At 40.8% G+C, this 115343-nt stretch carries 89 protein-coding genes (2 of these 89 cut by a window edge); 63 read left to right on the forward strand and 26 right to left on the reverse strand.

Translation table 11 applies throughout. The features are described from left to right. The 26 genes from ESA94_RS18490 to ESA94_RS18615 all read left to right on the forward strand — a co-directional run. Window positions 1-3121, forward strand: the 3' portion of a protein-coding gene (locus ESA94_RS18490; RefSeq protein WP_129132434.1) for a family 78 glycoside hydrolase catalytic domain. Its footprint begins 671 nt before the window's first position; the window shows 3121 of its 3792 coding nt (coding positions 672-3792); its start codon lies beyond the left edge, outside the window; its stop codon occupies window positions 3119-3121. Between the two features lie 84 nt (window positions 3122-3205). Then, complete coding sequence (locus tag ESA94_RS18495) at window positions 3206-4780, forward strand: sodium:solute symporter (RefSeq protein WP_129132435.1); 1575 nt, start codon at window positions 3206-3208, stop codon at window positions 4778-4780. A 61-nt stretch (window positions 4781-4841) separates the two neighbouring features. Beyond that, window positions 4842-5819 carry a dihydrodipicolinate synthase family protein gene (locus ESA94_RS18500; RefSeq protein WP_129132436.1) on the forward strand — a complete coding sequence of 326 codons (978 nt, stop codon included), beginning with the start codon at window positions 4842-4844 and terminating at the stop codon, window positions 5817-5819. A gap of 9 nt (window positions 5820-5828) precedes the next feature. Continuing rightward, complete coding sequence (locus ESA94_RS18505; protein ID WP_129132437.1) at window positions 5829-6980, forward strand: iron-containing alcohol dehydrogenase; 1152 nt, start codon at window positions 5829-5831, stop codon at window positions 6978-6980. Further along, the gene (locus ESA94_RS18510) at window positions 6980-7894 is read left to right on the forward strand and encodes a dihydrodipicolinate synthase family protein (RefSeq protein WP_129132438.1); all 915 of its coding nucleotides are present in this window, start codon (window positions 6980-6982) and stop codon (window positions 7892-7894) included. Before ESA94_RS18505 ends, ESA94_RS18510 begins: the two co-directional genes overlap by 1 nt. Window positions 7895-7926: 32 nt before the next feature. Then, window positions 7927-8955: a 4-hydroxythreonine-4-phosphate dehydrogenase PdxA gene (pdxA, locus tag ESA94_RS18515; protein ID WP_129132439.1), complete on the forward strand. Its 1029-nt coding sequence runs from the start codon at window positions 7927-7929 to the stop codon at window positions 8953-8955. Between the two features lie 84 nt (window positions 8956-9039). Next, complete coding sequence (locus ESA94_RS18520) at window positions 9040-10164, forward strand: four-carbon acid sugar kinase family protein (RefSeq protein WP_129132440.1); 1125 nt, start codon at window positions 9040-9042, stop codon at window positions 10162-10164. Between the two features lie 90 nt (window positions 10165-10254). Beyond that, complete coding sequence (locus tag ESA94_RS18525) at window positions 10255-11796, forward strand: sodium:solute symporter (protein WP_129132441.1); 1542 nt, start codon at window positions 10255-10257, stop codon at window positions 11794-11796. A gap of 201 nt (window positions 11797-11997) precedes the next feature. Beyond that, window positions 11998-14169 (forward strand): sugar phosphate isomerase/epimerase family protein, encoded by a 2172-nt coding sequence (locus ESA94_RS18530; RefSeq protein ID WP_240671098.1) that lies wholly within the window; start codon window positions 11998-12000, stop codon window positions 14167-14169. 235 nt (window positions 14170-14404) lie between these two features. Continuing rightward, entirely contained in the window at window positions 14405-17524 is a 3120-nt protein-coding gene (locus ESA94_RS18535; protein ID WP_129132443.1) for a SusC/RagA family TonB-linked outer membrane protein, read from the forward strand. 4 nt (window positions 17525-17528) lie between these two features. Further along, window positions 17529-19085, forward strand: coding sequence for a RagB/SusD family nutrient uptake outer membrane protein (locus ESA94_RS18540; RefSeq protein WP_129132444.1), 1557 nt, complete (start codon window positions 17529-17531; stop codon window positions 19083-19085). Window positions 19086-19294: 209 nt separating this feature from the next. Continuing rightward, the gene (locus ESA94_RS18545) at window positions 19295-21799 is read left to right on the forward strand and encodes an L-rhamnose mutarotase (protein WP_129132445.1); all 2505 of its coding nucleotides are present in this window, start codon (window positions 19295-19297) and stop codon (window positions 21797-21799) included. A 100-nt stretch (window positions 21800-21899) separates the two neighbouring features. Further along, window positions 21900-22979, forward strand: a complete 1080-nt coding sequence (locus ESA94_RS18550) for a Gfo/Idh/MocA family protein (RefSeq protein ID WP_129132446.1) — start codon at window positions 21900-21902, stop codon at window positions 22977-22979. A 66-nt stretch (window positions 22980-23045) separates the two neighbouring features. Beyond that, window positions 23046-24635: a sodium:solute symporter family transporter gene (locus ESA94_RS18555; RefSeq protein ID WP_129132447.1), complete on the forward strand. Its 1590-nt coding sequence runs from the start codon at window positions 23046-23048 to the stop codon at window positions 24633-24635. Between the two features lie 227 nt (window positions 24636-24862). Continuing rightward, window positions 24863-26230: an MFS transporter gene (locus tag ESA94_RS18560; protein WP_129132448.1), complete on the forward strand. Its 1368-nt coding sequence runs from the start codon at window positions 24863-24865 to the stop codon at window positions 26228-26230. 64 nt (window positions 26231-26294) lie between these two features. Then, a complete protein-coding gene (locus tag ESA94_RS18565) occupies window positions 26295-28421 on the forward strand; it encodes an alpha-L-rhamnosidase-related protein (protein ID WP_240671099.1) in 2127 nt (708 codons plus the stop codon). A 100-nt stretch (window positions 28422-28521) separates the two neighbouring features. After that, on the forward strand, window positions 28522-30522 hold the full coding sequence (locus ESA94_RS18570) for an aceric acid hydrolase (RefSeq protein ID WP_129132449.1): 2001 nt from the start codon (window positions 28522-28524) through the stop codon (window positions 30520-30522). A gap of 89 nt (window positions 30523-30611) precedes the next feature. Then, a complete protein-coding gene (locus ESA94_RS18575) occupies window positions 30612-31859 on the forward strand; it encodes a ribulose-bisphosphate carboxylase large subunit family protein (RefSeq protein WP_129132450.1) in 1248 nt (415 codons plus the stop codon). 86 nt (window positions 31860-31945) lie between these two features. Continuing rightward, on the forward strand, window positions 31946-33232 hold the full coding sequence (locus ESA94_RS18580; protein WP_129132451.1) for a four-carbon acid sugar kinase family protein: 1287 nt from the start codon (window positions 31946-31948) through the stop codon (window positions 33230-33232). A gap of 195 nt (window positions 33233-33427) precedes the next feature. Then, window positions 33428-34090: an aspartate/glutamate racemase family protein gene (locus ESA94_RS18585; protein WP_129132452.1), complete on the forward strand. Its 663-nt coding sequence runs from the start codon at window positions 33428-33430 to the stop codon at window positions 34088-34090. 74 nt (window positions 34091-34164) lie between these two features. Continuing rightward, on the forward strand, window positions 34165-35448 hold the full coding sequence (locus tag ESA94_RS18590) for a bile acid:sodium symporter family protein (RefSeq protein WP_129132453.1): 1284 nt from the start codon (window positions 34165-34167) through the stop codon (window positions 35446-35448). Window positions 35449-35614: 166 nt separating this feature from the next. Further along, on the forward strand, window positions 35615-36769 hold the full coding sequence (locus tag ESA94_RS18595) for a glycoside hydrolase family 88/105 protein (protein WP_164972791.1): 1155 nt from the start codon (window positions 35615-35617) through the stop codon (window positions 36767-36769). Window positions 36770-36900: 131 nt separating this feature from the next. After that, window positions 36901-40197: a glycoside hydrolase family 2 TIM barrel-domain containing protein gene (locus tag ESA94_RS18600; RefSeq protein ID WP_240671100.1), complete on the forward strand. Its 3297-nt coding sequence runs from the start codon at window positions 36901-36903 to the stop codon at window positions 40195-40197. A 109-nt stretch (window positions 40198-40306) separates the two neighbouring features. Further along, window positions 40307-41314, forward strand: coding sequence for a glycoside hydrolase family protein (locus tag ESA94_RS18605; protein WP_240671101.1), 1008 nt, complete (start codon window positions 40307-40309; stop codon window positions 41312-41314). 128 nt (window positions 41315-41442) lie between these two features. Next, entirely contained in the window at window positions 41443-44724 is a 3282-nt protein-coding gene (locus ESA94_RS18610) for a glycosyl hydrolase (protein ID WP_240671102.1), read from the forward strand. Between the two features lie 58 nt (window positions 44725-44782). After that, window positions 44783-47068, forward strand: a complete 2286-nt coding sequence (locus ESA94_RS18615; protein ID WP_129132458.1) for a DUF5703 domain-containing protein — start codon at window positions 44783-44785, stop codon at window positions 47066-47068. 1 nt (window position 47069) lies between these two features. Here ESA94_RS18615 and ESA94_RS18620 read toward each other — a convergent pair whose 3' ends face one another. Together ESA94_RS18620 and ESA94_RS18625 are read right to left on the reverse strand one after the other, a co-directional pair. After that, complete coding sequence (locus ESA94_RS18620) at window positions 47070-47675, reverse strand: hypothetical protein (protein WP_129132459.1); 606 nt, start codon at window positions 47673-47675, stop codon at window positions 47070-47072. Window positions 47676-47751: 76 nt separating this feature from the next. Further along, entirely contained in the window at window positions 47752-49185 is a 1434-nt protein-coding gene (locus ESA94_RS18625; RefSeq protein WP_205756017.1) for a sialate O-acetylesterase, read from the reverse strand. A gap of 161 nt (window positions 49186-49346) precedes the next feature. Here ESA94_RS18625 and ESA94_RS18630 point away from each other — a divergent pair, with 161 nt between their 5' ends. Next, entirely contained in the window at window positions 49347-50279 is a 933-nt protein-coding gene (locus tag ESA94_RS18630) for an AraC family transcriptional regulator (RefSeq protein WP_129132460.1), read from the forward strand. A gap of 11 nt (window positions 50280-50290) precedes the next feature. On the opposite strand, the gene ESA94_RS18635 is transcribed toward ESA94_RS18630, so the two are convergent. Beyond that, a complete protein-coding gene (locus ESA94_RS18635; protein WP_129132461.1) occupies window positions 50291-51652 on the reverse strand; it encodes a DUF2339 domain-containing protein in 1362 nt (453 codons plus the stop codon). A gap of 247 nt (window positions 51653-51899) precedes the next feature. On the opposite strand from ESA94_RS18635, the gene ESA94_RS18640 reads away from it, so the two are divergent. Next, window positions 51900-54026, forward strand: coding sequence for a carboxy terminal-processing peptidase (locus ESA94_RS18640; RefSeq protein ID WP_240671103.1), 2127 nt, complete (start codon window positions 51900-51902; stop codon window positions 54024-54026). A gap of 93 nt (window positions 54027-54119) precedes the next feature. On the opposite strand, the gene ESA94_RS18645 is transcribed toward ESA94_RS18640, so the two are convergent. Both ESA94_RS18645 and ESA94_RS18650 read right to left on the reverse strand, forming a co-directional pair. Further along, window positions 54120-55784 carry a LamG-like jellyroll fold domain-containing protein gene (locus tag ESA94_RS18645; RefSeq protein ID WP_129132462.1) on the reverse strand — a complete coding sequence of 555 codons (1665 nt, stop codon included), beginning with the start codon at window positions 55782-55784 and terminating at the stop codon, window positions 54120-54122. A gap of 69 nt (window positions 55785-55853) precedes the next feature. Then, entirely contained in the window at window positions 55854-56876 is a 1023-nt protein-coding gene (locus tag ESA94_RS18650; protein ID WP_129132463.1) for a threonine aldolase family protein, read from the reverse strand. 282 nt (window positions 56877-57158) lie between these two features. Between ESA94_RS18650 and ESA94_RS18655 the strand changes: the two genes are divergently transcribed. The 9 genes from ESA94_RS18655 to ESA94_RS18695 all read left to right on the forward strand — a co-directional run bounded on the left by ESA94_RS18655 (window position 57159) and on the right by ESA94_RS18695 (window position 65983). Further along, window positions 57159-58019: a sigma-70 family RNA polymerase sigma factor gene (locus ESA94_RS18655; protein ID WP_129132464.1), complete on the forward strand. Its 861-nt coding sequence runs from the start codon at window positions 57159-57161 to the stop codon at window positions 58017-58019. 207 nt (window positions 58020-58226) lie between these two features. After that, window positions 58227-59114: a DUF4249 domain-containing protein gene (locus ESA94_RS18660; protein WP_129132465.1), complete on the forward strand. Its 888-nt coding sequence runs from the start codon at window positions 58227-58229 to the stop codon at window positions 59112-59114. Window positions 59115-59204: 90 nt separating this feature from the next. Beyond that, window positions 59205-60146 carry a thioredoxin-disulfide reductase gene (trxB, locus tag ESA94_RS18665; RefSeq protein ID WP_129132609.1) on the forward strand — a complete coding sequence of 314 codons (942 nt, stop codon included), beginning with the start codon at window positions 59205-59207 and terminating at the stop codon, window positions 60144-60146. Window positions 60147-60206: 60 nt separating this feature from the next. Further along, window positions 60207-60569 (forward strand): dihydroneopterin aldolase, encoded by a 363-nt coding sequence (gene folB, locus ESA94_RS18670; protein ID WP_129132466.1) that lies wholly within the window; start codon window positions 60207-60209, stop codon window positions 60567-60569. Then, a complete protein-coding gene (locus ESA94_RS18675; RefSeq protein ID WP_129132467.1) occupies window positions 60566-61324 on the forward strand; it encodes a tetratricopeptide repeat protein in 759 nt (252 codons plus the stop codon). The genes folB and ESA94_RS18675 overlap by 4 nt, the downstream gene beginning before the upstream one ends. A gap of 43 nt (window positions 61325-61367) precedes the next feature. Continuing rightward, a complete protein-coding gene (locus ESA94_RS18680) occupies window positions 61368-63563 on the forward strand; it encodes a B12-binding domain-containing radical SAM protein (RefSeq protein WP_129132468.1) in 2196 nt (731 codons plus the stop codon). 55 nt (window positions 63564-63618) lie between these two features. Further along, window positions 63619-64587, forward strand: coding sequence for an energy transducer TonB (locus ESA94_RS18685; protein WP_129132469.1), 969 nt, complete (start codon window positions 63619-63621; stop codon window positions 64585-64587). A gap of 31 nt (window positions 64588-64618) precedes the next feature. Next, on the forward strand, window positions 64619-65293 hold the full coding sequence (locus ESA94_RS18690) for a hypothetical protein (protein WP_129132470.1): 675 nt from the start codon (window positions 64619-64621) through the stop codon (window positions 65291-65293). 48 nt (window positions 65294-65341) lie between these two features. Continuing rightward, complete coding sequence (locus ESA94_RS18695) at window positions 65342-65983, forward strand: protein-glutamine glutaminase family protein (protein WP_129132471.1); 642 nt, start codon at window positions 65342-65344, stop codon at window positions 65981-65983. Window positions 65984-65994: 11 nt separating this feature from the next. Here the strand turns inward: ESA94_RS18695 and ESA94_RS18700 are convergent, their stop codons facing one another. From ESA94_RS18700 to ESA94_RS18740, 9 genes are all read right to left on the reverse strand, one after another. Next, window positions 65995-66804, reverse strand: a complete 810-nt coding sequence (locus tag ESA94_RS18700; protein ID WP_129132472.1) for a metallophosphoesterase family protein — start codon at window positions 66802-66804, stop codon at window positions 65995-65997. A gap of 52 nt (window positions 66805-66856) precedes the next feature. Further along, window positions 66857-67270 carry a hypothetical protein gene (locus ESA94_RS18705; protein ID WP_129132473.1) on the reverse strand — a complete coding sequence of 138 codons (414 nt, stop codon included), beginning with the start codon at window positions 67268-67270 and terminating at the stop codon, window positions 66857-66859. 31 nt (window positions 67271-67301) lie between these two features. Next, window positions 67302-67703 (reverse strand): hypothetical protein, encoded by a 402-nt coding sequence (locus tag ESA94_RS18710; protein ID WP_129132474.1) that lies wholly within the window; start codon window positions 67701-67703, stop codon window positions 67302-67304. A 26-nt stretch (window positions 67704-67729) separates the two neighbouring features. Beyond that, window positions 67730-68299, reverse strand: coding sequence for a hypothetical protein (locus ESA94_RS18715; RefSeq protein ID WP_129132475.1), 570 nt, complete (start codon window positions 68297-68299; stop codon window positions 67730-67732). Window positions 68300-68438: 139 nt separating this feature from the next. Continuing rightward, window positions 68439-69311 carry a DUF7003 family protein gene (locus ESA94_RS18720; RefSeq protein WP_129132476.1) on the reverse strand — a complete coding sequence of 291 codons (873 nt, stop codon included), beginning with the start codon at window positions 69309-69311 and terminating at the stop codon, window positions 68439-68441. Between the two features lie 12 nt (window positions 69312-69323). After that, window positions 69324-69758, reverse strand: coding sequence for a hypothetical protein (locus tag ESA94_RS18725; protein WP_129132477.1), 435 nt, complete (start codon window positions 69756-69758; stop codon window positions 69324-69326). A 270-nt stretch (window positions 69759-70028) separates the two neighbouring features. Next, window positions 70029-70436 (reverse strand): hypothetical protein, encoded by a 408-nt coding sequence (locus tag ESA94_RS18730; RefSeq protein WP_129132478.1) that lies wholly within the window; start codon window positions 70434-70436, stop codon window positions 70029-70031. 313 nt (window positions 70437-70749) lie between these two features. Continuing rightward, entirely contained in the window at window positions 70750-71271 is a 522-nt protein-coding gene (locus ESA94_RS18735) for a hypothetical protein (RefSeq protein WP_129132479.1), read from the reverse strand. 29 nt (window positions 71272-71300) lie between these two features. Then, window positions 71301-72659 carry an MATE family efflux transporter gene (locus ESA94_RS18740; protein WP_129132480.1) on the reverse strand — a complete coding sequence of 453 codons (1359 nt, stop codon included), beginning with the start codon at window positions 72657-72659 and terminating at the stop codon, window positions 71301-71303. A 150-nt stretch (window positions 72660-72809) separates the two neighbouring features. Between ESA94_RS18740 and ESA94_RS18745 the strand changes: the two genes are divergently transcribed. The 7 genes from ESA94_RS18745 to ESA94_RS18775 all read left to right on the forward strand — a co-directional run bounded on the left by ESA94_RS18745 (window position 72810) and on the right by ESA94_RS18775 (window position 79585). Beyond that, window positions 72810-73646, forward strand: coding sequence for a DUF3822 family protein (locus ESA94_RS18745; protein ID WP_129132481.1), 837 nt, complete (start codon window positions 72810-72812; stop codon window positions 73644-73646). Further along, on the forward strand, window positions 73634-74182 hold the full coding sequence (locus ESA94_RS18750) for an RsmD family RNA methyltransferase (RefSeq protein WP_129132482.1): 549 nt from the start codon (window positions 73634-73636) through the stop codon (window positions 74180-74182). Before ESA94_RS18745 ends, ESA94_RS18750 begins: the two co-directional genes overlap by 13 nt. Next, the gene (locus ESA94_RS18755; protein ID WP_129132483.1) at window positions 74179-74751 is read left to right on the forward strand and encodes a 5-formyltetrahydrofolate cyclo-ligase; all 573 of its coding nucleotides are present in this window, start codon (window positions 74179-74181) and stop codon (window positions 74749-74751) included. Before ESA94_RS18750 ends, ESA94_RS18755 begins: the two co-directional genes overlap by 4 nt. Next, a complete protein-coding gene (lpxK, locus tag ESA94_RS18760) occupies window positions 74738-75808 on the forward strand; it encodes a tetraacyldisaccharide 4'-kinase (RefSeq protein ID WP_129132484.1) in 1071 nt (356 codons plus the stop codon). Before ESA94_RS18755 ends, lpxK begins: the two co-directional genes overlap by 14 nt. Window positions 75809-76044: 236 nt before the next feature. After that, on the forward strand, window positions 76045-78117 hold the full coding sequence (gene rnr, locus ESA94_RS18765; RefSeq protein WP_129132485.1) for a ribonuclease R: 2073 nt from the start codon (window positions 76045-76047) through the stop codon (window positions 78115-78117). 92 nt (window positions 78118-78209) lie between these two features. After that, complete coding sequence (locus tag ESA94_RS18770; protein WP_129132486.1) at window positions 78210-78566, forward strand: four helix bundle protein; 357 nt, start codon at window positions 78210-78212, stop codon at window positions 78564-78566. 56 nt (window positions 78567-78622) lie between these two features. Beyond that, complete coding sequence (locus ESA94_RS18775; RefSeq protein ID WP_129132487.1) at window positions 78623-79585, forward strand: polyprenyl synthetase family protein; 963 nt, start codon at window positions 78623-78625, stop codon at window positions 79583-79585. Here the strand turns inward: ESA94_RS18775 and ESA94_RS18780 are convergent. Beyond that, the gene (locus ESA94_RS18780) at window positions 79582-79989 is read right to left on the reverse strand and encodes a hypothetical protein (RefSeq protein ID WP_129132488.1); all 408 of its coding nucleotides are present in this window, start codon (window positions 79987-79989) and stop codon (window positions 79582-79584) included. The two genes, ESA94_RS18775 and ESA94_RS18780, sit on opposite strands and share 4 nt — an antisense overlap. A gap of 158 nt (window positions 79990-80147) precedes the next feature. Between ESA94_RS18780 and ESA94_RS18785 the strand changes: the two genes are divergently transcribed. From ESA94_RS18785 to ESA94_RS18820, 8 genes are all read left to right on the forward strand, one after another. Then, on the forward strand, window positions 80148-85103 hold the full coding sequence (locus ESA94_RS18785; RefSeq protein WP_129132489.1) for a PKD domain-containing protein: 4956 nt from the start codon (window positions 80148-80150) through the stop codon (window positions 85101-85103). 86 nt (window positions 85104-85189) lie between these two features. Then, window positions 85190-86875: an amino acid permease gene (locus ESA94_RS18790; protein WP_129132490.1), complete on the forward strand. Its 1686-nt coding sequence runs from the start codon at window positions 85190-85192 to the stop codon at window positions 86873-86875. Between the two features lie 5 nt (window positions 86876-86880). Further along, on the forward strand, window positions 86881-87333 hold the full coding sequence (locus ESA94_RS18795) for a methylglyoxal synthase (RefSeq protein ID WP_129132491.1): 453 nt from the start codon (window positions 86881-86883) through the stop codon (window positions 87331-87333). Between the two features lie 96 nt (window positions 87334-87429). Continuing rightward, entirely contained in the window at window positions 87430-87897 is a 468-nt protein-coding gene (locus tag ESA94_RS18800; RefSeq protein WP_129132492.1) for a DoxX family protein, read from the forward strand. Between the two features lie 99 nt (window positions 87898-87996). Continuing rightward, window positions 87997-89019, forward strand: coding sequence for a Smr/MutS family protein (locus ESA94_RS18805; protein ID WP_129132493.1), 1023 nt, complete (start codon window positions 87997-87999; stop codon window positions 89017-89019). Window positions 89020-89099: 80 nt separating this feature from the next. Further along, window positions 89100-90389, forward strand: a complete 1290-nt coding sequence (locus ESA94_RS18810; protein WP_129132494.1) for a prolipoprotein diacylglyceryl transferase — start codon at window positions 89100-89102, stop codon at window positions 90387-90389. Window positions 90390-90680: 291 nt separating this feature from the next. Then, the gene (locus ESA94_RS18815; protein ID WP_129132495.1) at window positions 90681-93161 is read left to right on the forward strand and encodes an outer membrane beta-barrel family protein; all 2481 of its coding nucleotides are present in this window, start codon (window positions 90681-90683) and stop codon (window positions 93159-93161) included. A gap of 134 nt (window positions 93162-93295) precedes the next feature. Next, the gene (locus ESA94_RS18820; protein WP_129132496.1) at window positions 93296-93787 is read left to right on the forward strand and encodes a YajQ family cyclic di-GMP-binding protein; all 492 of its coding nucleotides are present in this window, start codon (window positions 93296-93298) and stop codon (window positions 93785-93787) included. Window positions 93788-93825: 38 nt separating this feature from the next. On the opposite strand, the gene ESA94_RS21515 is transcribed toward ESA94_RS18820, so the two are convergent. After that, window positions 93826-93966, reverse strand: a complete 141-nt coding sequence (locus ESA94_RS21515) for a hypothetical protein (protein ID WP_164972793.1) — start codon at window positions 93964-93966, stop codon at window positions 93826-93828. Window positions 93967-94304: 338 nt separating this feature from the next. On the opposite strand from ESA94_RS21515, the gene ESA94_RS18825 reads away from it, so the two are divergent. Continuing rightward, complete coding sequence (locus ESA94_RS18825) at window positions 94305-94556, forward strand: type B 50S ribosomal protein L31 (protein ID WP_129132497.1); 252 nt, start codon at window positions 94305-94307, stop codon at window positions 94554-94556. A 133-nt stretch (window positions 94557-94689) separates the two neighbouring features. On the opposite strand, the gene ychF is transcribed toward ESA94_RS18825, so the two are convergent. After that, the gene (ychF, locus tag ESA94_RS18830; RefSeq protein WP_129132498.1) at window positions 94690-95790 is read right to left on the reverse strand and encodes a redox-regulated ATPase YchF; all 1101 of its coding nucleotides are present in this window, start codon (window positions 95788-95790) and stop codon (window positions 94690-94692) included. A 194-nt stretch (window positions 95791-95984) separates the two neighbouring features. Between ychF and ESA94_RS18835 the strand changes: the two genes are divergently transcribed. The 5 genes from ESA94_RS18835 (at window position 95985) to ESA94_RS18850 (ending at window position 102754) form a co-directional block, all read left to right on the forward strand. Continuing rightward, on the forward strand, window positions 95985-97391 hold the full coding sequence (locus ESA94_RS18835) for a nucleoside recognition domain-containing protein (protein ID WP_129132499.1): 1407 nt from the start codon (window positions 95985-95987) through the stop codon (window positions 97389-97391). Window positions 97392-97560: 169 nt separating this feature from the next. After that, window positions 97561-100122, forward strand: a complete 2562-nt coding sequence (locus tag ESA94_RS18840) for a PIG-L family deacetylase (protein ID WP_129132500.1) — start codon at window positions 97561-97563, stop codon at window positions 100120-100122. Window positions 100123-100229: 107 nt separating this feature from the next. After that, window positions 100230-100397, forward strand: coding sequence for a hypothetical protein (locus tag ESA94_RS21520; protein WP_164972794.1), 168 nt, complete (start codon window positions 100230-100232; stop codon window positions 100395-100397). Between the two features lie 150 nt (window positions 100398-100547). Then, a complete protein-coding gene (locus ESA94_RS18845) occupies window positions 100548-102263 on the forward strand; it encodes a sodium:solute symporter family transporter (RefSeq protein WP_129132501.1) in 1716 nt (571 codons plus the stop codon). Window positions 102264-102280: 17 nt separating this feature from the next. Further along, entirely contained in the window at window positions 102281-102754 is a 474-nt protein-coding gene (locus ESA94_RS18850; protein WP_129132502.1) for a hypothetical protein, read from the forward strand. 157 nt (window positions 102755-102911) lie between these two features. On the opposite strand, the gene ESA94_RS18855 is transcribed toward ESA94_RS18850, so the two are convergent. The 5 genes from ESA94_RS18855 to ESA94_RS18875 all read right to left on the reverse strand — a co-directional run bounded on the left by ESA94_RS18855 (window position 102912) and on the right by ESA94_RS18875 (window position 106725). After that, window positions 102912-103253 carry a hypothetical protein gene (locus tag ESA94_RS18855; protein ID WP_129132503.1) on the reverse strand — a complete coding sequence of 114 codons (342 nt, stop codon included), beginning with the start codon at window positions 103251-103253 and terminating at the stop codon, window positions 102912-102914. An 89-nt stretch (window positions 103254-103342) separates the two neighbouring features. Beyond that, window positions 103343-103822, reverse strand: a complete 480-nt coding sequence (locus ESA94_RS18860; protein ID WP_129132504.1) for a hypothetical protein — start codon at window positions 103820-103822, stop codon at window positions 103343-103345. Window positions 103823-103943: 121 nt separating this feature from the next. Then, entirely contained in the window at window positions 103944-104777 is an 834-nt protein-coding gene (locus tag ESA94_RS18865) for a DUF2911 domain-containing protein (RefSeq protein WP_129132505.1), read from the reverse strand. Window positions 104778-104849: 72 nt separating this feature from the next. Beyond that, on the reverse strand, window positions 104850-106130 hold the full coding sequence (locus tag ESA94_RS18870; RefSeq protein ID WP_129132506.1) for a carboxypeptidase-like regulatory domain-containing protein: 1281 nt from the start codon (window positions 106128-106130) through the stop codon (window positions 104850-104852). Window positions 106131-106143: 13 nt separating this feature from the next. Next, window positions 106144-106725, reverse strand: a complete 582-nt coding sequence (locus ESA94_RS18875) for an RNA polymerase sigma factor (RefSeq protein WP_240671104.1) — start codon at window positions 106723-106725, stop codon at window positions 106144-106146. A gap of 127 nt (window positions 106726-106852) precedes the next feature. Here ESA94_RS18875 and ESA94_RS18880 point away from each other — a divergent pair, with 127 nt between their 5' ends. The 3 genes from ESA94_RS18880 (at window position 106853) to ESA94_RS18890 (ending at window position 109846) form a co-directional block, all read left to right on the forward strand. Then, window positions 106853-107890: a carboxypeptidase-like regulatory domain-containing protein gene (locus ESA94_RS18880; RefSeq protein WP_129132508.1), complete on the forward strand. Its 1038-nt coding sequence runs from the start codon at window positions 106853-106855 to the stop codon at window positions 107888-107890. A gap of 172 nt (window positions 107891-108062) precedes the next feature. Continuing rightward, the gene (locus tag ESA94_RS18885; protein ID WP_129132509.1) at window positions 108063-109367 is read left to right on the forward strand and encodes a coiled-coil domain-containing protein; all 1305 of its coding nucleotides are present in this window, start codon (window positions 108063-108065) and stop codon (window positions 109365-109367) included. Window positions 109368-109387: 20 nt separating this feature from the next. Beyond that, window positions 109388-109846 carry a hypothetical protein gene (locus ESA94_RS18890; RefSeq protein ID WP_129132510.1) on the forward strand — a complete coding sequence of 153 codons (459 nt, stop codon included), beginning with the start codon at window positions 109388-109390 and terminating at the stop codon, window positions 109844-109846. Window positions 109847-109856: 10 nt separating this feature from the next. Here ESA94_RS18890 and ESA94_RS18895 read toward each other — a convergent pair whose 3' ends face one another. Beyond that, on the reverse strand, window positions 109857-110951 hold the full coding sequence (locus ESA94_RS18895) for a glycoside hydrolase family 18 protein (RefSeq protein WP_129132511.1): 1095 nt from the start codon (window positions 110949-110951) through the stop codon (window positions 109857-109859). A gap of 22 nt (window positions 110952-110973) precedes the next feature. Next, window positions 110974-111882, reverse strand: a complete 909-nt coding sequence (xerD, locus tag ESA94_RS18900) for a site-specific tyrosine recombinase XerD (RefSeq protein WP_129132512.1) — start codon at window positions 111880-111882, stop codon at window positions 110974-110976. A 285-nt stretch (window positions 111883-112167) separates the two neighbouring features. On the opposite strand from xerD, the gene ESA94_RS18905 reads away from it, so the two are divergent. Beyond that, window positions 112168-112683, forward strand: coding sequence for a YkgJ family cysteine cluster protein (locus ESA94_RS18905; RefSeq protein ID WP_129132513.1), 516 nt, complete (start codon window positions 112168-112170; stop codon window positions 112681-112683). A gap of 87 nt (window positions 112684-112770) precedes the next feature. Here ESA94_RS18905 and ESA94_RS18910 read toward each other — a convergent pair whose 3' ends face one another. Next, window positions 112771-113274, reverse strand: a complete 504-nt coding sequence (locus ESA94_RS18910) for a GNAT family N-acetyltransferase (RefSeq protein ID WP_164972795.1) — start codon at window positions 113272-113274, stop codon at window positions 112771-112773. Window positions 113275-113373: 99 nt separating this feature from the next. Continuing rightward, on the reverse strand, window positions 113374-114960 hold the full coding sequence (locus ESA94_RS18915) for a peptide chain release factor 3 (RefSeq protein ID WP_129132515.1): 1587 nt from the start codon (window positions 114958-114960) through the stop codon (window positions 113374-113376). A gap of 161 nt (window positions 114961-115121) precedes the next feature. Here ESA94_RS18915 and ESA94_RS18920 point away from each other — a divergent pair, with 161 nt between their 5' ends. After that, window positions 115122-115343, forward strand: partial view of an ABC transporter permease gene (locus tag ESA94_RS18920; RefSeq protein ID WP_129132516.1) — the beginning only. The gene runs 1026 nt beyond the window's last position; only the first 222 of its 1248 coding nucleotides appear in the window; the start codon lies at window positions 115122-115124; the stop codon falls past the right edge of the window.

Raw genomic sequence — 115343 nt, forward strand, 5'->3', positions numbered from 1 at the left:
AAAGAATGCTGTTGCAACTGTATTGGGCAATGGCCGTTTCTTTACTATGCGTCAGAATTACAAAACGCATAAGCATAACACCTTTGGAATGCCCAAACTGTTGTTGCAGTTGGAGATTGAATACACAGATGGTACAAGCAAAACCATTGTGAGTGATGAAAGCTGGAAGCTGAATGTGGATGGGCCTATCCGCAGCAATAATGAATACGATGGTGAAGAGTATGATGCACGCAAAGAATTTATTGGCTGGACGAATGCAGGTTTCAACGATACAAAATGGATGCAACCTGAATTGGTAGAAGCGCCAACCGGAAAGTTGGTAGCGCAAATGAGCCAACCAATGAAAGTGATGCAAACCATCAAACCTGTTTCCATTAAAAAAACTGCCGGCGGAAAATATATACTTGATATGGGACAGAATTTTGCAGGATGGATCAAACTGCAAAACATCAACGGCAAAAAAGGAGAGAAGGTGACACTTCGTTTTGCAGAGAGCTTACAATCGAACGGAGAAATTTTTGTAGCGAATCTTCGTGATGCAAAAGTGACCAACATTTATACATTGAAAGGAACAGGCAACGAAGTATGGCAACCTTCTTTTGTGTACAATGGTTTTCGTTATGTGGAGGTATCAACATTCCCCGGCACACCAACCATTAACCAGTTTGAAGGCAAGCTTGTGTATGATGCATTGGAAACAACAGGATCATTTCAAACAGCAAACGCAACACTCAATCGTATTTATCAAAACGCATGGTGGGGCATTGCATCGAATTACAAAGGCATGCCGGTTGATTGTCCGCAGCGCAACGAACGTCAACCCTGGTTAGGTGATCGTACGGTTGGTTCACAAGGCGAAAGTTATGTGTTCAACAATGCGACGTTGTATGCAAAGTGGATGCAGGATATTGAAGACAGCCAAACGGATGAAGGAAGTATTCCTGATGTGGCGCCTGCGTTCTGGAATTATTACAGCGATGATGTTACATGGCCTGCTGCGTACTTCTTCGTCACAAATAATTTATACAACCAGTTTGGTGATGTTACGCCGATTCAGAAACATTATCCATCCATGAAAAAATGGATGATGTACATGAAGAGCAAGTACATGAAGAATTACATCATCACCCGTGATAAATATGGCGATTGGTGTGTGCCGCCTGAAAGCCTGAATCTTATTCATGCAAAAGACAGTAACCGTTTAACCGATGGTAAACTTATTGCGACAGCTTACTATTACAAGTTGCTTTCGTATATGCAACGCTTTGCCAATATTACCAACAACAAAGAAGATGCAAACTATTATGGTTTGTTGAGTGACAGCATCCGCACTGCTTTTCAACAAACATTTTATAATCCAAAACTGAAACAATACAGCAACAATACAGTTACTGCAAACCTCTTGCCTTTGTACTTTGGTATTTGTCCGGATTCATTGCGTGGGCCTGTGTTTGATAAGATCCGCATTAAAGTGCATGTAGAAAATCATGGGCATATCAGTACGGGTTTAATTGGTTCGCAATGGATCATGCGTGGATTAACGGAATATGGTTATGCAGACATGGCCTATATCATGGCTTCGAACAAAACTTATCCGAGCTGGGGTTATATGGCAGAAAATGGTGCTACTACTATTTGGGAATTGTGGAATGGCAATACGGCTGATCCCGGTATGAACAGTCAGAATCATGTGATGTTGTTGGGTGATCTGCTGACCTGGTTCTATGAAAATCTTGCAGGCATCCGTACGAATAAAACAGATGTTGCTTTTAAGAAGATCATTATGAAACCAACGATTCCTGCAGGTTTGGATTTTGTAAAAGCATCGTACAACAGTTTTCATGGATTGATCAAAAGCGAATGGAAAAATTCTATCGAGCAATTTGAATGGAAGATCAGCATACCTGCCAATACATCTGCAACAGTTTATATTCCTGCAAACAGTGTAGAAGAAATCACCGAAAGCGGAGTTGCTATCGCCAACAGCAAAGACATCAAATTCATAAAAGAAGATGATGGAGCAGTTGTGTTGGAAATTGCATCGGGTAACTACACATTCATCCGTAACAAGAAATTCAAAAAAGGAATTGTGAAAGATGAATTTATTTTCGAACGTGCATCATTCCCCGAAAGTCATGCCGCAACAATTGAAGAAACACCCGAAGGGTTGATCGCTGCATGGTTTGGTGGTACGAAAGAAGGCAACAAAGATGTGTGCATCTGGACAAGTCATTATAAAAATGGTAAATGGACTGCACCTGCAAAAGTTGCGGATGGTGTAATGAATGATACCTTGCGTTATTCAACCTACAATCCTGTTTTGTTTTATGCACCGAATGGTGAGTTGTTATTGTTTTATAAAATAGGCCCCAACGTTGCGGGATGGACAGGCTGGATGAAACGCAGCAAAGACAACGGACACACCTGGAGCGAACGGGAAGCATTGCCGCAAGGATTTTTAGGTCCTATCAAAAACAAACCGGAACTGATCAACGGTGTGTTGTATTGCCCAAGCAGTACAGAAGTAGGTGGATGGAAAGCACATATCGAATTCACAAGCGATAACGGTCGCACATGGACGAAGACAGGCCCTATCAACGATCCGAAAATTTTGCAGGCCATTCAGCCAAGTATTTTAAAATATGCAGATGGTCGTTTGCAGATACTTTGTCGCAGCCGTAATCACTCACTCAACGAAAGCTGGAGCAGTGATGGCGGTAAAACTTGGAGCACCATGCAGGCATCGCCGTTACCAAATAATAATTCAGGAACAGATGCGGTAACATTGAAAGATGGAAGACATTTGCTGGTGTACAATCATAATCTACCTAATTCGTCGTGGGTGGGTGGTAAAGGTCCACGTACACCGTTGAATGTAGCTGTAACAAAAGATGGTAAAGTGTGGAGTGCTGCATTGATACTGGAAGATTCGCCTATCAGTCAGTATTCTTATCCATCGGTGATACAAACAAAAGATGGACTGGTGCATATTGTTTATACATGGCGAAGAGAGAAAGTGAAACATGTGGTGGTTGATCCAAGCAAACTGGAGTTGAAAGAAATTGTGAATAAGCAATGGCCGGGAGTGAAAGCGAATGAAGGAAAAACAACGGATGATTAATTGAACCACAGAGGCACGGAGGCACAAAGCAATCACTAAGTTCTTTTCTCTGTGTCTTTGCGTCTCCGTGGTAAAAAGATAACGATGCACAATTTGCCATTTATCGATCTTGCAGTAATTGCACTGTACATGCTTGCCATGGTGGGCATTGGATTTTATTTTTCACGCAAGAACAAAAACAGCGATCAGTTTACCAAAGCATCGGGTCGTATTCCCGGCTGGGCCATCGGTCTTTCTATCTACGCAACATTTTTAAGCAGCAATACTTTTTTAGGCGTGCCCGGCAAAGCATTCGGCAGTAATTGGAATGCATTTGTGTTCAGCATTTCCATGCCGTTGGCTGCATGGGTAGCATCAAAATATTTTGTACCCTTTTACAGAAGCACCGGCGAAATATCAGCATACACACATTTAGAAAAACGTTTTGGTCCATGGGCAAGAACATACGCTGTTGTTTGTTTTTTGTTGACACAGTTTGCACGCATGGGTTCTATCTTTTTTGGTATTGCATTAAGCTTGCAGGCACTTACGGGTTTCAGCATGCAATCCATCATGATCGTGATGGGCATTTGTATCATCATCTACACTGTGCTTGGTGGTATGGAAGCTGTGATCTGGACAGAAGTGGCACAAGGCATCATCAAAACACTCGGCGCATTATTGATCTTGTTTTTAATTGTGAAAGATCTGCCCGGTGGTTTTTCTGCTATTGTTGATGTAGCAAAAGCCGATGATAAATTCAGTCTCGGCAGTTTGTCGCCCGATTTTACACAATCAACTTTTTGGGTAGTGTTGTTCTATGGTTTTTTTATCAACCTGAATAATTTCGGGATGGATCAGAACTATATTCAACGCTATCATACTGCACAAACAGCAAAGCAGGCAGCAAAATCGGTTTGGTTATGTGTGTGGATGTATGTGCCTGCATCGTTGTTGTTCTTCATTATCGGCACAGCCTTGTATGCATTCTATCAAACACAACCCGGTTTGATCGATCCGGTGAAACTGCAGGTAGCAGCCGAACGGTTAGGGGTAGCCGCAACTTCACCCGAAGCACAACAATTAGCTGCAACATTAGCACCTGCCGATTATGGCGATAAAGTATTACCATTTTTTATGGTGAACAATATTCCAACAGGATTAGTTGGGTTGATCGTATCTGCATTGTTATCGGCTGCCATGAGTACCATCAGCAGTAATATGAATGCATCGGCCACGGTGTTCACTGTTGACATTTACCAGAAATATTTCAAACCCGATATTACCGATAAACGCAAACTTTATCTGTTGCACGTATCAACCATTGTATTTGGCGTAATTGGTTTGTGTACCGGCCTGGCTATGATCGGTGCAAAAAGTCTGCTTGATATCTGGTGGGAGCTGAGTGGTATTTTTGCAGGAGGTATGCTGGGTTTGTTCTTGCTCGGACTCATCAGCCGGCAAACAAAAAATGCCGCAGCCATTACGGCCGTTATCATTGGTATTATTGTGATCCTATGGATGACCTTCTCCGGAAAGCTCAATGAAAACTATGCGTTCTTACGAAATCCGCTGCATAAGAATATGATCATTGTGGTTGGTACGCTCTCTATTTTCCTTGCGGGTTTGCTGGCAACACGCCTGCTGCAACGCAAACAGGAAAATAATACAGCAGAATAGCAAGATTCAGCATTTCTCATGCAGACGAAATGTAGAAAATTTAACCCCTAAATGTCTTGCCATGGAGGAAAAGAAGTTTGTCCCGGTTATGATCACCCCTTACAATCTCAAAGCAGAGGTTGATCTGGATGTAGTAAGCATACTCGTTGAGTTTTATTTAGCTGCAGGTGTAAAAGGTTTTTTCGCCAACTGTCTCAGCAGCGAAATGTTCAGCATAACAGAAAATGAGCGTCTCGAATTAACGGAGCATATTGTAAAACAAGTGCGGGGAAGAGTACCCGTTGTGGCAACCGGTTCGTTTGGATTGACCATTGCCGATAAAGCACAGTTCACAAAAAAGATCTACGATACGGGTATTGATGCAGCTATTATGATCACTGGTCATTTTGCAAAAGAAGAAGACAGTGATGAAGTTTTGCTCCGCAATTTTGAACAAATGTTTTTGGCAACAGGTAATATTCCGTTGGGTATGTATGAATGCCCGGCGCCTTACAAACGCATCATTGGTCCCGATGTGTTTCGTCAATTACTATCAGCCAACAAACTTATTTATCACAAGGACACATCCATTCAATTAGAGAATGTAAAAGCCAAGCTGGATATTTTAAAAGAAACAAATAACCAACTGGAGTTTTACGATGCACATACACCCAATGCCATGTACAGTGTGCAGATGGGCGCAAAAGGTATGTCATCTATCTCCGGAAATTTTTATCCGGAAGTAATGGTGTGGATGGTGAACAATGCAAACAATCCCGATAAGCAGGAAGAAGTAAAATGGTTGCAGGAGGAGTTGACAAAAGTTGATCCGCTCATTCATATTGCATACCCCATGTGTTCGAAATATTTTTTACAGAAGAGAGGATTGCCTGTACGAACCATTAGCCGTGCCGTTGCAACCAAGTTAACACCCGAACAACGACAAACATTAGATGATATATACGATCGTTTCCAGCATTGGTGCGAAAAACTGGGCATTCAGCAAGTAGATATTGCTTCCATTGCAGGAACAAACAGTTTAGAGGAAACAGTGTATTAAACAAAGAACATGGCAGAGCTTCCATTGCGTATTTTTTTTCCGGGCAAACTGGTAACAGGTAACGGAACATTTGAACAGTTGATCGATGATGTAGTGGCATTGCAGCCAACAAAAGTTTTTATTGTTACCATCGATCCGTTGCAAAAGATCATTGATACATTTACTGCAAAACTCACTGCACAAAAAATAAAATGTGTTACGGATACATCCATTGTTGCTGAACCAAGCTTCAGCGATTTTGAAACATTGATGAAAAAGGTAACACCGTTCAATCCCGATGTGGTGATTGGTATTGGGGGTGGCAGTGTATTGGATATAGCCAAACTCGTAGCTGCACAGTTAGAGAATGAACAGCAGTTGCGTGAATATGTGGGCATTGGTTTGTTGAAAGGAAGAAAGAAAAAACTCATTTGTGTTCCTGCAACATCGGGCACAGGTAGCGAAGTATCGCCCAATGCTATTTTTGTTGATGATGCAGATAACCAGAAGAAAGGAATTATCAGTCCTTACCTTGTTCCTGATATTGTATATGTTGATCCGTTATTAACGGTTTCTGTCCCTCCTGCAATTACTGCAGCAACAGGCATGGATGCGTTAACACATTGCCTCGAAGCCTATACCAACAAATTTGCATTACCGTTTATTGATTTGTTTGCATACGAAGGTATGCGGTTGATCGCTGCATATATTGAAACAGCAGTGAAAGATGGCAGTAATATCAATGCAAGAGAAAAAGTGGCAATGGGTAGTTTGTATGGTGGCTTTTGTTTAGGTCCGGTGAATACTGCCGCTGTGCATGCATTGTCGTATCCATTGGGAAGTATGTATCATTTGGCGCATGGTTTATCTAACGCTGTGTTATTGCCTTATGTGATGGAGTATAATATTGTGGCAGCAGTAGATCGTTATGCAGATGTGGCTGTTGCATTGGGCTGCATACGTGAAGCCGATGCATGGACAACTGCCAAAGCAGGAGTGGAGAAGATAAAAGAACTGAACAAAGCCTGCGGTATTCCAACTACATTGAAAGAAGTAGGTGTGAAAGAAGAAACCATTCCGCAAATGGCGAGTGAAGCGATGAAGATTCAACGCTTGCTGAAAAATAATCCACGGGAAATTACCGAGCAGGATGCGGTGGCAATTTTTAAATCGGCATTTTGATGAAGAAGAATAAGAAATTTTCAGGAGTAATTGTTCCGGCTGTAACGCCGCTTACAAAACAATTGCAGATCGATGTTGCAGCTGTTGCCAACCTGTTCAACTCTTTTTATCAGCATAACATATCACCGTTCATCTTAGGTACAACTGGTGAATCAGCATCGTTGCCTGCTGACGTAAAAGAACAATATGTAAAAGCTGCCGCAAAGCATAAACAGGCAGGAACAGTTTTGTACGCAGGTATTTCATCGAACATCCTCAACGAATCAATTTACTTTGCAAAGTATTGTGCTGATAACGCTGTTGATGCGGTTGCAGCAACTCTGCCTTCGTACTATGTGTTGACAGAAACGCAGATGAAAATTTATTTTGAAACACTGGCTGATGCTTCGCCTTTGCCGGTGATCATTTATAATATTCCTGCAACCACACACATGAGTATTCCGTTGCAGTTGATCGATGAATTGAGTCATCACTCAAATATCATTGCAACAAAAGATTCTGAACGCAGCGATGAACGCTTAGCACAATCATTGGCCTTGTGGAAAGACAGAGAAGACTTTGGTCATTTTCTCGGTTGGGCTGCAAAGTCGGCTGAAGCTTTGATAGGCGGCAGTGATGGTTTGATACCAAGCACTGGAAACCTGATGCCGGAAATTTATGAAGACATGCTGCAGGCCGTTGATGCAGGCGATCATGCAAAAGCATTCGAGATGCAAAAGCTGAGTGATGTGTATGGTAATTTATACCAGGGCGGAAAAACCTTGGGCGAAAGTTTGTGGGCATTGAAAGCAGTGATGCAGTATAAAGGAATTTGTGATGATGTGGTGATGCCACCGTTGCAGACATTAGGTGAAGAAGAGAAAAGTAATTTGATTAACGCATTTAAAAAATTAAGTAACCCCGTTGGCGGCTAAAGCCCCGACGGCGGTTGAATAAATAGCAGAAGATGAACAAACCAGTTTTAGCCATTACAATGGGTGACCCTGCAAGTATCGGTCCCGAGATTGCGGTAAAAGCATTGTTACAAAAAGAGACCTACGATATCTGCAAACCATTGTTGATAGGCGATACTGTCGTGTTTCAACAGATCATTGATAAACTGCAACTCAATGCAAAAGTGAACGCCGTAGCAAACGTGGCGGATGCAAAATTTGAATTAGGAATAATTGATGTGTACGACCTCGGCATTACAGATATAATGAAGCTGGAGTTTGGAAAGATCAACGCCATGTGTGGTGAAGCTTCTTTCCAGGCGGTGAAGAAAGCAATTGAACTTGCAATGGCGAAAGAAGTTGATGGAACAGTAACAGGTCCCATCAACAAAAAATCAATCAACGAAGCCGGTCATCATTTTGCCGGACATACAGAAATCTATGCGCATTACACCGGCACAAAAAAGTATGCTATGCTGCTGGTGGAAGATAATATCAATGTGATCCATGTAAGCACGCATGTATCGTTGCGTCAAGCATGTGACTTGGTGAAGAAAGAACGCATCATCCAGGTAATTGAATTGATTGTTGACGGATTGAAACGCCTCGGAAAAACAAATTTGAAAATAGGTGTAGCCGGTTTAAATCCACATGCGGGTGATAGTGGTTTGTTTGGCACTGAAGATGATGAAGAAATTTTACCGGCTGTGTTGGAAGCAAGACAACTCGGTTACGATGTGGAAGGCCCGGTACCACCCGATACCATGTTTGCGAAAGCAGCAATGGGTGCATACGGAGGTGTAGTGGCTATGTACCACGACCAGGGACATATTCCGTTCAAGCTTGCAGGTTTTAAATGGAATGCAGAAAAGCAACAAATGGATAGTGTGAAAGGTGTGAACATTACATTGGGTCTGCCCATTGTACGCACATCAGTTGATCATGGCACTGCATTTGAAATTGCAGGCAAAGGCATTGCAAGTGCCGATGCAATGGTCTTGGCGATAGAAAGTGCGGTGCAATTGAGTAAGCACGGTGAGTAGTGAGTAGCAAGTAGAGAGTGGTGAATGAATGGCCACGGGTTTCAACCCGTGGAATAAAAAAGAAAAACAATTTGCGTTCATCAAATGATTGCGATAATAGCCGATGATTTTACAGGAGCCGCTGAGTTAGCTGGCATCAGTCTGCGTTACGGACTGAAAGTAGAATTATGTACGGCTGATGTTGCTGCAACAGATGCAGATGTGGTGATTGTTAGTACTGATAGTCGCTCTTTGAATAAAACTGCTGCTTTGGAAAAAACAGCAGAAGCAGTAAAGCAAGTGTTACAATTAAAACCATCGCTTGTTTACAAAAAGATCGATTCGGTCTTGCGTGGTTATGTGTTGGATGAACTGAGAGTTCAGATGCAGTTGATGCAGAAAAGCAAAGCATTCATTCTTCCTGCAAATCCATCTTTGAACAGAACCATCAGCAACGGAATGTATTATGTGGAGGGAACACTCATCAGCGAAACAGGTTTTGCAAGCGATCCCGAGTTTCCTGTAAAGAGTTCTTTGGTGAAGCAAATACTGAACAAAGAAGCAGAAGTGCGGCAACACAACAACGAACTTCCTGCAACAGGATTTATTGTTGGCGAAGCAACAACTGATGCAGATGTGCAGGCATGGGCTGCAAAGATGAACGATGAATTTGTACTGGCAGGTGCTGGCGATTTTTATACAGCATTGCTGGAACAACGTTTTGAATTGAAGCAACAAGAAGTTTTTCAACTGCTGCAACCTTTTTTGTATGTGTGTGGTACAGCTTATGAAAAGTCGATAAACTATATCAAAGAAGTAAGTGAACGAAGTGAAGTGGTATTGTATGTAGGAAAAGAGATCAGCACAAATGATGGAGCAGTAACAGAAGAGTGGTGGCAGCAATGCAGAAATGTATTGTCAAAAGAACAGAAAGCCATCATTGCAGTAAAGAAAGAAGAATTGACTGAACATGTATCTGCTCTAACACTACGTAACAACATGGCAAAGTTGGTAAAGCAGGTAGTGGAAGAGCAACAGATCAAAGAACTGTTCATCGAAGGCGGCTCAACTGCAACAGCTATTTTAAATGAACTGAATATTACAAAGCTTTCTCCGTTGCAGGAATTAACGAGAGGAGTGGTGCGGATGAAAGCAAATAATTTATACATCACGGTTAAACCCGGTAGTTACGAATTAAGCAATGAAATAAAACAACTGTTTAGTCAATAGCATAAAACAATCTGTGTTCATCAGTGCAATCCCCGCCTGAACGATGTTAGTCGGGCAGGTGTGAGCACAGCACCACATAACGATTCGTCCATGAACCATTTACATTTTATTGATTACTGCATCATCCTGCTGGTATTAGGCATTACGCTTTATCTCGGCTTTCGTTTTGCCAAGCGACAGGATACAACAGAAAAATATTTTTTATCGAAGGGCAATTTCCCTGCATGGGCATTGGGGTTGTCATTACTCTCCACACTCATCAGCAGTGTAACATTTCTTGGTTATCCGGCACAAGGTTATACCAGCAACTGGGTCTTACTAGTACAAGGTTTAATGGTGCCCATCGTTTTATTAGGAACAATCTGGTTTATTGTTCCACTCTTCCGCAAAGTAATTGGATTAAGCACCTACGAATATTTTGAAAAACGTTTTGGTGGTTTTGCACGTTACTATAGTTCGTCTTCATTTATTATTCGACAGTTTGCAGGTATGGGCACCGTGTTGTTTTTAATTGCCGTGGCCATTCATGAAATGACAACCATCAGTCCGTACCTCATTCTTGCGGTTGTTGGTTTTGTATTGGTGTTGGTGAATTTAAAAGGAGGTATGCAGGCTGTTATCTGGCTCGATGTGTTCCAGGGTTTCATGTTGTTTGCAAGTGGTATCATCTGTTTAGGCGTGTTATTGTTTTCTATCAACGGAGGTGTACCCGAAGCAATTAAAGTTGCAAGTGAAAACAACCGCACAGGTTTTGGCCCTTATGATTTTCGCTTCGATCAACTCACGTTAATTGTTATGATCATTAACGGTGCTTTCTATGCTATTCAGAAATATGCAACCGATCAAACAGTGGTGCAGCGTTATCTCACAGCAAAATCAGATCGTGCAGCGGAGAAAGCATCGTTGCTTGGTATTTCATTAACCGTTCCTATCTGGACGATCTTTATGTTCATCGGCACAGCCCTGTTTGTTTTTTATAAACAAAACAATTTACCCGAAGGCATGAAGGCCGAAGCAGTGTTCCCGCATTTTATTATGACGGAGTTGCCAACCGGTGTCATTGGTTTTTTAGTTGCAGCACTCATCTCTGCTGCTATTTGTAGTCTCAGTGCCGATCTTAATTCGCTTGCAGCAGTTGGCATGCAGGATTATTATAAAAAACTACGTCCAAAGAAAACAGATAAAGAATATCTCTACATGAGTAAAACCTTTGTGGTGTTATCGGGATTAATTTCTATTGCCATCGGCGCACTCTATCTTGTATTGGGCAACGAAGGTGTGTTGGGTGTTATCTTCACCATTTATGCTATTTTCTCCGGTGGTATTGTCGGTATTTTTCTGTTGGGTTTGTTTAGTGCAAGAGCAAATCGTCAAGGTGTAAACATTGGTATCATTACTTGTATTTTGTTTACTGCATGGGCTTTCTTAACCAGCACGCCCATTGGTGTAAAGGAGCCGAAACTCTTACTCGATTTAGGTAATTTTAATTTCACACATCATAAACTCATGCTTGGCGTGTACAGTCATTTGGTTGTGATCGTGGTTGGTTATATCGCCAGTTTGTTTTTTCCAAAACCTGTACTTGAGCCAAATTTGTTGTACAGCAGTTGGAAAGCAAATCGGCATAATTAAAAATGGATAATTATGAAATCAACTTCAGTTTTTTATAGCATCATCGTTGCGTCGCACTCTTGTACTGCATTGCATGATTCATCTTTTTTTTCACGCAAAGCCGCAAAGGAGCAAAGTAAAAAGGAAGACTTCTCGAAAAACGTTGCGTCCTTATTTTCTTTGCGCCTTTGCGTGAAACCTATTCTTCTTCTCTGTGTCTTCGTGTCTCTGTGGTTCAACTCCAATGCACAACTCAACACCGATCAACAATACGCCAAGCCATTAAAAGAAGTATTGAACGATGTGCAAAAGAAATACGGCGTTACCATAAAGATCGATGAAAACCTGGTGAAGAACAAAACGGTTACCTATGCCGAATGGAAATATCGTCCTGATGTGGAAGTAACACTTGACAATATTCTGAAGCCACTCGATTTAAAAGTGAAGAAAGAAAAAGACAAGCAATATAAACTGAGTGCATATGAATATTATCGCTGGCCGATAGAAGAAGGCTGGGCTGAAATGGATCGCATCGCTGCACAATACAAAACAGTAGAAGAGTGGGAAAAACGCAAAGCCGAATTAAAACCCTGTTTAAAAGAAGCATTACAGTTAGATCATCTGCCAGCAGCGCCAACAACAAAACCAATCGTTACAGCGAAACGCATCTTCGATGGTTACACTGTAGAAAATGTTGCTATTGAAATTTTACCCGGCGTTTGGATCAACGGATCATTATACAAACCATTAAAGTTTAAAGGCAAAATTCCCGTTATCTTAAATCCCGATGGTCATTGGGATAAACAACGTTACCGTGCCGATTGCCAATTGCGTTGTGCAGCAATGGCAAAGATGGGAGCTATCGCATTCAGTTATGATCTGTTTGCATGGGGCGAATCATTGTTACAGTTCAAGAGTGAAGATCATCGCAGAAGTTTAGCCATGACCATCCAGGCATTGGGTGGCATCCGCATATTACATTATTTATTGAGTTTAAAAGAAGCCGATGCAAATCGTGTAGGCATCACCGGTGGTTCAGGCGGCGGCAGTCACACCGTATTGTTGACAGCATTGGATGATCGTATTAAAGTATCAGCACCTGTTGTTTCCTTGTCCTCTTATTTCTATGGTGGTTGTCCTTGCGAAAGTGGCATGAACATTCATGCATGTGGTGGCCGTACAAATAATGTAGAGATTGCGGCTATGGCAGCACCTCGTCCGCAGTTAATTGTTAGCGATGGCGGCGACTGGACAGATAAAATGCCCGAACATGATTTCCCTTATCTGCAAACGATGTACAGCTGGTACAACAAAAAAGAAAATGTAAGCAATGTGCACTTGCCGCAAGACAAGCATGATTTCGGAATTACCAAACGCACACCTGTGTATGAGTTCATGGCAAAGCAGCTGGGATTAAACATCAAAGCCATCCAGGATGCAAACGGCAAGATTGATGAAACGAAAATTACCATTGAACCCGAAAAGAGTTTGTTTGTGTTTGGTGACAACGGAGAAAAATTACCTGCACATGCTGTAAAAGGTTTTGAAAATCTAGAGCGTGTATTTGCAGAAGAAATAGAAAAAGCAAGAACCAATCAGCGCTATAAAATTGGTTTGATCGATCTGATGTTATTGAAGCGTCAGAAACTTAGTGCCATCACTTTCGCTTCAGAGTTAAAAGCCGATGGACTTGAGGTTGATATGGGAGGTTTAGGTAATCGTCCAACTTTCGATAATCAATTATTGATTGATAGTGTACGCAATCAATTCATCAAAACAGCAAAAGAAAAGAAAGTAGAAATATTCTGTTTGGCGATGACGGGTTATTATGCACAATCATTTTGCGGAAGAGCAGAATACATTCGCAGCATTGAAGACTGTATCAAAACCATGAAGCTGATGAATGTAAAACATGCATTCCTACCATTGGGTGTGCAATGCGATATCAAAAAGAATCCAGCTATTCGTGATTCAGTGATTGCACGTTTGAAAGTAGCAGGTAAAATGGCGGAGGAAGCAGGAGTGATCATCGGCATTGAAACATCACTTACCGCAAAAGAAGAAGTAGAGCTGTTGAAACAGATCGGTTCACCGGCAATAAAAATTTATTTCAACTTTTCTAATCCGCTGAAAGAAGGCAGAGATCTCATCAGTGAATTAAAAATACTCGGCAAAGATCGCATCAGCATGATTCATGCAACCAACAAAGACAGTGTGTGGTTGCAAAATGATCCGCAGCTCGATCTGTATAAAGTAAAAAAATGTTTAGATGAAATGGGCTGGAGCGGATGGTTGGTGATTGAACGCAGCAGAGATGCACGCAAGCCGACTGATCCACGATATAACTATGGTGCTAACACAGCGTACTTGAAAAAAGTATTTCAAGGCGAGTGATAATTTTTCTTCAAATAAATTCTTACAAAAGAGGTTTGCAAAAATTGCAAACCTCTTTTGCTTTCTGCAAATGCTGATGCAGCAAGCATTACAGCAAAAATAAAAAAGTAAAATCTTCCATCTTTTTAGTTGATAAGTACATTGCAATCGTTTGCGTGTGCTTCTAACTTTATCTCAACTTCAATCATTCAGGTAAAGATTTTCTAAGTAAACTAAAACATTAAACGATTCTGCCATGAGACGACAATTGTTTGCCGTAGGTATAGCTTTTTGCCTATACCACCAAGGCTTGTCAAACCCAACTCCATTAGCGAATGAGTTTACATCATTCAAAGAAGCAAAACAAAACGCAGTAACAGGAAAAGTAACCGATCAGAATAATGAACCTTTGGCAGGTGTTACGGTTACAGCAAAAGGAACATCCATATCTGTACTTACAGATAACGATGGTAACTTTTCTATCCAGGTTTCAGCTAACGTAACAACACTTGTTTTTTCTTATGTAGGTCATGAAGAACAGGAAGTGTTGATCACAGGTAAATCAAATGTATCAGTACAATTAAAATCATCAGCAGGAACCATGTCCGACATTGTTGTGGTTGGTTATGGTTCACAGAAAAAAGGAAATTTAACAGGTGCAGTTGTAAGTGTACCGGGCGATGTATTAACAAGACGCCCTGCACCAAACGCAGCAAACTTATTACAAGGAAGAGTAACAGGTTTGCAGGTAACGCAACCGTCATCGGAACCCGGCAGAGATAACCCTAACTTATTAATAAGAGGAAGAAGTTCATTTTCAACAAGCACATCACCATTGGTATTGATCGATGGTGTGATCGGTAGTTTGAACAATCTTTCTCCAAACGATATTGAAAACATTACGGTGTTGAAAGATGCAGCATCAGCATCTATTTATGGTTCAAGAGCAGCAAATGGTGTTGTGCTTGTTACAACAAGAAAAGGTAAGAAAGGTGCACCGGTCATTACTTACTCCGCAAACTTCTCCCGTCACTCGCCAACAGAATTGCCTGACTTTATCACGAACTCTCCTGAGTATATGGAAATGTACAATGCAGCCGCTACAAGAAGTGGTGTTGCATTTAAATATGATGTGGCGGAAATTGAAAAGTACAGGAATGCAACTGATCGTAACCGCTATCCCAACTTCAATGCAATGGATTATTATTTCCAACCTGCATTTGTAACAAATCACAATCTATCTGTATCGGGTGGTACAGATAAGAGCACTTATAACCTTTCAGGAAGTTATCTCGATCAGGATGCCATGTTGCCTGTGTATAATTTCAAGCGTTATAATTTAATGTTCAACTACACATCGCAGTTAAGCAAATCTGTAATAATAGGTACAGTTATGAACATGACCTATAAGAACAGGCAGGAACCTCCATTTACCAGTGAGAACGTTGCATTATTGGTATATGCAGCCGGTCCGTTGATCGGTCCATTCTTACCTGATGGTAGCGGTCGCATTGCATCGAAAGCGTATGTAAACGAAGGAAAGAACAGGAATGCACAGGAAGCATTTGAAATGGGTTGGCAGAATACAAAAGAATACAACCTCAATGCACAGGCATATATGGATGTAAAGTTTCTGCAAAACTTTACGTGGTCAACAAAATTTGCAGTGAACTATGTGGATGAGTATTATAAAATGTACCAGCATCCATACCAATCGTTTTACACACAAGTGAGGAATGCTGGAAATAGTGATTACGAAGTGTTTAATCTTGGTCCTGATCTTGTTGGTGTAACGGATCAGTATTCAAAAGTTATTTCACCAACTATCTATTCAACACTTACCTACAATAAATACTTTGGCGATCATTCCGTAAAAGGATTGGTTGGTTATGAACAGTTCTTCAGCAAATCACAAGGGTTGCGTGGCCGCCGATTCAATGGGGTGTCATCTACCATCCAGGAAATTTCTGGTTATACTTCAACAGGTGAAGCAGTGAATAATACTTATCCTCGTTTACCAGGTTTGCCCGGAACAAATGAATCTGCATTGCAATCGGTATTTGGTCGTGTGAACTATGATTACAAAGGAAAATATTTGTTTGAAGCAAATCTCCGTTACGATGGTACTTCACGAGTATCACCCGATTATCGTTGGGGTTTGTTCCCATCAGTATCTGCAGGTTGGTTGGCAAGCAGGGAAGACTTTATCATTGATAATGTAAAATGGATCGACAATTTAAAACTGCGTGTTTCGTATGGTGTGTTAGGTAACCAGGATATTGGTAACTATCCTTACCAGGATGTGTTGTCGTTGAACGTAAGTTATCCGTTTGGTAATACCACGCCGGTATCAGGTGCAGTATTGAATGCATTCAGAGATCAGAGTATCCGTTGGGAATCGACTAAGATCACCGACATTGGTTTTGATCTTGATATTTATAAAGGATTGTTCGGCATTACATTCGATTGGTTCAAAAAACAAACCTATGATATCCTTTCTGCTATTCCTGTACCGGCAAGTCTTGGTTTGAGTGGCCCGACAACCAATAATGGTCGCATGCATTCAAAAGGTATTGAAGTGGATGTTCGTCATGAATACAGAATTGGTAAAGTATCGTATGGTTTGAATGGGAATATTTCTACTGCTAAAAACAGAGTTGATCAGATCATCACTCCATCATTAGGCAGCAGCATCCGCCAGGTAGGCTTGCCTTATGATGCACACTATCTCTATGTATGGGATGGCATTTTCCAGGTGGAAGATATTGGCAACTCCAATGTGCCTGTGCATGCATTGAATACTTCGCCCAAAGCTGGTGACTTGAAAATGAAAGATATAAATGGTGATAAGCGTGTTGATGCAAATGACCGTGTTGTAGTAGGTGGCGCTTATCCTGATTTTATTTATTCATTCGGTGGTCATGTTGATTATAAAGATCTTTCGTTGACGTTCTTCTTCCAGGGTGTTGAAGGTTTGAAAAATCGTGTAAACAACTGGGGTGTTGATCCGTTTATGCAGGGAACGCCGCCAACAACAAAATGGCGCAATGCATGGACGCCGCAAAACCGCAGTAATACATTGCCCGGCATTTATACAGCAGGTTATACAGGTGTGGGTGCTTATGCAGCATCAACCTACTATCTCATGGATGCATCTTATCTGCGTTTGAAAAATGTTACGCTCTCTTATACATTGCCGCAAGCGATCACACGCCGCATTGCATCAAAAGGTTTAGTAGTGTATATCTCCGGCGAAAACCTGTTAACGTTTACAAAGTATGAAGGAACCGATCCTGAAAGAGCAAGCACAACCGGTAACTATGTGCAATATCCGCAGGCATTGATTTTAAACGCAGGCTTCAACATAAAATTCTAAGATCATGAAATCGAAATATCAGTTATATACAATCTTATTGGTTCTCTTGTCAGGTCTTGCAGCCTGTAAAAAGAGCCTGCTCGACAGAGCGCCGCTTGACAGTGTGTCAACACAAATTTTCTGGGCATCGGAAACAGATGTACAAAGTGCATTGGCCGGTGTGTATTCACGGTTGCAGCAAAACTTTTTAGGGTACGAGCGAGTTTATCTCGATGGCTTAAGCGATAATGCTTATCTCGATGCAAATACCAATCAGCCAAATATGTTGTTAATGACAACAGGTGGTATTTCTCCAACGCTTGGTGGCGCATTGGCCAATATGTACAGCTCACCTTACCGTGCTATCAGTTCCTGTAATTTCTTTTTGGATAATGTAGATAAAGCTCCTGTTACAGAATCAAAGAAAAACATTTACAAAGCAGAAGTGCGTTTCATTCGTGCATTGTGCTATTTCGATCTTGTGCAGAGCTATGGTGGAGTGCCGTTGTATAAAAATTATCCAAAAACATTGGATGAAGTGAAGGTCGCCAAGAGCACCAAAGAACAGGTGTATGCCTTTATTGAAGAAGATCTTGATTTTGCTATCAGCAATTTGCCTGATGAAAAATACAATGGTCATGCAGTAAAAGGAAGTGCGCAAGGAATTAAAGCACGTGTGCTGTTAACACAACAGAAATGGAGTGATGCAGCAACTTTGTTGCAAACCATCATGAGTGGCGCTGCAGGTAAATTTGCGTTATCAAACAATTATGCTTCTTTATTCAGAACAGCAGGACAGGGAACTGCAGCAGTGAATATTGAGATCATGTTCTCTGTACAATATCTTGCAGTGAGTAATCCACAACGTACAAGTCCGGGTGCTGCAGGTATGGATATTGAGTTGGGTTGGTATTCGCTGATGCAGCCGTATAGAAATTTAGTGGATGATTATGAAATGACAGATGGAAAATCGATCACTGAATCGCCTTTGTATAATGCTGCAACGCCTTATGCCAACCGTGATCCACGTTTAGATCTTACCATTAAACTTCCCGGTGAAGTTTGGAAAAATCCAACTACCAATGCAACATGGAGCGGAAGCTATGCGCCTGCAACAACATTCATCACAGAAAAGTATGTTGATCTTACACGTGCACCATTCACCACCACCACTGCAACATCAACCGACCAGGATTATATTCACTTACGTTATGCTGATATTCTGCTGATGTATGCCGAAGCGAAGAATGAAGCAACAGGTCCTGATGCAACGGTGTATGCAGCAATGGATCTTGTGCGTGGCAGAACAGGTATTGCAATGCCTGCGACCGACCAGGCGAAGTATAACACAAAAGAAAAGTTGCGTGATTATATCCGCCATGAACGCCGAATTGAATTTGCATTGGAAGGTCAGCGTTACAACGACCTCAAACGTTGGAACATTGCCCATGTCAAATTGCCAACACTTGTAACACCGGCTAATGTGCCGTTGAAGTTTGAATTAAAAAATTACCTGCTTCCATTCCAGCAAAGTGAACGGGATAACAATCCCAAGCTGGAGCAGAACGATGGTTATCTATAAAGAGTCTTTCTAAATACAGCAGTTTAGTAGTTAACGACCGGGAATTCTTTCCCGGTCTTTTTGCTTACATTCGGTAATAGGTCTGGAATAGTAAAATATTCCATCTTTTCAGCTATTCCATACATTTTTCAAGGTTCACAGTCAAGGTACATTTATTGGCCTAAATGCCTGCTTTTGAAGCAGGTGGCAAAGCATTAACTGTATTTGGAATGAAACGATTGCACTTCTGCCTGTTTGTCTTTTTTTTACTGGTTGCCAGCCTGGCAACTGCAGCAGATATTTATGTTTCCCCCAACGGTTCCGATAGCAATGATGGTTCAAAAGAAAAACCTTTTGCAACACTCAGCAAGGCTTTACGCAAGGCAAGAGAAATGCGCAGGCTGAATGATGCAACGATCAAAGATGGTATTCATATTATTTTAAGAGGTGGCAATTATCCGGTTCTTGAGACGATTGTGATTCGACCGGAGGATAGTGGCACAAGAGAAAGCTCTACGTTTATTGAAACTGCCGAAAATGAAAAACCTGTTTTAAGCGGCGGTCTACAGATCAGCAATTGGAAAAAAGTAACGGCTCCTGTCAACGGCTTACAAACAAAACATCAAAGTAAAATCTGGATGGCAGATGTGCCGAATGTAAATGGCAATCATTTTAATTTTCGTCAACTGTGGGTGAATGATGTAAAAGCAGTGCGGGCAAAATCTTCCAATGGTGATGCCATGTTGCGCATTTTAAACTGGAACAAAGCAGAAGCTGCTTGTGTAATTCCAACTTTACCGTTTGCTAATCTTGATAAAGCAAATGGACTTGAATTATTTATTCATCAATGGTGGGAGATCGCTAACCTACGTGTGAAGAAAGTGCAGGTGATGGGCGACAGTACAAAATTGTTTTTTCATCAACCCGAAAGTAAAATTCAAAACGAACATCCCTGGCCTGCACCGTGGATCAGTAAAGAAACCGGCAACTCCGCTTTTTATTTAACCAATGCTATTCAGTTTTTAGATGAACCCGGTGAATGGTATTTAGATGCAACCAGTCAAAAAATTTACTACTGGCCACGCAACAATGAAAATCTAACGACAGCAAAAGTAATAGCACCCTTTACAGAAACATTGATCAGCGTTGAAGGAACCATTGATAACCCGGTGAAGAATTTAGTGATCGATGGTATTTCTTTTCAGCATACAGGTTGGTTGCGACCATCATTGCAAGGTCATGTGCCGCACCAGGCTGGTTTGTATATGACGGAAGCATACAAATTAAAACCCGCAGGTACAAAAACAAAACCGGGATTAGATAATCAGGCATGGGTTGGTAGACAAGCGGCCGCTGTAGAATTGAGTTATGCCAATCGTACACGCATCAAGAATTGTTCATTCATTCATTTAGCTGCAACAGGAATTGATTTGAAAAAAGGCGTGCAGGATAACATGACGAAGAATAATCTCTTCAGCGATATTGGCGGCACGGCTATACTGGCTGGCAATTATGGTGATGAAGGAAGAGAAATTCATTTGCCCTTTGATCCAAAAGATAACCGGGAGAAATGCGATGTGATCTTTATTGAAAACAATTTTATTACCAATGCCACCAATGAAGATTGGGGTGCAGTTGGGATTGGTTGTGGTTTTGTAAGCAGAACAAGTATTCGTCATAACGAAATTGAAAATGTATCGTACAGCGGTATCAGTTTAGGTTGGGGATGGAGTCCTGAACCGAATATGATGAAGGACAACAGAATTGTTGCCAACAAAATTCATCATTACGGCAAATGGAATTACGACTGCAGCGGTATTTATACATTGAGCGCTCAAACCAATTCCATCATTGAAGAAAATTATATCGATAGTATTTATAAGTCGCCCATTGCTCATTTGCCTTCGCACTGGTTTTATATTTATACAGATGAAGGCTCATCACATTTCACAGTAAAAAATAACTGGACACCTTCTCAGAAATATTTGCAGAATAACAACGGTCCGGGTAATGTATGGAGCAACAATGGTCCGCAGGTACACGACAGTGTAAAACAAAATGCAGGAATTGAAAAACGTTTTCAATATCTATCAGCCAACAAAACGGCAAAGACAGGCATCATCAACGAAGAACACAATGAAGTAATTGAACTGATTGTGAAAGAAGGTATGCAGTTGAACTTACCCAAGCTAAAAGAATTGTTGGCGAAGAACAATATGGACAGCAATGCCATTTATCATTGGCAGAATCATTATGTCATCTTCGATAAGGTGCAGGACATTGGCGTAATGCAGGGCAGAATCGCCAACAATTTTCCTGAAGCAGAAGTAAGAGTCTACCACGACATGTTTTATGAATACAGTAAGAAGAAACATTGTGCTGATAAAACAGTAGCGAAGGAGTGGGAGCATATCATCCTAACAGCAAATCTGGTGGATGATAAAAAGCTGCAGAAAGAATATCTCGATTATCATGCTACGCAGTTTGAAAAATGGCCGGAGATTTCAAAAGGATTTTGCAATGCCGATTTTCAGCAGTTGTTATTGTTCAGGAATGGACGACAGTTGATGTTGATCATCAGTATTCCAAAAGGAGAGAGTTTGGATAAACTCAATCCAAGAACAACTGCCAACAATCCGAGAGTGGATGAATGGAATAAGATCATGAAAAAATACCAGGAAGGAATTAAAGGAACGAAGCCGGGGGAGACTTGGGTGTTTCTGGATCATCTATAAATAACCGCCGTCAGGGTTTGTAACCGCTGACGGGGTGTTTAAAACCCTGACGGCGGCTCAAATCCCGTCAGCGGTTGAGAAGAAAATAAAAAAACGAATTATGTTGACAATTGGAATTTTAGGCGTTGGTGAAGGTCGCAGTACTATGAGTGCAGCTTTACAAAGCAAAAAACTGCATCTCAAAATCATTTGCGATCGCAACGAAGAGTTATGCAAACAACGTTGCAAGGAATTTGATTTCAATAATTACACTACCAACTACGATGATCTGTTGAACGATGCTGAGATCGACATCATCGCCATTTATACGCCTGATCATCTGCATGCCGATCATATCAAACAGGCATTGCTGCATGGTAAACATGTGGTGTGCACGAAGCCGTTTATTGATGATCTCAGCAGGGCAAAAGAATTACTGGAGCTGCAGGAGCAAACAGGTAAGAAAGTTTTTGTGGGACAAAGCTCCCGTTTCTTCGAACCATACAAGCGTCAACGAAAAGATTTTGAAGCAGGAGAGATTGGCGAACTTATTACCATCGAAAGTCATTACAATGCTGATCATCGCTGGTTCCTTGAAAAGAAATGGGCGTTGGAAGACTCATTCAAATGGTTGTATGGTGGTTTAAGTCATCCTGTTGATTTCATCCGTTGGTATTTACCCAACATTGAAGAAGTGATGGGCTATGGCATGATCAGCGCCAATGGTAAAGCAGCAGGTTTAAAGAATGAAGACACCATGCATTTCATCTTCAAAGCAACTGATGGACGAATTGCAAGAGTGAGCGGAACATATACCAGTCCAACACAACCGGTGAAACGTGACAGTGGTATGAGTTGTGTGTTGCGTGGTACACTAGGTGCATCACAAGCCGATTATCATGAACTACGTTATTCCATCACCGATAAAACAGGTGAAGAAAAAATCATTCATTGGGGCGACAGTACCTTGAAATATTATTTCCGGTTTGAAGGGCAGAGTCATCATGCAGGAGAGTATCAGAATTATTTAGAATACTTCGCCGATTCAATTGAACAGGGTTTTACAGCTTATCCAAATATGAAAGAAGGAATAGGAACAGTGGCCTTGTTACAGGCAATGGATAAGAGTTTGAAAACCGGTGAGCCGGTGAGGATTGCTGATATATTAAAACAATATAATCTTGAACCACTAAGCCACTAAGACACGAAGTAACACAAAGCTTCGTGTTGCTTTGTGCTCTCTGTGTCTTTGTGGTTCAAATATGTCATGAACAAGATCTACGATAAATTAACAACGCTTGATTTTGCCATTGTTGCAATTTATTTAATTGCATTGCTGGCTATTGGCTACATTGCCAGTTTCCGCAACAAGAAAAAAGATGAAACATTGTTTCTTGCCAGCAATTCACTCAACTGGTACAACATTGGTTTCAACATGTGGGGAACAAATGTTGGTCCATCATCTTTACTGGCGTTTGCAAGCATTGGATTTTCTGCAGGCATTGTTGGTGGTAATTTCGAATGGTATGCGTTTGTATTTTTATTATTACTGGCAATGGTGTTTGCACCACGTTACATTGCCAGTAAAGTAACCACCATGCCCGAGTTCATGGGCAAACGTTACGGCAAAAGCACGCAGGATATTTTAGCAGGCTATGCGTTAATAAAAATTCTCATCAGCTGGTTAAGTCTTGGTTTGTTCAGTGGAGGAATTTTAGTTCGACAAATTTTAGGAATACCAATGTGGCAATCAACTATTGTGTTGGTGGCATTCTCAGGATTGTTTACTTACATGGGCGGATTAAAAGCCATTGCAAAAGTGAACGTGTTTCAAATGATCTTACTCATCATTGTTTCATTGGCATTAACGTATATCGGATTTCAAAAAGTGGGCGGCATCACTGCATTGGTTGATAAAACACCCAATCATTTCTGGAACCTCATTCATCCTGCATCCGATCCCGGTTATCCATGGCATGCATTGTTGTTGGGTTATCCTGTATCGGCCGTTGCATTTTTCTGCACCGATCAGAGCATGGTGCAAAGTGTATTGGGTGCAAAAAATTTAAAACAGGGACAGTTGGGTGTAAACTTCATCGGCTGGTTAAAAGTGTTGGCATTGCCCATGTTCATCTTGCCGGGTATTTTATGTTTTGCATTGTTTCCTGATTTGACTGATGATAAGTTAGCCTACATGACCATGGTAACAAATCTCTTTCCTCCTGGCTTAAATGGTTTGGTGATCTGTGTATTGATCGCTGTGTTGGTGGCAACCATCGGTTCATCGTTGAATGCATTGAGCACAGTTTTTACAAAAGATATTTATGTCAACAACATCAATCCGCAGGCAACGGTGAAACAACAGATCAATGTTGGACGTTACACGGTGATTGCAGGTTGTGTGTTGGCGGTGTTAATGGCCATAGCGTTTGATAATATCCAAGGCAAAACCTTGTTCGATATTTTTCAATCAATACTCGGCTACCTTGCACCACCTTTAGCTGTAACATTTTTATTGAGTGTGTTTTGGAAACGCACCACAAAGCTGGCGGTGAATTTAATTTTATCAGCAGGTTCAGCATTTAGTTTGATTGTGGGCATGCTCAACTTGTGGATCTTACCACCCGATACTGCAACAGGAGCAAACACATGGTGGCCGCATTATTTTCTTATTTCGTTTTACATTTTTGCAGTGTTGTTCGTTGCAGCCATCATCATTTCCTTACTCGATAAAAACAAAGTAACGGCCGCCGTTGAAACAGCGCCTTTACCAAAAACAGATAAACAGGTAAAAATTCTATTCGTCTTATTAGGACTTGTCATACTAACTCTCTACATCATTTTTAACGGGCATTAAACATGAAGAATATTTTGTTCACCAGCTTTCTTACTACTGTGATGCTTTGGTTGTGTCACTCACTTGTACGTTCTGTTCGCTATGCAGCAAATAGAACCACTAAGACTCAAAGTCAGAAAGTTTCACCAAGTAAAACCTTTGTGTTTCTCTGTGTCCTCTGTGGCTCCGTGGTTCAAACAAAACATATTCAATATTAAATCTCTTTCTAAAATCATACTTGCACATATATGGAACATAAAAAAGGAAGTTTAAAAAGTACCATCGCCGTATCACTTACAAATTATCTTGATGCCGGCGCAATTGTAGCAGGCGCAAGTGGATTGACGCTCTGGCAAAATTATCTTGGGCTTAACGAAGGGCATCTCGGTTGGCTGAATGCAATCAGTGCAAATGCTTTTGGTGCGGCTATCGGCGCTATTTTCGGTGGTTTCCTCGCCGACAAATACGGACGTAAAACCATCTACACTTACAATATGCTTGTGTATATGTTGGGCATTGCCATTATCATGTTCGCCGTTAATTTCCCGATGTTGTTGACGGGTTTCCTTGTTACGGGTATTTCAGTGGGAGTGGGTGTTCCTGCTTCATGGACATATATTTCCGAAAATTCAGAAGTAGGTAACCGTGGAAAGAATATGGGTATTTCTCAGTTTGCATGGGGAGTTGGTCCAATGATCATTTTATTGCTGGGAATGCTTCTTGCTCCCGGCAAAGCCGATGCTTCAGCTGGTGTTTTATTTGGTTACGTAGAAAAAATTGCTGCGATCTTTATTGGTAACGATGCAAGCGTTGAAGCAATCAATGTATTCAGCAGCCGTATCATTTTCGGGTCTTTGTTTGTGGTGGCGTTTATCGCATGGACATTGCAACGGAAACTCAATGAATCGAAAGATTGGGAAGAGGCAAAACAATCACAATCAAACGAAAAACAACCCGGCGTTTTCTCATCGTTCGGTACGCTGTTTACAAACAAAGTGAATATCCGAACCATGCTTTTTCTGGCAGGCATTTACATTAGCTGGAATATGGTGGCATCGGTAATGGGTTTCTTTCAGCAACATATTTATGAAACCGCAGGCGGTCTTTCTAACGGAGAGGCCAATATGATTACAGCAGTACAATGGATCGTAATTATTGCAGTAACCTATTTTGGTTTTGCTATGCTGGTTGATAAAGTGAATCAAAGATGGTTGTATGTTTTCGGCACATCAATAGGGATAGTGGCCTGGTTCATTCTTATTTTCATTGGAATAAAAAATCATGTTGCGTTATGGACGTTCACCATGCTTTGGGGCATACATGCCGGAATAAGCGTACAGGCGTTTTATGCGCTTTGGGCTTCGGAACTTTTTCCTGCAAAATACCGGGCGGCCGCTCAGGGGATCATGTTCTTTGCAGTTAGAAGTATTGCAGCAGTATGGGGATTTGGTTTTGTAAATATTTATGGCGAAAACGGAGAAGGATTTTACACCGCAGCTTACGTTATGATCGGGCTGCTCATTTTTGCACTGATCGTAGGAACGATCTGGACACCAAAAACTCAAGGCAAATCATTACAACAAATAACGAAAGAAAGATACGGAGACGACATTTAGGTTATTAGAATAACGCAAACAAGTAATACGAAGTAGATAACAGCGAAGCAATTAACGTGAAGCAATGAACAACTCTTTTTTATCAAATACTTTTTCTGCTCCAACATGGATCTGGTATCCCGGCGATTTTGAAATAGTACTGGCCAATAAAATGCAAAACCGTCGGACAGAACGAGGCACATTTTTTCCCGTGTTCTGGAAAATTGACGCCCATTATGTGCTCATGGATTTTCATAAAGTGTTTGATGTGCCCGCCGAAGAAACTGTTGATATTTATGTGGAAGGTGAATACAATGTAAAGATCGATGGAATAGCATTTGAAGGAAGTCCGAAGCAAATTGTTGTACCGGCAGGTAAACATAAGATCAACATCAAAGTATTTAACCAGGCGAATGTGCCTGCTATTTATGTAAAAGGAAAAACAATTGTATCGGATGCAACATGGCTCGTAACATTCGAAGACAAAGAATGGATCGATGAAACAGGAAAAGCATCCGACATCTCGGCTACCAAATGGCTCAATGCAGGAAGTTCGAATTTTAATTCACCTGCGCAATTGCCTTCGGAGTTTATGCTGCCGACAAGAAAACAATCAGCAGTATCAACAATAAAAGGAAAGAACTCCCTGCTGGTAGATTTTGGAAAAGAAACATTTGGGTTTATTCAATTGCATGGCCTGAGTGGAAAAGGGAAATTATCGGTGTACTATGGTGAATCAGAAGAAGAAGCATTATCAACAGAACATTGCGAAACGTTGGATAGAGTGGATGTTAACACCCAAGAAAAGAAAGATGAGATCATGAAGCTGTCGAAAGCTTATCGTTTTGTAAATGTGCAATGCGATGAAGGCGTAACACTCGATTCTGTTTCCATGCTGTATGAATATGCTGATGTAAAAGAACGAGGCAGCTTTACTTGTAACGATGAAGAGATCAATCGTATTTACGATGTATCGAAATACACATTTGAATTAAACACAAGAGAATTTTTCATCGATGGCATCAAACGGGATCGTTGGATCTGGAGTGGAGATGCGTATCAAAGTTATTTGATGAACTACTATCTCTACTTCGATAATGAAACAGTAAAACGTACAACCTATGCCTTGCGTGGTAAAGATCCGGTGACGGGTCACATCAACACCATCATGGATTATACGTTCTATTGGTTCCTCGGTATTTATGATTATTACCTCTACACAGGCGATCAGAATTTTATAGCACAGAACTACGACCGTATGAAAACGTTGATGGATTATGTGTTGGCCCGTCGTAATAAAGATGGATTGATGGAGTGGATGTCCGGCGATTGGATCTTTATCGATTGGGCTGCAGGTCTCAGCAAAAAAGGCGAAGTGAGCTTTGAACAGTTATTGCTTGCACGTAGCCTGGAGACAATGGCTTTGTGTGCCAACATCGCCAACGATACAGATGCAGCAACGCAATACAACACACTTGCTGCTGATATGCGTAAAAAATTATTCAACATTTACTGGAACGATACAAAGCAGGCATTGGTGCACAGTCGTGTGGATGGTAAGCAAACAGAAAATGTTACACGTTATGCAAACATGTTCTCCATCTTCTTCGATTATTTTAATGAGCAGCAAAAAGAGCAGGTGAAAACGTCCGTGTTGCTGAATGATCATATTCAGAAGATCACCACACCGTACATGCGTTTCTATGAGTTGGAAGCTTTGTGTGCCTTAGGTGAACAGAATTATGTGTTGAAAGAAATGAAAGATTACTGGGGTGGTATGTTGAAGCTTGGTGCAACAAGTTTCTGGGAAGAATATAATCCTGATAAAAAAGGAGCAGAACATTATGCGATGTATGGAAGAGAGTTTGGAAAAAGTTTATGCCACGCATGGGGTGCAAGTCCTTTGTATTTGCTGGGTAAATATTATCTCGGCGTAAAACCAACAGCACCGGGTTATTCTGAATATGTAGTTGAACCAAATCTTGGTGGATTGGAATGGATGGAAGGCAAAGTGCCAACACCACAAGGTGAAATTGAACTGTATGTAAGTACGAATGAGATCAAGATCACCGGTGCAGCAGGAACAGGTGTGTTGAAGTTTAGCAGTAGATCAAAACCAGTTTGTAGCGAAGGAAATGTGGAAGATAAAGGCGATGGCAATTATGAGTTAACGGTAGAAAAAGAGAAGAGTTATACAGTGAACTATAATTAAATTAACCACAAAGAACGCAAAGAAGTTCACAAAGCACACGAAGTTTCTTTGTGAACCTTGTGAAAGCACTTCGTGTTCTTCGTGGTTCAAAAAATATAAAATGAAAAAGTATTTAATCATAATCAGTGTTCTGTTCTTGCAGAAAGCAGATGCGCAAACAAGTCTTGTGAACACACAAGGCAGCAGTTATGCAAAGCTTACCGGTGTGGGCATCAGTGATGTGCAATGGACAAAAGGTTTTTGGGCCGAACGTTTTGCTGTTTGTCGTGATGCCATGTTGCCGCAGCTTTGGCAAACATACACGAGCAAAGACATCTGTTATTCGTTTCAGAATTTCAGAGTGGCGGCTGGATTAGATACCGGACGTTTCCGTGGTCCATCTTTTCATGATGGTGATTTTTACAAAACACTGGAAGCAGTTGCAGCCATGTATGCCAACACCAAAGATGCAAAACTGGAAAAGTGGATGGATGAAGCGATTGATGTGATTGGCAAAGCACAGAAGAGCGATGGTTATATCTACACCAAGAACATCATTGAACAAAAGAAAACAGGTAAGGATAAAATGTTTGATGATCAGTTGAGTTTTGAAGCCTACAACTTTGGTCATTTAATGACGGCAGCCTGTGTGCATTACCGTGCAACAGGTAAAACAACGTTACTCAACATTGCAAAGAAAGCAGCTGATTTTCTGATTGGCTTTTATGCAGCCGCAACACCGGAGCTGGCACGCAATGCCATTTGCCCATCGCATTACATGGGCTTAACTGAATTGTACCGTACAACAAACGAAAAGAAATATCTCGATCTGGTGATTCATCTCATCAACATCCGTGGTACTGTAGAAGGCACAGATGATAACAGCGATCGTGCACCTTTCCGTGATATGAATAAAGTGGTGGGTCATGCAGTACGAGCCAATTATTTGTTTGCAGGTGTGGCCGATGTGTATGCCGAAACAGGCGATGCAACCTTGATGAACACATTGAACAAAATGTGGAACAACGTCATCAATACAAAAATGTATGTAACCGGTGGTTGTGGTGCTTTGTATGATGGTGTGAGTGTGGATGGTACTTCTTACAAACCCGATACGGTACAGAAAGTACACCAGAGTTATGGAAGGGATTATCAGTTGCCCAACTTCAGTGCCCACAATGAAACCTGCGCCAACATCGGGAATGTGTTATGGAACTGGCGTATGTTTTTATTGACAGGTGAATCGAAGTATGCAGATATTGTTGAGTTGACTTTATACAACAGTGTACTGAGTGGAGTAAGCATGAACGGCTCTAACTATTTTTATACAAACCCATTGGCTTCAACTGTCAGCTATCCTTATCATCTGCGTTGGGAAGGTGGACGTATTCCTTATATCAGTAAATCGAATTGTTGTCCGCCGAATGTGGTACGCACCATTGCAGAAGTAAACAGTTATTTATACAGTGTTGGTGAAAAAGGTTTGTACATTAACATGTATGGCGGCAATACGCTTGCAACTGAATTGCATGATGGCACAAAGATCAAACTGGAACAGACAACAAACTATCCATGGGATGCAAAGGTCTTGTTCAATGTAAAAGAATTGTCGAAGAATGGAACAAAAGTTTTTCTGCGTATTCCGGGTTGGTGCAACCGTTTCGATGTAAAACAAAATGGAAAAGTTGTTGCAACAAAAAAAGAAAATGGTTTTGTTGAGTTGACAGTAAAGGCAAATGATAAACTCGAGTTAAACATGGATATGCCAGCAACTCTCATCGAAAGTAACCCGATGGTGGAAGAAACCAGAAACCAGGTAACGGTAAAGCGTGGGCCGGTGGTGTATTGTTTAGAATCAACTGATTTGCCACAACAAAAAGTATTTGATGTGGTGATTCCATCCAACATCAAACTGCAACCTGTGCCCATGAAAATTGCAGAGGGAAATGTAATGGCCTTAACTGGTGAAGCAAGACTGCTCGATCAGAATCAATGGAACAATACTTTGTATAAAGAAGTAAATACAAAACTGAAACCGGTAACGATCAAACTCATTCCGTATTACGCATGGGCCAACCGTGGTAAAACGGATATGACGGTTTGGTTGCCGTTGGCGAGATAATGGAACCACAAAGATGTAAAGACAAGAAGAGTCACAAAGCTTTGTGTTCCTTTGTGTACTTCGTGTCTTCGTGGTTCAAAACAAAAAACATGGAAAGAATTTTAGCAACATATTACATCGAAACACCGTATGCACCGGAAAAGGCAGCAGCGGTATTAGCAGGTGAACAATCATCAGGCACATTTGTAGCAGTGCCCGGCGAAACCGAAGAACTCAAACAACGTTTTGCTGCAAGAGTGGAGTCGGTGGAAGTATTGGAAAGAGTAACTGAACCTGCCATTCCCGGAGCAACAAGTAAAGATGGTAAGTATCATCGTGCCATTGTGAAAGTATCGTGGAGTATTGAAAATTTCGGTTACAATCTTCCCGTGATGGTTTCCACATTACAGGGAAATTTATACGAGATCACACAATTCACCGGGTTGAAGCTGATAGATATTGAATTGCCAGCTTCATTCGCTGACAAATTCAAAGGCCCTGCATTTGGTATTGATGGTTGCAGACAATTAACAACCGTGCAAGGCAGACCGTTGATCGGCACCATCATTAAACCATCCATTGGTTTATCGGTTGAGCAAACAGCTGGCATGGTGAAAACATTAGCCGAAGGAGGAATTGATTTTGTAAAAGATGATGAACTGCTTTCTTCATCTGCCAATTCAAATTTCAATGATCGTGTTGATGCGGTGATGAACGTTATTAATGCACATGCAGATAAAACAGGTAAGAAAGTGATGTATGCGTTCAACCTTAGTGGCGAAGTAGATGAAATGCTGCAACGTTATGAGAAGATCGTCCACAGTGGTGGCACTTGCGCCATGATCAGCATTAACAGTGTTGGTTTGGCTGCTGCAAAAAAAATCATGGATCAGCGACAACTTGCTATTCATGCACACCGCAATGGTTGGGGTATGATGACAAGACATCCGTTGCTGGGTATTGATTACAAAGCCTATCAAAAAATATGGCGACTGGCCGGTGCTGATCAGATGCATGTGAACGGTATTCAAAATAAATTCTGGGAGACTGATGATAGTGTGGTAGCATCCATTGAAGCATGTTTGACAAAGATGTACGATCATAAAACAGTGGTGCCTGTAGTATCATCCGGTCAGTGGGGTGGGCAGGCGTTTGAAACTTACAGAAGAACAAAGACTGTTGATCTGTTGTACATGGCCGGTGGTGGTATTATGGCGCACCCGATGGGAGCAGCAGCAGGTGTAGCGGCCTTGCAGCAGGCATGGAAAGCAGCGGTTGATGGATTAACGTTGGAAGATGCAGCGAAGCAGTATAAAGAGTTTGCAGCAGCAGTTGAAAAATTCGGGAAGAAGAATTGAACCACGGAGACACGGAGAACACAGAGATGCCCAAAGAAAAAACTTAATGCCACTTAGCGCCTTTGTGCCTTAGTAGTTTAAATAAAGTGAACAACAAACAAAACATATTACTCGCATTTTATGGTGATGATTTCACCGGCAGCACCGATGCACTTGAATTTATTACGAGAGCAGGTGCAAAAGCTGTGTTGTTCATTGAACCGCCAACAGCAGAACAGTTGCAACAGTTTCCGCAGTTGGATGTAATAGGTGTTGCAGGAAAGACAAGAGCATTACCTCCCGATGAAATGGAAAAAGTTTTGTTGCCTGCATTTGAACAGTTGAAAGCAACAGGTGCAAAACAGGTGCATTATAAAGTCTGCTCTACATTCGATTCATCACCAACTGTTGGAAGCATTGGCAAAGCCATTGATTGTGGCGCTTCAGTATTTGAAAACAAATTGATACCTGTGTTGGGTGGTGCGCCATCGCTGGGGAGATACTGTGTGTTCGGCAATTTGTTTGCACGCATGGGAATTGGAAGCAACGGAAAGATTTATCGGCTGGATCGTCATCCATCGATGAGTAAACATCCGGTAACACCGGCTGATGAAAGTGATCTGCGTTTGCATATCGGTAAACAGACGGATAAGAAAATAGGGTTGATCGATATTGTACAACTTGCAAAACCTGTTGATGAATGGATGAGCAGTTTAACAGATGAAGAAGTTGTTTTAGTTGATGTGATGGATGAAACACAACTGGAAAAGATCGGAGAGTGGATGAATGGATTGGATGATAAAACATTGTTCAGTGTGGGAGGTTCAAGTGTGGAAGCTGCGTTGGGCAATTACTGGAATAGAACAGGAAAATTGCAGCCCGATACAGAGTGGAAGAATACAATGAAAGCAGAACCATTGCTGGTAGTATCGGGTAGTTGTTCACCTGTTACGGCGGCACAAATTGAATGGGCAAAAGCAAATGGGTTTGAAGAGATCGTTCTTGATGCAGTAAAAATAATTGAAGAAGGAATTGTTGATGCGTCAGTGTTGAATCATGTGGCGGTGTTGTTGCAAAAGGAAAAGAACGTGATCGTTCACACAGGAAGTAAACAAACGGAAAATCTTTCTTCCGAAAAATTAGGAACAGCGTTGGGCACAATTGCTAAACATGCTGCAATACATTCCAATTTGAAACGTGTGGTTGTGGCAGGTGGCGATACAAGCAGTTATGCAGCCAGAGCAATGGAGATCGATGCAGTGGAAATGATCGCAGCAATTGTAAGTGGAGCACCGTTGTGCAAAGCTTATTCAACAAACGAAAAGATAAACGGACTGGAAGTGAATTTTAAAGGCGGACAGGTTGGAGGGGAGGATTATTTCGGGTTGTTCTGATTTGTTGTGGTGAAATTTGATTTCACGCAAAGCTGCAAAGGGGCAAAGACGCAAAAAACTTTGCGCCTTATAAACTTGGCGTCTTTGCGTGATAAAATGGTGAATAGAAATACAAGTCGTACAAGAGTGCGACGCAACGAAAGTTAAACAGAATTACAAAAGTTGATAACATAAAATAAAACGAGCATAAACAAGATGGCACAAAAAACATTAGGATTGATTCATACATCGGCAACATTGGTGCCTGTGTTTGCAGAGTTGGTGAGCAAGTATTTGCCCAATGTAAAAACGTTTAACATTGTGGATGACAGTTTGATCAAGAACACGATTGCACGTGGCACACTCACACCCGATACATCGAAACGTGTAGTGAACTACGCAGCATCGGCACAGGAAGCTGGCGCAGATTATATTTTGTTCACCTGTTCATCAATTGGTCCGGCAGTGGAGACAGCAGCCACATTAACCGGCGTGCCTGTGTTGCGTGTGGATCAACCAATGGCCGACAAAGCCGTTGCAACAGGAAAGAAGATTGGCGTGGTGGCAACCTTATCAACCACATTAAATCCAACAAGCGATTTAGTGAGAAGAAGAGCATTGGTTGCAGGAAAAGAAATAGAATTGAAAGCTGTATTGTGCGAAGGTGCATTTGAAGCATTGATGAGCGGCGATGCAGCAACACACGATAAAAAAGTAAGCGATGCATTAAAGCAACTCGCCAATGAAGTAGATGTGATCGTATTAGCGCAGGCAAGCATGGCAAGAGTGGTGGATACATTAACAGAAGCAGAAAAGAAAGTGCCGATACTGGCGAGCCCGCCGGTGGCAATGGAATATTTAAAAACATTGATTGGATAATGGCTCACTGATTACTCGGATGAACACAGAAAAAAAACATCTGTGAAAATCTGTGTCATCTGTGAGAAAATAATATGAAGAAATCTTTTTTATACATATCACTTGCAGCTATTGTGCTGGTTGTTGCTGGCGTAGCAATGGCTAATGCATCGTTGTACAAACCATCGGCATTGATCGCTGCTATCAGTCTGGCAATCGGACTTGGTGCTGTGCCATCGCTCAAAGGTTATCAATACACAGCATGGATCATCAGTGCAGTGGTTGCAGGCATGCTATTCCCTGATGCGTTTAAGAATTGGGGAGGTATAAACTTAAGAGATAAAACATTGATCCTTGTCATCATTCAACTGGTGATGTTTGGCATGGGCACGCATATGAGTTTAAAAGATTTCAGCGGATTAGCATCAACAGGCAAAGGCGTGTTGGTTGGTTTGTTCTGTCATTTTTCTATTATGCCGTTGATGGGTTTGTTGCTCACAAAAGTTTTTCAGTTTGAACCGGAGATAGCCGCAGGTATTATTCTCATTGGCAGTTGCAGCAGTGGGTTGGCAAGTAATGTAATGGTGTATTTAGCAAAAGCAAATTTGGTATTGAGTGTAATTGTAACAGCGATGGCAACATTGGTGGCACCGTTACTTACACCTTTATTAATGAAAACATTGGCAGGCACACTCATTGAAATAAAGTTTGTAGATATGATGATGGAGATCATCAAAATTGTATTGGTGCCCATTGGCGCAGCATTGTTACACGATTTTTTAAAACGTGCAACAACAGCACAAAAAAAGAAAGTGAACATCATTGCTGTGTTGGCTGCAGTATGGATTGTTGCAGTGGTATTGTTGAAAAGCAATATTGCTCATGAAGGATTGTTGCAAAGCATGCAACTCTCGGCGTTCTTTGCAGGTGCAGTAATTGCAGGTGTTGTTTATCATTGGTTGTGGGTGAAGTTTCCAAAGCTCGATAGCATTATGCCGTTGATCTCGATGTTCGGTATTATTTATTTTACAACTGTTACAACTGCTGCGGGAAGAGAGAACCTGATGAAAGTTGGTTTCCTGTTGTTCATTGCATCGGTGATACATAATGCAGCAGGATATTTCTTTGGTTATTGGCTCAGTCGTTTGTTTGGTATGGATAAAAATTCAAGTCGCACCATTGCGTTTGAAGTTGGTTTGCAAAACGGTGGTATGGCCAGTGGTATTGCAGGCAGCATGGGTAAGTTGGGAACGGTTGGTTTGGCGGCGGCGGTGTTTAGTCCGTGGATGAACATCAGTGGTAGTTTACTGGCGAATTACTGGAGAAGAAGACCGGTTGAACCACAAAGACAGGAAGACACAAAGGAACACAAAGATTAAATCTTATAAAATGATAAAATCACTTGTACGTTCTGTACGCTACTCAGCAGATAGAACCACAAAGACACAGAGACACAAAGGAACACGAAGGAAATTCTTTGTGCTACTTAGTGTACTTAACGTCTTTGTGGTTCCTTCTTTCGCACAAATCGAATATGCCAAACAAATGGCTGCCACCATCATGAAGCAATACAAAGATTCAATGGTGGTAAAAAAATATGCAAGTCATTTGGAGCAGGATAAATTACCAACGGGTGATCGTCCTGCTAACTGGAATTATGAAATAGGAGTGGTGCTGATGGGCTTTGAACGTTTGTGGAAGATCACCAACGATCAAACCTATATTGATTATACCAAACACATCATCGATCATTTTATTACAGCAGATGGACATATCCGTACCTATGTAATGGATGAATACAACAGCGATAATATTCCTCCCGGTCGTCAACTGTTGCGTTTGCATGCATTGTATAAAGACGAAAAATATAAAGTTGCTGCACAAACATTGCGTGATCAGATCAGTATTCAGCCACGCAACAAAGTTGGTGGCTTTTGGCATAAGCTGAAATATCCTTCACAAATGTGGCTCGATGGTTTGTACATGATCGAACCATTTTATGCAGAGTATGCAGTGGTGAATAAACAGCAACAGGATTTCAACGATGTCATTAACCAGTTTGTGTGGATGGAAAAATATGGCAGAGATGCAAAGACAGGGTTATTGTATCATGGTTGGGATGAAAGTAAACTACAAGGCTGGACAAATAAACAAACAGGTGTGTCGCCTGAGTTCTGGAGCAGAAGCATGGGTTGGTATATGATGGCGTTGGTTGATGTGTTGGATTTTATTCCCAAAGAACATCCACGCAGAAAAGAATTGATCAGTATTTTAAATCGATTGTCAACTGCTATTGTAAAATTCCAGGATGCAAAGAGTGGAGTATGGTGGCAGGTAACTGATAAAGCGAATAAAGAAAAGAATTATCTCGAATCATCGGGCACAGCCATGTTTGTGTTTGCATTGGCAAAAGGCATTCGCATGAATTATCTGCCGGCAACATTTAATGCGCCGTTGCAGAAAGCATACAATGGCATGATCAAAGAATTTGTAACAACAGATGCAAATGGTCAATATCATTTTATACAGGCTGTTGCAGGTGCAGGTTTGGGTGGCATTCCTTATCGTGATGGTACGTATGAATATTATGTGAACGAACCGAGGAGAGACGATGATCTGAAAGCCATCGGGCCGTTTATCCAGGCATGTATTGAAATGGATCTGTTGAAAAAGAAGCCCCTAACCCCTAAAGGGGGATAAGGAAAGATGTTTATTATTTATAAACGAAGTTTTTACAGAAAGAATTTAGAATGAAAGAAGAAATGAAGAATAGAACCACAAAGACACAGAGACAAGAAGATGCACTAAGAAAAACCTTTGTGTTACTTAGTGTGCTTAGTGCCTTCGTGGTTCAAACAAAAGCACAGTTGGTTGATAAAACACCGGCTGCTGTTCCTGTAGCGCCAACTATTTTTAACCGTGAGCCTTTTGAAGATCCATATGTAAGCGGCATTAACAGGGATCAATCAAGAGCGACTGCTTATTCGTTTGCAACAGTTGCAGATGCATTAACAAACGATCGGACAAAAAGCGGTCGCTATATCTCCTTAAATGGAGATTGGGATTTTTCCTTTGCATTAAAACCAGCAGATGCACCCAAAGATTTTTATGAAAGAATGGCCCCCGATTTAAATCGGGGGGAGTGGAAGAAAATTTCTGTTCCATCAAGTTGGGAAATGCTTGGTTACGATAAGCCAATTTATAAAAGTGCAGTATATCCATTTCGTCCGGTGAATCCGCCGCATGTGCCGCAGGATTATAACGGCGTTGGTTGTTATCAAAAAACATTTACCGTTCCGGCCAACTGGAAAGGCATGAACATCACGTTGCATTTTGGCGGCGTAAGCTCGGCGTATAAATTATGGATCAACGGAAAGTTTGCCGGTTATGCAGAAGATAGTTTTCTGCCAAGCGAATTCAACATTACACCTTATTTACAGGAAGGTGAAAATGTAATTTCTGTTTGGGTGATACGTTGGAGTGACGGAAGTTTTTTAGAAGACCAGGATCAGTGGCGTATGAGCGGTATTCATCGTGAAGTGTATTTGCAGGCAGAACCTTCATTGCGTATTGCAGATTTTTTCTATCAAACAAAACTCGATAAAGATTATAAAGATGCATTGTTAAGTATTCGTCCACGTATTGAAAATTTAACGGGTAAGGATATGCCCGGCTATGTATTGAAAGCACAGGTATATGATGCCAACAATCAACCCGTATTGCAGCAACCGCTTTCGAAAAAGACAGATGAGATCATCAATGAAATTCATCCACGTTTAGATAGAGTGAAATTTGGGTTGATGGAAGCAACCATCAGCAATCCGAGAAAATGGAGTCCGGAAGAACCGAATTTGTATAAACTTGTATTGACGTTGGAAGACAGTACGGGTAAAGTACTTGAAGTAAAAACCTGTAAGCTTGGTTTTCGTTCAATCGAATTCCGCAAGAGCGACAGCAAATTACTCATCAATGGAAAACTCACTTACCTGTATGGTGTCAATCGTCCCGATCATCACCCAACAAGAGGAAAAGCATTAACAAGAGAAGATATTCTGCAGGATATAAAAACTATCAAGCAGTTCAATTTTAATTGTGTTCGTCTAAGTCATTATCCAAGCGATCCTTACTTATTAGACTTGTGCGATGAATTCGGCATCATGGTGATTGATGAAGCGAATTTAGAAACACATGGTTTGGGTGGAAAGCTGAGTCATGATGCGGCATGGGCAGGTGCTTATGTAGAACGCATTAGCAGAATGGCGTTGCGTGATAAAAATCATCCAAGCATTATCATGTGGAGTTTAGGTAACGAAGCTGGCAGTGGTCCTAATCATGCAGCAATGGCCGCATGGATAAAAGATTTTGATATGACAAGGCCCTTGCATTACGAACCGGCAATGGGCAGTCCGAAAGAAGAAGGTTATATCGATCCGAGTGACAGCAGGTATTTAAAAAGCAATGATCACTCGCATCGTATTCAGAATCCGTTGGATCAATATTACGTGGATGTGATCAGCAGAATGTATCCATCCGACTATACGGCACCGTTACTTGTGAATCAGAACAATGGCGATCATCGTCCTATTTTCTTTTGTGAGTATGCACATGCCATGGGCAACAGTGCTGGTAACCTGAAAGATTTATGGGATCAGTGGCGGAGTTTGCCGAGAGTGATCGGTGGTTGCATCTGGGAGTTTAAAGATCAAGGCTTGGAGAAAACCGATTCAGCAGGTGTGAAGTTTTATGCATACGGTGGTGATTACGGTGAACGTTATTTCGACAATTTCACTATCAAAGGGGTTGTTGCAGCCGATGGCCGACCGAAAGAAGCGATGTATGAATGCAAGCGTATTTTTCAACCGATACAGGTTGAGTGGAGTGACCCGATAGCTATCGGGTCTGTAAAAGGCATCATCCGCATCGTCAACAGAAGTGAAGTGAAGAATGTAAATGCCTACACTGCTTATATTGTAGTGAAAGAAGATGGAAAGGTCATTTCCAATCAACAGATCGGTGGTATTGATGTAGCTCCTGCAACAACAGTTGATTTTCCTGTTTCAAAATGGTTGCCAAAAACAAAAGCAACATCAGAATATCATGTGGAACTGAAATTTGTGTTGCAGAAAGCAGAAGCATGGGCAGAGGCAGGGTTTGAGATTGCAAGTAATCAGTTAGGATTGAAAACTGCAACAACTACTTACAAGCCATTAGCTAAAGCTTTTTATGCCGAAACGGAAGAAGGATTTTCTATCAAGAAAACTGATTATTCCATTTTCATTAGTAAAAAGACTGGCGCATTGGAATCGTACAAACTGAAAGGTAATGAACAGATTTCTACACCTTTGATGCCGCATTTTACAAGACCTCAAACTGATAATGACAGGCGTGGATTCAAAACGCATCGGGTATTAAAGCAATGGTATGATTCTAAACCTAGCTTATTAGAAGTGAAGAAAGGAGTTTTCGGTGGACATAATAGTGGATTTGGCCAACTAATCACTTCGGTATATTCTTTAATTAACGACAGTGTTAGAGTTACTGTTAACTATTTTATCTATGAAAATGGTCTGATCAAAGTTGATTATGTTCTCAATGTTAAACCTGGCTTACCCAATATCCCTAAAGTAGGTATGCAGATGGGCATCAACAGGAGCTATGATCAAATCGAATACTTTGGTCGTGGGCCATTCGAAAATTACATTGATCGAAACTATGGTTCAGATGTGGGTATTTACAATCAAAACATTTTCGATTTCATGGAACCTTATGTAGTGCCACAGGAAAATGGTAACCACACCGATGTACGCTGGATGTACCTGCACAACAAAACATCAAAGGATGGATTGCTGGTCGTGGCCGATAGTTTACTCAGCATGAGTGCATGGCCTTATACTGAAGAAAATATCCAGAATGCCAAGCATACTAATAAGCTAAAAGATGCAGGTTTCATCACGCTCAATATTGATCTCATACAAATGGGTGTTGGTGGTAATGATAGCTGGAGCGAAGTGGCGGCACCGCTGGAGAAATACCAGATCAAACCAAAGAATTATCAATACAGTTTTTATTTAGTTCCGTTCAATGCAAAAAAGAAATCAGCAGGTGAAAAAGCAAAAGAAATTAAATAGGAAGGTGAACCACGGAGACACAAAGACACAGAGATACACGACGTGTTTATTGCTATCTCTCTGTGTGCTCTGTGCCTCTGTGGTTAAATCACAAGTATCGCAAGAGATAATGCAGAAAGTGTATGAAGAAGTAAAAACGCCTTTCAAATATGGTCTTGTTGTTACACCTGAAACCAGCAATAAAAAGATCGATTGCCCTTCTGTATTCCGAAAAGGCAACAGTTGGTACATGACCTATATCCAGTTTGATGGACGAGGGTATGAAACATGGATCGCAAAAAGTAAAGACCTGCTGCAATGGACAACACTCGGCAAGCTCATGGGTTTTTCTGATACCACCGATTGGGATAATAATCAGAAAGCAGGTTATATCTCTTTGCAGAATACCAAGTGGGGCGGCAACTATAAACTGGAAAAATATCAACGCAAATACTGGATGAGTTATATCGGTGGAAAGGATCGTGGTTACGAATCCGGTCCGTTGGCTATCGGTATCGCCAACACGGCAAACGATCTAACCAAGCCACATGAATGGAATCGTTTATCAAAACCTGTGTTAAGTTCAACCGATGCAGATGTGCGTTGGTGGGAAAACCGCAAGCTGTACAAGAGCACAGTCATTCGTGATAAAAACAAAACACTCGGCAGCGAGTTCATTATGTACTACAATGCCAATGGCGACAGCAGCGGCAACAAACCCAAATGGCGCTGGTTCGAACGTATAGGCATGGCCGTTAGCGATGATATGGTTAACTGGAAACGTTACCATGCCGATCCGGTAATGGAACATGGAGTGGGTATTACCGGCGATGCGGTGCTGCAAAAGATCAACGGTGTGTGGGTGATGTTTTATTTCGGTGCTTTCTGGGAAACAAGAAAGAACGAAACCTTTAACCGTTTTGCCTGCAGTTACGATCTCGTCAACTGGACGGATTGGAAAGGAGAGGATCTCATCAAATCGTCCGAACCTTACGATGCCAAGTATGCGCACAAGAGTTTTGTGGTGAAATGGAAGGGCGTTGTTTATCATTTCTATTGCGCCGTTGATAAGAATGATAACCGGGGAATTGCTGTGGCTACCTCAGTTGACAAAGGAAAGAGTAACCTGAATTTTTGATATTTTCACGCAAAGCTGCAAAGGAGCAAAGAAGATTACGCAACTTTGCGTCTTATATCCTTAGCGCCTTTGCGTGATTTTTTTATATAATGAAGAGATTTTGTACATATTGCTTGTCGGTTGCTTGTTTGCTTGTTTTAGTAAACAATGTTTCAGCGCAACAAAAAGCGACGAATAACATTGAAAACGCATTTCTCAATCCGCCTCAATCAGCCAAGCCCTGGGTATTCTGGTACTGGATGCATGCGGCCGTTTCTAAAGAAGGTATTACTGCCGATCTGGAAGCAATGAAAGAAGTGGGCATCGGTGGTGCCTATCTCATGCCCATCAAGGATACGGTTTCAAAAATTCCTTTTCAACCAACTGCACGACAATTATCTCCCGAATGGTGGAATCTTGTTTCGTTCGCCATGCAGGAAGCAAAGCGTTTGGGTTTACAGTTAGGCATGCACGTGAGTGATGGTTTTGCATTGGCCGGTGGTCCGTGGATCACACCTGAACTTTCCATGCAAAAACTGGTATGGACGAAAACCTATGTAGCAGATGGCAGTACGGAGAAGATCAATCTTGCAATGCCCGACGCTACACAGGATTATTATAAAGACATTGCGGTGTATGCTTATCCTGCCAACAGCAGCAATGCATTCAGCGAAGTGGTATCGGTACCAACTGTTTCAACCAGTAATTTCGTTCGTGCAAGTTTTTTGGCCTATAAACAAACGGGCAATAATTCTACTTCCTTTAAAAGTGATTCGTCTTGCTGGATCCAGTACAAATATCCAAAGCCATTTACCTGTCGTTCCATTGTTGTGCGTACAGGTGGCAATAGTTACCAAGCCTTGCGCTTAATTGTACAAAGCAGCAATGATGGCGAAAATTTTACAACCGTTACACGGTTCGATGCACCACGACATGGCTGGCAGGATGCTGATGAAGATGTTACATTCGCCATTCCTGCTACTACGGCGAAATATTTCCGCTTTGTGTATGATAAAGAGGGAACAGAGCCGGGCTCTGAAGATCTGGATGCAGCCAAATGGAAACCATCGTTGAAAGTGGTCGGTATATTTTTAAGTGATGAACCATCCATTCATCAATACGAATCGAAGAATGGTTCGGTATGGCGCATCAGCAATGCTACAACCAATGAACAGATTCCTCTTTCTTCTGCCATTCCGCTCAAACGCATCATCAACTTAACTGGCAAGATGGATGCTGATGGTAATCTTGATTGGAAAGCACCTGCAGGTAATTGGGTGATTGTTCGTATTGGTCACACTTCAACAGGTCATACAAATTATACAGGTGGAGCAGGTTTAGGTTTGGAGTGCGATAAGTTCAATACTGCTGCAGTAAAACTGCAATTCGATAATTGGTTTGGAAAAGCATTTAAACAAAATACTGCGTTAGCAAAAGAAGTGCTCAAAGTATTTCATGTTGATAGTTGGGAGTGTGGCAGCCAGAACTGGGGCGCCAACTTTGCAAATGAGTTTAAGAAAAGAAGAGGATATGATCTGATGCCTTACTTACTTGTAATGGCGGGCATACCGGTGGAGAGTGCCGATAAATCGGAAAAGATATTGCATGATGTACGTGAAACGATTGCAGAGCTGGTGAATGATGTGTTTTATACCACGTTAAAAAAAGAAGCAAATGCATTAGGGACGAAGATGAGTGCTGAAGCCATTGCACCAACAATGGTGAGTGATGGGTTACTGCATTACAAACATGCTGATCTGCCGATGGGTGAATTTTGGTTGAACAGTCCAACACATGATAAACCAAATGATATGCATGATGCCATTAGCGGTGCACATATCTATGGCAAGAAAATTATCCTGGCCGAATCGTTTACAACTGTGCGTATGGATTGGAGCGAACATCCCGGCAGTTTAAAAATTGTTGGCGATCGAAATTTTGCATTGGGCATTAATAAAATGAGTCTGCATGTATTTGCACACAATCCATTTCTTAATAAAAAGCCCGGTGTAACGCTCGATGGTGTGGGCTTGTATTTTCAGCGTGATCAAACATGGTTCAAACAAAGTAAAGCATGGATCGACTATTTAACACGATGCCAGGCCTTGTTGCAAATGGGTGATCCTGTTGTGGATGTGGCTGTATTTACAGGTGAAGAAATTCCACGCCGCTCCGTATTGCCTGATCGTTTGGTAAATACCTTGCCCGGCATTTTTGGAAAAGAAAAAGTAGAAGCAGAAAAGAAGAGATTAGAAAATAAAGGTCAGCCATTGCGACAAATACCTGATGGTGTAACACATTCAGCAAACATGGCTGATCCCGAAGACTGGATCGATCCGTTGAATGGTTATACCTATGATTCGTTTAATCCTGATGCATTGATGATGATGCAGGTGAAGAATGGAAGAGTGGTATTACCGGGCGGAGCAAGCTATGGCGTGTTGGTGATACCGGGGAAAATGCTGATGAATCCCAACCCAACGATGAGTATTGCTGTGCAAAAGAAATTGCAACAACTCGCAAATGCGGGAGCAAAGATTATTATCGATGAGCAATGGATAAAGTTATTTGCCAAGAATAAGAATGTAGTGGCTGCGCCATATATGGAAAGTACGTTTGAAAAGTTGGGCGTGAAGAAGGATGTGGAAGTAATTAAGGGAAGAAATGAAATTGCGTGGACGCATCGGAAAACTGCTGATGCTGATATTTATTTCATCAGCAATCAAAGCGATAGTAGTATAAGGCCAGAATTTTTACTTCGTACGCAATATTTAGAAGTTGAAGCGTTGAATCCTGTTACCGGAAATTTATTTAAGGATTTTTTTTATAAAAAGAATAGTAACAATCTTTGGATACGTGCTGCTCTTTTTCCCGGTGAGTCAGTATTTTTTATATGTAAAGAAAAAGCATCAGTGCAAAGCTTAAGTAATTCAAAGATTAAACAATATTATTCATTTGGTCACAATGATTGGGTGTTGAAATTTGATACTTCTGCGGGAGGCCCGAAAGCTTCGGTATATTTTCCGAAATTGAAAAGTTGGTCGGAGGGAGACAGTAGTATTCGTTATTATTCAGGTTCGGTGGTTTACAGCAAAGTTGTTGAAGTTACATCTCTGAATGGGCTTCCGCCCAGTGAAGTTTCGTTAAAGCTTTCTTCTGTATACAATATTGCCACGGTAAAAGTAAACGGTGTTGATTGCGGAACCGTCTGGGTTCAACCTTACTCTGTTGATATAACCAAGGCAATTAAGGAAGGCGCTAACATTATTGAAATTATTGTGAGTAATACCTGGCATAATCGTTTAATCGGTGATCAGCTGTTGCCAGAAGCAAAACGTATTACATGGACAACAGCACCGTTCAGGTTAAAAGATAAAACGCTGTTGCCTGCAGGTATTGTAGGTGAAGTGCAATTGACTGTTGGATATTAGTCAAACGCCGACAAGTATACTGAGCGAAGTCGAAGTAGCCATGAAATAAAATAATTCAATGAAGTATTTCTTCCTTTTCTTTTTTTTTGTAATTGCTTTTTCTGTTTCCGCCCAACAGAATTATGATATTGTATGGACTTCACAAAGCAACAATGCATCAGCATCCATGCCCTGCGGTGGCGGAGATATCGGTATGAATGTTTGGGTGGAAAAAGGAGATTTGTTCATCTACGTTGCACGCAGCGGCAACTTTGATGAGAACAATGCCTTGATGAAGACAGGAAGAATAAGAATGAAACTTTCTCCCAATCCATTTACCGGGACAAACTTCAAACAACAATTGCATCTACGGCAAGGTTATGTTGCCGTGCAAGGAGAAAACAACGGCATTAAAACTGAAATAAAAATATGGGTCGATGTGTTTAATCCCGTTGCACATATTGAAGTAAGCAGCGACAAAAAAATAAACGTTGAAACTTCATACGAAAGCTGGCGTTACCGTGATCGTGTAATCACCAACAGAGAAAATTGGGGCAACTCCTGGAAGTGGGGAGCACCAAAGAATAATGTGTACAAGAAAGATGTGATTGACTATTCCGGCAATGCTGTGTTGTTTTATCATCATAACAGCAGTGAAACCATTTTTGATGCGGTGGTCAAACAGCAGGGAATGGAATCGGTGAAAGAACAACTGTACAACCCTCTCAAACAATTGGCATTCGGAGGTTTTTTCAGCGGAAAGAATTTTATAGCTACAGGAACAGATACTGGTTCCTATGCGAATACTGATTTCAAAGCATGGAAATTAAAAAGCAAGTCGGCGGCAAAGCAACATGCGCTGCAATTAGCTCTGCACAATGCACAGGTAAATGATATTGCTGAATGGAAACAATCACTTGATTCGTTGCAGCAAAAAGTAAAAGCAGATAAAACTGCTTTTCAAAAAACACAACAATGGTGGAAGCAATTCTGGAGCAGAAGTTTTATTGAAATTGATCCGGCAAAAAAAGAGTTACGTTCATGGGAAGTGGGCCGTAATTATCAACTCTTCCGTTACATGCTTGCCTTGAATGTAAAAGGAGCATGGCCCACAAAATTCAACGGAGGATTGTTAACGGTTGATCCCATTTATACTGATACGATCAATAAAGGATTGACTCCCGATTATCGCAACTGGGGAGGCGGTTTGCACACGGCACAAAATCAACGCCTGGTTTATTTTCCTATGATCAAAGCAGGTGACTGGGATATGTTACAACCGCAACTCAATTTTTATTTGCGCCTGCAAAAAAATGCTGAGTTAAGAACAAAAGTCTATTGGAATCATGCAGGGGCATGTTTTACCGAGCAGATGGAGAATTTTGGTCTGCCCAACTTTGCAGAGTACGGCACCAAACGCCCTGATTATTTTGATAAAGGTGTGGAGTACAATGCATGGCTCGAATACGAATGGGATACGGTGTTTGAATTTTGTTTGATGATGTTGCAGGAAGCTGAATACACAGGCAAAGACATCAGCGATAAAATTCCGTTCATCATCAGTTGTCTGCAGTTTTTTGATGAGCATTATCAATTACTCGCCAAACAAAGAGGAGCGAAAACATTCGATGGAAATGGCCATTTGGTGTTGTTTCCCGGCAGTGCAGCCGAAACATTTAAGATGGCGAACAATTCGGTAACAACAGTTGCTGCCATGCAAACCATCATCAAACAATTGCTTTCAACAAATTTATCGGCAGAACAAAAGCAATATGTTGAACTGTTACAAAAGCGTGTTCCCCCATTAAGCTACCAGCAATTCAATGCTCACACAACCATTGCTCCCGCAAAAACATGGGAGCGTATCAACAATGTTGAATCACCACAATTATATCCTGTGTTTCCGTGGGGAATCTTTGGTGTTGGTAAACCGGGTTTAGATATAGCATTGAACACATGGCATTACGATACGTCAGTCATTAAATTCCGCAGCCATATTGGCTGGAAGCAGGATAATATTTTTGCTGCACGGTTAGGCCTAACCGAAGAAGCATGGCGCTTAACCTCTCTCAAACTGCAAAACAGTGAACGTCGTTTCCCGGCTTTCTGGGGACCGGGTTTTGATTGGGTGCCCGATCATAACTGGGGCGGTAGTGGTATGATCGGTCTGCAGGAAATGCTGTTGCAAACCGATGGACAACGCATGCTATTATTCCCTGCATGGCCAAAAGGAAAAGATGTGCATTTCAAATTACATGCACCAATGAATACAACTGTTGAAGCAGAGTTGAAAGATGGGAAGCTGGTAAAGTTAATCGTGTTGCCGGAGGAGAGGAAGAAGGATGTGGAGATGATGTTGAAGTAAATTAATTGATCTCTTTAAATGAAGTTAAGTTGACGAAAGTTTTCAAATCCCCTATTAGTTGCTTGAGTTTTGTACTGTTGTTATATTTCGTGTTAATACTTTTCTTGCCATCACTATATTCAGTAAAATCCAGGTTGTAAGAATCTATTCTCTTTTGGAAGGAATTTATGTTTGTTCGGAAAAATATATTGTAAAAACATGAATGACTCCGGGTAGAGGTTACTTCTATTGTGTATTTACGGCCTTTTTCTTTCTTGTACTCATAATAAACAGGAGACTTAATTTCTTCCTTGCTAATGATTTCTTTGTTAGTGAAATAGAAACTTAAAGGATTCTCATTACTAATTTGAATGGCTTTGTAATCTTCACAATGTTCAAATTTTTGGATGAAGAAATTGCCATTTTTCTTCCATATTAAATAAAGAGAAGGGCTTTGATTACAACTATCGATAGAGTGGGCAAGATCATTGCAAGTAATGAAATACACCAAAAAACTATCAATATTGTTGACTCTTGTAAAGCTGTCGATTTTACTATCAATTTCTTGTGCTGAGGTGTTAATGCACAGGCATGAGAAAAAAGTGGATAAAAGAAAAGCTACTTTCATCTTTTGCTAGATGCTATAAATAAAGATTTCCATAAACATAAAATCATGCGAAAAATCCGTGCCTCCGTGGCAATCATCACCAATCATCACTTCTAAAACTACTCACCGGAAAACCTTCTACACTAAACAAATCACCGATCACAAAATCCTTAAATGCATAACGTACCGCAACAGGCTCTTTTACATCAGGTGCTGAAACCACAATCGTTCCTCCACTGATCAACGCTTTTGCAGGACGGAAAATTTTATTGCTGCCTGCTACTTCAAACAATTGCAATGTTTTTCCATAAGCAGTTAAACCCATCGGTGCATTTGAAAATTTGATGGTAACGGTATTGCCGCTCACTGCCATTGATTCAAACGCCGGACTTTCATAACCAAAACCTTTCAGTCCGTATGTTTTTGCCAATGCCATATAGGCCAAACGCTTGCTGCCGGTTGCTTTATCGGCCGGGTGTATATTGAACTCTTCAGCAATATCCATCAACACCGCCATGCCGCTGTTTGGAATTTTTGCAAGAGCTTTCCGTTGAGCATCACGCAGGTAAGCTGAGTTATTGTTGTTGATATTTACCGCTGCATAGTTATTATAATTATACGGAGCGATCTGGCAGAAATAAAACGGAAAATCACCTTGACCACTTTGTTCTCGTATCTGTTTTACAAATGCAGGAAACAAGGTTTCGTATTGTTTTGGACGATCATTGTTGCTTTCACCCTGGTACCACAAACAACCTTTAATGGTATAACCTAGAAATGCACCCAACATTCCATTGTATAAAACAGTTGCGTCTTTGTTGCTAAGCTTTGTTGTATCGGTTGGAGAAGGTACTTTGATCTCAGGGAATGCTTTTAATGTTTCGGCATCCATAAATGCTTCAACAGGTGAGCCGCCATAACTGATGTTTACAATACCAATGGGTACGTTCAATCGTTTCTGTAAAATTTTTGCAAAGTAATAAGCCGTAGCACTGAAGTTGCTCACTGCTTCAGGCTCTGCTGCTTTCCAGGTAGAAGCTTTGGTTGTATCCTGCGCAGTACGTTGCACCGAACGGGGCACAGTGTACAAACGTATCTGATCATTTGTTGAATTAAAGATGGCATCATTGCCGGCAAGTATCGGCTGATCACGGTAACCTTTCATCGGCATTTCCATATTGCTTTGTCCGCTGCAAAGCCATACTTCACCCAGCAATACATTCTTTAATGTAACAGCATCACCATCGCTGATGGTAATGGTATAAGGTCCGCCCGCCTGGATGGTTTTTACTTTCAATTTCCATTTTCCATTGGCGTCAGCTTTTGTATTGTAACTGACTTTGTTCCAGGATGTGCTCACTTTTACCGTGCTTCCGGCCTTGGCCCAACCCCAGATAGCCGCCTCGGTTTGTTGCTGCAGCACCATATTATCGCTAAAAAAATAAGGAAGTTTAATAGTAGCGTGGGCAATTGCTTGCTGAAAAACGAAGAGGATAGCAAGGGTAATAATGCGAAGCATATTTTTTTGCATGGCAACGATTGTTTTTAGGGAAACGAATGTACTGTTTTCGGCGGCTTATGCGTCATGTGCTTACACGACCGGATGTTTGTTTTTTATTGATTGATGGTTGGTTGTTGCAGCATTGTGTTTTTTAGTAATTTTCACGCCATATCCATTTACTTGCTTGCAGTATGAAGGAAAAGGACAACAAAGAAGGCTCGCATAAAAATATCTGGTACGGTGTAGGCCGCCAGCGTATTGAAATACCCAAAACTATTTTAAAGTCGAGGGTAAACAGTAATCCTATGCTGCAGCATCTGCACATCCATTCCATTGGGTATTATCCTAAAGCAAAAGATCATTTTACATATCGTAAGAAAGGGTTACCGGAAAACTTTTTGTTCTATTGTGTAGATGGGCATGGCTTTTTCCAGATCGGTAAACAACGTTACGAAGTAGGTCCAAACGAATTTTTTATTCTTCCGCAAAATACAGAGCATACCTATGGCAGCAGTCCCGATCATCCATGGACAATCTACTGGATCCATTTCGGCGGCGATTCGTTACCACAGTTTAACGAAGTGCATGAAGTGCAGAAGCATTTTAAACCGGAATATGTAAAGAATAATGGGGAGATCATTCCCATTTTTATGAAGATCTATAAAACACTGGAGCTGGGTTACAGTATCGATAACCTGTTGTTTGCTAACATGTGCCTTTCGCATTTTCTAACCCTGTTCATTTACAACTCACGCCATTATACTTCTACTGCAAATGATAAGCTCGATTGTGTAGACAGTGCTATCCTTTTTATGCAGGAGCATATCAACGATAATATTTCGCTGAATGATTTGAGTAAGCAGTATAATTATTCGGTATCACGTTTCTCCAACCTGTTCAAACAAAAAACGGGTTATGCGCCGATCGATTATTTTTTACAGCTAAAAATGCAGAAAGCCTGTCAGCAGTTAGACTTTACCGATCGTTCCATTAAAGACATTGCGTTTAGTATGGGCTTTGATGATCCGTATTATTTTTCCAAGCGCTTCCGCACCATTATTGGCATGTCGCCAAAGAAGTATCGCACAAGAAGGATTGATGAAGCAAAAGCGAATATGAGTTGATAATGCAGCGTTTATTCTTTTCTGTCTTTTGCAAACAATAGCTCTTTGTATTTCTGATAAAGAAAAGAAATAACCAGCAGTACCACACCAATTGAAACATATGTAATGATTTTTTCAATTGTAGAAAACCGCTGACTGTCCGATACAACTAGTTTAAACAGCGTAATGCCAAACAATCCGATAGAGAAGAAACGAAGTATTCTTTTTTTCAGGAAGAAACCGGCCGTAAACAAAGCAATTGCACCTGCTATCCAGATAAGTGAAATGGTTATGCCGCTGTATTTAATAGGCACAAATAATACAAGAAAAATAATGCCCGTGAAAATAAACCAGTCGCAGAGGTTGCGGTATTGTTTTAAGAATTGATAAACAACAATACTCAATGCAAACTGAAAAAGACCGTAGAACAAAGTAATGTCGGCATATACAGTTGTTTCTCTTTCGGTTTTATAAAGTGCTATCAGCGATATGTAAACAAAGAGACTCAGCAAGCCGGTTAATAAATAATCGGTGGCTAAAAGTTGTTGGTTTCGCAATATGCGAAAACCTAAAATGGTTACTGCAAACAGGCCGAAGAAAGCAATCGTAAAAGCCAAACCCGTGCCGAACCAAACTTCAGCACTATATTCAGCTACAAGCCATACAATGAAAATGATCCATGTAAACGAGAACGATAAGTATTTCAGCAGCTCCCAATCTTTTCTGAATGAAACAAACAAAATACCGGAGTTGATGATAAAAAGATAGGAAAAGAGGGCGGCCATGTTTCCCGATTCGCCACCTACAAGAAAAGGGATGCCATAAGCACCAACAAATGCAAGTGTTGCAATTTCCTGGCGATTGAATTTTAAGGCAACCCATGTTGTTGCAACGGTTAAAGCTACCATCATCGAAAAAGCAACAGGCCGTGCAATAAAGCCGTAAAATTCAAATGCACCATAGGTAGTAAAATAGAATGTAGCTGCAGCACCGCTAAAAAGGATTGCACTGAATGCTTCATATTTTTTCCTAAGCAGAATACTCAGAAACAGTAAAGCTCCACCCGAAACATAAGCAAAGACGATCCGTAATAAAGGCGAAATAAGATTTTTATCAATGGCAAATTTTACGCCAATGGCAATCCCTATTAACAGTACAATAATCCCCACAAAATTTAAGAGCTTCAACCCAATGAACTGCTCCAGGCTGAAAGTTGATTTTGCTGCTGGTTGGGGCGGTTGAAAAGCCGCCCTGTTGTCGGCATTGTTATAAAGAAAATTCCGTAGCTCGTTCTTTAGTTTCAGAAGTTCAAGCCGGCCGTTTTCCTGCTGTTCTTCCAAAGCTTTCATTTGTTGAATAAGCTGCTGCAGTTGCTCTTTAGAATTGTCTGTCATGGAACTAAAGTAAGAACCGGGGATTACAAAAAGATTGACAATGGTCAAAAAAAAAGCAGTAAGCCGGATGATTGTTGCAACGCTGAAATTGGCGGTTATTGAAATTTAAGGCATAACTTTTGACCCAACAGGTTGTTAAAAGCCTGCATTTGTACGAACGGCTTAGTAGAACTCGGCTTTTCTCGTTATTTTTACTCAATCATTTATGTCAAATTTTATCCAATATATGTTCAGTAAAAAGAGTTTCATGATCATACTTGTTCTCCTGTTGGGGGGCAGTATCTTTTTTGCCGTACAATCATCCGGTATCCGCAGAGAACCCACTAACCGATTTGAACGCATCCTGAAGTTGATAGGAGAGTTCCTCGAAGAAGGGCATTACAATCCTAAGAAAATTGATGATGGTTTTTCGAAAGTGGTGTTCGATAAGTTTATGAAGTATCTCGATTCGGAGAAATCTTATTTCCTTCAATCGGATATCAAAGAATTTAAAAAATACGAAGGCCGTATTGATGATGAGATTCACGGTTCGCAGCTGGAGTCGTTTTATGCTATCAACACCGTGTATAAAAAACGCATGGAAGAAGTGGCTGTATTGTACAAAGAAATCTTGCAAAAGCCATTCGACTTTAATGTGGATGAAAAGTATAACGATGATGACGATAAGCGTACCTATCCAAGAAACGAAGCAGAACGTAAAGAAGCATGGCGCTTAAAGTTGAAATATTACACGCTCGATCGTTATGTTGATCTTGTTGAACAACAAGAAAAGAACAAAGGCAAAGAAGGCTTTGAGGCGAAAACAAATGCCCAATTGGAAAAAGAAGCACGTGAAAAAGTGTTGAAAACCTTCGACCGCATGTTCGATCGTTTGCGTAACAGGTTTAAAGATGAAGACCGTTTCAATTACCTCGTAAACAGTATTACCGAAACAATGGATCCGCATACCAACTACCTGCCACCATTGGAAAAAATTGCTTTCGATGAGCAAATGAGTGCAGGTGAGTTTTTTGGTATCGGTGCTTCCTTACAGGAAGAAGATGGCAATATTAAGATCGCTTCAATTGTTGCCGGCGGTGCTGCTGCAAAATCGGGCGAAATACAAGTGGGTGATTTTATTTTGAAAGTTGCACAAGGTAATGCCGAGCCACAGGATTTAACCGGTTTTGAAGTGCCGGATGCTGTGCGTTTGATCCGTGGTAAAAAAGATACCGAAGTGCGTGTAACCATTAAAAAGCCAAGTGGTGCAATTAAAGTGGTTTCGATGATTCGTGAAAAGATTGACCTGGAAGAAAACCGTGCAAAGAGTACGATTATTAAAGGGCCCGATAATCATAAAATCGGATACATCTTTTTACCTGCTTTCTATGCCGACTTCCAGGATGCAAACGGTAACCGTTGTGCACAGGATGTAGCAAAGGAAATTATTAAACTGAAGGCCGAAGGTGTACAGGGTTTAATTATCGATCTGCGTTTAAATGGCGGTGGATCGTTAATGGAAACAGTAGAAATGGTTGGTCTGTTTATTGAAGATGGCCCTGTTGTGCAAGTGAAGAGCAGGGATGAAGCACCGACTATTCTTCGTGACCGTAATAAGAATGTATTATGGGAAGGACCGTTAACTGTAATGGTGAACGAATTCAGTGCTTCTGCATCAGAAATTTTTGCTGGTGCTATCCAGGATTATAAACGTGGGTTGGTTGTGGGCAGTACTTCAACTTATGGTAAGGGTACAGTACAACGTAATATTGAACTAGACCGTGCAAGCTGGGTAAGTAATAACCCTTCAGATCTTGGTAATATCAAACTCACATTACAAAAGTTCTACCGTGTAACCGGTGCAAGCACACAATTGAAAGGTGTGGTACCCGATATTGTTTTGCCTGACCAATACGAATACCTGAAGATGCGTGAAAAAGATGAGCCTACAGCATTGCCTTGGGATGAAATTGGTGGTGCACAGTTTAAAGCATGGAAGTCTGATTTTGATCTGAATTATATTATTCAGCAAAGCAAACAACGTGTGGCACAAAGCCCGGCGTTTACACAGATTGTTCAAAAAACAAACTGGCTTTCCAATTACGACGATAAGCACTTCTCGTTGAAGATCGATAAGTTCCGCCAGGAAAAGAAAACACTTGGCAACACTATCCAGGCAATTGATTCTGTTACAAAACTTACTTCTCCTTTAGAAGTAACAAACCTGGAAGTGGATATGGCCACAATTAAAGGCAATACCAATAAAGAAGAAAGAAACAAGCTGTTCATTACCCGTTTAAAGAATGATCTCCATTTAGGCGAAACAGTGAACATCATGAGCGACATGATACAACAACATTTTATTGCACAGAATAAACAGGCTGCAAAGCAATAACTCTTAAAAGTGCAATCATAATAAAGCAAACGCCCCGCAATTTTGCGGGGCGTTTGCTTTATTCCATGGGTTTAAAACAGGTGCAAAGTGTTTTTATTTTGTCGTGAATGAGATTATCCCATTGCTGGACTTACTGCTGGATATATGAATTCTGTGTTTCTGATTTCCGTCATCAATAATGAGTAAGGCTGTGTTTGGTGGAATACTTCCGAGATTTTCAGCATACATTTTTAATTCATTTTTACCTCGGTTACGGTCAATTTTTATTCGAAAAGAGAGCGGTTTGTTATTAAGTAGTTGATGATTGGCTATTATTTCATCATTGTAAATCAATGTAACACTATCTCCATCTATTATTCCATTATCGTAGATTGAAATATTAACGTACTCGTTCTCTACTAAAATATGTTGAATGACGTTATCTGCTCTTTTTTCTAACTTTAGTTTTGGTGCTTCCGGAGCAGAAATGAGTTTTGTTTCCTTTTCGGTTGATAATGTCGTAATTGGCAGCTTTAGATTTATACTAATCTGCTTCTGAACAGTATCCCTGCAACCGGTATTATTCTCAGTAATCAATTGTACTTTATAATTGCCGGACTTGTTGTACAAATGGATTGGGGCGAATTCTTTCTTTGCGTCGTTGGTTGTGTCGAACGTCCAGGTATGATTTTCACTTTTATTCTTTGCTTTGAATTGAATTTTACCGGGCTCGTCTGTTTCTGAATAAGTGAAATCTGATTTTGGTTTAACAAGAGTTACTTCTTTGATAACAGTATCGGCACAGCCGAATTTATTTATTGTAATAACTTTTACCTTGTATTTACCATATTTTGCATAAGTGTGAGATGGAGATGTTTGGTTTGTTGTAATACCATCTCCAAAATTCCATTGTATACTTTTTAGGTTTGCGATTGAGGCAGCAGAAAGATTAAATATTATGCTGTTACAGTTTTTTACAGTATAACCAAACTTTGCAGAAACAATTTCTTTTTCGTCGCAGTTGGTTTTTGATTTTTCAGGTGTAAACGTACATAAAGCCGAAATTTCATTTTTTGAAAGAGGCCGGTTGTAAAACCTTATTTCATCAAGCAAACCATTAAACCAATACGGGTATTGCATGTTGTCCATTTTTCCAAAGAATAAATCATATTTATTAGCGAAGTTGTAGTTTTTTACAATGCCCTTTGCCTGCAGCTTGCAGTCTATGTAAAGCAGTGCATTTGTGCCGTCATAAGTATAGGTTAGCAGGTACCATTTTCCCGGTACTATATATTCGTTGGATGTTGAAGCTGCAAATGCTCCGTAGAAAGATTGCCGGCTTTTATCTGGTCTTTCTGTATAACAATTATTGCCATTGCTTGACCTGTTATCGTCAAACGTAAGCATATAGCTGCCGTCTAAATAATCGGCATCTCCTTTCATTACAATTCTGTTTCCATGACATTTGCCATCATAAAACCCTTTTACCATCACCCAAACAGATATTGAAAATCCATTTCTGAAACGCAGGCTTGCATTATCGGGAATCCGGATGTAATTGTTTCGGCCGTTGAAGGCGCATGCTGCATTTTTGTTTCCAAAACGATCGGCCGCAAAAGTAATTTGTGCTGCCGATGGATTGTTTCTGTTACCGCTTTCATCGTTTGCATTGCCGTTAAAAGGATAATAGGCAACAAGACCTTTATTTAAGTTTACCTGCGCCCTTGCGCTATTGCATAAAAAAAATATTAAAACAGAAGTTGTGAGGAAAAATCTCATATGCCTGGTGGAAGTTGTCGATGAGTTTTGAAAATGAAAAGAGTGATTCAATAATCAGAGTATCAGCGGTTATATTTTTTGAAGTAGCTCAACAGTTCGTTGTACCATTGCTTCACTCACATCCAAATGAAGTACAAAACGTATCTGTTGCTTACCCATCGTAAAACAAAGAATACCTTTTTCTTTTAACTGTAATACGAGTTGTTCTGGATTAACATCGTCTTTTATTTTAAAGATGACAATGTTGGTTTCAACGGGCAGTACCGTTTCTACTTTGGGGTTAGAGAGGAGAGCGGCTTCTATCAATTTTGCATGTATATGATCAGTTGCCAAACGGTTAACATGATGCTCCAGTGCATATAATCCCGCAGCAGCAATAATGCCCGCTTGCCGCATACCGCCACCAAACGCTTTACGAATACGACGGGCTTTTTTAATTTTTTCTTTTGTGCCCAACAGTAAACTGCCTACAGGTGTACCCAACCCTTTGCTCAGGCAAATGGAAATGGAATCGAACAGTCGACCAAAATCGGCAGCTTGTTGTTGCTTTTCAACCAAGGCATTGAACAAACGGGCTCCATCAAGATGGAGGATCAGGCCGTTTGTTTTACAAAGATTTTTTATTGCTTCTATTTCAGCCAGCTCGTAACAACTTCCCCCGCCACGATTGCTGGTATTTTCCAGTACAACCAAGCTCGAAACGGCTTTATGAATATCATCCCTGTTATTGATACCTTCTGCAACCTGCGCTACAGTAACCCGTCCTCGGTTACCTTGAAGCAACCGAACGGAAGCGCCGGAATTAAATGCAATACCACCACCTTCGTACTGGTAAACATGGCTCAGCTCATCACAAATCACCTCATCGCCGGGCTGGGTATGCATTTTTATGGCAATCTGGTTGGTCATGGTTCCTGAAGGGCAAAAGATACCCGCTTCCATTCCAAACATATTTGCCGCCGTTTCTTCCAACTTATTCACAGTTGGGTCTTCTCCAAAAACATCGTCGCCAACCGGTGCCTGCCACATGGCTTCCAACATTGGTTTAGTAGGCTTGGTTACAGTATCACTTCTTAAGTCAATCCATTCCATATCAATGATTTAATGTTTTTACAGGGCTTGTTGTCCCTACATTATTTTCAGTAAAAATAAACAAACCGAAGCCTTAAAGCGTTGTATATACGAAGGAAGTTTGAACCGTAAAAGATCGAACAACACCCAGTTTAGCTTCAATTATTAACATACACTATGAAAAACGACGATTGATGATTACCTTTGCAAACGGTTTACAGTGGATTATTAACCAGTTTTTTGCAACTCCCGGTCAAATTTCCCTGTCTAAGTAACGTTTCAAACAATTAAGAGGAATTCAATATGCGGCAGCTCAAAATTGCAACCCAGATTACCAACCGTGATTCTCAAGCGGTTGAGAAGTATTTACAGGAAATTTCGAAGATCCCGATGATTACGCCGGAAGAAGAAACAACTTTGGCTCAGCGTATTAAAATGGGCGATCAACGTGCTTTGGATAAACTGGTTCAGTCGAACTTGCGTTTCGTGGTTTCTGTGGCTAAGCAATACCAACATCAGGGTTTATCGTTAAGTGATCTTATCAACGAGGGTAACCTCGGTCTGATCAAGGCGGCTCAACGTTTCGATGAAACCAAGGGTTTTAAATTTATTTCTTATGCGGTTTGGTGGATCCGTCAATCGATTTTGCAGGCTTTGGCTGAGCAAGGTCGTTTGGTGCGTTTACCCCAAAATAAGATCGGTACATACAACAAAGCAAACAAAGCATACATGGCGTTCGAACAGGAGCATGAGCGTGAGCCTTCTACTGAAGAGCTGGCAGATATCCTGGAAATGAGCGAAACAGAGATCAACAATATTTTCCAAAGCAATACCCGTCATACTTCACTCGATGCTCCTGTGCACGAAGCGGAAGATGTGGCAATGGGTGATTTACTGGAAGGCAGCGACGATACAGACGAAGATGTAATGAAAGATTCGCTTCGTAACGAAATCCGTCGTGTACTGAAATCACTCAGCCCACGTGAAGCGGAAATCGTAAATGCTTATTTTGGTTTGGATGGTGAAAATGGTGTAACCATCGAACAAATTGGTCAGAAATACGATCTTACAAAAGAACGTATCCGCCAGATCAAAGAAAGAGCAATTAAACGCCTGCAGAAAGCTCGTTACAGCAATGCGCTGAAGAGTTACCTGGGCAATTAAGATATTGAATAATGGGTATTAAGTATCGAACCCCGGCCTGAGTGTCGGGGTTTTTCATATCCTGAGCGTAGTCGAAGGAATTTTATGTCGAGCGTAGTCGAGACCCATGGCCTTGATTATAATTAGCAGTTACCTCACAACAACATCACAGATCTGCCCGTATTTTTGAAAAAGGAAATGTTATCAAACAAAACCTGAAATGAACATATGAAATACATTTCAACCGTTGTTTTGCTTTTTGTGTTGATTGGCTGCGAAAAGAAAGTGGAGTTTGATTTAAAAGAAACAATGCCGCTGTTAACTGTTGATGCATCGATCGAAAGCGGGCAAGGCCCGACTGTTGTACTTACAAAAAGCCTTAATTATTTTTCGAAAGTATCTGCCGAAGTTTTAGCCAATACAATCATTAAAGATGCCGAAGTGTATCTTTCAACCGGAAACAATACACATCAATTACGCAGGTACGATGTTGTTTTACCCGGCACTACCATTCCTTTCAGTTATTACAGCAGCGATACTGCCAATGCTTCAACCATTATTCGTGGAGAAGAAGGAAAATCGTATCAGTTGCGTATCGTGTGGCAGGGGAAAGAATACAAATCAACTACAACCATTCCTGCAGCCCGCAAGTATATCGACTCGCTATGGTGGGTAAAAGCTCCCAATACGCCCGATACAAGTACGAAAGTAGTGGTTCGGGCAAGGGTGATAGATCCGCAGCCCTTTGGTGATTATGCCCGTTATTTTACCAGTGTAAACAACGGTACATTTTTGCCTGGCTTTAATTCTGTTTTTGACGATGCTTTTGTAAACGGCACAACCTACACGGTTGATGTAGATAAAGGCGTAGACCGCAATGCCGATCTTGATTTTGAAGAATATGGGTTCTTTCGCAAAGGCGATAAGGTAACCGTTAAATTCAGCAGTATAGACAAAGCTACTTTCGATTTCTGGCGTACGGTAGAATACAGTTATCAAAGTATTGGCAATCCTTTTTCAACCCCAACAAAAATCATTGGTAACATTGGCAACGGAGCACTCGGATATTTTGGAGGTTATTCAAGCCGGTACACTACGGTTAATATTCCCCGTTAATTATCCACACCCTGTTCATTGTAACGCAGGTTACATTTTCATTGCCCGGATAGGGCTAAATTTGTCGACTAAAATTTTTTGAAGACGATTATGGAAGCAGCAGAAAAAGTACATTGTTTAATCATCGGATCCGGTCCTGCCGGTTATACCGCCGCTATTTATGCATCAAGAGCCAACCTGAAACCTGTATTGTACCAGGGAATTCAGCCCGGTGGCCAGTTAACGATTACTACAGAAGTTGAAAACTATCCCGGTTACCCCGAAGGCGTACAAGGCCCGGAAATGATGGTTGATTTTGAAAAGCAGGCAGCCCGTATGGGTGCCGATATCCGTTACGGACTTGCAACAAAAGTTGATTTCAGTTCAACTCCACATAAAGTATGGATCGATGATGAAAAACTCATCGAAGCAGACAGCGTAATCATCAGCACAGGTGCCAGTGCAAAATGGCTGGGTCTTGAAAGTGAACAACGTTTAAACGGTTACGGTGTTAGTGCATGTGCTGTATGCGATGGGTTTTTCTTTCGTGGTAAAGAAGTAGCGATTGTTGGCGCAGGCGATACCGCAGCAGAAGAAGCTTTGTACCTGAGCAAGCTTTGTACGAAAGTGCATATGCTTATTCGTAAAGATGCAATGCGTGCAACTAAAGTAATGCAGGATCGTGTGTTGAATGCACCGAACATTGAAATACACTGGAATACCGAAACGCTTGAAATATTAGGTGATAAAAAAGTAGAAGGTATGAAAGTGAAGAACAACAAAACAGGCGAAGAATCGGTAATTCCGGTGCAGGGCTTTTTTGTTGCAATCGGTCATCAGCCTAACTCCGATATCTTCAAAGGATTTGTTGATATGGACGAAGCAGGTTATATCTTAACAGTGCCTGGTACATCTAAAACAAATGTAGAAGGTGTATTTGCAGCAGGCGATGTGCAGGATAAACATTATCGCCAGGCTGTTACAGCTGCGGGTAGCGGTTGTATGGCAGCGTTAGATTCAGAACGTTATCTTTCTGCAAAAGGATTGGCATAGTTTATATAAAATTTTAAACAGAGTCCTGCTTTTACGGCAGGACTTTTTTATTTTCGGAGAATGGTAGCTGTTCATTTAAAAGAGTTGAAGTTTCATGCACATCATGGTTTGTATGCAGGCGAAGATCTTACAGGCGGCCCTTTTGAAGTAAACCTGTCTGTATGGTACGAGCCGGAAAGCCGCATTGAATCTCTTGACCAAACAATTAATTACGTTGCATTGTTTGAAATAGTAAAGCAGCGCATGGAGGTGAAAACAGCTCTTATAGAAACAGTTGCTGAAGATATATGTGCAACAATTAAACAGGATTTTCCGTTTGTAAGTAAGATAGAGCTGAGCATTGATAAGTGTTCGCCACCCATTGAGAACTTTTCGGGTAAAACAGGCATAACCATGTACAAAACATTTAACCGTAACGTATGAGGAGTTTTTTTTTGATACTTTTCTTTATTGCAGGCATAACGGTTGTTGCAAATGCACAAACGGCCGATGAATTAGTAAAGCAGGCCGATTTGCTGGAAAAGCAATTGAAGGAAGAGGAAGCCTATCAGAAGTTTAAGGAAGCGATTAAGTTGAATCCTGTTCACTTACATGCATTGGTTCGTTGCAGCGAATTGGCAAGCCGAATTGGAAGAAGACAAACTACAAAAGAAAAGCAGATGGATTTTTACCAGGCTGCAAAAATTTATGCCGAGCGTGCATTAAAAGTAAACCCGAAAGACAGTGAGGCAAATGTGGTAATGTCGCTGGCATATGCACGGATGAGTTTATTAAAAAGCGGCAAAGAAAAAGTAGAGTATGTGCGGGAGATTAAAAACTATGCCGATAAAGCCCTTGCTAACAATCCCAATAATTTTAAAGCTTTGTTTGTTATTGCCCGCTGGCACTTTGAAGTAAGCAATCTCAATGCAGTTGAAAAAGCGGCAGTAAAAGTTTTTTATGGAGGCTTACAAAAGAACTCGCTCGATTCAGCCATTTATTATTACGAAAGGGTAAAAACATTAAGTCCCAACTTTGTGTTGAATTATCTTGAACTGGCGAAAGCCTATAACAGGGCCGGTAAGAAAGAAAAGGCTGTGGAATATTTGAACCACCTGCTGAAATTGCCCAATACGGCAGCCGACGATCCTACCATAAAAGCAGAAGCCCGTCAATTGTTGAAAAACTGGAAAGCATAGCCTTTGAATTTTTATAGATAGTTTTGCAGCTTAAATTCATTCTTTGAGCGCAAGTGTTTTTTTATTTACGCCTCCTTTTACGCAGCTGAATACGCCATACCCGGCTACGGCCTATTTAAAAGGATTTCTCAATACAAAAGGAATCACCTCTTTTCAATGCGATCTGGGTATTGAAATTACCCTGCAGTTATTTTCCAAAAAGGGATTGCAAAGAATGTTTGCATCAATCGATGGAACAAAAGAATTTTCGGAAAATGCAAAACGCATGATGCTTTTGCAGGACGATTATGTTTCAACCATTGATGAAGTGATTTCTTTTCTGCAGGGAAAAAATCCAACACTGGCGCATCATATTGCCTCACGCAACTTTTTACCCGAAGCCGGAAGGTTTGCAGAGCTCACCGATTTTCATTGGGCTTTTGGTACAATGGGCTTACAGGATAAAGCCAAACACATTGCTACACTTTATCTCGAAGATCTTGCCGATCTCATCAAAGAATGTGTTGATGAACATTTTGGCTTCAGTCGTTATGCCGAACGTTTAGGAAGAAGCGCCAACAGCTTCGATGAATTGTATGAAGAGTTACAAAAGCCCCTTACATTAGTTGATACGTTGCTTATTGAACAATTGCAGCAACATATTGAACGTGTGCAACCGCAACTGGTAGCTATCTCTGTTCCTTTTCCCGGTAATTTGTTTGCAGCTTTCCGAAGTGCACAATGGATCAAAGCGAATCACCCACACATGCGTATTACCATGGGCGGCGGTTTTCCCAACACCGAATTACGTTCGTTGAAGGATGCACGTGTGTTTGAATTTTTTGATTTCATTACGCTTGATGATGGAGAAGCGCCGATCGAGCAACTGCATAAATTCATCAACAACGAAATTGATACCGCACAACTTAAACGAACTTTTCTTTTGCAGAATGGAGCTGTAACCTATATCAACAACAGCTCCTGTAAAGATTACAAACAAACAGAAGTCGGCACACCCGATTACAGCGATCTGCTGTTACACGATTATATTTCAGTAATTGAAGTTGTAAACCCCATGCACAGTTTGTGGAGCGATGGCCGCTGGAATAAACTAACCATGGCGCATGGTTGCTATTGGGGCAAATGTACGTTCTGCGATATTTCGCTCGACTATATTAAACTCTACGAACCTATTGCAGCAAAATTGTTGTGCGACAGAATGGAAACGATCGTTGCGCAAACGGGCAACAATGGTTTTCATTTTGTAGATGAAGCTGCTCCACCTGCACTCATGCGTGCATTGGCGCTCGAAATCATCAAACGTAAATTAGTTGTTAGCTGGTGGACCAATGTGCGTTTCGAAAAAAGTTTCACACGTGATCTTTGTCTGCTGTTAAAAGCAAGTGGTTGTATTGCAGTAAGCGGCGGACTGGAAGTAGCAAGTGATCGTTTACTTGCGCTCATCAACAAAGGTGTAACAGTTGAGCAGGTTGCAAGAGTAAACAAACATTTTACCGAAGCAGGCATAATGGTGCATGCATATTTGATGTATGGCTTTCCTACACAAACAGCACAGGAAACAATCGATTCGATGGAAATGGTTCGGCAGATGTTTAAAACAGGTGTTTTGCAATCGGCTTTCTGGCACCAGTTTGCTATGACGGCGCACAGTCCTGTGGGTATGAATCCGGAACACTTCAAGGTAAAGCGTGCAAAGGAAGCCGTTATCCTGTTTGCAGATAATGATGTGGAGCATATTGATGAAACAGGTGCCGATCACGAAAGTTTTTCATTCGGGTTAAAAAAATCGCTGTTTAATTATATGCAGGGCGTTTGCCTCGAAGATCCTTTGCATAAATGGTTCGATGTTAAAGTGCCTAAAACAACCGTAGCACCCGATCATATTCTTACTATTTTAAACAACGACGAACCGCCGGTATTTAAACCCGCTGCTAAACTTATTTTCCTTGGGAATGTGTTGAAGAGTGAAGTGATCACAAAATCAAAAAAAGGAAACAGTTGGGAAGTAATGCAGATAAGCTTTGCGACGAAGAAGGAAACCATAACAATTAATACCGATCCGCAAAAAGGAGCGTGGTTGCTGCAGTTACTTCCGAAGCTGCATGTGCAGAACGATCGTGTATTAACCATGCAGGAAGTAAAAGACGATTACGAACAGCAAGGCTTTGATGATTTTGAATTGTTCTGGGATAACAAGCCCATCAGCAATTTATACAAGGCAGGATTGTTGAAGTTGTAATGTACACACAACCTCAGCGTAAGTAGTAAATCCTCTGGAATTAGTATCTTGGAGCATGCGTATTATATTTTCTCTCTTTTTATTGTGTTGCCTGTTAACAAACGGAACAGCTCAACAAAAGTCATTTGAAGGAGTTATCGATTACCAGCTGGAAGCAAAATCAAAAAATCCATGGATTAGTGATGTAAGCATTGCACGTTTACTGGCAATTGCTTCAACAATGAAGGTGCACATCAAACAAGGAAATTTCAGAAGAGAAAGTGCAAAAATGCTGGATATAAACAGGACAGATTCCAATAGGCAGCTTTTTATGTTCAAGGGAATTGATACATTCTATTATAACGCACCGGCAGTTACTGAGGAAGAAATACCTGAGATTTCACAATCGGAAAAGATTGTAACGATTGCCGGTTATAATTGTAAGTCACTTACTATACGTAGTAAGAATATGATAACGACTTATTATTACGATCCTGCATTGTTCCAGGATCCGGCGTATAGTAATCCTGCTGATAAAACGAGTTTTACTTTATTTCTGAAACAAACAAAAGCAGTGTACCTGAAATGTGTTATCGAAACGGAGCAGTTTGTTTACACAGAAACGGCATTCCGGGTTGCAAAAACGACTGTTGCTGATGCGGTATTTCAGTTGCAATCTTTCCCGGTTGCGGAATTTGTGTTTATGTCACACCTTAAGTTGCCTGTTTTTAAATCGGGCGATGAAGCAGAATGGGTTAGCTACGTTCAGAAAAGCATCAATGCTGATTTGGTAAACAAGTATGTAAAAATTCCAAAAGGCGAAAAGGCAGCACAGCAAACAGCTGAAGTTTTGTTTGTAGTTTTAGCAAACGGAACTGTTGGTGAGGCAGAGGTGATTAATAAAAAGGAAATTCATGCTGCTCTTGCAAAGGAAGCAGTACGGATTGTAAAAGAATCATTCGGCTGGAAACCCGCAACAGTAAGAGGCGAAAAGATTGATCAACTCATGATGCAGAAAATTACCTTTCGTATAGCTGAAGAATAATTTGTGAATAAGGGATAACTTAAACAGTGCTATGTATAAATATGGGTTACTTTTTTGCGTTCTGACAGGATTGTTTACCGCTTGCCAAAAGGCCGGTGAAAACAACCCGGAGGTTACACTTACCGAACTGAAAGGAAAGTGGCGGATCGTTGCAACCAAGGCCGGTCCCGATTCTACCAATCCGCAGGGACAATGGTCTGCTTTTAATTATGCAAAGCAGGTAACCATTAATGAACTGTATTGTGTAAACGATAGCAGGATAGGACAATCCTTTATTTCGCCGGTTAACTGTGCGTATTACGAAACTGCAGGTTCTATTATGGGCGTGTTAACTTCCGATTGTGCAAGAACCATTTTTATGCGTGATACGGTGTGGACACAGTTAACAGCTTACGATCTGCTGTTAAACGATGCAACTGGTTTCAGCTGGGTGGAAGCGTATCTGCATTCGAAACGGGTGAACTGGATCAAACAACCTTGTTCTTCTGTTCAATACCTGCCGGAATCAACAACAGGAAATACCAAGAACGGTACGTGGACCTTTGATGAAGCCGCACAAATGATCACTGTTAATTTCATCAACAGCGTTAACTCTTACAACGGAGAGCAGCAAAGCAAATTTAAAGTAACAAAATTCACAGGCGCAGAGGTAGAATTGAAAATGCAGGGATCGGTTAATATTGAATTTCGCCTGCAGAAGCAATAAGCACAAACTACATGCACAGTTTTGTTCTAATCCACTACCTTCACCGCAATGGATGTGCAATTAGTACCAACGCTTTTCGATTACAGGCTTACAGATAAAATTGAAACAGGCAAGGCTGTAACAAAAGAAACAGCGGAAGAATTGTTTACTTTTTTCAGCAACTGTGAGCTGTTTAAATGGCACGATGTACACAATAACTGCGAAGCAAGAGCCGATGCTGTTTGTCGCCTGCTCGAAGCCTGGCAGATTCCCAACTATAAAGCATGGGTATTCGGCGGCTACTTTTTACGAAAACATATCGGCGGATTGAAGCAGTTGTGGAATTACCATGTAGCTGCTTTGTTAGCTGTAAAAGAAGGTTCGGAAACTGTTTACTATGTAATTGATCCGTCTGTTTGCAATTCATTGCAAACAATGTATAACTGGGCAGCAGAAGTAACAGCTTATCCGCATAGTTATCACTTTATCAAATCGGCCGACTACTATATTTTCGGCAAGGGAAAAATAAAAAACGAGAATTGGCTGTTGCGTGATAAACAAAACAGCAAATGGATGGTACAGGGACTTGCAGGCGTAAACGGTGTTTCTGCAAAGGGAAAAGCACAGTTATGTTTTAATAAAAACAGGGTGGCGAATACGTTAACGAAGTTTGAAGCATTAAAAAAGAGTAATCCTTTTGCTAAAGAGTAACTCCGTTTATGCTATAAACTGTGCTTATTTAAAACCGTACCATCTTTTACAGTTTTAAGACAGGTAACAACTGTTTTACCATCTTCCGCAATTTCACAAACACGGTACGATGGGAAGGGATTGCCCCAATTACCTCCAAAATGTCCCGACCATAAGAATGGTTTTTTCTTGTAAAGCATAATGCCATCTACATCGTGGTCGTGCCCGTGAAAGGTTGCTTTTACATTCGGGTAAGCAGCAATTGTATCTAATAAGTCCGAACACGAAACACCGTGTTGCGTCCATGTATTTTGAGAGATATGTACAAAGACAAACACCTGTGGCAAGTTCTTAAATTCTTCCAGTTTTGATTTTGCAAACGCAACATTTGCGCAGAGATACTTGCCTTCCTGGTTAGAACAGTTAAGCAGGATGAAACCATGTTTTTCTTTTGAAACAAACGCAAAATCTTCGGGTTGTTTCCATATCTGCAGCCAGTTTTCCGGCGATACCCTGTCGTGGTTGCCTCTTGTTACATAGTAGGGCACTTTCAATGTATCGTACACTTTTTTTACTTCGGGCATAAGGCCGGGTGCATCATGGATGAGATCACCGTTGAATACAACAAAGTCAACATGCTCTTCTTTACCGATCGCTTCAATGAGGTTGCGGTGCGAAGTTTCAAAATCGGTATTGGGTTGTCCCCAGTGTCCGTCGGAAGCAGTAATAAATTTAAGCCGTGCTAATGCAGGCTTTCCCGATTCTGCAATACTGAGATAGGGGGCTGCCAAGAGTGATGAACTTAATAAACTAACCTGTTGTAAAAAGAGACGACGCTGCATTGGATAAAATTATCAATTAGGAATGAGAAAAACGGCTGGTAACAATTTGTTCTTATTCTGTATTTGCAGCTGTGTTGGACGGAACGGGTTTTCGGAAAAGAAAACAGATTGCTATATACACGATCCACACAGCTGAAAAATAAACCAGGCCTTGCAGGTTCGATGCAATGTCTTCTGGATCAAAACGGCCATGAATACGTTTGTGAAAGAATTTATTGGAATACTCCTGCGCCAGTTCAATAGCATAGCCAAACATATACAGCAAGCCAAAGATGAAAGCATGAATGATGAGATTGCGTTTTGCAAACAGGATATTTAAAAACGCAGCAGCAAGAAAGTAAAAAGCAGCATGCATTTCTTTATCCATTCCCCTGAACATAGATGGCAGCTTCAGCATGAAGCCAACGATGGCAATACCAAAGCAGAATACTGCAATAAAAATTTTTGTGCCGATGCTCAGTTTCATTTAGTGAAAAGTGAATGTGTTGTAAGATAATCTATTTCGTGGTGCGGATGATTGTAGTGGCTGCTTTCAGTTCAAAGTAGGCGAGTAGAAGAATAAGGATCATCTCTCCGATAAAATAGAGCAATCCATACACGGTAATTTCTTGGAAAAACAAAAAGACGAGCACAAAGGTTAGAAAACAATAGAGCAGATTGGCGATTGCAATTATTCTTAAACGGAAGGCAGGGTTAACAGTTTTATTCACCGCATTTGTAAACGAATAAACGGACAACAGCAACGCAATAGCCGACAGTACATACAATACATTTGTTGGCATCCCGAAAAAAGTTGTAAACCTGGTTAATACCAACCCAAGCAGAATAGCAGATACCAATGCGCCAATACCATCGATGAGAAAAATGATTTGTGTTTTTAGTTTACTGTATGACTGCATTGGTTATTTATTAATGGTCGCTGCCTTTACCAACCACCTTTTATTTTTCCATTTCGGTTTGCGGAGAGACTCCAACCGATAGAAGCGTTATTTTTTCGATTAGTCCTAATTTTTTTTTGGTCACTATAAGCAAATTGTAATGCGTCCAGTGCTTTTATTCTTTCAATATCGGGAGGATTATATGATTCCAAAAAATCAATCATTGTTGAGATAGTTCGATACTGTGTGTCAGTTTTAATTTGACCTACCTTAATAAGTTTATCAATTTTCTCAAATAGTTTACCAAATAAATCAACTTTATGCCCAGTAGTAGTTTCAATATAAAATTGATAATCTAAATTCCCTGTTGCAACCGACATTTCGGAAATATCCTTAAACCATCTTTTTAATGTTGATAACTTGTTTTTTTTATGAAGAGTTAACGCATGATTCTTTAAATCGGAAAAATAACTACCTAGCTCTTCCCCAAAATTAACAATTTCACCGTCATGTTTTTGTATTGGAGTTTTTCGCATAAGCATGTCTGTATAATCAAGACCTGCAATAACAATATCTCTATATTTATCCAGTTCGCTTTTTTGGTTTGCGTTGGCCATAGTCCTGTGAGTAATTTTTAATGGTTCGTGTCTCCAACCATTTGCTGTAAAAATATTTCGTTTGGTGGAGACACCAAACCATAAGAAAATGTCGAACCCAACTTACGTAAAACCTAATGTTGCCTGCTGTTGTTCTTTGTCACATGCTACCAGAGTCAGGCCAATTTGTCCAGTGAGTATTCGGTTTTAATGTGGGCTTGTATAAAGTTGTGTCGCCAGTTGCAATAACTTTAGCTATGAGTTGCCACGTTTCGTAAGAACTTGGTCGGTTATCCTGATATTGGTTTTGATTGTATTCGCCAGCTGATTTTTCCTGTTGCCGAAACATCGAAGCAAAAGTTTCAAAGTCTAAAGGATATTCACCACCAACAAGATTTTTATTGAACTCATAAGTTGTCCGTAAATGTTCGTCACTGATTGTAGGCTGAATAATTTCATTGAAGTCACGATGATACCACTCGTCAATAACAAATATTTTTTTAAGCTCTTTAGGAATTGATTTGTAAAGTTCTTCGTCTGTTGCTCTAAATAAGTCCCGATGTTTTGTTATAAGTAATCTGCCGACTTCTTCTAAAGAAATTTCTCCAGGTTCGTATTCTTTAATTTCAATTCCTGCATTCAAATAATCTTGTTTGTCATGAGAGAGCTCAATTTGTCTGCCTCTAGTATTCCAAATTTTAGCGTCAGACTTTAGAACTTCTCCGTCAACTGTTTCGTTGAAGTCATTCCACTCAATAGGATAAACTGTATAATAGTTTATATCCTGTCCGTTGTAATGTTCCAAATTTGTGAGGCAATTTCCGAAATAGTATATGTCAAGCATAATGCCACTACCTCTTGGATTGTAACCTAACCGTTCAGCGGCAATCGCCCATTTGTCATCGTCACCTTTAAAAATATTAAGTCGACTGTCTATGAGATATGAATAAACATGACCTAAATCTATAAACAGGCAGTAGTAGCCTAATTTATAATCGTCAAGCTTTGCAAGAATTTGGTATTCTGTAATCATGGTAGAATGTCGCTATACAATAGAAGCCAACACATAAATATACGCAGCTTCTTTTCTTAATGGTTGGAGTCTCCTCCAACCATTTGCTGTAAAAATATTTCGGTTGGTGGAGACACCAACCGATAAGAAATAGAGCAATCCATACACGGTAATTTCTTCATAAAACAAAAAGACGAGCACAAAGGTTAGAAAACAATAGAACAGATTGGCAATTGCAATTATTCTTAAGCGGAAGGCTGGGTTAGCAGGCTTGTTCGCCGCATTTGTAAACGAATAAACGGACAACAGCAACGCAATAGCCGACAGCGCATACAATATATTTTTGGGCATGCCGAAAAATGATTCAAAGGTTGTTAATACAAAACCAAGCATACAAGCCGATACCAATGCGCCAATGCCATCGATGAGGAAAATTTTTTGTGTGGTTATTTTACTGAATTGCTGCATGAATGATGTTGTGGTTGTGCGACACTGTAAAGCTTTTTTGCAAAAGTCCATTCAATAGTACAAAGGTTTGGCGGAATAAAATACAAGCAACGGCAAAGAAAAGGAAAGCACAAGCGAGACGCTTGCGCTAAAGTGAGGCATGGCATTCATTTACTTCAGCGTTAATTGCTTTCTGTTGCTGATTAAAGACAAAATGTTTGGATGTAGTTCGAAAGCCATGCTTTTGTAAATGCATTGTTGTGCGTTTGTCTTGCCAATCAAGCATAGCTGTTATTGTATTATCGGTGGTGCTTTAATCGTCTCTTTTATCTTCAGGATTTCCTTTGAAACCGTGAATCGCAAAACCCTTCCATTAAAAAACTGGTCAGGATAAAATTCGATGTAGAGAGAAGAGCTTTTCAGATTCAAAGACGTATCTTCTTTTGGCAGCAAAGGCAAAATAGCAACATTAGCTTGTGTTTGCGGGTCCCTAGTAAATGAGAGCTTTTCCAAATTCGGCAAACCGTACTTTCCTGTTATTTTATTATACCATTTACAATCGTTGAGAATATTCTCTTTAATAAATGTTCGATAGGTTTCCTGGTCAATATGTGATGCCGACACTTCATACAATGCTAATATTTGTGCCGTATCACATTTTTGAAGGTTCGATAAGAGCTTACCAGTAACTTCTTTCATTTTAGATTCTTTTGTTTGCTGTGAACAGCCTGAATGATGGAAAGCAGTTAAGATACATAGTAGAAAAAGGGAATACCTAAAGTTCATTTTAATTCATAAATTTTGGGGCAGGCTAAGATAACGCACAACGTTCGAGGCTTGCTGCAGGGCTGGTATTTTATAACTGTCCGCCCGGCAACTGAAGCCGATTGAAAAACTGATGATGAAGGTAACAACTAAAAGCTAAATAGAATTCGGTCAAGCCCGATATTAGCTGATATTAGTACAACTGATGATTGTTGTTACGTCCGCCAGCATTGCAGCAAACCACATGTTAGCGGTAGTTTTTTACTTTGTCAAGTAGCCCGTTTATAATTGCATATATGGCTTCTCTATTTAATTCAGTGTCTTTAATAACCTTAGAAAGTTCAAGTAACTGTTCTGATGTCAGGTCAAACTTCGCCTTTAATTCTTGCAGTCGTGTTTTTCCGTTTTTGAAGTCAGAAAACAATTGATAAGTTTCTGTCAATTTGTTTTCAGTATCTCTTAAAACGCCATATCCTCCATGAGATATCAGTTCAACCTTTTTGTCATATTTATTTACTGTCAAACCTCGAGCTCCACCAGCTACAGGTGGTTCTTCAGGTATTTGTCCTGTCAATGTTAACCAGATAAAGTCAAAGTAGTATTTGTCAACAAACTCTTCTTCGTCTCCAAGTCCGAACATAAATTCTGGCAAAACTTCGCCTATGTCCGAAACATATTGTTGTGCTATATGTCTTGCTTCTAAGGCTGTCATGAAATTACCGCTAACACATAAATATAGGCAGCTTCTTGGTGAAAAACGATTGATCATCAACAGAAAGTTAACAAGCATCATCTTCGCTATATCACCTTTCCCTTCCACTTATCACTCTTCAAATAATTAAATGCCATTACAAAAATTACGCTCCAGTAAATCAGTTCCGAAGCCCATGCCCAAATGAGACTGAGCTTGTACACTTCCAGCACAAGAACAATATAAACGAGATAAGCAACAATGGTTACCGCTTCAATGAGCAGGTTCATTTTGGTATTGCCCGTACCCGTTACAGCATTCAGCCATACCACAGCGATCGACATCAGCAACATACCTGTTGTTACCATACGCAATACAGGTACAGCAGCTGTTACAAATTCGGCAGACAAACGAAACACCGACAGCAGCTCCTGTGCAAACACATTAAAAACAATAAACATCAGCAATGCCGAACTGAAACTCAGCTTCATAATGCGGTAGATCAGCTTGTGTACATCATGACTTCTTCCTTGTCCGATGATATTACTCACCATGGCATTGGTAGTTGATGCAAAGGCCCAGATAAACACCCCGGCCAACGAAAATATATTCCGCATTACGTTGGAAACAGCCAGTGCACGTTCGCCATGATGTTCAATTAAAATATAAAACACCAGCCAGCTGATGAGGCTGATGGAAAACTGTCCGATAAGTGGTGCTGCCACATTTAAAATAAGCATTGTACGCTCTTTGCTGTAGCGCAGGTAATTGAACAAATGAAAACGGATGTGCAGCCGTTTGATAAAAACAAAAAGAAACACCACGATCATTCCGATAAACTCTGCCAGTACCGATGCATAAGCCGCACCGTTAAAACCCAGCTTTGGTAAACCAAAATGACCATTGATCAATCCATAATCGAAAAAAATATTGGCACCCGCTTCAAACAAAGTACCGATCATGAGGTAGCGGCTGTTATTCGTTCCCACCAAAAATGCATTCCCCATCTGGAACAGGTACAGGAAGGGTAAACCCCAAACACGGATCTTTAAAAAATCAACCGCTGTTTTATCGATGTTTTGCGATTGCAGAACTTTATTGAAAATGAAAGGAGCGAGCAGGTACGTTAGTGCAATACCAATGGCAGCAAACAACAACGCAATACGTACGCCCTGCGAAAAAAGTTTGCCGATCTCTTCCAAACGGTTCTCGCCTGCACGCCTTGCAATAAGCGATTGAATGGCATTGTTCAATCCATTGCCAACAACAGCCACCACTAAAAAATAAACGCCTGTAATACCGGCGGTACCCAATGCCGCTTCGCCCAATCCGCTGATAAAAAAATTATTGGCAGTAAAATTGAGGAAGGGTACAAGTAATGAAAGACTGATGGGCAGCGACATCGACAATATTTGTCGTGTGCTGATTTCGAGTTGCAGATTGTTTTTCGGTAAAGCAGTTTCCAAGCAATGTGTTTTTGGCGAAGATAAGATAGAGTCGCAGATGATGCTGATTTAGCAGATTTTCACAGATTCAAAAATCAGTGGTCATCCATCCGATCTGTGTCATCTGCGACGCTATTCACCCGATTATCGTATTATTGCAGCAATTGAAGTATGAGTACAGTATTACATCCAACAGTTGAGCTTAGTATCAGCAACCCCGAAGCGGTTGATACAGCATCGGCTTACCTGTTGGTGCAGGTGGGGAATGGATTTATTGGTTTTGCATCTTTTCAACCAACAGAAAAAAAAGTAAATGCATGGGTTGTGTACGAAACAGCCTTGCATGAACTGGAAGAGAAGCTGGGTGCTATTGCAGCCAAACACGATTGGGTGCACAGCAACTATCAGAAAGTATTGCTGGTACAGTATGCGGCAAATAATGTATTGGTGCCCGCAATGCTCAACAGCGATGCTGCAAAAGAACCCTTGCTTGAACTGGTAAATGGCCCTTCGCAAAACACGGTATTGGCAAGAGATATTGTGTTGCAGCAAAGCCTGGTTAATCATTACAGTATTGATGCAACAGCAGCGGCAATATTGAATAAACGTTTTGCGAAAGGAGAGTGGTGGCATGTACAATCGTTATTGCTTACAAAAAGAGCAGCAGCAGAAGCAAGGATAACGGTTACCATCCGTTTCAGCGAAGTGCAGCTTACTGCAGAGCGTGCAGGAAAGTGGTTACTGTTGCAATCGTATAGTTATCAAACTCCCGAAGATGTGTTGTATTATATTCTAAATACAATGGAACAGCAGCAGCTGAGCCAGGAAGAAACAACGGTGTTGCTGCAGGGATATATCAATCAACATTCGGTTTTGTACGATGTGTTGTACAATTATATTCTTAACCTGCAGTTGAAAGAAGAACTTGCTTACAGCTTTCCTGCAAAAGAAGAACATCCGGTACATTTATCAGCTTCACTCGACCAGGTTTTAGTATGCGTATCATAAGTGGAAAATTTGGCGGACGAACATTTCAACCGCCTGCGAAAATGCCTTACACAAGGCCAACTACCGATCTTGCAAAAGGTGGTTTGTTCAACATCATTGAAAATAATCTTGATATTGAAGAGTTAAAAACACTCGATCTGTTTGGTGGCACCGGCAGCATCAGTTACGAACTGGCAAGCCGTGGCGCAACCGATCAAACTATTGTGGAGAAAGATGTAAACATGAGTGCCTTTATTAAGCAAACGGCAGAAAAACTGGGTATTCCGTTAAAGCTGGTAAAGATGGATGTGTTTAAATACATTGAACAGTGTAACGAAAAATTCGATTTTATTTTTGCAGGTCCGCCTTATGCATTAGGCACTATTGATGAACTGCCGAAAGAGATCTTCAAGCATGGTCTGTTGAATGAAGGCGGCTGGTTTGTACTGGAACATACTCCTCGCAACAGTTATACACAGTTCCCGTTTTTCAGAACAGAGCGTAACTATGGCACCACCATCTTTTCTATCTTCGTAAACAAACCCAAAGAAGAATGACGAAAAAAGAGGCAAGGAAAATTTTTAAAGAAAAGCGGTTAAGCCTCACCGTGGGAGATCGTAACAGGTTCGACGATCTGATCCTCATCCATTTTCAACAACTGCAATTGCCCGATCTGTTTTATGTGCACACCTATCTTGCCATGAAAGAGCAGCGTGAAATTGAAACCGATCATTTACTGCATTATCTCGAGTTCCGGAATCCTGAACTGAAAATCGTTATTCCCCGCATGGATCATACAAACAACGAACTGCTGCATATTGAATACGATGAGCTGGTAGATGTAATGAAGAATGAATGGGGAATTCATGAACCTGTAAACGGCAACCTGGTTGATGAACAATTGATAGACCTCGTGTTTGTTCCTCTGTTAGCGTTTGATGATGACGGTTACCGTGTTGGATATGGCAAAGGTTTTTACGATAAGTTTCTGGCCAAATGCCGACCCGATGTTGTAAAAGTGGGGTTAAGTTATTTTGAATCCATTCCATACATCAGCGACCGTGCACAATTTGATATACCTTTAAACTATTGCATTACGCCACAACGTGTTTATGAATTTGGCTAATCTTACATTTCAGTCTATACGATTTTTGCTGTTACCGTTTGCGTTGCTGTACGGCGTTGCTGTGTGGGTACGCAATTTGCTTTACGATAAAAATGTGTTGAAGGCAACATCGGTAAACATGCCCATTATCTGCGTGGGTAATTTAAGTGTGGGAGGTACGGGTAAATCTCCGATGGTGGAATATTTGCTGCGTTTACTGAAAGATGAAGTTAAAATGGCAACGTTGAGCCGTGGTTACAAACGCAAAACAAAAGGTTATGCATTGGCAAATGAACAAAGCACTGCGTTGGAAATTGGGGATGAGCCCATGCAGTTTCATTTAAAATTTCCCGATGTGGCAGTTGCAGTAGGTGAAGCAAGGATTGAAGCAATACCGCAGCTGTTGCACGATCGTCCGCAAACGCAGGCCATTATTCTGGATGATGGTTTTCAGCACAGATCGGTTAAAGCAGGACTAAATATTCTGCTTACAGATTACAACAATCTGTTTACACGTGATTTCTTTTTACCTACCGGCGATCTGCGTGATGAGCGACGCAGTTACAAACGTGCAGAAATAATTGTTGTTACCAAATGCCCGGCAACATTAACAGAAGAGGAACGCAGAAAGATTGAAGAAGAAATCAAACCATTGCCGCATCAGCAATTGTTTTTTTCTACAATTGAATACGGCGTGCCTTATCATATTCTGCATCCGCAGCAGGATTATCATTTGCACAAAAACCTGGAAGTGTTGCTCGTAACAGGTATTGCCAATACCGATCCGTTAACAAAACATATTCTGGCCAATTCGTACACATACGAGAAAATAAGTTTCAGCGATCATCATGTGTTCAGCATCGACGATTTGAAAGAGATCCACAAACGTTTTGCAAAAATGGATCATGAACATAAGATCATCATTACAACAGAAAAAGATGCAGTAAGGCTGGTGAAATTCAAGGATGAACTGGAATCGTTGCCGCTGTTTGTATTGCCTATCCGTCATCGTATTTTGTTTAACAGGGAAGAAGAGTTAAAGAAGGCAGTGATTGGGTTTATTGAACAATTCGCTTGAACTGTTTACGGTTTATAGTTTGAGGTTTATGGTTAAGCGTTATGAGTTACGGGAAAGAAGCGGAGTTTTTATCCCCTCTTGGGAGGGGCTGCAGGTTGTTACACAGGTGAACAATAGAAAGGGGTGGGTTCAAAACTTTTATCCGTCAGACGTCTTCGTTGGACGGGAAATTATAGAAGCTACAGAAAAGCAAGACAATAAATCAGGTTTTCGTAGCAAACAAAAAATGAAAAACAATGAGTAAAAAAAATAAGTCAAAAGATTCTTCTTCAAAGAAGAAAAAACAACATAAAGCTCCTGCCGGTAAAACAAGGCAGAAGAGCAGCGCTGCGGGTGTACGTGGCGTTATTGAAATTACACGCAGTGGTATGGGTTATGTTACTGTACCCGATATGGAGCGTGATGTGATTGTACGTCCGCAACATTTCAACACGGCATTGCATGGCGATACGGTTGAAGTACAGATCACCAAAAGTGGTGGAGGCGGCGGCCGTATGGAAGGCGAAATAACCCGAGTGGTAGAACGCAAACAAACACAATTCATCGGCCGCATCAGTATTCAAAAAAACTACAACTTCTTTATTCCGGAAACAGACAGGCCAATGCCCGATCTGTTTATTCCTGCAGAGAAGCTGAATGGCGCAACCAATAACGATAAAGTGGTGGCGAAACTAACGGCGTGGGATAAGGCCAAACGTGTACCCGAAGGTGAAGTGCTGGAGTTGGTAAAGCAGGAAGCAGAGAATGATATTGCCATGAAGCAGATCTTGTTATCGGCAGGTTTCAACTTAAGCTTTGACGATGAAGTGATGGAACAGGCCGAACGTTTTCCTGATGGTGTGAGTGCAGATGAAGTAAAGAAGCGAAGAGATTTTCGTGATGTGTTGACTTTTACAATCGATCCTGTTGATGCAAAAGATTTTGATGATGCACTGTCGATCAAAAAAGGAACAAATGGTTTGTACGAAATAGGTGTACATATTGCCGATGTGAGTCATTATGTAATACCGGGCACTGCATTGGATGATGAAGCGTATGCAAGAGCAACATCGGTGTACTTACCCGATCGTGTATCGCCCATGTTACCCGAACGTATTTCGAATGAGTTGTGTTCACTGCGTCCGAGAGAAGATAAGTACACGTTCTCGGCTGTGTTTAAAATAACGGGCAAAGGAGAAATTAAAGATGTGTGGCTGGGACGAACAGTGATCCATTCCGATCATCGTTTTACCTACGAACAAGTGCAGGAAATTATTGAAGCCGGTGAAGGTTTGTATGGTGAAGAAATTCTGCTGCTGAACACGCTTGCACAAAAAATGCGGAAAGATCGTTTCAAAAAAGGAGCGATCAATTTCTCTTCGCAGGAAGTGCGTTTTGTATTGGATGAAAACCGCAAACCGATCGGCATTACCATTAAAGAAAGTAAAGAAGCACATCAGCTGATTGAAGAGTTTATGTTGCTGGCCAATAAACATGTTGCAGAATACATTGGTAAGATTGTGGTGAAGGATAAACCTGTTCCATTCCCCTATCGTGTACATGATACGCCTGATGAAGCAAAGCTTGGTCCGTTTATGGTGTTTGCGAAAAAGTATGGACATACATTCGATGTATCATCGCCACAACGTATTGCTGAATCGTTTAACCAGATGCTGAAAGATGCGCAGGGCAAACCTGAGCAGCATGTGCTGGAAGCATTGGGTATCCGCACTATGGCGAAAGCGGTTTATACAGCAGAGAATATCGGTCACTATGGTTTAGGTTTTGAACATTACTGTCATTTTACTTCGCCAATCCGTCGTTACCCCGATGTGTTGGTGCATCGTGTATTGCAGCAGTGTTTGGATAACGAGCCGCAGATCGATAAAAAAATGGAAGCCAAGTGTAAGCATTGCAGTGAGCGTGAACGTTCGGCCATGGAAAGCGAACGTGCTGCCAATAAATACAAACAGGTGGAATACATGAGCCAGTTCCTTGGCGAAGAGTTTGAAGGTGTGGTGAGTGGTGTTGCATCGTTCGGCTTTTGGGTGGAAACAGTGGAGCATAAATGCGAAGGGCTGGTGAGTTTGTTTTCGCTGAATGATTTTGATGATTTCAGACATATTGAAGAAGATTATTGTTTGGTGGGCAAACGCAGTGGTCGCACATTCCGCATGGGTGATAAGGTGACAATAAAAGTAGTGGCAGCGAACCTGGAAAAACGTCAGCTCGATTATGAGTTGGTGCTGGGGCATCTTGCTTCAACCGAAAACAAAGTGTTGCAGCCAACAAAGTTTCAGCATCCGAAGAAGAAGAGGGGGAAGAAGTGAGGTAGGAGGTAAGAGGTAAGAAGTAAGAGGTAAGAGGTAAGAGGTAAGAGGTAGGATGGTTCCTATAAAGTAGTCATCAAAAAACACCAGATATGCCAATTAAAACTTTTACAGACCTTGATGTGTATAATCTTTCGCACGGATTAGCAATGGAAATTTTTCATCTGACAAGAAATTTCCCAGGTGAAGAAAAATACAGTTTAATTGATCAGGTGCGACGTTCTTCGAGGTCGGTTGCAGTGAACATAGCAGAAGGTTGGGGGAAGCGTGTCCCTGCTAATTTTAAACGACATCTTGTAGATTCAAATGGTTCGCTGGAAGAAACAAAGTCGTGGTTAATGTTCTCAAAAGATTGTGCTTATATTAATGACGATCAGTTTCAGTCACTCATAATAAAAACGGAAACGATAGGCGGTAAACTTTGGAAACTGCACGATAGCTGGACTTAAGTATCTTGCAGCCCGGTTCATACCTCTTACTTCTTACAACATACTTCAAAGAAATTATGCAGTCGTTCGAACAATTATTAAAGCAATTCGAAGAACATTTTAATAAACGATTATTTCCAAAGGAGCCGGCTTCGTTGTACGATGCGGCACAACATATCCTCAGCATTGGCGGTAAACGTGTACGTCCTGTTGCGGTATTGATGGGTAATGAGTTGTTTGATGACATCAAACCCGATGCATGGCAGGTAGCAACAGCCATTGAACTGTTTCATAATTTTTCATTGATACATGATGATATTATGGATGAAGCGCCATTGCGGAGAGGTAAGCAAACGGTGCATGCCATTCATGGTATCAACACAGCCATTCTTGCCGGCGATGTAACCTTAACCATGTCGTACGATTACATTGGTAAAGTGGAAGGCGATGTAAAATCGATTCTTGCATTGTTCAATAAAACGGCACTGGAAGTTTCCGAAGGTCAGCAGATGGATATGGACTTTGAAAAAAGAGAAACCGTAAGTCTTGCAGAGTACGTACGCATGATCGAATTAAAAACATCGGTGCTGCTGGCTGCAAGTTTAAAGCTGGGAGCTATGATCGGTGGTGCAAGCGTGGGCAATACGGAGCATATTTATGAGTTTGGCCGTAACCTTGGCATTGCATTCCAGGTGCAGGACGATTACCTCGATTGCTTTGGCGATCCTGCAAAGTTTGGTAAGCAGGTAGGTGGCGATATTAAAGCCAATAAGAAAACATTTTTGATGATCCATGCATTGGAAACAGCTTCGGCAGAACAGCAACAACAATTGAAGGCGTTGATGCAAAACAATCCTGCTGATAAAGTGGAGCAGGTGCTGGCTATTTATAAATCTGCTGCTGTAGATGAGTGGGCCATGCAGCTGAAAAATCAATACTTCGAAAAAGCAATGAAGCATCTGGAAGACATTGCTGTGCTCAATAAACGCAAAATTGCATTGCAACAGTTGGCACAGTTTCTTGTACAACGTGAGTATTAATCTCTTTTACATTCAAGAGTTAATGTTGCGGGGGTTGCAGTTGCAATGCCGATGAGGTAACTGTACTTTCCGGTAACGAACTTTTCTTCTCCTACGTAATCAAAAGGCTGAAGCCTGGATACTTGATTATTGTAATGCACTTCGATGTATGCATAACGGTATAGGAATTCAAATTTTTTATAGCCCGAATAAGAACCTGCGGCTACATTGTAATAAACCTGTTTGCCACCCGGACTGTTTACAATAACCGAATCGTACTGAAATGTGCTGTTGTTATATATCCGGAGGTTGCCCGATTGGCTGCTGCTTTGCTTTGTACAGGAAAGAAAACCAACCATCACTGGAAATAATAGCGTAAAGAATTTCATATACGGATGACCCGCTGGTGAGTCAAAACGTTGCATGTATTTTGTGTTTATACACACCTGTAAAAACAGCGACCCCATTTGTGCTACAACCAGGCGAATAACTAAGGAAAAACAGCAGCTTTGCCTGTACAAAAATATTCCGCAAAACTTCCCGAAAGGCTGTTTTTGCAGTATCATTGTCTTGCCCGTTAACCATGAGTAATGTATTAACCAGAATTATTGTAACCTGCATTTGCCTGTTCGTTTCACTAACGTTGAAAGCACAGCTGGCTGCAGATTTTTCTATTACAAACGGTCAGGGATGTGTACCTGTAAAATCTTCATTTACGAATCTTTCAACCGGAGTTTCGGCAAATACTATTTATAGCTGGGATTTTGGTAACGGCAATTTCTCTTCTTTAAAAGATCCTTCTGCTGTTTATTTAACCGAGGGCACCTACACGGTTACGTTAACAATTAAAGATGGCAACCAGACTTCTGCCAAAACAAAAGATGTAAAAGTTTATAAGAAGCCACAAGCCGACTTTACATTTACTACTGGAAAAGGTTGTTCTCCGTTAACGGTTACTTTCAACAGTACATCAATTGCAGGTGATGGTAGTATCACTTCTTATTTCTGGGATTTTGGTGATGGTTCTACACAGCAAACCTCTTCAGCTTCGGTAACACATAGTTACCAGGTAAAACAAAAAGCATCGGTGAGTCTTACCGTTACAAATCAATTCGGTTGTTACAGTACAGTTGTAAAGAATGATCTTATCGAGGTACTCGATCCTTTAGTTGTCGATTTTGAAGTTGATCAGGCAATTCTCTGCCGTATCAGCGATGAAGTACAATTCACCAATAAAAGTGCAGGCCCCGGCGTATTAAGTTACCTGTGGGATTTTGGTGATGGCACAACGTCAACAAGCAAAGATCCCAAGCATATATTCCCACAAAAAGGTATTTACAGTATAAAGTTAACCGTAACTACTTCCGATGGATGTGTTGTAATTAAAACAAAACAGAATCTTGTAAATGTTGCTTCTTTTAAATCCGATTTTTCCATCAGCAGTAACGAAATATGTTCGGGCAATGCATTACAAATAACGCCTGCAAGCACACCAATGCCAACACAAACATTATGGCAAATGGGTGACGGGACAGTTTATTATAATGTTTCGTATGGTTTTTCGCACCTCTATACAAAAAAAGGCGATTATGAAATTAAGCTCGTAAACGAATTTGGTGTTTGTAAAGATTCTGTTGTAAAAACAGTAAAAGTAAAACAAGGCATGCAGTTGAGTGGATTTGTTGATTCGTTGATTGATAAATGCGGTGCTCCTGCCAGAATACAGTTTCGGGATACAACTGCCGGCGCAATAAAATGGGATTGGTCGTTTGAATACGATTATTATAATCCTGTAGTTAATTCAACTGCTCAAAATCCGGTTCACAGCTATTCCCGCAATCTTACTTACAATGTTTTTTTAAGAGTTACCAATGCAGAAGGTTGCAGTAACTCCATTACAAAGTATGTATCTGTTGCAAGTGCACTGGTTGAAATAAGGGTACTGTCATCCAGTATGTATCCGTTTTATTCATGTAAACCTTATACAATAAAATTTGCTACATCATCAAGTGAGCCAATTGCCAGTTATAAATGGAGCTTCCCGGATGGCAGTACCTCAACTGAAGCAACGCCGGAGTTTTTATTTGCTGCAGTTGGTACACACCGTGTTTTATTAAATTACACAACTGTTAGTGGTTGTACCGGAACAGTACAATACAACAATATCCAGGTATTGCCAAAGCCTGTTGCTGATTTTGTATCTGTTCAGGGATCCGATATATGCGGTAACTCACTTACACAGTTCAGGAATTTATCAACGAATATGGAGGGCTATGGCGAATGGTTTATAAACGGACAAAGAACCACGAGTATTGATCCTTATGTTGGAAAAGATCTTTATTACAAGTTTTTAAATGAAGGAAAATATACGATTCGTTTAGTAGCAACAAACGGGTATTGCAGCGATACAATGACGAAGGTTGATTACATTACGGTTAAGCCGCCCTTTGTTCGTATTGATGGGTATGATACCGATTGCGGTGGAACCGGAGGCAATATAAAATTCCTTGATGGATCAATGAATGCAACAGGATGGCGTTGGGATTTTGGTGATGGTGCATCTGCAAGTTATTCAACATTCCAGCCAAGTATTGAACATAAGTATACAACAACCGGGATATACTATGCCCGTTTAACTGTAACCAATGGCAGCTGTGTTGTAACCGATTCTATAAAGGTTACAGTCATCATCAGGAAAACCCCTCAACTGTCGGTTAATAAAGCCGATCTCTGTTTTGAAGAAAAACTAAGTTATTCTGTAGCCGGGCTGGCAGCATCTCCCAACGGAGCGTTTAATTACCTGATTCATAAAATTGAATATGAAGACGGAACAGAGTATACAGGGTATAACTATTACTACGATGTAAATATTTCACCAATAACCGGCTACCTTTTGGCAGATCATCTTGATCCGGCAAAAAATAAGCTTCGGTTCATCATGGTAAATAAGCTTACTAATTGTTTAGATACGTCCAATTATATTTCGTACAGGGTAAGGGGAGTACGGGCAACGTTCGAAATCAAGACAGATAACCGTTGCTTTAATTTACCTGTAGTGTTTAATGACAGTTCCGACAATGCAAGCATTTCAGCAATTGTGTCAAGAGAATGGAATTTTGGCGATGGGCAATACCAAACGCTTACAAGTGGGGGAGTGGTAACGCATACTTATGCCAATCCCGGATATTATTATCCAACACTTAAAGTAAAAGATGCTTCCGGCTGTACTTCTGTAACAAACTATTATTCGGGTTTTGTACAGGTAAATGGACCTAAAGCTGTATTCAGCACATCGGGAAATAATGTACCATTAAACACAACTGTAAATTTTTATAACAACACAAATACATTTAACGCATACAATACCCAATACATTTGGGATTTTGGAAACGGTGTAACAAGCACACAACATTCGCCCACTTATACGTTTACAACCGCTGGTACATATACCGTTAAGCTTACAGCAAGAGATCATTCAACAGGTTGTACATCGCAGGCAACGCAGATAATTATTGTACGCAATTTTAATTCAAATTTCAGCTTTAATACTTCGTTTGTTGGCAACGCTACCTGCCCTCCAGTAATTGCCCGTTTCAATAATACATCAGCCGGAGCAGTAAAAGTTAAATGGGATTTTGGCGATGGTACAAGTGCAGATAATGTCAATTATCCATCGCATATTTATACAAAGCCAGGCACCTACATTGTTACATTGTATGTATATGGCTACAATGGATTAACAGGAACATATATCGATTCTGTTAAAGTAAAAGGGGTAGATGCGACACTTAAATTTAATCCTGCAGAAACCTGTTCTTCACAACCGGTTAATTTTAATGCTTCGGCAAAAGAGGTAACAAATTATTTGTGGGATTTTGGTGATGGGCAATTGACTACATCAGCAGACAGTACAGCTGTTCATTTATACCGCAGGTCGGGCATCTACCAACCATCACTGCTTATTACCAATGCCGATGGTTGTACAGTGGCAGCGCCATCAACCGAAAAAATTATTATTGATAGTTTGTCTGCTAAAATCAGCGGTATTCCGTTGCAGGCGTGTAACCAGGTGAAGATTAATTTTAATGCCGATGTGTATAGTGTTGGAGCAAATGGCAACAGCAATTTTCTTAAGTACAAATGGAACTTTGGTACAGGCAATGCTGCAGATACTGCCAATACAGCTAACCCGGTTTTCCAATACAATACTCCCGGTACATATATAGTTTCGCTGCGGGTAACAGCACGTTCGGGTTGTGTAAAAGATGTAACGGCAACTGTTGTTGTTAAACCATCGGCAAAAGGAACTGTTACAGGACCTGCGGAAATATGCGCAGGTGATAAAGCTACGTTTACATCAACAGCAACACTAACCAACGGCGTACAATGGAGCTGGGATTTTAAAAACGGACAAACTGCAGCAATACAAAATCCATCAGCACAAACCTATGCAACAGCAGGTACATATCCCGTTACACTCGTAGTAAATAACCAGGGTTGTTTGGATACCGCTGTTCATACACTAACGGTACATGCGTTACCTGTAGTTCAACTTTCGCCTGCACAACCTAAAGTCTGTTTAGGTAACAGTGTTCAATTAACAGCATCTGGTGGAACAACCTATCAATGGTCGCCTGCAGCAACACTTTCCGATCCGCAGATCGCATCGCCTCTTGCAACACCTGTAGTAAACACAACATACCGTGTGCTTGTTAACAATGTGTATGGTTGTAAAGCAACAGATTCGGTAATGGTAAGCGTTGTACAGCCGATCAATCTAAATGCAACAACGAATTATAGCATTTGCGAAGGAGAGTCGGTGCAGTTGGTAGTTACTGGTGCTGCTTCTTATACATGGATCAGGAATATACAAGGGCTCAGTTCTGTTTCGTCTGCAAATGTAAAAGCAACTCCGGTTGCAACCACAACCTATACTGTTGTTGGATATGATGCTGAAAATTGTTTTACCGATACTCTTGCAATCAATGTTATAGTATATCCAAGACCAATTGTAAATGCAGGTCCTGATGTGCAGGCAATTCCGGGCAATGCAATACAATTGAATGCAACGGGAAGCAGCGATATCGTTTCGTGGAATTGGAATCCGGCCAGCTTTTTAAGTTGTACCCTGTGTCCATCGCCTGTAAGCAAAACAAACAAAACAACCACTTACATAGTAGAAGCAAAAACAGATAAGGGTTGTATTGCTCGGGATTCTGTTACCATTCATATGCTTTGTAGCGGCACCCAATTGTTTATTCCAAACTCATTTACGCCGAATGGCGATGGCTTGAATGATTATTTTTCTGTACCGGCCAACGGCGCTTCATTCATAAAACTGTTTGTTATATACGATCGTTGGGGAAATAAAGTGTTTGAACGGAAGAATCTTGCTGTTGATGATCCGCAGGCAAAATGGGATGGTAATTACAATGGTTACCCCGCACCTGTTGGAAGTTTTACTTACGCTTTACAACTTGTTTGCGATGCAACAGGCGAGCAGTTTATACGTAACGGTTCGGTTACAATTATCAGGTAGCTGATAGTGAAAATTCCACGCTTCATCATTTATGAAATTTCAGTTTCATCATTTTTCCCTATTTTGAACACCTCAAACTAATACTTATGGGTCGTTTATTCCGCAAAAAGAAGATTAATACAATTGTAGCAGAAGGGGGAGATGAAGTACATGGCGGAACAGGTTTGCACAGAGTGTTGAACGTACGTGATCTTACATTTTTGGGTATTGCTGCCGTAATAGGCGCCGGTATCTTTTCTACTATCGGTTCTGCTGCGTTTCATGGCGGACCAGGCGTATCTCTTTTATTTGTAATTACAGCAGTTACCTGTGGATTTTCGGCTTTGTGTTATGCAGAGTTTGCAAGTCGTGTGCCGGTAAGCGGTAGTGCCTATACGTATGCCTATGTAAGTTTTGGTGAATTGGTGGCCTGGATCATTGGCTGGGCGTTGATTCTTGAGTATGCTATCGGAAACATTGTTGTTGCCATCAGCTGGAGCAGTTATTTCAATAATCTGTTGCAGGGTTTAAATATTCATTTGCCTTATTGGTTAACAACCAACCTCACAACTGCCAACGAAGCATTGGCTGCAGTAAACGAACAGCTGGCAAAAGGCGCAGCAGCAACAGCAGATATGCAGGCCATCATCGACGGTTATAATGCAGCACCGGCTTTAGGCAGCAGCAAATTGTTTCTTAATCTGCCTGCTTTTTTAATTGTAGCGTTGATAACAGCACTGGCCTATATTGGTATGAAGGAAAGTAAGAAGAGTGCCAACGCAATGGTGATCTTTAAAATTGCGGTAATCATTTTTGTTATAGTAATGGGTTTCTTTTATGTGAATACCGATAACTGGAACCCGTTTATGCCGAACGGATTTACAGGGGTACTGCAAGGTGTAAGTGCGGTGTTTTATGCGTATATCGGTTTTGATGCCATTAGTACAACAGCCGAAGAGTGTAAAGATCCGCAGCGTGATTTGCCAAAGGGGATGATGAATGCATTGGTGATCTGTACCATTCTGTACATCCTTATTGCATTGGTATTAACAGGTATGGTTAATTACAGCGAATTAAAAGTAGACGATCCTTTAGCTTATGTGTTTGATAATTTGGGTTTGAAGTGGATCGGCTACATCATCAGCATCAGTGCAGTTGTTGCAACAACAAGTGTATTGCTGGTGTTTCAATTAGGTCAGCCTCGTATCTGGATGACGATGAGCCGGGATGGTTTATTGCCCAAACGTTTTTCAAAAGTTCATCCTAAATACAAAACACCGGCCTTTGCAACCATCATCACTGGTTTTCTGGTGGGTATTCCTGCAATGTTTTTACCATCATCTATCATGACAGATCTTACAAGCATCGGAACCTTGTTCGCCTTTGTATTGGTTTGTTTGGGGGTGTTGTTATTACCAAAATTGCAGGCAGGTACTCAGGGTAAATTCAAGCTGCCGTACGTAAACGGACAATTTATTTTGCCACTACTTGTAGCTGCATTTATTTTTCTGTTTCGTGACAGAGTAGCGGCATCTATCACCAACCTGTTTCACGAAAATCATCAAGAAGTTTTATTTCTCATCTTTATACTCATTGCAGTTGTTATTGCTGCGTTAACCTTCATCCGTAAGTATTCGCTTATTCCTGTGCTGGGTGCATTAAGCTGTATGTACCTGATGATAGAGATACCCGTTAACAGCTGGTTTTGGTTTTTCGTATGGATGGGAATCGGGTTAGTGATTTATTTCTTTTACGGTTACCGTAAAAGCAAATTAGCAAACGAACAAGCTTAGTTTTTATGCCAACAAGAAAAATGAAAGTCCGCAAACGTATTGCGTTGGTGGCGCACGATCATAAAAAAACAGATTTAATCGATTGGGCTTATTTCAATCGCACTGCTTTAGCCAAACACGAATTATTTGCAACAGGTACAACAGGTAAACTGCTTGAAGACAAACTCGACCGACCTGTAAACAAGTTTCTCAGCGGCCCTCTTGGTGGCGATCAGCAAATAGGTGCATTGATCGCCGAAGGCAAAATTGATATTCTCATTTTCTTTTGGGATCCCATGGAAGCACAGCCGCATGATCCCGATGTAAAAGCCTTGCTTCGTCTTGCCGTTACCTGGAATATTCCTACAGCCTGCGACCGTGCCACTGCCGATTTTATTTTTACATCGCCCCTTATACTCGACGATTATACCGTTCAGTTGGAAGATTACAGCCAGTACCTCAAGCGTAAGATCAAATAAGAGCTGCGGCTCGCTGCCGTGTACAACTTCACTTGCAAAAGCGGAAAAAGCATTGTAACTTTTACATAGCTTCTTTCACATCTAAATATTGCCATTATGAATTTTGTACAACGCATGGAAAAATGGGGCGACGCCCACCATCCAACCTGGATCGATTTCATCCGCATTATTCTGGGAATAATTCTTACGGCAAAAGGCGTACAGTTCATTAACAACATGGAACCTCTCACCGAACTTATTGCCAACAGCCAGTTTCTGGGTTCTTTATCTGCCGGCCTGTTAGCACATTATGTTGTTTTCGCACACCTTGTAGGCGGCCTGCTTGTTGCCTTTGGTTTACTTACACGTTTTGCATGTCTTATTCAAATACCTATTCTGCTCGGGGCGATCATTTTTGTGAATATATCGGGTGGAATATTTCAGCCACACTCCGAACTGTGGTTCTCTGTTCTTATACTGATTCTGCTCGTCTTTTTTGTTGTAGAAGGCAGTGGTAAGATCAGTGTTGATGAATGGATGAGGAAGCATCCTGATGAGCGGCCTCATAAACATAAGTGGGGTTGATGGTTCCAGTGTGGTATGTTTTCCCCGGCAACTTATTCTTTCAGCTTGTTTGAACAGGATGTGTTGGCCGGGGTTATTTTTGCACTTTATTTTAAATGTATGAAATTTCAGATAGGCGATAAAGTGCTGTTGATCCATTCGAACGAAGAAGGCGAAGTAGTGGATATTATCAATAAGAAAATGGTGATGGTGGATGTGGGTGGTGTACAGTTTCCGGTATATACTGATCAGGTCGATTTCCCTTATTACAAACGCTTTACCGAAAAGAAAGCAGAGCCTCCCAAACAAAAAAAGTATGTGGATGATGTGAAGAAGGAAAAAGGGAGCAACATAAAAGGGTATAATGTTGGCGAAGGCGTATGGATATCGTTGTTGCCGGTGTTTGATAAAGATATTTTTGATGATGATGTGGTGGAATATTTCAGAATATACCTGGTGAACAATACCGGCACGGCTTACCAGTTTAACTATCACTTGCGGTTTACAGGCGAAAGCGAGTTTAATCTTAAAAATGAACTGCTGCCTTACAGCGATTTTTATATTCATGATGTGCCGTTTGAAGAACTCAACGATGCGCCTCGTTTCGATTTTGAGTTTAGTCTTTCCCAACCGGCAAAAGGCAAAGCAGAATATTTTGAAGCTTCATTGAAACTGAAAGCCAAACAATTGTTTCAACGTATTGAAGAAATGCTGCAGAAACAGGAAGCAAGTTTTAGTTATTTATTGATGGAAACCTATCCGGACGGGGTAATAAAAGACAAAGTTGATTTAAGTAAATTAAGTTCCGCAGGTTTTAAAGTATACGATGCCGGAAAGGCAAGACAGCATATTCCACCGGCACGTTCCGTTGTAGATCTGCACATCGAAAAAATTGTAAACGACTGGAAGCATCTCAGCAATTTTGAAATTCTTACTGCTCAACTAAAAGAGTTTGAAAAGTATTACGAACTGGCAGTATTGCATATGCAGCCAACGTTAATTATCATACATGGAGTGGGCGAAGGAAAGTTGCGTGATGAGATTCATGATCTGCTTCGATTAAAACGGGAAGTGAAGTCGTTTGTAAACCAGTATCATCCTTTGTATGGTTACGGTGCAACCGAAATCTATTTCCAATATTAACATGCGGCAAATGAAGCTGCACTTGCATTAACAGGTGCAATCCGAAATTTTCAAGTATCATTGCAACTCAAATAAACAGCATGTATCCTAATCTGTATTATTTCTTTAAAGATGTATTGGGTGTAGAGTGGGAGTGGGCGAGATTTTTAAACTCGTTTGGTTTTTTTGTTGCGCTTGCCTTTATAATATCTGCTATTGTTTTAACTAAAGGGTTACAGCGTAAGGAAAAACAGGGCTTTTTACAGCCGTTTGAAGAGAAGCGTGTGTTTGGTAAACCTGCAACTGTCGGTGAATTACTTACCAATGGCTTGCTTGGTTTTGTAATGGGTTATAAAATTATTGGTGCATTTATGAATGCCGGTTCGGGTGTAGATCCGCAGGCATATATTTTCTCATCGCAAGGAAGCTGGGGTGCCGGTATTTTCCTGGCGCTTTTGTTTGCGGGATTGAAATGGTATGAGAAAAACAAACAAAAAGCTGCAAAACCGGAAGAACGTAAAGTACGCATCTGGCCACATGAACGTGTTGGAGACATTACGGTAATGGCGGCGATTTTTGGCTTTGCCGGTGCCAAAATCTTCCACAACCTCGAAAACTGGGATCAGTTCGTAGCCGATCCGATCGGTTCATTGGTTTCTTTCAGCGGGTTAACGTTTTATGGCGGACTTATATGTGCGGCCATAGCCATTATAATTTATGCCAAACGGAAAGGCATATCGATCCGTCATTTGGCAGATGCAATGGGGCCAACGTTGATGCTGGCGTATGCACTTGGCCGTATTGGGTGCCAGGTTGCAGGCGATGGTGATTGGGGTGTTCCCAATGCAGCCTATGTTTCCGACTCAACAGGCGCAGTACGTTTGGCCAATGCAGGCGAATTTCAACAAGCATTAAGAAGCAATACAATTTATTTGCAGGAGGAATTCGGTCGTGGCATGAAGCCTGAGAATGTACCTTATGCAACATTTAAAGCACCGTCGTTTTTGCCCGTATGGATGGTTGCTTATACATATCCGCATAATGTAAACAGCATGGGTAATAAGTTGGCCGATTGTGCTGAAGATGATCATTGCAACTATTTGCCTTTGCCGGTATTTCCAACTCCGTTTTATGAAACTGTAGTTTGCTTACTCCTTTTCGGAGTTTTGTTATATTACCGAAGCCGAATTAAACTGGCTGGTGGTTTATTCTGTCTTTACCTGGTGCTGAATGGGGCAGAACGCTTCTTTGTCGAAAAAATCAGGGTTAATACAAAATATGAAAGCCTGCCTTTCCAGCCTACACAGGCCGAATTGATTTCGCTTGGTCTGGTAATCCTCGGTATTGTGCTTTACTTCGTGTCGAAGAAAAAAACTTCTGCATCAAAATAACTTCAACAAAACTTTTTATACAGGCTTCCGGCAGGAAGCCTTTTTTATTTTCCGACCATCTGTATTTATTTCCGCTCGTACTTAAAACTGGGTTCAATTGTAACATACCCGACGGTCGTTCGTCACATCTGTGTAATTATTTGCCGAACATCAGGTTAAAATACCGTTAACCATAAAACAATGTACTATGCAAAACATAGAACCTACTTTTGACATGTAATTTAAAACAACAGGTACTGTTAACTGTTGAGCCTTATTATCATAAACCGAATCATCAAACCTATCATCATCATGAAAAAGTTATTCGCACTTGCGGCGGCCGTTCTAACCTTTACCTATTCCGGCTTTGCACAGTCCAGCTCACGCTTAAAAGGAGAGGTTAAGGACGAAAGCCAAAAGCCCCTTTCGGGCATTACCGTTTCTCTTTTACGATCAAAAGACAGTTCGCTGGTAAAGGCAGCCATTACCGATAAAAGTGGTGGCTACCTTTTCGAAGCGGTAAAAAACGGCAGTTACCTTTTGGGCGTTACTGCAGTAGGTTACCAGAAAATGTACAGTAATGTTATGGATGTAAAAGAGGGAGCAGAACTTTCAGTTCCTTCGTTTAATCTTTTGCCACAGGCAAAAGGTTTGCAGGAAGTAACTGTTACAGCCCGCAAGCCATTATTTGAACAGAAGCCCGATAAAATGCTGGTGAATGTTGAAGCCAGTCCGTCTAATGCAGGTGCGAATGCTTTGGAAATTCTCGAAAAGTCACCAGGTGTTTCTGTAGATAGAGATGGCAACATCAGCCTTAAAGGAAAAGCCGGTGTGCAGATTTTTATTGATGGAAAACCTGCTTATTTATCCGGAGCTGATCTTGCAAATTACCTCCGCAATTTGCAGGGAACACAGTTAGATCAGATCGAGATCATGACCAACCCTCCTGCGAAATACGATGCAGCCGGTAATAGCGGTATTATCAACATCAAAACAAAAAAGACGAAACAGATGGGGTATAATGTGATGGCTACTTTAGGCTATTCACAAGGTGTTTATGCATCAAATAACCAGAACCTCACATTTAACTATCGCAAGAACAAAGTAAACCTCTTTGGTACACTTAGCCGTAACGAACGTAATTCGTTTCAAGAGCTTTCCATCCAACGTAAGTTTATCGAGCAAAATACAAAGGAAGTAAAATCATTGTTTGAGCAAGTATCGCACATGCGTCAGCTTAACATGTCGAACAACGCTAAACTCGGTGCAGATTTTTACGTGTCGAAGAAAACAACGCTTGGTGCAACTGTAAATGGTTTTTATAACCCAGGTATGTTTACCAATAACAGCGATATTGATATTGCTGATCCAAATGGTACATTAATGAGCAAAGCAAATGGTTTTTCGAAAAGTAAAAGCCAATGGCGTCATTTCGGATCGAACATCAACTTCCGTCACCAGTTCGATACAACCGGTAAAGAATTATCTGCTGATGTAGATTATCTCAACTACAATGTATCAAGTTCACAAAATCTGATGAACAAATACTTCGATCCATCGGGTGTACCAACAAATATTCCAGATAATCTTTTAGGTAATCTGCCTCAGTTGATTCATATCTACAGTGGTAAAGCAGACTATGTACATCCATTGAAAAAAGGTGCAAAATTTGAAGCAGGTCTTAAAACAAGTTTTGTTGAAACGGATAACAATGCAGTTTACGATACATTACGCAACGGAACAATGATTCTTGATTCTGCACGCAGCAATCATTTCATCTATACCGAAAATATAAATGCTGCTTATGTAAACTACAGCAAACAGTTCAGCAAAAAATTTAGTGCACAGTTTGGCTTACGTCTTGAAAACACAACTGCAAAAGGAAATTCAAAAGGATTGACTTACAGTAATACCTATGGCAAGTTTGTATCTTTCGATTCTACCTTTACGTTGAACTATACACAGCTTTTTCCAACTGTATTCCTCCAGTACAGTGCCAATGAAAAAAACAGTTTCACAATGAACTATGGTCGTCGTATTCGTCGTCCTGATTACGAAAATCTGAATCCGTTTGTTGAATTTCTCGATCGTTACACATTCGAACAGGGTAATCCTAACCTGCGTCCTCAATTCAGTCATAACATCGAGTTCTCACATACGTTCAATAATTTCTTAACAACAACACTGAACTACACCAAAACAAACAATATCATTCAACAGGTATTGGAGCAAAACGATCAAAACAATGAAACCTATGTTAAGCAGGCCAACATTGCCAACCAGCGCCAGTTTGGTATAGCAGTAAGTGCATTCAAGCAAGTAAAAGGTTTTACCGGAAATGTTTATGTGAATGTGTTCAACAACGAGTTTAATGGTATAGTAAACAATACGCCTGTAACAATTGGTGCAACAACAGCTATGTTTAACAGCTCTGTTTCGTACAAATTCAAAAAAGGATTAACAACAGAAATAAGCGGCTTTTACAGAACAGGTGGTGTAGATGGTGTGTTTCGCATTGGTGGATTTGGTATGATGAATATTGGTGCAAGTATGCCTGTGCTTAAAACAAAAGGAACCATCCGTTTAAACGTTCGTGATGTACTCTGGAGCCAACGTATTAAAGGCGAAAGTAAGTTTGGCAATATTGATGCACAGTTTCAGAACTATCGTGATTCACGTGTTGCTTCTGTAACCTTTACATATCGTTTAGCAAAAGGTAAAGTAAACGGTAATGCCCGTCGCAAGTCGAGTGGTGCTGCAGATGAGCAAAGCCGTGTTAAGAGTGGCGAATAATTTTTTCCCTATATATTTTCTCATGTTGATTGACGACCCCGGTTTCTACCGGGGTTTCTTTTTAGGTGCTTCTTTTATTTTTCAATATTTACTTTTGCTTGTATTTTGTACATTCTCACTTCAAACTATTTATTATGCCATCTTTTGATATTGTAAGTAAAGTTGATGCTCAGGCATTAGACAATGCGGTAAATGTAACTACCAAAGAAATAACCAATCGCTTCGACTTTAAAGGAAGTCATGTGCAGATAGACTTGGATAAAAAAGAGTTTAAGTTGAAACTGGAAGTGGAAGATGAAATGAAAATGCGCCAGTTGATTGATGTACTGATCAGTCGTGCACATAAGCAAGGCATTGCGCCTGAAGCCTTCGATCAAAGTAAAGAACCATATCAAAGCGGTAAACTGGTAAAACAGGAGGTATTGGTAAGAAACGGTTTAAAGCAGGAGGATGCAAAAAAGATCGTAAAGCTGATAAAGGAGAGTGGATTAAAAGTTCAGGCGTCTATTAATGATGATATTGTTCGGGTAACGGGCAAGAAAATTGATGATCTGCAAGAAGTGATCCAGGCTTCAAAAGGATGGGAGCTGGGCATACCGCTTCAATACGAGAACATGCGTTCCTGATAAAGGAAGTACATTTTGTGAGATAGCGGATAGAACAGTTAAGCGGCTGCTTCCTGTTTCTGGTTAAATGCAGCAGTGGTTGTTTTAGCTTTTTTAGCCTGTTTTGAGCGTTGCGAAAGCCATTGTACCGAAATAAATAAAAAAGTTATTGACCCGATTACCAGTAGGTGTGTAAACATGTTGTAAGTTTTAAGGTTGATAATACGGGATACTGGAAAATTCGAACAGGCTTATAAAAGTAATAACTAATATTTCCTTTTTCAAAGGAATGCCGGTAATTCGAAAGATTGTTTTTTTAGTTGGCCTGGCAATAAGGTACACAAAAATAGGTCTTTTTACTTACCGTAAAAGTCAGACTTTGGGAACAAGACCAGGTTTAATGCATTGAAAATTAAAGTTTGGGCACACGTATCGGGTAATTGTAAATTTCATTTGGCTCAGACCTTCAGAACCCTTACTTTTGCGCTTTCGTTTAAAAAAATGCACGGCCAAATCCGTGCTGAAAAATCCCAGATATATGAATAAAGAGCTTCATCCCGCAAATTACCGTTTTGTAGTGTTTAAAGACATGAGTAACGGTTATTCTTTCTTAACCCGTTCAACTGCTCCTTCTAAAGAAACAGTTAAGTGGGAAGATGGTAACGAGTATCCACTGATTAAATTGGAGATCTCTAACATGAGCCATCCTTTCTTCACAGGTCAGAACGTGTTGGTTGATACTGCAGGTCGTATCGACAAATTCAAGAAGAAATACGCAAAGAAAGCCTAAGCTTAACGCTAAAGCTTTTCGGTATAACTTATATCCCCCGCAGCCCGGGGGATTTTTTATTACATGAATGCTTGGCTATAAAAAAAAGACCGCTCATTTGAGTCGGTCTTTTTTTTATGTTGCTTACTTTAAATTATACGTTGAAGCGGAAATGCATTACATCGCCATCCTTTACCATATATTCTTTACCTTCTATTCGCAGCTTACCATTGTCACGTGCAGCAGCTTCTGTTTTATAGGTTACATAATCGTCATAACCAATCACCTCAGCTTTAATAAAACCTTTTTCAAAATCGGTATGAATAACACCGGCACATTGTGGTGCTTTCCAGCCTTTGTGGAAAGTCCATGCACGAACTTCCTGCACACCTGCAGTAAAATAAGTTTGCAAGCCAAGTAAATGATATGTACTGTGGATCAAACGATCAAGTGCAGGCTCAGTCATTTTATATTCTTCCATGAACAAAGCTTTATCGTCAGGCTCTTCCATTTCACTGATCTGTGCTTCAATGCTGTTGTTCATAATAATTACATCCGCATCTTCGTCTTTCACAGCATCCATCAGCGCCTGCGAATATTTATTACCGGTATGCATGCTGGCTTCATCAACATTCGCTACATACAATACTTTTTTACCTGTAAGGAAGAAGGAATCCTGAATAAGATCTAACTCTGCACTATTCAGATCCAGACCACGGATGCTTTTACCTTGTTCCAGATGGTTTTTACATTTCAGCAATACTTCCAGTTCGGTTTTTGCTTTTACATCACCGGCTTTAGCCTGTTTTTCGATACGTTGAATTTTCTTTTCAACCGTTTCAAGATCTTTCAGCTGTAATTCTGTATCAATAATTTCTTTATCGCCAACAGGATTAATAGCACCTTCTTCACGCAATACATTCTCATCTTCAAAACAACGGATCACATGAATAATGGCATCCACTTCACGGATGTTGGCAAGGAATTTATTACCCAAACCTTCGCCTTTGCTGGCGCCTCTCACCAACCCGGCAATATCCACGATCTCGATTTGTGTAGGCACAATACGATCGGGCACTACCAGTTCGGCCAGCTTGTTTAAACGATTGTCCGGTACATCCACCAAACCCACGTTGGGTTCAATGGTGCAAAAACGATAGTTACTTGCCTGTGCTTTAGCGCTGTTACTTACGGCGTTGAATAAGGTCGACTTTCCAACGTTTGGTAAACCCACAATACCTGCTTTTAAACCCATTGTTTGATTTATGATTTTTGATGTGTGATTTTTGATGTGTGTCTCACGGTTCACGACTAACGATTCACGCCCGACACTGCTCAAAAACGGCCGCAAAGATAAGCCTTCGGTGCTTAGCAGCAAACCTGTGCAAAGAAGCATTTGGCTGTTTAATAAAAATCTGCAATCTTCAATCCGAAATCTAAAATTGGTCTATGGCGTTAAGCAGAATCTGGAGTGCGTTTATATTGATTGCAATTACGGTGGCTTTGTTCAGGTATTTACCAACCGGAGGGGAAAAGCAAATGTTTTCTTCGATGGTGATTGGCAAAAGCGGCGATACAGTAGTAGCCAAAACAATGACTGCTGCCGAAGCTCCACAAGCTGTTTTACAGGGGTTAGACACCGCCGCAAGAGTTACGGTTGATAAAAGCACGTATAAAAAGGCAGGCAGCTCAGTTCTTGCAATGCGTGTGCAGAATGCAAATGGTGTAATTGAAACCTGTAAAGATGCTGTAACCATTTGTATTGGATTGATTGGCATCATGGCGTTATTCATGGGTTTTATGAGTATTGCCGAAAAAGCAGGAGGAGTGAACTTGTTATCAAGAATTATCGGGCCGTTCTTCACTCGCATTTTTCCCGAAATTCCCAAAGGGCATCCTGCATTCGGGCATATGATGATGAACTTTAGCGCCAACCTCTTAAACCTTGACAATGCTGCAACGCCTTTTGGTTTAAAAGCAATGGAAAGTTTGCAGGAACTCAATCCAAATAAGTCAACTGCCAGCAATGCCCAATTAATGTTTTTGTGTTTGCATGCATCGGGCCTAACCTTAATACCCGTTACTATCATTGCTGCACGGGCTTCGTTGAAAGCAGCAAATCCTACTGATATTTTTGTGCCCTGTATGGTGGCAACATTTGCAGCAACCATGGCAGCCATGTTCATTGTATCATTCAAGCAAAAGATCAATGTATTTCAACCGGTGATCCTCGCATGGGTGTTGGGCATCTCGGCCATCATTGCTGCGCTGGTCTTATATCTTGTACGGTTAGATGCGGATGGTGTACAGTCGTTTTCAGGTGTACTCAGCAATGGTTTGATCCTCTTTATTTTTCTGGCTATTGTATTGGGGGCATTGTATAAAAAGATCAATGTGTTTGATGCATTTATTGAAGGAGCAAAAGGTGGTTTTGAAACTGCAGTCCGCATTATTCCATACCTGGTTGGAATGCTTGTTGCCATCAGTTTATTGCGCACCAGCGGAACCTTCGATGTGTTGATCAACGGCATGAAACAATTATTTATGTGGATGGGTGCTGATACACGTTTTGTTGATGGTTTACCAACGGCATTGATCAAACCGTTGAGTGGAAGTGGTGCAAGAGGAATGATGATCGATACCATGAAAACATTTGGTCCCGATTCGTTTGCCGGAAGACTGTCTTCTGTACTGCAAGGCTCCAGCGATACTACTTTTTATGTAATTGCTGTTTACTTTGGTGCTGTTGGTATTAAAAACACCCGCTATGCAGTGGGAGCAATGTTACTTGCCGATTTGGTAGGCATCATTACATCCATCTTACTGGCGTATTTATTTTTTAGAAGCTCGCTTTAGCTGTCAGGACGTCACAGACGTCAGACAGCTATAAAGACAAAGTAATATTTACGATTTCAAAAAGTGTCTGACATCTTCGACATCCTGATACTAAAATTGTCTAAAATTCCATCATCGGTAAAAAGCCGCTATGGTCAATGTATATCTTCGCAAACATTAATCGAATTGCATGAGGAATTATCTGGTTGTATTGCTTGTTTTAGTAGCATCATCATTTACAAAAGCGCAAACGCCCAAAGCGCTCAACAGTGCCGAAATATTATTAGGAATAAAAAAGCTGAAAGTGATCGGCAGTGTGCTGTATGTAGCTGCACACCCCGATGATGAGAACACAAGACTGCTTGCATATTTCAGCAAAGAAAAATTATACCGCACAGGATATTTAAGTATGACCCGAGGCGATGGCGGACAAAACCTGATCGGCGATGAGCAAGGCATTGAGCTTGGCCTCATCCGCACACAGGAATTGTTGGCTGCCCGCCGTGTAGATGGTGCTGAGCAGTTTTTTACCCGGGCTTACGATTTTGGTTTTTCCAAAACAACAGAAGAAGCCTTAAAGGTTTGGAATAAAGAAAAAATATTGAGTGATGTGGTGTGGGTCATCCGCAAATTTCAACCGGATGTAATCATTACACGCTTTCCGCCTGATGTCCGTGCAGGTCATGGTCATCACTCTGCTTCGGCTGTACTTGCCCGTGAGGCTTTTGATGCAGCTGCTGATCCCAACCGTTTTCCTGAGCAGTTTAAATACGGTGTAAAACCATGGCAGGCAAATCGCATCTTCTGGAATACATTCAATTTTGGAGGTAACAACACCACATCAAACGACCAGGTAAAGATGGATGTTGGTGCATTCAATCCCTTATTGGGAAAAAGCTATGGTGAACTTGCTGCAGAAAGCAGAAGCATGCACAAGAGCCAGGGTTTTGGTGTGCCGGCTCAACGTGGTGCGGCCATAGAATTTTTTACACAAACAGGTGGCGAAACAATAAAAGAAAATATTACAGAAGGAATAGTAGAGGACTGGAGCAGATTTGAAGGGGGAGCAGTTATTAATAAAATGATTGATGAAATTGTTACTGCTTATTCATTCAGTAACCCATCTGCATCGGTTAAAAGTTTGCTTCAGTTGTATAAAGCCATTGATGCAATCAATGATGGCGACTGGAAGAAAAAGAAACTGGAAGAAGTAAAACAACTCATTGAAGCATGCGCTGGTTTGTGGCTGGAAGCAACTACTGCACAGGAGTTTGTTGTAATGGGCGATAGTCTTCGTGTAAATTTTAATGCCATTAACCGAACGAATGTTGCGGTTCTTATACAACGTGTACAACTCGACAGCAGCTTTTTAACAACGATACCTGATAGTGCGAAGTCTAAATTGCCTTTTTATGCAGAAACAGTAAAACAGGAGTCAATTAACCAGGCTTACTTTGTTGATACGTTGCTTAATAAAACCATGCAGGCAAATGTGCCGGTAAATTTTCAACGTAAGATAGAAGTTAAACGCAACGAAACAGATCCTTACTGGATTGCAAAACCAATGGGTGCAGGTGCATTTACGGTTGATGATCAGTTACTCATTGGTCTTGCCGAAAATAACCCTGTTTATATGGCGAAGTTTACAGTAACAATCGAAGGCGAAGCATTTGTGTTTACAAAGCCTGTGCAGTATAAGTTTACCGATCCGGTAAAAGGAGAGTTATATCAAAAGCTTGTTGTTTATCCGCCTGCATTAATTAAAGCAACAAACTCGTTGTTGTTGTTTAAAGATATGCAACCCAAGCAGGCCGGCTTTGTATTTTCGCCACAGGCTACAAAAAAAATAAAAGCATCTGCTTCATTGAACACTGCAAAAGAATGGAAATTAAATCCCGACTTTGGAAGTTTTACATTAACTAAAGGAGAGGATTACGATTTGAACACAGCAGTAAAACCTGAGAAGTTCATCAGTGGACAAACAAATTATCTTCAACCCAGTTTTACCAGTAATATTTCACGGTACAATAAGCAGCGCTTAAGAAAGATCGATTACGATCATATTCCAACCATTACCTACTTTCCTGATGCATTAACAAAGCTGGTAGCTGTTGATGTTAAGATTGTAGGAAAGAAGATTGGCTACATTAACGGTGCCGGCGATTTTATGCCTTACTGTTTGCAGCAGTTAGGTTATACCGTTGAGTTGTTGAAAGAAGAAGATCTTACAGTTGAAAAACTGAAACAATACGATGCAGTTGTTACAGGTATCCGGGCATACAATGTACATGCATGGCTCAGCAATGCATACGACAATTTAATGAAGTATGTGAACGACGGAGGTGTGTTGGTTGTGCAGTACAATACCAGCAATCAGATTGGTCCGGTTAAAGCGAAAATGTCGCCGTATCCATTTACTATTTCACGCAACCGTGTAACAGAAGAAGATGCGAAAGTTAACTTTCTTGTTCCCGGTCATCCGCTGTTAAACTATCCGAATAAAATTACAGAAAACGATTTCAATGGATGGGTGCAGGAAAGGAGTGTGTATGAAGCAGAAAATATGGATGCAAATTATGTTAGTGTACTCGGTATGAATGATGCAGGCGAACCGCAACGCAACGGCAGTTTAATTGTAGCCAATTATGGTAAGGGACGATTTGTATATTCGGCATTGGCATTCTTCCGTCAATTACCGGCAGGTGTACCCGGTGCTTATCGTTTAATGGCTAACTTGCTGGCGAAACCATAGTGTCAGGACGTCGCAGACGTCAGACACTTTTTGCAGGAACAAGAACTTGAATGATGAGTAATGAATAATGAGAGGTGAACAGATTTAAATCTATTTGAAGTAAGAACATGAGTAAGCAAAAACAGGCAGGCATAGAGCGTACGTTATTAGTTGGGTTGGGCATTGGATTGCTCATCGGTTTTATCAGCAAGCGTATTGCTTACGGACTTTTGCTGGGTATCGGCATTGCTTTGTTCATGATGTATTACCTGCGGCCGAGAGATGATGAGAAATAAAAAGCTTTTTTGTAACTGTTGAACAAACAAACACATGAACACGAACTTGCCCGATAATAATGAATCGAAATGGAATAGCTGGTACATAGCTGTAACAGTTACGCTTGTGGTATTGATCATCATCTTTTATTTCTTTACTCAACAGTTTGCATGAATTTTCAACTTACCGATTGGATCGTACTCATCGTAACATTGCTTGCTGTAATTCTGTATGGTATTTACAAAAGCCGTACTTCAAAAAATCTTGAAGGTTATTTCTTAAGTAACAGGCAGATGCCCTGGTGGGTTATTTTGCTCAGCATTATGGGTACACAGGCAAGCGCTGTTACATTTTTAACGGCACCGGGGCAGGCGTATACCGATGGTATGCGTTTTGTGCAATATTATTTCGGTTTGCCTTTAGCAATGATCTTGGTGTGCATTACGTTTGTTCCGCTTTTTCATAAACTGAAATTGTTTACAGCTTACGAGTTTTTAGAAAAACGTTTCGATTTAAAAACACGTTCACTCACTTCGTTCCTGTTTTTATTATCAAGAGGATTAAGTACCGGTATCAGCATTTTTGCACCATCGCTTGTACTCAGCAGTATGTTGGGTTGGGATATTTACATTACCAATATTGTTACCGGAGGATTGCTCATTATTTATACTGTTACCGGCGGTGCACGTGCCGTAGCCTATACACAACAGTTACAGTTTGTAATCATTTATGCAGCCATGTTTATGGCAGGTTATTATGCAATATCGTCTTTGCCCGATGGTATGGGCATTACAGATGCATTGCATATTGCAGGTAAATCGGGCAAGCTGAATGTAATTACAAGCGGTGTTACTGAAAACGGATTTGATTGGAATGATAAATACAATATCTGGAGTGGGTTGATCGGTGGTTTTTTTCTTGCACTCAGTTATTTCGGAACCGATCAAAGCCAGGTGGGCCGTTACCTTACCGCAAAAGATACAAGAGAAAGCAGGTTGGGTTTATTGATGAACGGATTAATAAAAGTGCCTTTACAGTTTTTGATCTTACTCATTGGTTGTTTCCTCTTTGCTTATTATGCTTATTTCCAGGCGCCGGCTTTCTTTAATAAAACACAGGAGCGTGTGGTATTAATGAGCGAATACAGGGATGCATATGTTGCAAAGGGTCTTTCGTTTGAAGAATTGCAGCGGGAAAAGAAGGAGCTTGCGGTTGCATTAACCAATGCAAGAAAAACAAATAATGAAGCTGTTGTGCAAATGGCAAGAATGGAACTGCAGGATGTGGAAACAAGAAGCAAGGCTATTCGTGATGAAATGAAAGCATTGATAAAAAAAGCCGATCCTAATGCCGATACAAACGATACCAACTATATTTTTCTGCGTTTTGTTGGCGATGCCCTGCCTGTTGGTTTGGTGGGGTTGATTGTTGCCATCATTTTTCTTGCAGCCTGGGGAAGTATTGCAGCTGCTATTAATTCGCTTGCATCCTGTACCATGATCGATTTTCACCAAAAGTTTTCAACTAAGCAATTGACCGAAGCAGAAGAATACCGTTGGGGAAAAATTTATACATTGGCTTGGGGAGTGTTTTGTGTGGTCATCGCTTTTTTTGCCTATAATCTTGGTAACAGTTTAATTGAAGCAGTAAATATTTTAGGCAGCTGGTTTTATGGAACAATTCTTGGTATTTTCCTTGTTGCTTTTTATTTAAAAAAGGTACAGGGCAATGCCGTGTTTACTGCTGCCATTATTTCGGAAGTAATTGTTATTGGTATTTACTTCCTTAAAATTATTTCGTTCTTATGGCTGAACGTGATTGGTGCGGTTGCGGTAGTATTACTGTCTTTATTCATCCAAACTTTAACAGGCCGCAAACAGGCCTGATTAATTACATTTGCAACATGATTAAAAAGTTGATTTTTTTCTCAATAGTGATAGCTGCAGTAGTTGCCGGCAGTGGTTGTGGTTCGGATTGTGCACGTACTGATTGTGGCTTTGCAGTAACACCTGTGTTTTCGTTTCGTTTGCTGAACAGTGCTGGTAAGGAGTTGTTATCCGGTCCCTATAAACAATACGATACAGCGAACGTGGCGCTGAAAGCCAAACGTGTTGATAACGGCGCCGTGGAAACTATCCGCAGAAACATTATTATTGTTGCCGATACCAACTATTTAACTTCATTCGGCGTTTCCAATACACATTCGGTATATTATATTTCTGTCAACAATACCATTACCGATTCGTTAGTGTTCAGTTATAATCGTAAGGAAACCGATTGTTGCGATATGAGTTATTACTCATTGAACAAAGTAAACACATCAGCCGTATCGCCGCCTTTGAGTTTGCCTTATCATAATTACCCGATCGTAAAATAATTTGCATAAAGCCTCACTTGTTAGTGGGGCTTTTTATTTGTAAATATGAATATCCTTGCCAAAATTGATTGTCTGACCAATCTCTAAAATGTTCATTAAATATTTTTGGCTTGTGTTGTTGGCCAGGTGGCCAATGACACAAGCCAAATAATGTTTTTCAGCTATCTTGATTTATCAGTTCATGTAATTCTAGGATGATTCGACTTTGCGGATGATAAAAAAGACTTAAGTTGTTTATTGCCCATTCAAAAAAAACTTTATTCTTTGGGCTTTTGGACATTACATTTCTGATTATGATTAATCTTATCCATGGGGCAGGTGAGAAAAAATCTTTTTTAACTTCATCCGTAAGTAATTGCTTTAAACTTGCAGCATCAGCATTACAAATTTCCTCGACTAAAAAAGATAAAGCCCCCATAAAAGTTGGCAAGTCATTTTTAATTTCCTCAGAAGTGTACGACGAATATTTTTTATAAGCATTAAGCAGGCTGTTTTTCATGCTGATTTTGATTGTAGTGTAACAAATAACTGGTTAATCTTGATTTTTGGCTACTAAAATTTATACATCCTGTTGACGATATTTTGCCTTTAAATAGTTGTTACAAATATCCTGTCAATTGTAAAATTTGGCAGCATAGATATATCATCAATGTCATCATATTCTGAAGGGATGTCGATTTCGATACCCGGATTGTCTTTTAGAAGAATAAAGCCATTTTCTATATATGCCTGGTTATGCGTTTTGATTAGTTCATATATTTCTAAGCCAGGCTTAATATCTAAAAAAGAACCAGTGTAACCGGTCTTGCATCCAAGTTTTTCTATTCGGGCATCTGTTATGTTAATAATAATCATTACTGTTTCAGAAACAGTATAGTTCAGGTAGATGCCGTTAAAAACTTCTGCTTTTACATTATCTCTGTTATCAACAAGGAAATTATAAATTAGCCAATCTTTCAACAGGGGTAATGAAGTGTTTAATGTAATATCACCTAAGCCTACACCTGGAATAATCGGCGCCGAAAAATTCACAAGAGGTTTATAGAGGTATTTGCTGTTAAAGGTCATATACTCAGAAATGGGTTTAAAACATATTTTTTTTGATATTCTGCATTCATTATAAAGCCGAAACAAAATAAAACAAAAAAGCCCCGAAATAATCCGGGGCTTTTTTGTTTTACCTTACTGCTTATTTCAAATCTTTCTGCAGTTTTTCATTCAACGCCACATAGTCATCGTTCTTCGCTTCTTTTGCTAATTCAATCGATTTGTTGGAAACAGCAAGTGCATCAGTTTTCTTACCCAGCTTCGCCAATGCTTTTGCTTTTTGGTAATACACCCAGAATGCTTTGGGGTTTTGCTCAATAGCTTTATCGAACCACACAATTGCCTGGTTCAGATCTTTGCCGTTTTCAAGATAATAAGCCGCAGCAGCAAAATAAGGTTTGCTGTCGCCTTTCATAATGTTATCGATCTGCTTCATTACTTTACCATCTACATCGGTAGTAATCGCAAACGATACAAGGGTTTTATCCCAGGCCATCATTACTTCGCAGCCATTGTCTTTAATATTTTCAAACGAAATACCAAATGTTTCAAAGCTCCAGGGCAAGGCCATTGGGGTAGCTTTTACACGCACCACATCCATTTCCGGTTTGTAAGCAGCTGGTGATGTTACATCGGTTTGTTTGGAAATGATGATGGTCCATTCCTTTGCATCAGGAATAGAAAGTAAACCGTATTTACCTGCAGGAATTTTGGTGCCGCCAATAATTACTTCATCTGTAAACGTTAAGGTAGTAGCGCCATTTGCACCGGTACGCCATACTTTACCAAAAGGAACCAGATCGCCAAAGATCTTACGGCCTTTCATGTTCGGGCGACTGTAAGACAGTTCGATGTTGCCAAGACCAAGATCCTGTTTAATTGTTTGTGTGGTTGATGGTTGGGGTGTTTTTAATTGCTGTGCATTGGCAATAGCAAATACACCAACGCAGGAGAGAGCGAGCAATAATTTTTTCATGTAACAAAGTTTTAGGCAGCAAAGGTAGGGAAGTGATACAAAGATGAAAGTTGAATTCACAAAAGGTTGTTATCAGAACTGAACGGTAAAACGGGTGCGTTCGGTTTTGCCGCTTTTCGATTTCCATTTAGGGCCATCTTTCAGTACACGGATGGCTTCGTTGTTGCAGGTTACACAGTTGGAGCGTTCTACTTTAAAGTTTGCAATGGTACCATCGGGCAGCACATCAAACGAAACTTCTACTTCTTTCAATGTGCTTTTATCCTGCAGGCGCACTTTATCGTCGGTAAAACGAGTGTTGCGTGTATTGTTTAAAACATACGTTGAATAGTTATCCCAACCATCCAGCGGTTCACTTTCCATTTCGTTCAGCTCTTCTTTCATCCGGCTGCTGTTACGTTGCTTATTACGTTCGAACAACTGTTCTTTCGAAAGAAAACCATAACTCACTGCTTCATCACGCAAAACTATTTTCTGCTGATTGCTTGTGTGAATCTGCACATTGGCAGTACTGTAACCAACCGATCTTGTTTCAATAGATAAAACAGAATCGCCAGCCACCATAATGAAATTGCCTTTTGCATCGGCATACGTACCAACACCCGATTTAATTTCAACAATATTGGCAAAGGGAAGCGGCTGATTGTTTTCATCGACCACCACGCCTGCAAAGCGATTAAGTTTTACGGGTACCGATTTTGCCTTCATTTCCATTTTTGCAGGCTTATTGCTGTTGAGCTGTATATCATTCGCTGCAGCAACAGGTGGGGCAGCGGCAGCGGCAGCAGTAGTTGCAGCAACATTTGTTTTTGTACTATCGCTTACAACAGGATTTGTTTCTGTAACAGCAAACGTTTCTGCGGGTGAAAATGCGGGCAGTTTTATTTGTGTCTTTTGCTTTGGTTTAACCGGTGCCTGAATAACAGGAGGAGTAACATCGTTTACAGCAATTGTTGTTGAATCAACTTCGGTTGTTTTTGGTGTAACCGCTGTTGTTGGTTCTGCCTGTTTTTTTTCTGTTGCTACAACCGTGTCGGTTGCTGCAGGTTTGTTGAGCAGGCGATAGGCCGTAATTGCGCCACCCAATAAAATAACTGCAACAGCGGCGATCTGCATCCATGGCTTAAAAAAGCCGGTAATAAGTTTGCCGTTTTCTTTTTTATTGTTGATGTGTTGCTGTAACTGTTCAAGATCGTGCTGAATATTTTGCTGAGGCACAACAGTACGGTAACCATCCACCGCATCGGCAAGGAAGGGATCATCCATCATGGCTTTTTCAAATGCATGCATTTCTGCAGCATTCATTTGCCGGTTGATGTAACGTTCAATATCGTGTGCACTGTAGTTGATCATTTGTTTGCTGCTGTCAGCTGTCAGCTTCCAGCTTGTTTTCCATACAAAGTTTCAAATTTCTCCGTCCGTTTTGAATATAGCTGCGTACTTTGTTCCATTCAATACCTGTTAGCTCCGTAATATCGTTATAACATTTGCCCTGCAGGTAAAACAAGGTAACACAGGTTTTTTGTTCTTCTGCGAGTTTTTCCAGGCAATCTTCCATACTGTTCAGCTGCTCTTCTTTGTTCTTTACTTCATCCAGATGCAGCATTTCGCTGTTTTGCATAAAATCGTCGGCAATTTCAACGGTATGTTTTCCTTTTTCTTTCCGTAACTGCATAAGGCAATGGTTACGGCTAAGGGTAAACAGCCAGCTCTTGAAATTGCTTACTTCGTGCTGTTTCAGTTTAACCACCAGCTCCTCGTAAATGTTGATTACTGCATCTTTGGCCGTTTCAGTGTCTTTGAGGTATTTAATACAAAGACCGTACACAAGATCCATATAGCGTTGGTAAAGTTGGCTCAGTACCGTTAAATCGCCTGCAGCCCGGTATTGGGTAACCAGTTCTGCATCGGTTCGGTTTGTAATGTCTTTTTCTCTGATGAACGCCAAGCCAAAAAGTTGAGGCGGGAAGATAGGTAAAAAATAGTTGAAGCTGTTGTGTGTAATCGTTAAGACGATAGCATCTATTGGATATACAGCTGTTAATAACACAACACTAATCTTAAAACCAAATGCTATGCAGCAATCCTTTCGCATTAAAATCGATGAACCTTGCCACGAAGAATGGAACCACATGTTGCCTGTTGAACAGGGACGCTTCTGCGGCTCCTGCCAGAAAAAAGTAATTGATTTTACAGCAAAAAGCGATGAGGAGATCATAGCATTCTTCAATAACTATAACGGCAGCAGCTGTGGGCGTTTTGCAAACGAACAATTGAACAGACCTATGCAGCAATTGGAATTAAAACCTGCATCACGCTTTATACGTTATGCGGCGTCGTTGCTGTTACCTGCGGCATTGTTTGCCGAAAAAGGCAAAGCGCAAATAGGTAAAGTTGCAGTAAGAGATACGATTGAACGTATTGCGCCTGTTCCGGAAATTATTATGGGAACATTTATGGAAGCGCCGTTAGCAAAGGAGAACCGGGTAAGTGGTAAAGTTGTTGATGCTGTTACCAAAGAACCGCTGGCAGGTGTATCTGTTTCAATAAAGGGAACAAGTAAAGGAGTAGTAACGGCAGCTGATGGCAGTTTTTCTGTTTTAGTACAGTCACGCAAAGATGTATTACAATACAGCTACATCGGTTACGAAGCAGCAGAAATAAAGCTGTCGAAGCTTGCTGATAAAAATGCTGTTGTACTGCAAATGAAACAGGCGCCGAAGTTAATGGGAGAGGTGATAGTTGTTGGCTATGCCAGTAAAACCACTTGTACAGTAATGGGTACAAGTTCTGTAATACGAACAACTAGTTATACTGTGTGGGAGAAATTAAAAGATACCTTGATGCCTGCAAAATTGAATGTTTATCCCAATCCGGTTGCAGCATCGGGAACAGTACAGCTATCATTTCCTGATGTAAAACCCGGTATGTACCAGATACGGATGTTTAACAGTAGCGGACAGTTGTTTTACAGTTTTCAAAAACAGATCAGCGGAAAAAATGAAACGGAGCAGATTTATTTAAACAGCCACATTACAGCGGGTATGTATGTGGTACAGGTTACGGATGAGAAGAATACACTTATTCAAAACAGCAAACTCATCATTCAATAAAGTTTGCTTTGGCAAACACCTATGCCGGGCCGCCATTGGCGGCCCTTTTTGTTTTCCACAAAATTTCAGTTTGGTTTGATATTTGTTTTCTAAAAATCATCTCCCAATAATCCCGTCTGTAGTAACGTGTGCCTTACAACTGTCTCCATGAACGTATTTTAAACGGGAAGCTATGATGTATTTAAGTTTTACAACTGCAGCAGTGTTGTCGCTGCATGCAATGGAGTTAGTGGTAATTATAAGTGCTGCTATAACAGCCGGGTATTTGTTAAAATTATTCTGGGGTCAGCTACGTAAAGATAAATCGCTGAGCGAAGAAGAAGCAAGTGAAACAGCGGTTGAAGTATTGCAAAATAAATTCAGTGCAGAAATTTCAAGAAGGGAAGAAGCTGAAACAGTTTTACAGAACGAAATTAAAGCTGCAGAAAAAAGGCATATGGATCTGCAGGTGCAATACGCCAAAGCATTAACACATATCGAAGAGTTGAAACAGTTACCTGAAACTGAAGCAGTACCCGAACAGCAAATTGTATTGCATAACCTTCAGGAAAAAATCATTCAGCAGGAACGTAATCTTCTGGAGGCAGAGCAAAAACTCCGCATGTCGGAACAACAACGCACTATAATTGATCAACAATACCGGGAATTAATGACACAACACGAAAACGAGCAATCTGCAGAGGAAACTGAAAAACCAGCGATACATCAACTACATCAGCTTTTAGCTGAAAAGCAAGTGACAAATGATCGTCTGACTGCTCAACTTGAAGAAGCACAGGAAGAAATTCAGCAGTTGCAACAGCAACTCATCAATTCTTCCGCAAGCGGTAATGAGCAGCATTTGCAACAACAGATCATGCAGTTGAAAGAGCAACTGAAGGAGGCTGCACAAAGCCAGCATCTCAGTGAGGAGATGTTGCTGCAAAAAGCAGGGATTACGGCCACAAGAATTCAGGCCTCGCAAGTGGCTGAAAAAGTTGAGCAGTTCAGAGATCATTTAACGGCTATTCTTAGAGACACGTACTCGTATGAACAACTGCTTGCAAGCAACGAACGCTTAAACGAAAGCATTGCTAGGCTGCAACAGGAAAAAAGAACGGCTGAAGATGAATTACAGCAATTGCAGCCCATGCTTGCAGAAAAAGAAAAGCTCGAAGAAGAAGTGAAGGCTGCTCAGGAAAGTATGCGCTTAAAAGAAGATGCATGGATGGAGCAAACAGGTTCTTGGCAATCGTCTGTAACTGTTTTGCAGGAGCAGGCTCAACAAAAAGAACAAGCTATAGAAGAGTTGCTTAAAACAAAACATCAACAGAAATTATTGATTGATGAGCTGCAACACAAACTACAGGAACGTGAACGCCTCAGTAAAGAAATGTTGCTTGTTATGAAAGACATTGAAACAAGATTTGCCCATTTTCAAACTGCAACCGAAGGGCAGCCCGTAATAAATGGCAATGGCCATATGCAGTATCAATAAAACACAACGTTCAATCATATATGTTACAATTCAATACCGCTGAAATTTCAATATTACTGCAACAGAAGTTAAGTTTAACCAGTATTCATACAGCATCCCTGCCGGCAGTAAGCAGGGATGCTGTTTATGTGCAGCCTGCAGAACAGTTACAAACATTCAATTTTTTGTTTTACGAAACATCGCTCCGCTTCGATCAGTTGCATAACATGATGCTGATTTTTGAACCCGGCGAATTCTCCAATAAATACTGGATGCAGTTTCAGTTAGGCAGTCGCTATTATAGCAATATACTTGATGTGTGTATACCATTTACCAAACACGGGTTTGGTTTGCACTCCGTAAAACATTTATACCTGCAGGCAGCGAAATTTGAAAAATGGATGAGCGATATACACGGCATTGAATTTCTGCAACGCTCAACACCGGTAAAACGGATAAGCGAAAAGGTGAAAAGCCTGTTGCTCCTGCTGCCGGTATAAAGCGTTTTTCTTATTTGTTCTTTGCATCGGTTATTACCTGTAACAATCCGTTTGCAGGTTTGTCGAGCGACAGCTCCCAGAACATAATACCTCCCAGTTTTTTTTGTTGTACATAGTTCACTTTTGCAGCAACTGATACTTCATCATCAAAAGTGGCGAAGATCTTTGTGCGGTTGTTGTATGCATAAGGAGCTTGCGCAACAGGATCCCGGTAGTAAACAAAACCGCTGTCGCTATTTAAATGTTTTTTAAACTGGCTGAAGGAAACAAAATCTTTAAACGTTCCTGCCTGGTACAAACCGTTGTTGCTGTTGTTTACTCCTTGCCAGGTTCTTGCATAAAATGCTGCGCCGATAATGATTTTTTGCAGAGGCGCATTGATCGATTCAAAATAACGGATCACATTATCGGCCGATCGTTTTTGCGTGCCAGTAGAGTAAAGCGAAGTATGGTGACCTGTTACTTTACTATAGCCGCCAACAAAATCGTAGGTCATCATATTTACAAAATCAATGACAGGCATTACTTTTTTCCAATCAATAGACTCCTGTAAAAATTCATCAAAACCACCTGCTGCAAAGCTGATGATCTTTTCTTTGCCCAATGTTGTACGTAATAGTTGTACAAGTGAAGTGAAATTGTCTTTGTCTTCTTTTCTGTACGTATGGCCGGGGTAACCTTCAATGGCCGGGTATTCCCAATCAAGATCAATACCATCGGCTTTAAAAAACTGCAGCAACTCTTTTACAGATGCAGCAAATTCTTTTCTGCCTGCAGCTGTAGAAAAAACATCGGAGCAGGGTGCACAACCGCTCCATCCTCCAAGCGATAATAATACTTTCAGTTTCGCATTTCTTTTTTTCAAGGCTACCAGCTTATGAATTGTTGCAGTATCTCTTGCGCTGCCAATGTGTAAGCGATTGCCTTTTAAATGGCCGAATGAAAAAATGATTTGTGTTAGCTGCTCTGCTTTGAATTTGTCGATGGCTTCGCTGCCGCCTGCATAGTAGGCGATAACTTCCATACTTTTTGCTGTTTGTTTTTGAGCAGAACAAATGCTTACAGTTAAAACAAAAAGAAGAATGCTGAATACTTGTTTTTTCATGCTGTTGTTTCGGTTAAAGTGATCAGGCTTTTTTACCAAAGCCGGGGTGATATTGTTCCAATGTTTTCCGCAAAAACTCACGGTCGAGGTGCGTATAAATTTCTGTAGTTGTAATGCTTTCATGCCCCAGCATTTCCTGTACGGCACGCAAATCGGCTCCGCCTTCTACCAAATGGGTAGCAAAGGAATGACGGAAGGTGTGCGGCGAAATATTTTTTTCAATACCTGCTTTTTTTGCCAGCTCTTTAATAATAAGAAAGATCATTACTCTTGTTAATTCATCGCCACGCCTGTTCAAAAAAACAATATCATCTTTCCCTTTTTTTGGCTGCACATGCACTCGGATATCTTTTACATAAATAGTGATGTATTTAACAGCGCTGCTGCCGATCGGCACTAAACGTTCTTTATCGCCTTTGCCAATTACACGTATAAAGCCAACATCAAGATAAAGGTTCGACAGTTTCAGATTCACTACTTCGCTTACACGCAAACCACAGCTGTACATTGTTTCAAGTATGGCTTTGTTGCGGCCGCCTTCGGGTTTACTTAAGTCGATCTGGTTAATGATGGTTTCAATTTCTTCATAACTCAATGTGTCGGGTAATGTACGTTTGAGCTTTGGTGCTTCAAGCAATGCTGTGGGATCGGTACTGCTTATCTGCTCCAGCAAACAGTATTTATAAAACTGCCGTAAGCCCGAAATAATTCTTGCCTGGCTTCCTGCACTCATACCCAGCTCAGCGATCCATTTTACAAACTGTTGCAGATCTTTTAACACCAACTCCGAAGGATTTCTAAGATCGTTGCTGCTTTGCAGGTATTGCGTAAGCATTTCAACATCGTGCAGGTAAGCTTCCACCGAGTTATCGCTCAGCGAACGTTCCAGTTGCAGGTAAGCTTTAAATCCTTTTTTATACGGGTCCCACATGAAGTAGCAGTAATTGAAGTTTGGAAGATAAGAAGGAAGAAGGAACAAGGTACAAGGAACAGGGAAGAAAATCCAATATCCAGTATACAAGACAGAAGAAAGAAAATTCAATCCCGATAGCTATCGGGACAAGAACCAATTTACAAGAAGCAAATACTAGGAACATGCAATCTTTAACCCCGTAACTCATAACCTTTAACTTATAACTTTCTACCTGCAACAACAATTCATCTCTCATTATTCATCACTCATCATTATATTCGCTGCTTAATAAGCAATACCGGTATGCAATCATCAAAACCCATGCATCTGCCTTTCTTTAAACGTTTAATGCAACAGAACCGTCGTCGTTTCCGTTATTTTCTTACCCGTTTGGAAACAGTGAAACCAAAAGGAATGGACAAACTGGCGAAGGAAATGGATAAAGAAGTATGGGCTGAAACTGATTGTCTTGCCTGTGCCAACTGTTGCAAAACCATGACGCCTACATTTACCAAGCAGGATATTAAACGCATCTCTGCACACTTTAATCAAACGCCTGAAGAGTTTAGTGAAAAGTGGTTGTACAAAGAACGCAGTACCGGCGATATGATGAATAAGAAACAGCCTTGCCAGTTTCTGAATTTGAAGGACAACAAATGCTCTATTTACGAAATACGTCCGGTTGATTGTGCAACCTTCCCGCATCATACCAAAAAGAATTTTACCGATTGGGTACATGTGTACAAACAAAACGTAGAATACTGCCCGGCTACATATAAACTGGTAGAAAAGATGATGGAGAAAGTAGGGAAGATCTGAGAAGAATAGTTTTTAGTTTATGGTTTGTAGTTTATAGTTGCCTTGATCAGCAGAGGTTGATTTCATTCAGCTTAAAAGCACAATCAATTATTTTTTCTTCTGCAGGCAAAACATTTTCAGGATTTCTCCTTCCTGAATAATAGTGCCACTTTCAACAAATCCAGCCTTCAGCAATACTTTTTGCGACGCAATATGTTGCGGTAATGTAATGGCCATAATAATTTCACGTTGTATTGCACGGAAGGTATAATCGATAGATGCTGCAACCAGCTCTGTTGCAAAACCTTTGCCCCAAGCCTTTTGCAGAAAGCCATAACCCAGATGATAGTTAACGGTATCTTCCAACGGCAATAATGAAAACGAACCAATATGTTCACCGCTTACTTTTTCAATAACTGCAAAGCGGCCAATACCGGGATGTTCTTTGTAGAACTTGAGATTTTCGATTAAAAATGCATCACTCTCTTCTCTTGTTTTTGGCTTTCTGATAAAACGCATCACTTCTTCATCGCCATGAAAACGAAAAAAAATATCGCCGTCGGCATTGCTGTAAGGTTTTACCAATAAACGTTCTGATTGGAAGAGGATCATAGCTTTCATTCGTCAGGACGGCGTAAGCCGTCAGACGTTTAGTTAAAAATTGCAGCGATTGATTTTGGTCTGACGGCCGATGGCCGTACCGACCAGCGTTTACTTATGAATCTCACTTGTAAAATGAAACTCAATATCCGGATTGTTCTGACGTTCGGTATTGAGGAACCATTCGCTTTGTGCGAGGTACACTAAATGCCCGTCTTTATCTGCTGCAATATTGTTTGTTTTAAAACGTGTAAACTCATCCAGCTTTTTTTGATCCTCACTGGTTATCCAGCAGGCTTTGTAATAAGGCATTGAGCGGAACTCTGCACTGGCGCCGTATTCCTGCAACAAACGGTATTGAATAACTTCAAACTGGAGTTCGCCCACACAACCGATAATTTTTTTGTTACCGCCAAACTGGGTAAACAATTGCGCCACACCTTCATCGGTTAGCTGCAGCAAACCTTTTTCCAGCTGTTTGGTCTTCATCGGGTCTTTGTTCACCACTTCCTTAAACAATTCAGGAGAGAACGATGGGATACCTGTGAAATAAAAATCTTCGCCTTCGGTTATGGTATCACCGATTTTAAAGTTACCCGTATCGAACAAACCAACTACATCACCCGGGAAAGCTTCTTCAATCACATCTTTCTGGCGGGCCATAAACGAGTAGGGGTTACTAAAACGTACATCCTTATCTAAACGCACATGATGATAGTACTTATTCCGTTCAAACCTTCCGCTGCAAACACGTAAAAAAGCAATACGGTCTCTGTGTTTAGGATCGAGGTTAGCGTGAATTTTAAATACAAATCCGCTGAATTTATCTTCCTGCACATCGAGGTGACGGATTGATGTTTCCCTGCTTTGCGGCAAAGGAGCAATGCGGATAAATGTATCGAGCATTTCTTTTACACCAAAGTTGTTAACGGCACTGCCGAAAAATACAGGTGCAATTTTCCCTTTGAGGTATTGCTCAACATCCAGATCACCATAAACACCATCTACCAGTTCTACATCATCACGCAATGTGTTTGCATCAGCTTCACCTACTTTTTCATCGAGTATGTTGTTCGAAAGATCTTTGATCTCAACTACATCTTCATCACTTGCTTTTGTATTGGCCGTAAACAGTACGAGTGATTTTTTATCTAAATCGTAAACACCTTTAAAATCTTTACCGCTGTTAATGGGCCATGTCATCGGGTGGAGGTGAAGGCTGAGCTCTTTTTCCACTTCTTCCAAAAGGTCGAAACGGTTCTTGCCATCACGGTCCATTTTGTTGATGAAAACAATTACCGGTGTATCACGCATGCGGCAGACTTCCATTAAACGGCGTGTCTGATCTTCCACACCGTTCACACTGTCGATAACAAGGATAACACTATCCACAGCAGTTAATGTGCGGTAGGTATCTTCAGCAAAATCTTTGTGACCGGGAGTATCGAGCAGGTTGATCAATGTGCCGTTGTATTCAAACGTCATTACCGAAGTGGCAACCGAGATGCCACGCTGCCGTTCAATTTCCATGAAATCGCTGGTTGCGTGCTTTTTGATCTTGTTGCTTTTTACGGCACCTGCTACCTGGATGGCGCCACCAAACAAGAGCAACTTTTCGGTAAGCGTTGTTTTACCCGCATCGGGGTGCGAGATGATGGCGAATGTGCGTCGGCGATTGATTTCGTTTGTAAACTTCATGATTTAGTTCATTGTTCATGGTTGATGGTTCATAGCAGCAGCAGCCATGAACGATGATCTATCAACTATGCGCTTTTTCAAGCCCGCAAAGGTAAGCCGCCGAAGCCTTCCATTTGTAATATTTTTCAACGTACTTAGCCAATATCTTTTAAATTTGAGGCATGCGTAAAACCTTCGAAATCTTCTGGAACAGCCTGTTGTTTGCCACACAGGAATTGCGGAAAAATAAGCTCCGTACTTTTTTGAGTTTGTTGGGGATTACGTTTGGCATTTTTTGCATCATCAGCGTAATGGCAACGGTGGGCAGCCTCGAGAGCAGCATTAAAAGCGAATTTAAATCGTTTGGCAACAATACGGTTTATGTTCAGAAATGGCCCTGGGGC

This window comes from Lacibacter luteus (genome assembly GCF_004118265.1).
GTDB lineage: Bacteria > Bacteroidota > Bacteroidia > Chitinophagales > Chitinophagaceae > Lacibacter > Lacibacter luteus.

Bases quoted from the DNA above. Each gene is read 5' to 3' on its own strand.
- ESA94_RS18495 (WP_129132435.1), top strand. From the start codon at position 3,206: ATGCACAATTTGCCATTTATCGATCTTGCAGTAATTGCACTGTACATG.
- ESA94_RS18500 (WP_129132436.1), top strand. From the start codon at position 4,842: ATGGAGGAAAAGAAGTTTGTCCCGGTTATGATCACCCCTTACAATCTC.
- ESA94_RS18505 (WP_129132437.1), top strand. From the start codon at position 5,829: ATGGCAGAGCTTCCATTGCGTATTTTTTTTCCGGGCAAACTGGTAACA.
- ESA94_RS18510 (WP_129132438.1), top strand. From the start codon at position 6,980: ATGAAGAAGAATAAGAAATTTTCAGGAGTAATTGTTCCGGCTGTAACG.
- pdxA (WP_129132439.1), top strand. From the start codon at position 7,927: ATGAACAAACCAGTTTTAGCCATTACAATGGGTGACCCTGCAAGTATC.
- ESA94_RS18520 (WP_129132440.1), top strand. From the start codon at position 9,040: ATGATTGCGATAATAGCCGATGATTTTACAGGAGCCGCTGAGTTAGCT.
- ESA94_RS18525 (WP_129132441.1), top strand. From the start codon at position 10,255: ATGAACCATTTACATTTTATTGATTACTGCATCATCCTGCTGGTATTA.
- ESA94_RS18535 (WP_129132443.1), top strand. From the start codon at position 14,405: ATGAGACGACAATTGTTTGCCGTAGGTATAGCTTTTTGCCTATACCAC.
- ESA94_RS18540 (WP_129132444.1), top strand. From the start codon at position 17,529: ATGAAATCGAAATATCAGTTATATACAATCTTATTGGTTCTCTTGTCA.
- ESA94_RS18545 (WP_129132445.1), top strand. From the start codon at position 19,295: ATGAAACGATTGCACTTCTGCCTGTTTGTCTTTTTTTTACTGGTTGCC.
- ESA94_RS18550 (WP_129132446.1), top strand. From the start codon at position 21,900: ATGTTGACAATTGGAATTTTAGGCGTTGGTGAAGGTCGCAGTACTATG.
- ESA94_RS18555 (WP_129132447.1), top strand. From the start codon at position 23,046: ATGAACAAGATCTACGATAAATTAACAACGCTTGATTTTGCCATTGTT.
- ESA94_RS18560 (WP_129132448.1), top strand. From the start codon at position 24,863: ATGGAACATAAAAAAGGAAGTTTAAAAAGTACCATCGCCGTATCACTT.
- ESA94_RS18565 (WP_240671099.1), top strand. From the start codon at position 26,295: ATGAACAACTCTTTTTTATCAAATACTTTTTCTGCTCCAACATGGATC.
- ESA94_RS18570 (WP_129132449.1), top strand. From the start codon at position 28,522: ATGAAAAAGTATTTAATCATAATCAGTGTTCTGTTCTTGCAGAAAGCA.
- ESA94_RS18575 (WP_129132450.1), top strand. From the start codon at position 30,612: ATGGAAAGAATTTTAGCAACATATTACATCGAAACACCGTATGCACCG.
- ESA94_RS18585 (WP_129132452.1), top strand. From the start codon at position 33,428: ATGGCACAAAAAACATTAGGATTGATTCATACATCGGCAACATTGGTG.
- ESA94_RS18590 (WP_129132453.1), top strand. From the start codon at position 34,165: ATGAAGAAATCTTTTTTATACATATCACTTGCAGCTATTGTGCTGGTT.
- ESA94_RS18595 (WP_164972791.1), top strand. From the start codon at position 35,615: ATGGCTGCCACCATCATGAAGCAATACAAAGATTCAATGGTGGTAAAA.
- ESA94_RS18605 (WP_240671101.1), top strand. From the start codon at position 40,307: ATGCAGAAAGTGTATGAAGAAGTAAAAACGCCTTTCAAATATGGTCTT.
- ESA94_RS18615 (WP_129132458.1), top strand. From the start codon at position 44,783: ATGAAGTATTTCTTCCTTTTCTTTTTTTTTGTAATTGCTTTTTCTGTT.
- ESA94_RS18620 (WP_129132459.1), bottom strand. From the start codon at position 47,675: ATGAAAGTAGCTTTTCTTTTATCCACTTTTTTCTCATGCCTGTGCATT.
- ESA94_RS18625 (WP_205756017.1), bottom strand. From the start codon at position 49,185: ATGCAAAAAAATATGCTTCGCATTATTACCCTTGCTATCCTCTTCGTT.
- ESA94_RS18630 (WP_129132460.1), top strand. From the start codon at position 49,347: ATGAAGGAAAAGGACAACAAAGAAGGCTCGCATAAAAATATCTGGTAC.
- ESA94_RS18635 (WP_129132461.1), bottom strand. From the start codon at position 51,652: ATGACAGACAATTCTAAAGAGCAACTGCAGCAGCTTATTCAACAAATG.
- ESA94_RS18640 (WP_240671103.1), top strand. From the start codon at position 51,900: ATGATCATACTTGTTCTCCTGTTGGGGGGCAGTATCTTTTTTGCCGTA.
- ESA94_RS18645 (WP_129132462.1), bottom strand. From the start codon at position 55,784: ATGAGATTTTTCCTCACAACTTCTGTTTTAATATTTTTTTTATGCAAT.
- ESA94_RS18650 (WP_129132463.1), bottom strand. From the start codon at position 56,876: ATGGAATGGATTGACTTAAGAAGTGATACTGTAACCAAGCCTACTAAA.
- ESA94_RS18655 (WP_129132464.1), top strand. From the start codon at position 57,159: ATGCGGCAGCTCAAAATTGCAACCCAGATTACCAACCGTGATTCTCAA.
- ESA94_RS18660 (WP_129132465.1), top strand. From the start codon at position 58,227: ATGAAATACATTTCAACCGTTGTTTTGCTTTTTGTGTTGATTGGCTGC.
- trxB (WP_129132609.1), top strand. From the start codon at position 59,205: ATGGAAGCAGCAGAAAAAGTACATTGTTTAATCATCGGATCCGGTCCT.
- folB (WP_129132466.1), top strand. From the start codon at position 60,207: ATGGTAGCTGTTCATTTAAAAGAGTTGAAGTTTCATGCACATCATGGT.
- ESA94_RS18675 (WP_129132467.1), top strand. From the start codon at position 60,566: ATGAGGAGTTTTTTTTTGATACTTTTCTTTATTGCAGGCATAACGGTT.
- ESA94_RS18685 (WP_129132469.1), top strand. From the start codon at position 63,619: ATGCGTATTATATTTTCTCTCTTTTTATTGTGTTGCCTGTTAACAAAC.
- ESA94_RS18690 (WP_129132470.1), top strand. From the start codon at position 64,619: ATGTATAAATATGGGTTACTTTTTTGCGTTCTGACAGGATTGTTTACC.
- ESA94_RS18695 (WP_129132471.1), top strand. From the start codon at position 65,342: ATGGATGTGCAATTAGTACCAACGCTTTTCGATTACAGGCTTACAGAT.
- ESA94_RS18700 (WP_129132472.1), bottom strand. From the start codon at position 66,804: ATGCAGCGTCGTCTCTTTTTACAACAGGTTAGTTTATTAAGTTCATCA.
- ESA94_RS18705 (WP_129132473.1), bottom strand. From the start codon at position 67,270: ATGAAACTGAGCATCGGCACAAAAATTTTTATTGCAGTATTCTGCTTT.
- ESA94_RS18710 (WP_129132474.1), bottom strand. From the start codon at position 67,703: ATGCAGTCATACAGTAAACTAAAAACACAAATCATTTTTCTCATCGAT.
- ESA94_RS18715 (WP_129132475.1), bottom strand. From the start codon at position 68,299: ATGGCCAACGCAAACCAAAAAAGCGAACTGGATAAATATAGAGATATT.
- ESA94_RS18720 (WP_129132476.1), bottom strand. From the start codon at position 69,311: ATGATTACAGAATACCAAATTCTTGCAAAGCTTGACGATTATAAATTA.
- ESA94_RS18725 (WP_129132477.1), bottom strand. From the start codon at position 69,758: ATGCAGCAATTCAGTAAAATAACCACACAAAAAATTTTCCTCATCGAT.
- ESA94_RS18730 (WP_129132478.1), bottom strand. From the start codon at position 70,436: ATGAAAGAAGTTACTGGTAAGCTCTTATCGAACCTTCAAAAATGTGAT.
- ESA94_RS18735 (WP_129132479.1), bottom strand. From the start codon at position 71,271: ATGATCAATCGTTTTTCACCAAGAAGCTGCCTATATTTATGTGTTAGC.
- ESA94_RS18745 (WP_129132481.1), top strand. From the start codon at position 72,810: ATGAGTACAGTATTACATCCAACAGTTGAGCTTAGTATCAGCAACCCC.
- ESA94_RS18750 (WP_129132482.1), top strand. From the start codon at position 73,634: ATGCGTATCATAAGTGGAAAATTTGGCGGACGAACATTTCAACCGCCT.
- ESA94_RS18755 (WP_129132483.1), top strand. From the start codon at position 74,179: ATGACGAAAAAAGAGGCAAGGAAAATTTTTAAAGAAAAGCGGTTAAGC.
- lpxK (WP_129132484.1), top strand. From the start codon at position 74,738: ATGAATTTGGCTAATCTTACATTTCAGTCTATACGATTTTTGCTGTTA.
- rnr (WP_129132485.1), top strand. From the start codon at position 76,045: ATGAGTAAAAAAAATAAGTCAAAAGATTCTTCTTCAAAGAAGAAAAAA.
- ESA94_RS18770 (WP_129132486.1), top strand. From the start codon at position 78,210: ATGCCAATTAAAACTTTTACAGACCTTGATGTGTATAATCTTTCGCAC.
- ESA94_RS18775 (WP_129132487.1), top strand. From the start codon at position 78,623: ATGCAGTCGTTCGAACAATTATTAAAGCAATTCGAAGAACATTTTAAT.
- ESA94_RS18780 (WP_129132488.1), bottom strand. From the start codon at position 79,989: ATGCAACGTTTTGACTCACCAGCGGGTCATCCGTATATGAAATTCTTT.
- ESA94_RS18785 (WP_129132489.1), top strand. From the start codon at position 80,148: ATGAGTAATGTATTAACCAGAATTATTGTAACCTGCATTTGCCTGTTC.
- ESA94_RS18790 (WP_129132490.1), top strand. From the start codon at position 85,190: ATGGGTCGTTTATTCCGCAAAAAGAAGATTAATACAATTGTAGCAGAA.
- ESA94_RS18795 (WP_129132491.1), top strand. From the start codon at position 86,881: ATGCCAACAAGAAAAATGAAAGTCCGCAAACGTATTGCGTTGGTGGCG.
- ESA94_RS18800 (WP_129132492.1), top strand. From the start codon at position 87,430: ATGAATTTTGTACAACGCATGGAAAAATGGGGCGACGCCCACCATCCA.
- ESA94_RS18805 (WP_129132493.1), top strand. From the start codon at position 87,997: ATGAAATTTCAGATAGGCGATAAAGTGCTGTTGATCCATTCGAACGAA.
- ESA94_RS18810 (WP_129132494.1), top strand. From the start codon at position 89,100: ATGTATCCTAATCTGTATTATTTCTTTAAAGATGTATTGGGTGTAGAG.
- ESA94_RS18815 (WP_129132495.1), top strand. From the start codon at position 90,681: ATGAAAAAGTTATTCGCACTTGCGGCGGCCGTTCTAACCTTTACCTAT.
- ESA94_RS18820 (WP_129132496.1), top strand. From the start codon at position 93,296: ATGCCATCTTTTGATATTGTAAGTAAAGTTGATGCTCAGGCATTAGAC.
- ESA94_RS21515 (WP_164972793.1), bottom strand. From the start codon at position 93,966: ATGTTTACACACCTACTGGTAATCGGGTCAATAACTTTTTTATTTATT.
- ESA94_RS18825 (WP_129132497.1), top strand. From the start codon at position 94,305: ATGAATAAAGAGCTTCATCCCGCAAATTACCGTTTTGTAGTGTTTAAA.
- ychF (WP_129132498.1), bottom strand. From the start codon at position 95,790: ATGGGTTTAAAAGCAGGTATTGTGGGTTTACCAAACGTTGGAAAGTCG.
- ESA94_RS18835 (WP_129132499.1), top strand. From the start codon at position 95,985: ATGGCGTTAAGCAGAATCTGGAGTGCGTTTATATTGATTGCAATTACG.
- ESA94_RS18840 (WP_129132500.1), top strand. From the start codon at position 97,561: ATGAGGAATTATCTGGTTGTATTGCTTGTTTTAGTAGCATCATCATTT.
- ESA94_RS21520 (WP_164972794.1), top strand. From the start codon at position 100,230: ATGAGTAAGCAAAAACAGGCAGGCATAGAGCGTACGTTATTAGTTGGG.
- ESA94_RS18845 (WP_129132501.1), top strand. From the start codon at position 100,548: ATGAATTTTCAACTTACCGATTGGATCGTACTCATCGTAACATTGCTT.
- ESA94_RS18850 (WP_129132502.1), top strand. From the start codon at position 102,281: ATGATTAAAAAGTTGATTTTTTTCTCAATAGTGATAGCTGCAGTAGTT.
- ESA94_RS18855 (WP_129132503.1), bottom strand. From the start codon at position 103,253: ATGAAAAACAGCCTGCTTAATGCTTATAAAAAATATTCGTCGTACACT.
- ESA94_RS18860 (WP_129132504.1), bottom strand. From the start codon at position 103,822: ATGACCTTTAACAGCAAATACCTCTATAAACCTCTTGTGAATTTTTCG.
- ESA94_RS18865 (WP_129132505.1), bottom strand. From the start codon at position 104,777: ATGAAAAAATTATTGCTCGCTCTCTCCTGCGTTGGTGTATTTGCTATT.
- ESA94_RS18870 (WP_129132506.1), bottom strand. From the start codon at position 106,130: ATGATCAACTACAGTGCACACGATATTGAACGTTACATCAACCGGCAA.
- ESA94_RS18880 (WP_129132508.1), top strand. From the start codon at position 106,853: ATGCAGCAATCCTTTCGCATTAAAATCGATGAACCTTGCCACGAAGAA.
- ESA94_RS18885 (WP_129132509.1), top strand. From the start codon at position 108,063: ATGATGTATTTAAGTTTTACAACTGCAGCAGTGTTGTCGCTGCATGCA.
- ESA94_RS18890 (WP_129132510.1), top strand. From the start codon at position 109,388: ATGTTACAATTCAATACCGCTGAAATTTCAATATTACTGCAACAGAAG.
- ESA94_RS18895 (WP_129132511.1), bottom strand. From the start codon at position 110,951: ATGAAAAAACAAGTATTCAGCATTCTTCTTTTTGTTTTAACTGTAAGC.
- xerD (WP_129132512.1), bottom strand. From the start codon at position 111,882: ATGTGGGACCCGTATAAAAAAGGATTTAAAGCTTACCTGCAACTGGAA.
- ESA94_RS18905 (WP_129132513.1), top strand. From the start codon at position 112,168: ATGCAATCATCAAAACCCATGCATCTGCCTTTCTTTAAACGTTTAATG.
- ESA94_RS18910 (WP_164972795.1), bottom strand. From the start codon at position 113,274: ATGATCCTCTTCCAATCAGAACGTTTATTGGTAAAACCTTACAGCAAT.
- ESA94_RS18915 (WP_129132515.1), bottom strand. From the start codon at position 114,960: ATGAAGTTTACAAACGAAATCAATCGCCGACGCACATTCGCCATCATC.